The sequence below is a fragment of the Pseudidiomarina atlantica genome (assembly GCF_000753735.1).
Lineage (GTDB): Bacteria > Pseudomonadota > Gammaproteobacteria > Enterobacterales > Alteromonadaceae > Pseudidiomarina > Pseudidiomarina atlantica.
In genome coordinates this window covers 1-115343 of record NZ_JPIN01000006.1, presented here as the reverse complement: position 1 = coordinate 115343, position 115343 = coordinate 1, and the positions used below count along the sequence as shown (strand labels likewise).

Here is a 115343-nt window from a genome sequence, read left to right as displayed (position 1 = left end):
TTCATCACGCAACTGTGAACTTTCATTGATCCAAACATAAGGGTCAGGCGTTGCCCAAGTTTGCGCTTGTTCATCGGTAATGCGACGTTGCAACCAGTTGGAAAACTCAGTGTAGGATAGGTTTTGGTGCTCCACCAAGCCGGTGTCCCAAACGCTATGTAAATTGCTATCTTCACCGTAAAACTTAACTTTTACATCATTGCCACCGCGGTCGTTTAAGGCTGCTGAGCCAACGTGTAATGGTTGGTGCAAATCACCGATAATGTGTACGATGAAGCGCAGCGCAAGTTGCTTTTCATCGCGTGATGCGGTCTCACTTTGCAAGGTCGCAGTGAAATCCTCCAAAGCACTCATGGCATCACCCTGTGGGGGACAATCATCAGCGTGATAGTCATGCGGTTGTTGCAGTGTTACATAATGAAATGGATTAGCGGTTTTTTGCCAAAATTCACTTGGGTTTGAACGCATTTCATCAGCGTAAGTCGATGCTTCTGCAAGTGATTCTGGACCCAATAGGTCTTCGATTGCTTGTCGTGCGGCAGGGGTTAAATAAGCTTCGGCAATCTTGCCAGTGATGCGATGGCCGTTTTGTCCCCATGCAGAGGCAGTTGAAGTATAGAATGCTGCGGAGCAACATAAGGATACAGCGCTCAACGTGAGCAGAGCTGAGGTCATTGGTTTCATAGCTAGAGCCGTAAGTTTGTGGGCGTATTGGCCCACTATTTTACGGGATCTGTGGCAGAAGCCAACGATCTTTTGTAGTGTTGAACTGCTCGTCAGCCACAACAGCTGGAATTGCGCTATTGATCATGTCGATAGCACGTTTACCCCAAGTTGTAGTCGGGCAGCCTACCGCGCCTTCAACTGTTTCCCCCTGATTTTGCTGAATCGGCAGAAAAACTAAATCGATGGGTAATACTTGGTTGTGGTAATTGAGTAACATCGGATAATCAATTGTAAAATCTAAACGTCCAGCACTGATCATCGCGAGCAGGTTCGCATGGGCATCACGCCCAGAGATCTCTGAGTAACGTGAGGTTTTGTGTAAAAAACGCTCGATATATGGCTGTAAGTTCCCATAAAGCCGCGTAACAGGCTGTCCAAACCGGTACTTGCGCGTTTTCAGCAGTTCAACCAAATCGACTGGGTCGCCGAATTTGGTGCGCCATTCTTCAGCGAGTTCTTTGCGGGTAATGATACCGTGCGGGGGATATTCGAAAACCGTTGCAGAATATTCAATTAAGTCGGTTTCAACGCCGTGTCGAATCAGGCAGGGGTAGCAAACATTCTGTCCTTGACTGAGCAGTGCGCCGATACGGGCTTGTGGATAATTAACAATTTCGTGCTTGGCTTCGGGGAGCGCACGCTGAAAGGCTGCGATCATAGCATCGCAAACACCTTGTTTGGCAAAGTAGCCATCGACGATGTGAAAGGGTGGCGAATTATTAATTCCCCAGACAATATCGGCTTGCTCTTCTTGGGCATGAGCAAGAGGTGAGCTTGTTAAGTAAGCGATGATCCATAGCTTTGTTAGGAAACCGCATGCTCGTTTTAACAAATGCCAGCCTCGTTAAGTTGTTGTTACCATGACTCCATGATAACGAGGCCTACACAAATCCGCTAGTGTAAATTTTCAGCACGCATATGGTCGACCCAAAATGCAGTGGCGCCGCAAACTGCGACCGGAATCATGATGAGATTAACAATTGGAATCGATGCTAAAAATGCGACGACGACGCCAAAGCTGAGGCTTTTTCCTTGTCGTTTGCCGAGGCTCATGCGCATTTGTCGGAAGGGTACTTTATGATTGTCAAATGCGTAGTCGGCGTATTGAATCGTCATCATCCAACCACCCCAGAGTAACCACAATATTTGTCCAATGACAGGCACAAAGAGCAATAACAGTAGGAACCCGATAGACCGAGGAATGAAATAGACGAGCTTCTGCAGTTCTCGCCCGAGCGTGCGCGGGATATCTTTAACCAGCCCGGCAACACCATTGTCAGCAGGCGCAATTCCGGTCAAGCGAGCCTCAACTTTTTCGGCTAAGAAGCTATTGAATGGCGAGGCGATAATGTTCGCGACACTGGTAAAGGTGAGTGCAAACAACAATACCACGGTGAGAATCACCAGTGGCCACAAAATAATCTCAAGCCACCTGAGCCACTCGGGGAGCCAAGCAAGAAAGTCGCTCACCCATACTGTGGTGTAGTGGAAAATGGCGTAGATAGCGACTGAAAACAGCACGATATTGATGAGGAGCGGGATCAGAGCATAACGCCGCAAGCCCTTTTGGAAGGCCAGTTCAAAGCCTCGACCCACATAGCTTGCACCGAACTCACTGTAAACGGCAGCTGGCGTTGGGTGAGATCCTCGTCGTGACATCATTGGCTCCTGTAACTTTCGATTTTTGGTGCTTTGCTAAAGCTTTACGCAGTATAAGCGTTTATTCTACTTAACCAACCCTTGAAAATGTTACAAAATCTAGCATTATGAGGGCAGAACAATAACAACGAAGCGGCCAAATACATGCGCCTTAAGCACATAAAATTGGTTGGATTTAAGTCGTTTGTCGATCCAACCAAAGTACCTTTTCCACATCAGATGACTTGCGTTGTCGGCCCCAATGGGTGCGGCAAATCAAATGTTATCGATGCGGTACGCTGGGTACTTGGCGAGAGTTCAGCAAAGAACTTACGCGGTGATGCGATGACCGATGTCATTTTTAACGGTTCCGGCGCCCGCAAGCCAGTTTCACAAGCGAGTGTCGAGCTGGTCTTTGACAATTCGTCTGGGCGTATCCAAGGCGAATACGCGAACTATGCTGAAATTTCGGTCAAACGACTGGTCACCAGAGATGGTCGCTCTGATTATTTCCTAAATAACAGTAAGTGTCGTCGTCGCGACATTACCGACTTATTTTTGGGTACGGGCTTAGGGCCGCGTAGCTACGCGATCATTGAACAGGGAATGATTTCCCGACTGATCGAGTCGAAGCCGCAGGAACTGCGCATCTTCATTGAGGAAGCGGCTGGCATTTCCAAATATAAAGAACGGCGGCGTGAAACTGAAAATCGCATGCAGCACACGCGTGATAATCTCGATCGGTTGAACGACGTGCGCGACGAACTCGGTACACAGCTCGACAAATTACAACGTCAAGCTGCCGCTGCGCGGCGCTACAAAGAACTCAAGAAGCAAGAGCGCAAATTTAAAGCTGAATTACAGGCGCTGCGCTGGCTCAACCTTGAGCAGCAAGCTGAGCGCCTACGACAGACCATTCGTGAACATGAGGCTGAGTTAGAAAAATGGCTCGCAGAACAACGTGGCAGCGAGCGTGGCACCACCGAGTTGCGCGAGCAGACCAACGACACTAAAGCTAAGTTAGATAAGATTCAGGAGCAGTTTTACCAGCTCGGCAATGAGATCACGCGCACTGAGCATCAGCTGCAACGTTTACGCACCGAGCAACAACAACGGCAGCAACGAGAGCAGCAATTGCAAGCAGAACTGACGCAACTGAATGACACTTATCAACGTGATGTCGAACAAGAAGTTGAGTTGAAGATGCAGCTCGAGGAGCTGCAGCCCGAAGCTGAATTATTAGCCTTGGGCGCCGAAGAAGCTCAGCAGCGCTTTCAGCAGCATGAATTGGCGTGGGAAGCGTTACAACGTGACTATCAAGCTTTTCTCGATGCGCAGCAACAACAGCGCGCGGAGTTGCAACAGGTGCAATTGCAACAAGAGCGTATTGGGGCCGATTTACAGCGCGCTACACAACAGCGTAACGAGTTACAAGCGGCGGCTGATGAGTTGAAAGTTGAGCAGCAACGTTTAGCTGCAAGCGAAGTTGCAGAACAACTAGCACAGGTTGAGGCTGAAATTGCGGCAGCGAATGAGTCGTTACAGCAGGTCGCAGCTGACCAGTTGCAGCTACGTGAACAATGTGTTGCTACCGAACATCAGCAGCAACAATTGCAGCGTACCTTACAACAGCAGTTAGGTCGACAAAGCTCACTGCAGACGTTATTAACCGCAGCGCAGCAAACGCATGATACTGACCAACTGGTCTCTTGGTTGCAACAGCAAGGGCACACTCTTGTCGGTACGGTTCGAGAGTTGTTGAACGTCAACGATGACTGGCGCTTCGCGGCTGAGCAAGTACTCACCTTCTGGTTATCTGCTGTGGTTGTAAATGAACCACTGGAGCAATGGCCAAGCGAACTCGGTAGTAAGGTAGTGACGCTAACCACCGCTGCCGTGCCCACCGATAGTTTGGCAGCACAAGTGCAAGGACCATTGCGCCAGTGGACGCTGTTACAACGGATAGCACTGGTTACCGACGCGCAAGCGGCGCAAAAACAGCTGACAGACTCGCACTGGCTGCTGGCACTCACTCAAAATGGTGCCGCTTGGGGACCGGGCTCGTTTCAGGCGGCGCACATCGAAGCGGAGAGTAGTCTACTGCTGCAACAGGCTGAATTAACTGAGCTGGAACAAGAGATAGCTGCTGCGGAGCAGGCGTTGGCACAACTCGACCTGCAACATCAGCAACAGCAAGCCCAATTACTTGAGTTTGAGCAACAGCAACAACAAGCACGTACCCAGCTCAATGAATTCCAAGCGCAAGCGGCGACTTGGCGCGAAAAGCAAAAGTGGGAACAACAACAACTGACGCAATTGCAAGACAAAGCTGAACAGATTGAACAACGATCAACAGCATTAGCGGTACAAGTTGAAGAATGGCAACTGCAACGCGAAGAACTTACTTTGCAACTTGAGACGCTAGAGCAACGCGCGTCAGAGGACGATTTAGAAAGTTGGCAACAGCAACGGGAGCAACTGCAAAGCGAACGGCAGCAGCTGCGCGAACAGGCACAACAGCAGCAACAGCGAGCGCAAGAAAAGAAGATTCAAGTAGAACAACTGAAACACCAAACGCAAAGCGTGCGGACCTTGATTCAGCGGCTGGAACAGCAACAGCAGCAAACCCAAGACCAGCTGAGTTTATTGCAGCAGCCGGACGCTGATAGCAGCGAGGAAGCTGAAGTTTTAGCCATGCAGCTTGAAGAGTTACTCGCGCAGCGCGAAATAGTTGACCAAGATCGGCGCGACTGGGCCAACAAACTTGCTGAGTTAGAGCAACAGTTACATGATGTTGCTAGCGGTGCCAAGGGGGTTGAAACTCAAATTGAAAAAGCACGGCAAAAATTACAGAGTAGTCAAATGGAGCTCGCGGCATTACAAGAGCGCACCCGTAATGTGTTAGCGGTGTTAGATGAAATGCAGCAGCCGCTAAAGCCGGTGCTCGCGGCGTTGCCAGAAAATGCCGAGGAAAAGGCTTGGCAACAGGAAGTAGAGCGTCTGCAAAGTGCGATTGCACGCTTAGGAGCGATTAACCTAGCAGCGATTGAAGAGGCTGAAACCTTAGCTGAGCGAAAATCTTATCTTGATCAGCAGCACGAAGACCTTAGTGCTAGTTTGGAAACATTAGAGACGGCGATTCGCAAAATCGATAAAGAAACTCGGCAACGTTTCAAAACCACATACGATGCAGTGAATAGTGGTCTGCAGGAATTGTTCCCGAAAGTCTTTGGTGGTGGCAGCGCTTATTTGGAACTAACCGAAGATGACTTACTCGAAACTGGTGTAGCTATCATGGCGCGACCACCAGGTAAGAAAAATAGTACAATTCACTTGTTATCGGGTGGTGAAAAAGCGCTGACGGCCTTATCATTGGTGTTTGCGATTTTCCGTCTGAATCCGGCGCCTTTTTGCTTGTTGGATGAGGTTGATGCGCCGCTCGATGATGCAAACGTCGGACGTTTTTGTCGTCTCGTAGAAGAAATGTCGCAAACGGTACAATTTATTTATATTAGTCATAATAAAGTGGCTATGGAGATGGCCTCGCATCTAGCAGGTGTCACTATGCAAGAGCCCGGGGTATCGCGCTTAGTAGCCGTGGATGTGGATGAAGCTGTCGCTCTCACTGAGGCCTCATAACCGCAGTCATAAAATAAACTACAGAATCATGGAAAGTCCGTAATGAGTACCATGCAAATTGTTTTTAGTATTATTGGGTTACTGTTGATTGGTCTAATCATTGGCCATGGCATGTGGAACATCCGCCGCAACGAACGCCGCGCACAAGAATTACAACAGGAACTCGAACGCAAACGTCAGCGCGCCAATGATCCAGCGGGCTTTGACGAAGATGGTATCGGACCCGTACGTGTCATTAAAACAGCAGCAGCCGCACAAACCAAACAAGTGCGGCGTGAGGAAGCGCGTGAGCAAGCAGTCGAATCGCCGGTAGAACAGGAGTTTCACACCAATGACGATGAGCTGGACTTGCCATCGTTTACGGTCGAACCAGACGAGATTAAGAAACCAACGGCTGCTCCAGAACCTCCGCCACAGACGCAGCGCAAGCCCCGTAGTGTAGGGCCGCGTAAAGCTGCTGAGGCAACTACAGCGCCAACCCAACAAAGCATGGATTTACCGCTTGATCCAGACGATGAACCAGCGGTAACGCAGGCGCCTGATATGGTTATTGCTTTGCATGTGGTAGGTGCCTTCAAGGGACCACAACTGCTTGAGCAATTAACCGAGCTTGGCTTTAAATACGGCGATTTTGATATTTTTCATCGGCATGTCGATACCGCGGGCAATGGACCCGTGTTGTTTAGTTTGGCGAACATGTTCAACCCGGGAACCTTTGATATCGACAACATGGAGCACTTTGAAACCAAGGGTGTTGCATTGTTTTTAGCGCTACCTATCAAAAGTAATTCAACCCAAGCGTTCAACATGATGCACAATGCAGCAGACAAGCTCGCTGCAGCGATTGACGGTGGCCAAGTGCTTGATGAACATCGCAACCCGTTGACCCGGCAAGCGGTGCAACATATTCATCAAAATATTCGAGAATACGAACGTAAACGTCTAATTCGGCAGTAAACAACTATGAGCTCAACGCAACTTCAAGCGCGCGTAGATGAACTACGTGCGCTTCTTACCCGTTACAATCGTGAATACTATGAACTCGATGCTCCCTCAGTTCCAGATGCAGAGTACGACCGCCTTTTCCGCGAATTAAAGCAGTTAGAAACAGATTATCCAGAATTTAAATCAGCGCATTCGCCGACGCAAAAAGTTGGTAGTGCGCCGTTAGCTGAATTCTCGCAAGTAACGCATGAAGTGCCCATGCTGTCGCTCGATAACGCTTTTGACGAAAGCGAATTTGCAGCATTCGCTGAGCGTGTGAAAGAGCGTCTTGATACCAACGCCGAAGTGATTTATTGCTGTGAGCCTAAGCTTGATGGGTTGGCGGTAAGCTTGTTGTACGAAGACGGAAAGTTGGTGCGGGGTGCAACCCGAGGGGATGGTCAGACCGGTGAAGATATTACCCAAAATGTCCGTACCATTCGTAATTTGCCCCTGCAACTGACCGGCAATTATCCGGCGCGCGTCGAAGTGCGCGGCGAAGTGTTTATGCCAGTGAAAGCTTTTAATACCTACAATGAGAAAGCGCTGGCGCGCGGTGATAAAGTCTTCGCCAATCCGCGTAATGCCGCCGCTGGCAGCCTCCGTCAGCTCGATTCACGGATCACGGCACAGCGGCCACTGCATTTTTATGCCTATAGCATGGGCGTCGTGAGTGACGATCTTGAACTTGCTGACTCTCATTACCAACGCCTACAACAACTTGCCAGTTGGGGGTTGCCGATAAGTGCTGAAGTAAAACAGGTAGAGGGAAGCGTCGGCTGCAGCGCCTATTATGCGGACATTCTTAAACGGCGTGAAAGTTTGCGCTACGAGATTGATGGTGTGGTGTTAAAAGTCGACAACATCAGACAACAGCAGGATCTAGGTTTTGTCTCGCGTGCACCCCGTTGGGCGATTGCCTGGAAATTTCCGGCGCAAGAAGAAATGACCGTGTTAAACGGTGTTGATTTTCAGGTTGGGCGGACCGGTGCTATTACACCAGTCGCACGTTTGGAGCCCGTGGCGGTAGGGGGCGTAACCGTGTCAAATGCAACCCTACACAACGCTGATGAAATTGCGCGACTGGATATTCATATTGGCGATACCGTCATTATTCGACGCGCTGGTGACGTTATTCCACAAGTGGTTAGCGTTTTACCCGAGCGTCGTCCAACCGATGCCCAAGCCATTGTATTTCCGACCGAGTGCCCAGTTTGCGGATCGCATGTCGAACGCGCTGAGGGTGAGGCGGTAGCGCGGTGTACCGGTGGTTTAATTTGCGCTGCTCAGCGCAAAGAATCGTTGAAGCATTTTGCCTCGCGTAAAGCCATGGATATTGATGGTTTAGGCGACAAATTGATTGAATTGCTAGTTGAGCGTGAGTGGCTTAAATCACCCGCTGATCTATATCGTTTAAAAGCCCGGGAACTGGCGATGTTACCGCGAATGGGTGAAAAATCAGCGGAAAATATCGTCACTGCGATCGCAGCAAGTAAAAGTACAACCTTACCGCGGTTTTTATATGCCTTAGGTATTCGCGAAGTAGGCGAGGCGACCGCGGCTAATTTAGCGAGTCATTTTGCTTCACTGCCGGCGCTAGCTGAGGCAGATCAAGCACAGCTTGAGGAGGTTTCTGACGTCGGTGGGGTAGTGGCGAGCCATATCTATCAATTCTTCCGTGAACCCCACAATCAGCAAATCATCGACGAGTTGCTGGAATTGGGTATCACCTGGCCTACCGTGGAACAGCTGACGCAAGCAGAGGCGACCCTTGCGGGTCACACTTACGTGCTCACTGGCACCTTGACAGAAATGACCCGCGATGAGGCGAAGCAGGCGTTACAGGCTCGTGGAGCAAAAGTAAGCGGTAGCGTTTCGAAAAAGACGACCGCAGTGATTGCCGGTGATGCTGCGGGTTCAAAGCTGACTAAAGCCGAGCAGCTCGGCGTGCCAGTCATGAGCGAGCAAGACCTGCTAGCGTTATTACAACGCTAGCTATCTTCACTCACACGGGTAACATCAACAACCAATTTTAGCCGTTGGCCAGGTTGCAAATAGTTGCTGCGGCTAATTTGGTTCCACTTTTCAATATCACCTATAGTCACATTGAAGCGTTGCGCAATACGTGCCAAAGAATCACCTGGGCGCACACGATAATGGATGTTGCGTGTGATACCTGCGGGTTCGTCTTGCTGTAACCACACCACAAGATTTTTACCTGGGCGTAACGGATCCGTTGGTGCCATACCGTTCCAACTTGCCAACTGGCGCAAATTAACATTGTACTTGCGGCTCAAATCCCAAAAGGTGTCGCCACTGACGATAGTGTGATTGATTTTGGTTTTGCCACGACTCTTCGATTGTGTCGATGCTAAGCGTTGATCGGCACTCAATTGATATTCATCAAGATCTAGTGAAGCCGCGGGGATCAGTAAATAATCGCCAGCACGAATCAACGAACCACGTATATCATTGGCCTGCTGAATCGCTTGAGGCGTCGTATGATATTTCTTTGCGATAACAATCAGACTCTCTCCTGACTTCACCTTATGTCGTGTCCAGCGTACTAAATCCTTCTGTTCAGCAACTGCTAACCAAGCGCGCAGTTGCTCCGCATTCTCAGCCGGCAGCAGTAACCGGTGCGGACCTGCAGGATCTGTGGCCCAACGGTTATAACCTGAATTGTAATGATGTAACTGAGCGAGCTCCATGCCAGCTTTTTCGGCGGCAAGAGCCAGATCAATTTGGCTTTCGGTTTCAACGATAGTCAAATAAGGCTGGTTCTCAATCGGTAACCAGCTGACTTGATAGCGATCTTGATGTCGCAGAATATCCGCAAGAGCGAGTAGCTTTGGTACGTAGGCGCGCGTTTCGCGCGGCAAATCCAGCGACCAAAAGTCAGTTGGTTTACCAGCTCGCGCATTTTTACGAATCGCCGAATTAACCCGTCCACCGCCAGAGTTATAGGCAGCGAGAGCGTGTAGCCAATTATCGAAGCGCTTATTTAAATCGGTTAGATAATCAAGCGCAGCATGCGTTGAGGCATAGACATCGCGGCGGCCGTCATACCACCAATTGATATCGAGTCCATAATGACGTGCGGTGCCCGGAATAAACTGCCAAACCCCAGCGGCACGACCATGCGAATAGGCGAACGGGTCGAAGGCACTCTCAACGATAGGCAGCAGGGCTAATTCGAGAGGTAAACCACGCTTTTCGATTTCTTCAACAATTAGGTGCATGAAGGGTGCTGCTCGCTCGGCCACACGATTCATGTAATCTGGATGCTTCAGATAAAAATTACGTTGCGCGGTAACGCGTTTGTTATCGGGTACGCTAAAGGTCAGTTGCCGACGGATACGTTGCCAAATATCTTGCTCTTGTTGCGGCGTCAGCTCGTCCACTGGCGGCGGTTCGATAATATTCTCTGGCTGCAAAATCGGTGCCAGTGGCTCTTGTGGTTGTTCACTCACTAATTCAGGAGATTCTTTACTGGTAGAGCGCTTTTGTTCAGCTTGCTGCTGAGGTTCTGGTGTGGTTTGACATCCAGCTAACAAGGCTGCGCTCAGGGCGAGCAGAGACCATTTTTTCATGGGTGAATAATCCTTTGCTTCTTCTGCGTAAGCTAAACTTTTCGCAGTGTACGAATTTAAAACTTATCTTTCCACTGTCTTAGCTTGGCAAATGCCGTTGCTGATTCAGCGCGAAGAAACGGGTTAATCGAAAGTTCGGTAGCGATGGTAGAAGGCAAACTAGGTTGCCCTGCCGCGCGCAGTTTAGAAACTGCAAGGGTCGCCTCATGAATCGCCTGATTGTCAGGCTCAGCGGCTGCGGCAAAGCGCAAGTTCGCCAAGGTGTATTCATGTGCTGCATAGACCGCGGTGGTCACGGGAAGTTTAGCCAGCTTTTGTAAAGACTGATGAAATTGTTCTGGCTGACCTTCAAACATGCGACCGCACCCAGCACTAAACAGAGTATCTCCGCAGAATAATGCCCCCTCGGTAACATAACTGATATGGTCAAGCGTATGCCCTGGGGTTGCTAACACGTTAAACGATTGTTTAAGCCCAGCAGGAATGAATGAATCACCTTCCGCTAAGGTGTCGCTTATGAGCTTAAACTTTGAGTTCTTTGGACCATAGACCGGTACATCATAGTGTTGCAACAACGGCTCGATACCATCGGTATGATCCCAATGGTGATGGGTGACCAATAGGCTTGCCAGCTCAATCTGATGGCTGGCAAGCCAATCGAGGACCGACTGGGCATCGCCAGGATCAACAACGACAGCAGGCGCACCTTGCTGTTGCTGAATGATCCAGATGTAATTGTCATTCAATGCTGGTAGTGCAGAAATATGCATAACCGCCTCTTTGTGATACAACGTTGAGAGCAGTATACAGGTGAGTACCCATGATGTTAAAACCCGCGTTTCGTGAAAAAGCTGTAAAAGCCCCCGAGCATTGGCACCAAGTGGCGCATGGTGCATGGTTAAAGGCTGAGGTAGAGCAAGTGCTGGCGCCACATATTGAGCGTTTGTACGGTTATCATTTAGCGAAAGTAGGGTGCTTAACTGCTGAGTTAGAGCTACCGCGCAATGCGATACGCCACCACATGACCGTCGGTGATTGTCAGCGAAACCCTATCCAAGTTCGCGCCTTGCCAACTGCATGGCCTTTTGCCGAAGCCGCTTTAGATGCGATTGTCATGGTTAATCAACTCGAGTTTGAGCAAGATCCCCATCAAGTTTTGCGCGAAATGAGTCGTAGCCTGATTGCTAATGGCAAATTGATTCTCGTCGGTTTTAACCCTTTGGCACTGAACCAAGTGCAAACCTTGTGGCCGAAAAAAGTAAACCAATATCCGTGGTGTGGACGTTATTTTAGTAAAATGCGAATATTAGATTGGTTATCACTATTGAATATGGAAGTAACGACACAACATTACTTTGCAGCGTCTATGTTGCAGCAACGCTGGCCATTTCTAGAATCAGGAGTGACCAAGTTGGCGCGCTGGATACCGCAGGTCAGTGCGCTGTATGTGATCGTTGCTACCAAGCGAGAGTTTCCGCTGACACCTGTCAGTGAAAGAGCAAAAGCGCAGAAAGTCAGGCCCAAACTACAAACAGTTCCATTAGCGAATCAAACACGAAGATAGGAGTTCTCATGTTAAGTTCTCAAGAGTTGTGCGCAACAGCAAAAGCCAATGTAAAGGAAGTTGATGTTGAACAGTTACAAGCAGCAATAGCTGAAGGAGCGCGTGTTATAGATGTGCGTGAGCCGGCAGAATACGCCGCAGGTCATATTCGTCAGGCAGTGAACATGCCACGTGGCGTACTTGAGATGCAACTCAATCAACACCCTGATGTAGCAGGATACGACGACGCCCTGCAGCGCATCGCCGAACAGCCGCTCTATCTGATTTGCCGTTCTGGTGGCCGTTCAGCACTAGCAGCAGAGTCGTTAGAGCGTATGGGTTTTACTAACGTATTCTCAGTTGACGGCGGCATGCAAGCGTGGGAAGAGAAAAAGTACCCGCAGGTGACTGGCGAGTAAGTTATAAAGAGTTAAGGTAGCCAGTGTCTTCTGCTAATTTGGAACCGCTGGCTGCGGCTCTTGCCAATTCATCACAACGTTCGTTTTGCGGGTGCCCCGCATGGCCCTTGACCCATTCCCATTTGATTTGATGGCGCTGACAGGCAGCATCAAGTGCCTGCCATAAATCAGCGTTTTTCACAGCTTTCTTTGCAGAGGTCCGCCAACCATTGCGTTTCCAGTTATGTATCCAGCTCTCGATACCTTGTTTGAGGTACTGACTGTCCGAAGTTAAAACGACTTTGCAAGGTTCTTTGAGTGCTTGCAAGGCTTTAATCGCGGCGAGCATCTCCATGCGATTATTCGTTGTCAGTTGATATCCCTCGGCTAACTCTTTGTGATGTTTGCCATACTCGATAACCACGCCATAGCCGCCAGGTCCTGGGTTACCTAAACAAGAGCCATCGGTATAGATGTGAACCGTCTTCATGATTGATCCCACAAGGGCGCACTAATAAGTTTAAGTCGTTCATGATGCGCAGCTAATTCGTCATCAGTGGCTTTAATGACGCGTAAGGCAGGCTTGTTCTGCACACGACTCCAGTCTCGTGGCACACCATCTTTGTTCTGTTGCTTGTTTTGCGCTGCCAACTCCAGTTTGGTTTGGCCGCCGGTCATAGCTAAATAGACATCGGCCAGCAATTCGGCATCGAGTAGTGCGCCGTGAAAGGTTCGATTGGAATTATCAATACCATAGGCGCGACACAGGGCATCAAGATTATTCTTTTGCCCCGGTCGCATTTCGCGTGCCAGCATTAAGGTATCGAGCACCGCACAGTAATCCCTGGTCTGGCCGAAACCATTGCGTAACAGCCGAAACTCATGATCGATAAAGCCAACGTCAAATGGGGCGTTATGAATAACCAGTTCACCCCCTTTGATGAATTCTAAAAACTCATCTGCGATTTGTGAGAATACGGGTTTGTCTTGCAGAAACTCATTGGTAATACCGTGTACATCAATTGCACCTTGCTCAACCACGCGTTGTGGATTGATATAAACATGAAAAGTGTTGCCAGTGAGCTTGCGTCCGATGAGTTCCACCGCTCCAATTTCGATAATCCGATGACCTTGTGCTGGGTCTAAGCCCGTGGTTTCGGTATCGAGGACAATTTGCCGCATAGTTGGACTTCCCGTTAACTTGCAATGGTTGAAAGAGTAACTGAAGATTGCGTCTATTGCGATGCCTTTAAAGGGGCAAAAATAGTAAAAATAGAACGATTTGATGGTTTTTCAGGCAAACGAAATAAATCTTCAAAAAAAAGGTTGACGGCAGGCAGTCGCCCTCGTAATATTCGCTCCGCATTCAGGGGGCACCCACTCGGGGCCACCGAATCTTGGAAGCTGGAGCGGTAGTTCAGTTGGTTAGAATACCGGCCTGTCACGCCGGGGGTCGCGGGTTCGAGTCCCGTCCGTTCCGCCACTTCCAAAAAAGGTTATCACCGCTGCGGAGCGGTAGTTCAGTTGGTTAGAATACCGGCCTGTCACGCCGGGGGTCGCGGGTTCGAGTCCCGTCCGTTCCGCCATTTCAACCTAGTTTTCTGTTGTGGAGTGTTGCGCGATGAGTAGGGAATCTGCCTGCTTGACGTGTGGGGCCTGCTGCGCGTTTTATCGTGTTTCTTTCTATTGGGGCGAAGCTACTGGCGCTCCTGGCGGCATTGTGCCGTCCGAACTCACCGAAAATTTCCATCCTCATTTGTTGTGCATGCAAGGTACCAACCAAGCGAAACCTCGTTGCGTTGCGCTCGAAGGTGAAATTGGCCAACAGGTAGGTTGCCGCATTTACGAAAACCGCCCATCACCCTGTCGTGAGTTCGTCGCCGGTGATGAAGGTGAAAATGCTTACTGCAACAAAGCGCGCGCCAACTACGGGTTAGCGCCATTGATCCCGATAAAAGAAGTCGCCTAAGCGCGACGAATCGCTCAATTGCTATAAATGCGCCACGAAAGCGCTTGAGCCCCCTAGCGGCAACGGTTACATTATGGAACGTTAAAATAACCACTAGGGAGCATATTTTATGCGTAAGAGCTTAATTGCAGTCGCGATTGGCGCGGCACTTACCATGGCCGCTTGTGCAGATAAAGAAGCTACACAAAGCACAGAACAACCAACCGAACAAGCCGCAGAGCAGACTCAAACTGCACAGGATAGCGGTGCTGAGTTTAACCAGAGCAATCCGTTTTACGCAGAGAGCACACTGCCGTTTCACGCACCAGACTTTAATGCGATTAAGTTTGAGCACTACCGCCCAGCGCTGTTGGCTGGTATGGAAGAACACGCGGCAGAAATTCAAGCTATCGCTAGCAATCCAGAACCTGCAACCTTCGAAAACACTATTGTTGCGATGGAAAAGTCAGGTCGTTTGCTAAGCCGCGTTTCTGCAGTGTTTGGCAACGTGGCTGGCTCAGCGGGGAATGATGATTTCACTGCTCTACAAGTCGAAATGGCACCGAAATTTGCTGCTCACAGCGACAGCATTATGCTAAATGCTGATTTGTTTGCACGCGTCAAAGCAATTTACGACGCACGTGATCAATTTGAGGGCGAAGAACTGCGTCTGATCGAAGACACCTATAAAGGCTTCGTGCGTGCCGGTGCAAACCTTAATGAAGAACAGAAGCAGCGTATCCGTGAAATTAATTCGGAAATGTCGTCAGTTACGACCGAGTTCCGTAATAATTTGATGACCCTTGTTGATGAAAACTTAATCGTTGTTGAAGACAAGGCTGAACTTGCTGGCTTGAGTGATTCACAAATTGCTAGCTTGGCGAAGACCGCTGAAGCGAAAGACATGCCAGGCAAATACGTGATCACTATTACTAACACCACTCGCCAACCTATCTTACAGTCGTTAGAGAATCGTGAGTTACGCGAGAAGATTTGGAAAGCTTCGGCCTTACGTGGCACCGGTAATACTGCTACTGACAACCGTCCGTTGGTGAAAAAACTGGCGCAACTACGCGCTGAAAAGGCGGAATTACTTGGTTACGACAACTGGGGTAGTTACGTGCTTGAGCAAAGCATGGCGTCGACTCCAGAAGCTGCGCAAAAAATGCTGCGTGACTTGGTTCCTGCGGTGGTAAGCAACGTTGAAGGCGAAATGGCTGAAATCCAAGCAGTCATCGACGCTGAAGGCGGCGATTTCGAAGTACAACCTTGGGATTGGGCCTACTACGCTGAGAAAGTTCGCGCTGAGAAGTACGCAATCGATTCGGCAGAAGTAAAACAATACTTCGAATTTAATCGCGTCATCGAAGATGGCTTGTTCTACGCAATGAACCAGCTCTTCGGTATCACCTTTGAGAAACGCGATGATATCCCAACTTATGCTGATGACATCTTGGTGTATGAAGTCAAAGATGTCGATGGCGAGTCACTAGGTTTATTCTACGGTGACTGGTTTACTCGGGATGGTAAACGCGGCGGTGCGTGGATGAGTTCATTTGTATCGCAGTCACACTTGTTGGGTACCAAGCCGGTGATTTTGAATAACATGAACATCACTAAGGCGCCTGATGGCGAACCAACGCTATTGAGCTTTGACGAAGTAAGTACGATTTTCCATGAAATTGGTCACGCCCTACATGGCATGTTCTCTGATGTGAACTATCCATCACTTGCTGGCACTTCAGTATCTCGCGACTACGTGGAGTTCCCATCTACGTTCCAAGAAGACTGGACCATCAATCCAAAAGTTCTGGCGAATATGGCCAAGCACTATGAAACTGGCGAGCAGATCCCACAAGAATTGCTCGACAAAGTAATGGCTGCAAAGAACTTCAACATGGGCTTCGACACGCTTGAGTACATCTCAGCTGCATTACTCGACTTCGAGTACCACACCTTGACCAGCGAAGAAGCACAAGCGATTGATGACGTGAACACCTACGAGCAAGCGGCGCTGGTTCGCAACGGCGTAAATGTTGATGCGGTGCCACCGCGTTATCGTTCAACGTTTTTCGCACACGTCTTTGCCGGTGGTTACTCAGCTGGTTACTACGCTTACATGTGGTCAGAAGTGCTGGCCGCTGATGCCTTTAAGTTTATGCAGGAAAACGGTGGTTTGACACTCGAAAACGGTCAAGCATTCCGTGACACTATCTTGTCAAAAGGTAACAGCAAAGACCCGATGCAACAGTACATTGACTTCCGTGGCCAAGAGCCAACAGTTGATGCACTGCTTGAGCGTCGCGGTTTGACCAAGCCAAGCATCGATTAAGCAATCGAGCACTCGGTAAAAAGGCAGCTGCGGCTGCCTTTTTCGTTTCTCGTTACTCGTTTCTCGTTTCTCGTTACTCGTTACTCGTTAGGGTGAGGAAGACAAGCTATCATTTGTAGCCCCCTAACGAATAACAATTAACGAATCACCTTCCTTTATAAGTGCGGTGAATACTCAATTTCAAGTCATGCTTACTGGTCTATAACGGCCATCCTTGCTATACTTCGCGCCACTTTTCTAATCCTTTCCGAACCTAGTAAGGAACCACTATGGCGACTGATAGCTCAAAGATTATCTACACGGAAACTGATGAAGCGCCACGCTTGGCTACCTATTCATTGTTACCGATTATTCGTGCTTTTACGCAAGCTGCTGGTGTTTCAGTTGAAACGCGTGACATTTCACTAGCTGGCCGCATTATCGCTGTGTTCCCTGAGTATTTAACGGAAGAACAGCGGATTAACGATGCCTTGGCGGAACTAGGCGAGTTAGCCAAGACGCCAGAAGCCAACATTATCAAACTACCAAACATCAGTGCGTCAATGCCGCAAATGACCGCGTGTATCAAAGAATTGCAAGAGCAAGGTTACGCGCTTCCTGATTACCCGTTTGAGCCTAAAACTGACGAAGAACGTGACATTAAAGCGCGTTACGACAAGGTTAAAGGTTCAGCGGTAAACCCTGTATTGCGTGAAGGTAACTCTGACCGTCGTGCACCGGCATCAGTCAAAAACTACGCGAAAAAGCACCCGCACCGCATGGGCGCCTGGAGCAAAGATTCAAAAACCCGCGTAGCACACATGGATGACGGCGATTTTTATGGTAGCGAGCAGTCAACGACTTTCGCTCAAGCTGACGAATTGAAAGTCGTACTAAATACGCCTGCAGGTCAAACCGTGCTGAAGGACGGTGTGAAAGTACTTGCCGGTGAAGTTGTGGACGCTGCGCGCATGGACGTTGCGTTGTTAAAAGAATTTTTTGCGCGCGAAACTGCCAAGGCAAAAGAAAAGGGTGTGCTGTTATCACTACACTTGAAAGCGACCATGATGAAGGTTTCTGACCCGATCATGTTCGGTCACGCGGTGAAAGTATTCTTTAAAGATGTCTTTGATAAGTACGGTGAGTTATTTGCTGAACTTGGCGTTGATGTGAACAATGGCTTTGGTGATGTATTGGCCAAAATTGCCAAGCTGCCTGCTGAGCAGCGCGCTGAAATCGAAGCTGACATTCAGGCGGTTTATGCCAATCAGCCAGCCTTAGCGATGGTGAATTCGCACAAGGGTATTACCAACTTGCACGTGCCGAGCGATGTCATTATCGATGCTTCAATGCCAGCGATGATCCGCGATTCAGGTAAGATGTGGAATAGCAACGACGAGCGTGAAGATACGCTGGCGATGATTCCAGACCGCTGTTATGCCGGTGTTTATCAAGAAACTATCAGTTTCTGCCGAGAGCATGGTGCTTTTGATCCAGCCACCATGGGTACTTGCCCGAACGTAGGTTTGATGGCGCAAAAAGCTGAAGAGTATGGTTCACACGATAAAACGTTTGAAATCCCTGCGAACGGCACGGTTAAAGTTTTGAACAAAGCTGGCGAAGAAGTATTTTCACATGATGTACAACAAGGTGACATCTGGCGCATGTGCCAAGTGAAAGACGCGCCGATTCGCGATTGGGTCAAGCTAGCGGTCAATCGTTCACGTTTGAGCGGTATGCCTGCAGTATTTTGGTTAGACGCGAACCGCGCTCACGATGCGGAACTCATCAAGAAAGTTAACGCTTACTTGAAAGAGCACGACACTGACGGTCTTGATATTCAAATCATGGCTCCGGTGGATGCGACCCGTCATACGCTGCAGCGCATGAAAGACGGTAAAGACACCATTTCGGTAACCGGTAACGTACTGCGTGACTATCTGACTGACTTGTTCCCAATCCTTGAACTAGGGACTTCAGCGAAGATGTTGTCGATCGTACCTTTGATGAACGGTGGCGGCTTATTCGAAACCGGTGCAGGCGGTTCAGCACCTAAGCACGTGCAGCAGTTCGTGGAAGAAAACTACTTACGCTGGGATTCACTTGGAGAGTTCTTGGCATTAGCAGCTTCACTTGAACATTTAGCCCAACGCACCAATAACCAACGCGCGCAAATCCTTGCCGATGCATTGGATAAAGCGACGGCTAAGTTCCTTGAGAACGACAAATCACCTGCACGTAAAATCGGTGAAATTGATAACCGTGGTAGTCATTTCTATTTGGGCATGTACTGGGCCGAAGCCTTGGCGGCGCAAACCGAAGACCAAGATCTAGCGGCGCGGATGGGCAAACTTGCAACCTTCTTGAATGAGAATGAAGCGAAAATTGTCGCGGAGCTGAACGAAGTTCAGGGGAGCCCAGTAGAGATTGGTGGTTACTATCAGCCAAACGGTGAGTTAGTCAGCAAAGCAATGCGTCCATCAGCAACATTGAATGACGCTCTTGCTAGCCTGTAACTCTTAGCAAGTATCGATAAAAATAAGCCGCGGTTGTTTCGCAACTGCGGCTTTTTTGTATCCGTTTAGCGGTGAACTAAGGCAAACTGCGGCGCGGTTGATCCGGTAAAAGGTAGCGAATACGGTTTCGCCCCTCGGCTTTTGCTTCGTACAAGAGTTCGTCTACCAATTTAAAAGTGGCGTCCCAATTCGGCTGCTGGTTTGCGTCTGTTGCGACCATCATCAAACCTCCGCTAAGCGTGATTTCGAGGCGTCCGGCGGCGGTTTGAAAGGCACGTTCGCTAATATCTTTGAGAATTTTTCGAGCCACCTGCACAGCTTGGTCAGCTTGAATATGTTCAAGCACGAGCAGGAACTCTTCACCGCCCCAACGCACCGCCATGTCATTACTGCGGATTGCGGCTTTTAAGCGTCGCCCAAACTCAACCAGAACCTCATCACCGACAGGATGTCCATGGGTGTCATTAATTGTTTTAAAGTGATCAATATCGAGCAAAATGACCGCATACTGATGGGTTTGCAAGCGGTGGTCATTGCTTACCAAACGGTCGTAAATAGCGCGGCGATTATAGAGCCCAGTCAATGGATCATGCAGTGATTGCTGGTGTAACTCACCATTTGCCTCGTTAAGTAACTGATTGAGGCGTCGTGTTTTGCGGTAACCGTAAGCAAACATCAGGAGCACCACTAGTAACGAACCTGCGGCGACGAAAAATAACTGCTGCTGTCGCTCTTGGTTTGCCAACTGTTGCTGCTGTAACTGAGCTTGTTGCTCAAGCAATTTAATCTCGAATGATTTTTCCGCAGCTTCATAGCGTATTTGCAATTCACTTATCTGTTGGTCACGTTCTTCTTCTGCCAATTCAGCGGTCAACTGTACCTGTTTCTGTAAGGTTGCAGCCTGTTCTTGATAGCGCTCGGCGATTTCATACGCACGGGCGATATGCGTCAGCAAAATGGCTTGCTCGCGTTTTAAGGCGAAGCTATTGAATACCTCTGCCGCAGCGAGCATTTCGGCGATACCTTGGTCATGCTCGCCTTTCAGCACTTTGACATAACCTAAATTGAATTCCGTTACCGAACTTTCACGTTGGTTGTTAATTGTTTTCGCTACCGCTAGCCCTTGGCGCAGATACCGTTCAGCATCATCTAGCTCGTTCATCAGTAATTTGGCAGCGCCTGCATTGTTGTAAGCAAGCATGAGCACTCGCTCATGGTCTTGTGCTTGGGCAATGTCAGCAGCTTCGAGAAACGCATCGACAATTTCCTGTGATGGGCCTTGTTCATATTGGCGTGAATAAGCGCGCACTAGGTACAGCTCAGGCAAGTGGTGGGTAATACCTGAGCGACTGGCATCATTGATCGCAGTTTCTGCAGTTTCTGCAGATGCTTGCCAACGACCTAAATTGGCTTGAATACGCGCCAAGTGGAGATTCAAAAACTGACGTCGGCGTTGTTGCCCAGCTTCGTCGGTTTCTGGAATCAGCGCTTGTGCGGATAGAAGGTAATTCAAGGCATCGCTAAATTCATTATTGGCCTGTAAGACGCGGGCTAGCAAATGGTTGGCGTGATAGCGAACGCGAACATTACTTGCATCCGGCAGTAAAGTGATGATGGAAGGTACCAATGCAACTGCTTCTTCGGTATTACCATTAGCAAGATGTGCTTCGGCTTTGACTACCTCAATTTCCAGCATTGCATTATTGTTGTCACTGTTACGTGCCAATTGTTCAACTTCATCGGCAACGGCCAGCGCTGCACCTAATTGCTCATCAAAGGCCAAGCGTAAAATATTATAACTTTGCGCGCGGACGAATGTTTCAATCGGCGTTGAGGCATCTATACTGCGCAGAAGATCGGCAAAAGCTTGTTGGTCACTCGGGTAAAAGTCGCCATCCAGTAGCACATCTAAGCGCTGTTCAAGCGCCCGATCGCGTTGCAATTGCGTATTCGCTCCATCAACTATTTCATCGTCGGGTACCCCGAACACATTAGGAGGATTTGCTGCGAAGCTTGACGTGATGCAAGTGCAGAAAAGCAAAGCTACAATGGTGTGATAACGGGATTGATGCACAATTAGTTCGACTTTAGTTTGCAACTGAATAACTATTCATCACTTTACGCTGATCTGTAAAACCTGTCTAGCGCTCGAAGGCTCGGAAAAACTCAACACAATCATCAAGATATTTTTCGAAACCGACGAAACCATGATTCCCGCCCGAAATGATTGTTTGTTTGGCATAGGGCAGCGCGGGTAAAGCCTCGCGATAATCTAAAACCTCGTCAGCTGTTTGAGTAAGCAACCAGCATTGTTTTGCGCCAAGCTTAGAGGGATAGGCAGGGGTGATCGCTTCGAGTTGCTCTAGATAGTCGGTGCGCCATTCATAAGGACTGTTGTCATGAAAATTGATTGCAGTGCCGAGGGCGCGCCGGAGACTTTCGGCGGCATGCATCGAAGGATTGATTAACACCACCGGCAAGTCGTATCGACAGGCAAGAGCATGCGCATAAAAGCCACCGAGTGAGGAGCCCATGACGGCAACTTTTCTTGGCGCGATGAGCGCATTGAGTTGTTCAACCAATTCACTCAATGTTTGCCAGGCGAGCACTGGAATATGTGATAACGATGGCGCGAAAAAACGAATATCGTGTGCGGCGCAGTGAGCTCGCATTTGCTCCGCTTTGCTACCAAAACCGGACGAGCCGAAGCCATGGACAAAAATGATGATTGGCTGCTTGCTCATGGCTGTTGCTCGGTAAAGTAAGCCGCGTCACCCCATACTTCCTGTCCATGAAACATCATGAACTGAATCACCAACGGCAAAAGGTGGGCGAGAATGCCACAAGCATCACGCAACTGATCGCGGTTGAGCTTGCCATTCCAAGTAGCGCCCCCATGAACGAGTTGGTTGCGTAAGGTATACAAGCGGTCCATAACAATACTCAGACAGGTAACTGTGTCGCGTTCGGCGAGCGCTTGATGCGCTGCACGCTTGGCGGCGTCAAAACTGGCTTTCCAAGCGTCTTCTGCACAGCGTCCAGTAGCACTGTCCCAAAACGGTTGGAATACGTACGGGTTGTTCATCAAACTGCGGATCTTGTTTGGATAGTGCTGCCAAATCATATTGTATAAATGGTTTTGCTCATCGTAGCCGACAATTCGACCAAAGAATTGCGCGTAGGTATCACGTTGCGTCAGCCGCGCATCATTGGTGTATTCGCTAGCATAGGCAGCGTTAAAACCGATCCAGAGGAACAAAAACTCAGCGTCTAAGTCATCGCGTTGCCGTTCTTGCTCGGCGCGATAAAGCCAGCTTAGCGCGCGATGTACGCGCAAAGACACCCCTGTAGACCATTGATCGCGTTGTTTGCGTTGATAACTTTTGAGCATTTCATGATTAAGCTCAAGCGGCACTTTCCAGTCAGACATAGTGCATACCTATTGTGATTGTGTAGCTTCCAATGCTTTGAGCACGTCACGACTAAAATCGTGCTCATTGAATCCGGGCTCGCCGGCGACATCATAGCCACGACGGACGATAATGAGATTTTTACTCGGTATCAAGACTAAGAACTGCCCACGATTACCGCGTGCAGCAATGGTGTCATTCGGTAATTCCGGAAAACGTTCGTTGTACAGCCACCATTGTGCACCATAACCAGGGCTGGTGGTCGCAGGTTGCGCAGGCGCTGGGGTACTGATGTAGTCGAGCCAGTTGGCGGGCAAAATTTGCTCATCATTCCAACGACCGTTTTGTAAGTGCAATAAACCTAGGCGTGCGAGGTCTCGAGCGGTTGTCCAAACTTGCGATGACAAAATAAAGTCACCTTGCCAATCGGTCTCTAAAAATGTGTGCTGCATACCGATTTTGTCGAGCAGTTCAGTGTAGGGAAAGCGCAGATAGTCGTTGGTATCGGTGAACCTTTCACGTAGGACCCGCAAGGCGAGCATGGTGTCGTTATTAGCATATTTCCAACGGCTACCAGGGGCTACCTCGAGCGCTGCTTCAGTAGCCGTATCGCTGACGAGACCACCGCCCATGTAAACACGGTCGGTTCGATTACCAGCACGGTTACTGTCTAATCCCGAGGCCATATGTAGCAGATGTTCGAGCGTGATTGCGCCACGTGGATCAAGCGGATGCGACCAATTCTCTAAGGCAGCTGGCTCATCAACAGTGATGCGCCCTTGTTGCACCGCTACGCCAATCACACTGGCGCCAATACTTTTCGCGACTGACCAAGTGCGTTGCGCGGTGGTCGGGGTAAATCCTTCAGCATAACGTTCAGTTAAAATCGTTTCAGTATTAGCAATCAGTACCGCCGAGGTGCGCGCACCACTGCCATAATGCTTGCTGAAAGCTTGATCAACTACTTGCTGTAATGCTTGGTGTTGCGCAGCAGACAATGCGTTTGTATTGGTTTGCCATGGCGTACCATCGTCTTGGTGTGACACTTCGGTGTGTGGAAAGGGCTGGTCAAGCAGTTCAATACTTGCCAAGGTCGCTCCCACGGGCAGATCGACACAGCCAAGCCGTGGACGCCAAACTGAAAGCCGCGTGTGTGCGCCATCGTCATATGCAACCCGCACCCACTTCTCATCATGGTTGATTTCCGGTTCGAGTTGCGCAACCGGCTCGGCAATTAGCGGATAGATACCGGTCAATTCGTCACGTTGGATCGCTGCCCAGTCTTTACTGGCATTAAATACCGCGCTGCAGGTGAAATTGGCGAGGTAACCGGCAGCATAAGCGTTACGAGTCGTTTCAGTTTCTTCGGCAAGTGCAGCAGGACCGTTTAGGGTCAAACTGACGACCAGTAATGTTGCAGATCGAAATAGGTGTCGCATCAACAGCTCCGGTTTAATTGTGATTATCTGACGTGGTGTTTAAAGTGATTCTAAAGACCTCAGTTTGATTGGTCACGTAAAGCACCCGACGGTCAGTCTCAACTAATGTGACATTCGCCGTAAAATCAGGCAACTCGATGCGTTCGACGAGCTCACCCGCAGGTGTATAAACATAGATACCTTCTGGACCAGCAACGTAAAGCGTGCCATCAGCGGCAACCGCCATACCATCCATGCCCTGGTCATACTCAGCTTCCAGTGCAGCGAAGAGCCGTTTATCTTGATAATGACTGGCTAAGTTGGTTTGTGTACCGTCGCTGTTCAGGCGGGCAATGCGGCGTGCTTGATGTTGTGCCATGAGCAAGCGGCCTTCGGCATCCACAATCAGACCATTAGCCCCGCTTGAAGGACGCACAGCAACGGTGGTTTCACCTTCTGGTTGCCAACGATAAATAGTGCTTGCTGGGATGTCCGAGAACCATAGCGCGTTGTCATACCATAATGGACCTTCGGTGAAACGGTGACCTGCACTTATCAGATCAATTTGGTGCTCGGATTGCGCCTCGGCGGGTTGGCTAATTGCGACACTAAGCACGAGTAAAATGAGTAACTTATACATGGCAAGCCTCCAAAGTTTGTGTACTCAGCTTAGCCTATGTGGCTGAAAAAGGAAGCGAAAAGGACCATGACATTGCCGCCGCTATCGGGCACAATAACTGCCTATTTGAAAAGTATAACGAAGCCAAGCAGCGCATGACGGAACCAGCACAACAAGCAACGCCAGAATTTATTCATTTGCGGGTACATAGCGATTTCTCAATGATCGATGGCCTAGCAAAAGTCGGGCCTATTTGTGAGGCTACAGCAGCAGCTGGCATGCCTGCGCTTGCCTTGACCGACCAAATGAATATGTGCGGATTGGTGCGCTTTTATCGCACCACTCATAGCAAAGGTTTGAAACCTATTGTGGGTTGTGACCTATGGGTGCTGCCCGAGGGCTGGACGGAAGACAGTCGTGAGGCCCCCTTTCGGTTAACTGTGTTGGCGATGAATAATGAAGGCTACCAACAGCTCACCCAACTCATTAGTCGTGGCTATCTCGCCGGGCATCGTATGGGCAAACCGTGCGTTAACAAAGAGTGGCTTGCCGATCATGCTAACGGTCTGATACTCCTAAGTGGCGGTCGCGAGGGCGATATCGGACAAAAACTCCTACAGCAGCGCGAAGACGAAGCGGTAGTGGCGCTGCAATTTTACCAACAACATTTTCCCGATCGTTTTTACCTTGAATTACAACGTACTGGGCGTGCACACGAGAATGACTACTTGCATGCCGCCGTTGATTTAGCCGCAAAGCATGATGTCCCTGTGGTGGCCACCAATGAAGTGGTATTTTTAAAAGCTGACGATTTTCATGCGCATGAAGTACGGGTTGCAGTCGCCGATGGTTATACGCTTGACGATAAGCGTCGCCCCAAAAAATACAGTAGTGAGCAGTACTTAAAAACGCCTGCAGAAATGGCCGAACTGTTCAAAGATATTCCAGAAGCATTGGCCAATACAGTAGAGATTGCCAAGCGTTGTAACGTGACCATCACGCTTGATGAGTATGTATTGCCGGAATTCCCAACCGGTGGCATGACCCCTGAAGATTTTCTGGTGAAAAAGTCGCAAGAGGGTCTTGAGGAACGCTTGTTGAAGCTATTCCCAGACCCAGCTGAGCGTGCTGAGAAACGCAAAGAATATGACGAGCGGCTGCAAATTGAACTCGATGTTATCAATCAGATGGGATTTCCCGGCTATTTCTTGATCGTCATGGAGTTTATCCAGTGGTCAAAAGACCACAATATCCCAGTCGGTCCTGGTCGTGGTTCCGGTGCCGGCTCATTAGTTGCGTATGCTTTAAAAATTACCGATCTCGATCCGCTGGAGTTGGATCTGCTTTTTGAACGTTTCTTGAACCCTGAGCGGGTTTCAATGCCAGACTTCGATATCGACTTTTGTATGGAGCGTCGTGACGAGGTCATCGACCATGTTGCAGAGCTCTATGGTCGCGAAGCGGTCTCGCAAATCATTACCTTTGGTACCATGGCGGCAAAAGCATCGATTCGCGATGTTGGCCGTGTACTTGGTCATCCCTACGGTTTTGTCGATAAGATCACCAAGCTCGTCCCAGGCGACCCTGGCATGACCTTAGCAAAGGCTTTTGAAGTTGAGCCACGACTTGCAGAACTTTACGATCAAGATGAAGATGTGCGCGAACTCATCGACATGGCGCGGATCCTTGAAGGTGTTACCCGTAACGCCGGTAAACATGCCGGCGGTGTGGTGATTGCCCCGAAACGTATTACTGATTTTTCACCATTATATTGTGATGAAGAGGGTAAGCAGCCTGTTACGCAGTTTGATAAAAACGATGTTGAAGCAGCAGGTCTGGTTAAGTTCGACTTTTTGGGACTTCGTACCCTAACCATTATCCAGTGGGCATTGGATATGGTGAATGCCAAGCGTCAACAGCGTGGTGATGAAGCCATTGCGATTGAACGCATTCCGCTGGACGACCCGAAGTGTTTCAGCCTACTGAAAAAAGCTCAAACTACCGCGGTGTTTCAGCTTGAATCCGGCGGCATGAAACAGCTTATCAAGAAGCTGTTACCCGATAGTTTTGAAGATATTATCGCCTTGGTGGCACTGTTCCGTCCCGGCCCGTTGCAATCGGGCATGGTAGATAACTTTATTGATCGTAAGCATGGTCGCGAACCCATTTCTTATCCAGATAAAGATTATCAACATGACTGGTTGAAGCCAATTCTTGAACCAACCTACGGTGTCATCCTGTATCAAGAACAGGTCATGCAAATCGCGCAGGTGCTGGCAGGTTATTCGCTTGGCGGTGCTGACCTATTGCGGCGTGCCATGGGTAAAAAGAAGCCCGAAGAGATGGCGAAGCAGCGTGAAGTATTTCGTGACGGGGCAGCGCGAACCGGCATTGACCCTGAACTCGCGATGAAGATTTTTGACTTGGTAGAGAAGTTTGCGGGTTATGGTTTTAACAAATCTCACTCTGCCGCATACGCCTTGGTTTCGTACCAAACGCTATGGTTAAAGACCCATTATCCGGCCGAGTTCATGGCTGCGGTAATGTCGGCAGACATGGATAACACTGACAAAATCGTCACCTTAGTTGATGAATGCGAGCAGATGGGCCTCAAAATTTTGCCACCTGACGTTAACGTCGGGCAGTATAAGTTTACCGTCGATGATGCAGGCAACGTGGTGTATGGCATTGGTGCTATTAAAGGTGTAGGTGAAGGACCCATTGAGGCCATCCTTGCAGCGCGGGCCGAAGGCGGTGCGTTTAGCGATTTATTTGATTTTTGCTGTCGCGTCGATTTGAAGAAGCTTAACCGCCGAGTGCTGGAGCGTTTGATCCGCGCGGGTGCGATGGATTCGCTCGGGCCGCATCGTGCAGCTCTAATGGCGACACTCGAAAAGGCGATGCGCCAAGCAGAGCAGCATGCACGAGCTGAAGCCATTGGCCAAGCGGACTTGTTTGGCGTACTCACTCCAAGTGATGAAACGAATTCGCTTGAACATGAGTTTGAACAGGTGGCGCCTTGGCCGGAAGCGGTATGGCTGGACGGCGAGCGGGAAACGCTTGGGCTATACTTAACGGGACATCCAATTAATCGCTACCGCAAGGAATTGCGCAATTATGTGCCATGCGCGTTGGCCGATGTAAAGCCGACGGGTCGTGACCAGACCACCACTATAGCTGGTTTAGTCATTGATATGCGGGTGATGGTCAACAAAAAAGGCGCGCGTTGGGCCATCGTCACGCTAGATGACAAATCAGCACGTTTTGATGTACGCTTTTTTGCACAAGATTACGAAAGTTCGGAACATTTGCTCGCGAAAGATCAAATTTTGGTCATAAAAGGAGAGGTCAGCTTTGATGATTACTCCGGGGGCAATACAATGACCGCGCGCGAAGTAATGACCATTACCGGAATGCGTGAGCAATATGCCAAGGCATTACGTTTACGGTTGCGACCTGAACATTTAGAAGGGCAAGGACTGAAACGCTTACGCGCGATACTCGAAAATTATCGTGGTGGTGTTTGTCCATTATTGTTCGACTATCAAAGTAGCGATGCTAGTGCACGTTACCAGGCCGCCACGGATTGGTATATTACGCCAGAAGATGAATTATTGTATGAGCTTGAAGAACAGCTCGGAGCCAACCAAGTTGCGCTAGAATTTTAGTGGTAGTGGGCGTCAGCCGTGCACTACCCATGGGAGTCCAAATGAATTTGCAATTTTTAGAGTTCGAAAAGCCAATTGCCGAATTACAAGCTCAAATCGAAGAACTTAAAGCGGTCGGGGCAAAAGGTGATTTCGATATTTCTATTGAAGAAGAAATCGCCAAGCTACAAGAAAAACGCGAACAACTTATCGAAAAGATTTTCGGCGATCTCGGTGCATGGCAAGTGGCGCAAATGGCGCGTCACCCAATGCGCCCTTATACCTTAGACTATATCCAGCATATTTTTACTGACTTCGATGAGTTGGCCGGTGATCGAGCTTTTGCCGATGACCGCGCGATTGTTGGTGGCACTGCGCGCTTGGACGGCGAACCGGTGATGATTATTGGTCATCAAAAAGGCCGCGAGACCAAAGAAAAAATCCGTCGCAACTTTGGTATGCCTAAGCCGGAAGGTTATCGCAAGGCGCTACGCTTAATGGAAATGGCAGAGCGTTTTAAAATGCCGATTATCACTTTTATCGACACCCCAGGAGCTTACCCTGGCATCGGTGCTGAGGAACGTGGTCAATCGGAAGCAATTGCGCGTAATTTAAAAGTCATGGCGCGCTTGTCAGTACCTATCGTCTGTAGCGTGATTGGTGAGGGCGGTTCTGGAGGTGCACTGGCGATTGGCGTCGGTGACCGCGTCAATATGCTGCAATACTCAACTTATTCGGTGATTTCACCAGAAGGTTGTGCGTCGATCTTGTGGAAGAGCGCCGAAAAGGCAGCAATCGCGGCAGAGGCTATGGGTGTTACAGCTGGACGCAGCCTCGAATTAGGTTTGATTGATGCCATTATCGAGGAACCGTTGGGCGGTGCGCACCGCGATCACGAGGGCATGGCGCAGCGTTTGAAGCAACAACTGCAAAAAGACCTTGCGTCACTTAAAGGTCTTGAACGCGAAGCATTGTTGGCAAAACGCTATGAAAAACTAATGTCGTTCGGCTATTGTTAAAGCAACACTTAGCAACGATGTCACTGCTGTGAAGCTCGCCTATCGTGATCTTTACCCTGAATTTGCTGCAGCGCTCACTCATCTGACGCTGCAGCCACAACAACAGATCGTTGCCTGCTTGGGCGGCGGTGCTGATTCACAAACTATTCTTGACCTACTCGATCGTTGGCGCTCTGAGCACCCAGACCAGCGTTATTTGGCTATTCATCTTGATCATCAGTTTCATCCAGATTCGGGAACTTGGGCACAAGGTTTAGCGCGTGATTGTGCGCGTCGCCAGTTTCCTCATTACGGTGAAGTTTTGACAGTTGCCCAGGGCAATCGGGTCAGCAAAGAAGCGGCCGGTCGCGAAGCCCGTTACCAGCGCCTCACCGAACTCGCAGATGCCGATGCCATTATGTTGTTGGGTCAACATCGCAATGATCAAATCGAGACTTTGTTGTTGCAACTGAAGCGCGGTGCAGGACCAAAAGGTTTGGCAGCAATGGCCAAACAGACTGATGCTGGTCAGGGGGCGGGTACACAAACCTGGCTAAGGCCTTTACTTGGCGTCAGTAAAGCCGAAATCTACGCCTACGCACATCATCACAAATTATTCTGGATCGAAGACGATACTAACCAGGACACGCGGATCGAGCGTAATTTTTTGCGTCACAAAGTCGTGCCGATGTTGGAGCAACGCTGGCCACAGTTCGGGAGGTCGGTACTACGCAGCGCGAGTTTATGTGCCGAACAACAGCAAGTGCTCGAAGAATTATTGACGGCGCAGTTGGTGACCCATTGTGATGCCAGTGGTGCACTTCGAGTGGATAGTTTGCACGCACTATCGCCGGCGACACAAAGAGCATTGCTGCGCCAGTGGTTACAACAACAACAGGCAAGTATGCCGTCGTACGCGCAACTCGAGCAAATCCGTGAACAAATGCTCTACACCAGCAATGACCGTCAGCCGTGCATCGAGTGGGGACGCTTTCGTCTGAGCCGCAGTCGGCAACGCACTTTGCAACTTAGCCAGCGTTAGCACACCAAGGAATCCAGATCGTGTTGCACCCAGCTACTATTGAGAAAAATCAACGTCGCGCACTTGGGTTCGGGCTTGCGGCTGTAGGACTTTGGTCGACGGTGGCAACAGCATTTAAAATAGCCCTAGGGTTTTTAACACCCTTGCATTTACTGTTTTTGGCGGCGCTCACCAGCACCCTGATTTTTTTCCTACTATTGGCCTGGCAAGGGCGGATAACAGAAACTTGGCGACTGGGGTACAGTCGTTGGCGCTTTTATCTGCTGCAAGGCACCCTTAATCCTTTTGTTTACTACTGGGTGTTGTTTGCTGCCTATGATCAATTACCGGCGCAGCAGGCGCAAGCCATCAACTACACTTGGGCGATTACCATGGCGTTGCTCGCCGTGCCCATTCTTAAACAGAAACTTAGCGGCAGAGAGCTGGGTGCGATGGTGGTGGCCTATGGCGGTGTAGTGTTGATTGCCACCGGTGGACAATGGGATTTTGCTGCAACCAATTGGTTTGGTATTGGCCTAGCACTGCTCAGTACCGTATTGTGGGCTGGGTACTGGTTAATCAACACGCGCAACACCGATGCACCCATTCCAGCAATGTTCTGGTGTTTTGCCTTTGGCACTCTGTTGCTGGCCGCTGCGGTTGCTATCGATCCGCGGCCACTACCTTGGCATGAGTGGCGAGCATTGGCAGCGGCTGCCTATGTCGGTATTTTTGAAATGGGACTAACCTTTTTGCTGTGGTTAACCGCGATGAGAACAGCAGAGCGCACATCTCAGTTGTCTATGTTGATTTTTTTAAGTCCATTTATCAGTCTAATACTGATTTATTTTATTCTTGGTGAAGCGATTCAAGTCACCACTTTGATTGGCCTGAGCTTGATCTGCTTCGGGCTTTATTTGCAGAGGAAGCCGACATGAACGGAACCTTTACGGACGTGTTACTGCTATTAGCGATTGCAGTCGTTTTGGTGTGGGCGTTTCGGCGTATTCGCTTGCCGGCTATTTTGGCTTATCTGGTGGCTGGGATCATTGCCGGCCCCGATGTCACTGCATGGATTAAAGACCCAGATGATTACCATTTTATCGCTGAACTTGGCGTGGTGCTGTTGTTGTTCTCGTTGGGACTCGAATTCTCTTTGCCCAAAATGATTGCTATGCGGCGGCTGGTATTTGGCTTAGGTGCGGGGCAGGTGGTGATTTGCACATTACTATTTGCAGGACTTGGTTACCTCTGGTTGGGGGATTGGACCGCAGCTATGGTCATTGGCGGCACCTTAGCGCTCAGTTCAACTGCTGTGGTGATCAAGCAACTTGGTGAGTCATCACAATTAACCACCCGCAAAGGGCAGTCGACTGTTGCTGTGCTGCTCTTTCAGGATATCGCTGTGGTGCCGATGCTGATCATTATTCCGTTGTTAGCCGCCGGCGATGGCAACGTTAATATTTGGCAGAGTCTTGGTATCGCACTCCTCAAAGGCACAGCTATCGTGGTGGTGCTCATGGCGATTGGAAAATGGGTGTTGCCGCATATTTTTCGTGAAATTGCACGCTTACGTACTGACGAATTATTTGTGCTGGCCACGCTATTGGTTGCGCTCGTTGCAGGCGGATTAACTCATTTGTTCGGCTTATCTATGGCGCTCGGTGCGTTTCTAGCAGGTATGATGCTGGGCGAAAGCAAATACAAACATCAACTAGAAGCTGATATTCGCCCGTTTCGCGATATTTTGATGGGACTATTCTTCATCACCGTGGGCATGCAGCTCAATCTTGACGTGTTCTTGCACAATCTGCATTGGATTGTGCTCGCGGTGCTGGGCGTCGGCTTGCTCAAAATGCTCGTGGTGCGAATACTTGCTGGGGTGATGAAAGAGCGCGAGGAAGACGCATGGGGCGCGGGTTTGATGCTGTTCCAAATGGGCGAATTCGGCTTTGTACTGGTTTCTTTGGCGCTCAGCTATGCCTTGTTGCCAGCGGAAGTTGCCTCATTGCTGGTGGGTGTCGGCGTGCTCGGTATGGCGGTGACGCCGTTGGTGATTCAAAACTGTCGAAATATTGTTGCGCCATTGGTGCGCCGTAGCCGCGGGGCGGACTCTGATCAGCCGCAACAACCTAATGTAAGTGAGCCGAAAAAAGTTTTGGTGCTAGGCTTTGGTCGAGTGGGTCAGACGGTGAGCCGATTCTTGACCAACGAGGGTATCGATCATTTAGCCATTGATCATGACACTAAACGAGTGCAAGAGGCGATTGCCGGTGGTGCCGCGGTATTCTTTGGTGATGCTGCGCGGCGCGATATATTGAAAGCTGTGCATGCCGACCAAGTGGAATTGATCATCATCAGTTTCGCCGACGACTTAAAAGCTTTAGAGGTGTTGCGAGCCATTCGTGAAATCAACGAGCATGCGGAAATTATCGTGCGCTCGCGTGATGACTTGCGTCTCGAGGCGATGATGCAAGCAGGTGCGACCCAAGTGGTACCAGATACGCTGGAGGCCAGTTTGATGTTGGTTTCGCAAATTTTAAGTCGCTCAGGGGTACCGATTCGTCGCATTCTTGCCCGCCTCGATCAAGCACGGCGCAGTCATTATGGCGAGATGCACGGGTTTTATCCGGGTGAAACAACGGATATGGATCCTGAGAAAATTGACCGCTTACAATTTCTCCATGCCGTACAGTTGACGGACAGTGCCTATGCTTGTGGACGTGAATTGGCACAATTAGCCCTAGATGACTTAGATGTGCAGATAAAGTCGGTGCGTCGTGGTGAGCAAGAGTTTAGCGAGGTGAATGGTGATTTCACTCTCAATCGCGATGATGTCGTGGTGCTAGCCGGCGGTCCAAGGGCCATTGAAGCCGCCGAAAGTTACTTGCTGAATGGTTAATGTTTCAGTTGTTACAACCTGCAACATAATCCTGCTTAATTATCTACAGTAGTTGCCGCATACTATGCGGCAATTAAGTTTTCAAATGGAATGATCTCAATGGCTTTTAAAAAACGCGCATTACTCCCCCCGCTTATCATCCTCGTCGCAATTGCCATAGTGGTATTGCTGATGAACTTGCGACCACAGATCCCCATGCGTTCGATGGAGCGTCCTGCGGTTTTGGTCGAAGTACAAGAAGCACAGCCTGAAAACATAAATATGATCGTGGCCGGCCAAGGTAACGTTCAGCCTAAACACACCACCAATTTAGTGGCGCAAGTCAGCGGACAAATTGTGGAGATATCACCGAACTTCCAAAACGGTGGTTTCTTTAACGAAGGTGATGTGTTGTTGCGCATCGATCCGCAGGATTACGAGGTCGCGTTACAAAGTGCTAAAGCCAACCTAGCACAAGCAAAGGCAGCGCTTGCCGAAGAAAGTGCACGAGCGCAAGTGGCTCGTGAAGAGTGGGAATCGTTAGAACTGGGTGAAATTCCAGCGCTTGGTTTGCGCGAGCCCCAAGTTGCTAGCGCGGTCGCTGCGATGCAGTCGGCGGAAGCAGCAGTCGCAAAAGCCCAACGAGATCTTGACCGGACCGTGATTCGGGCTCCGTTTGCAGGGCTCTTGAGCAATAAAAATGTTGATTTAGGGCAGTTCATCAATGTCGGTAGCCAAATCGGTCAGCTGATGGGAACTGAAACTGCTGAAATTCGTGTGCCGCTCAGTGATCGCGACCTAGCATTCTTAAATTTACCAAGCACTGAACAAACGGATAATTTTCCTCGCGTACAATTACGCTCTGAAGTTGCTGGCGTTACCCACACTTGGCAGGGTAATTTGGTTCGCAGCGAAGGGGTTCTTGATAGTAACAGCCGCGTTATTTACGGCGTTGTCGAAGTAAAAGACCCGTATAACCGCAACGGTGATACACACCCAGAAATACTGCGTTTTGGTCGCTTTGTTGCACTCGATATTGAGGGCTTATTTGTCGAAAATGTCTTCCGCATTCCACGTTATGCGTTAACCGCTGACGGTAATGTCTGGCTTGTTGATGAAGACCGTCGCCTCCAACGGCAACACGTTGAGGTATTGCGTGCTGAAGAAAACGCAGTGGTCATTAACGAGGGCCTCAAAGCAGGTGATCAAGTGGTGTTAACGCAATTAGCAAACGCGCTACCAAGCATGAAAGTGCGGTTGCCAGGTGACCCCTTGCCACAGCAAATGGAACGTAAGCCAGACGAGAATAGCAAAGACGCGGTAGGCGACGAAGACGCCGACCAGACTGCTAACGCCAATAAAGAATAAGGAGGTACTGGGATGGAAAAGCAACAACCTGTACCCGAACAGCAGTCGCGTGAAACTGGATTTATCGCTTGGTGGGCAAACAATCCGGTTGCCGCCAACCTATTGATGTTACTGATTATCATCACTGGTATTTTCATGGTCGGGCAAGTGCGCAAGCAAATGTTTCCCGAGCTTGAATTTAATATGATCAGTATTCAAGTTCCGTTTCCGGGCGCGGCACCACAAGAAGTTGAACAGGGCGTTATCGTACTTATCGAAGATGCCTTAGAAGATGTCGATGGTGTTGAGCGCATGACCTCGACCGCGCGCGAAGGTGGCGGCTCAGTTTCGATTGAAGTTGAGAACGGCTACGACGTGCAAGTGGTCATGGACGAAGTGAAAATGTTAGTGGATGCAATCCCTAACTTTCCGCAGCAAATCGAGAATCCAAATATTTACCGCATGCGCCCGCAGCGCGAAGTTATCTGGATTAGCGTTTATGGTGACATGACCGAGCGGAATCAGAAGGAACTTGCTAAGTCGATTCGTGACGATCTCAAAACCATTGCAGGAATTACCAAGGTTGAAGTAGTGGGTGCGCGTGACTATGAAATCTCGATTGAGATCTCAGAGCAAGACCTCCAGCGTTATAACTTAACCTTCCAACAAGTCGTCAATGCGGTGCGCGGCACCTCAATTGATGCCGCCGGTGGTTCTATTCGCACGCCGAATGGTGACATTCTGTTGCGAACCAACAACCAAGCTTACTACGGTGAAGAATTCGAAAATATCGTGTTAATTAACCGCCCAGATGGTACTCGACTGACACTCGGCGATATCGCTACGGTTAAGGACGAATTCATTGAGCGTCGGCGTTTTACTCGTTTCGACAACATGCCTGCAACCTTTGTGCAGGTTCAATCTGTAGGCGATCAGAATGATCTGGCCGTTGCTGAAGCAACGCGCAATTACATTGAGCGTAAGCAAAAAGAACTGCCACCGGAAGTTAAAATTGCTTATTGGGGCGACTCTTCTTACTACTTACAAGGGCGTCTCGATTTGATGCTCGACAATATGTGGTTTGGTGGTTTCCTCGTCTTTTTGATGTTGTCGTTATTCTTGCAATTGCGTCTCGCGTTCTGGGTCATGATTGGGATCCCCATTTGTTTCTTGGGAACTATTGCATTAATGCCGTTACCCATGTTCGATATCTCCATTAATATGATCAGTTTATTTGGTTTCATACTGGTGCTGGGGATAGTCGTCGATGACGCGATAGTCATCGGCGAAAGTGCTTACTCCGAAATCGAGAAGCACGGCAAGAGCATTGATAACGTCGTACGTGGCGCGAAAAAAGTAGCAATTCCGGCAACCTTCGGTGTTTTAACCACCATGGTGGCATTTATTCCGATGCTCATGGTCGATGGTGGTATGGGTGCGATTTGGGAATCTATCGCATGGGTCGTGATTCTGTGTTTAGCGTTCTCATTGGTTGAGTCTAAATTGATCTTGCCGGCACACATTGCTGCGATGAAGTACAGCAAAGGTAACAACGAAAAACAGAACGGCTTCCAGCGTGTTCGGAATAAGATTTCCGGTGGCTTGCAAAAGTTCGTGTATGGCTACTATCGGCCGTTTTTGGCGAAGTGTTTACATTACCGCTATACCACATTGGCAAGTTTCCTTGCGCTATTCATTCTGATGATCGGTTTGATCAGTGGTGGTGTGGTGCGTTGGGTGTTCTTCCCCAATATTCCGAGTGATTTCATCCGTACCAGCATCGAAATGCAACCTGGCTCGTCGGAAGAAGCAACGATTCGCGCCCTAGAGACCCTAACTGAGGCGCTGTACCGCGTTGACGAAAAAGTCTCTGATGAAACTGGTCAAGATGTAGTAAAACACACCACAACTTGGCTGAACGGCACCACCAGTGGCATGGTAATGAGTGAGCTTGCCAAAGGTGAAGAGCGTGAAATCGACGGCTTCCAAATCATCAACCGCTGGCGTATGGAAACTCCGGAAATAGCGGGGGTGAAAGCCGTCAACTTCCAAGGCAGTATCGGCGGTGGCGGTGGTTTTGATGTGGAGTTCCAGCTCGCCGGTGAAGACTTAAACCAGCTCTCAGCAGCGGCGAAAGAGCTGAAAGAAGCTTTAGGCCAGTTTGACGGGGTATTCGATATAGAGGATACCTTTGGGGCAGGCAACGATGAGATCATCTTGGAGCTCAAACCTTTGGCGACAGCAATGGGAATCACCCTCTCGGAACTGTCGAACCAAGTGCGTTACGCGTTCTACGGTGCCGAAGCGCAGCGTATTCAGCGCGGTGACGAAGAAGTTCGAATCATGGTGCGGTATCCACTCGAAGAACGGCAATCAATTGGTAACTTAGAGGACATGAAGTTACGCACAGCCGACGGTGGGATGATTCCATTTACCGAATTGGCCAACATTCGCTTCGCCAAGGGTTACAACACCATTACGCGCATTGATCGGGAGCGCTCGGTGAATGTACGCGCCAGGGTTGATAAGGACCGCATTGAACCCTTTGAAGTCGTGCGACAAGTTATGTCGCAAGAGATTCAGCCGATTCTTGATAAGTATCCAACGGTTACTGCCAAACTCGAAGGTGCGTCGCAAGACGAAGCAGAGGCGACTAGTTCATTAGCGGTGGGCTTTGCTCTAGCACTGTTCGCCATCTTCGCGCTAATGGCAATTCCGTTGAAGTCTTACAGTCAGCCATTGATTATCATGTCAGTGATACCGTTCGGGATGATTGGTGCGGTGGTCGGTCACTGGATCTTAGGTATGCCGATCTCGATTTTAAGTTTATTCGGCATTATCGCGCTTGCTGGGGTTGTGGTGAACGACTCCTTGGTCATGGTGGACTATGTCAACCAAGCGCGGCGTGACGGTACGCCGCTACGTCAAGCGGTGCAAGATGCCGGCTCAGCGCGTTTTCGTGCGATCGTACTTACCAGTTTGACCACCTTCTTTGGTTTGTTGCCGATCGTGCTTGAAAAGAGTTTGCAGGCGAAAATGGTGATTCCAATGGCGATTTCATTGGCCTTCGGTATTCTTTTCGCCACGGTTATTACGCTGCTCTTGATTCCGTGTCTCTATATCATTCTGGACGATACCAAACGCGGTATTAAAACTATGTTGTCTTGGTATGGTTTGGCGGAACGTCCAGCGCCACGATCGGAATCAGACAAGTTTGTCACTTAATGGTAAACTAATGACCTTACAATGATTCATAGAAAGGCGCCCTGAGGTTCAGGGTGCTTTTCGCTTATCTGGAAGCTGCCAAGTGGTGCAGCGGTGAAGGTCGACCCTATGAGTTTATCGTTACTTGATGTGCTAACACTGGCCTTTTTTGTGAGCGTCTGGTTTGGTTATACCCAGTTTGCTCGCATCCGTGCGCGCTCCACCTACAGCCTGTCGTATATTTTGCGGCAGTTGCGTATTGACTGGATGTCGACGCTTACACGCAAAGAGCACCAGATAGCTGATGCGGCATTGCTTGGCAACGTTGAGCGCGTCGTCACTTTCTTCGCCTCTTCAACCATACTGGTGTTAGCGGGTGTGCTAACCCTGCTGGCATCGGCTGAAATCGTGGTGCAGGTATTGCAGTCCTTGCCGTTCACTGCTGATACATCGCCAGATAAAGTGCGCTTTAAGCTTGCTGGGTTGGCATTGATTTTCGTTTTTGCCTTCTTCAAATTCACCTGGGCCATCCGGCAGTTTGGCTTTGTCTCGGTACTTATGGGTGCAGCGCCACAGTACCGCAGCACCGACTTCAGCGACGAACAACGCACGACCTTTGCTCGCCAAGCTGCGAAAGTTTTTGACCAAGCGGGGCATGAGTATAACAACGGATTACGGGCTTATTACTTTGCCCTCGCGTATTTGTGTTGGTTTTTGCACCCAGGTTTATTTTTTCTCTCGACCGTTATGGTCATTTCCGTGCTCTATCGCCGCGAATACCGCTCGCGTGTGTTGCGCGCTTTGCTTGCGACCAAAGACTTAGAGCCAGGCCGAATCAAATTAGAGGAGTCACAGAACAGTGAAACACAGTGATGTAAATGTGTTGGATTGGACCGTGCAAGGCTACCATGGGGAGTTAACAAGCGCACAAAGTGCATTGCGCGGAACTACCGCCCTCTGTGCAAGCGGTGCCTTAACCTTTAGTGACTATGGTGTGTTCGTGTTTGAACCGCAGCAACCGAGCAACAAAGATGTCGTGATTTCCTGCGCGGTCCACGGTGATGAAACGGCGCCAATTGAAATCGTGCGCGACATGCTGCACGGCATTCTAAGCGGTGATATTCAGCCGTGCCAGCGCACGCTATTCTTAATTGCTAACCCGGCAGCCATTCGCATTGGCAAGCGCTTTGTCGATGAAAACATGAATCGCCTTTTCAGTGGTGCGCACGGCAAAGGGCAGACGCCTGAACATCAGCGTGCAGCAGCCATGGAGCATGCCGTCAGCGAGTTTTTCGCGGCTGCACCAGCGGGCGAGCGCAAGCGCTATCATTATGATTTGCATACTGCGATCCGTGATTCCCAATACGAAAAGTTCGCGGTCTATCCCTTTACCCATGGTGGCCCTTATAAAAAAGAACAACTGACGTTTTTGGCGGAGTGTGGCGTCGAAACAATTTTATTGAACCAAGCACCTACCACAACTTTTAGCTATTACAGTGTGCGCACTCATAACGCTGACGCGTTCACCGTTGAACTGGGTAAAGTACGTCCGTTTGGCGAAAACGACCGTAGTAAGTTTGCCGCCGCAGAACAAATGTTTACCCGTTTGATCAGTGAGGCTGAATTACGGCTACCGAAGTTTGATGCAAACCGCACAAAAGTATTCGACGTTTGCCGTACAATAAACCGTACAGTTGAAGACTTTACCCTGCATTTTCCTGATGACGTTGCCAATTTCACCGCGTTTAAGCAAGGCGAACTGTTAGCCACCGACGGCGATAAAGAATACTTAGTAGAGCAGAGCAGCGAGCGTATTATTTTCCCCAATGCCAAGGTGGCTCTGGGGCAGCGCGCTTTATTGACAGTGGTTGAAATACCTGTTGAGCAGCTGAAACTGGTCTGATTTTTACGTAATGTTACCTTCGCCTGTTTGCATGTCAGTTGACGTAAAGGTAAAGTTAGCGCAATTTTTCTGAGAACGAGAAAGTTATGGCTACGGATAAAAAACATCAGTTGGAAATCGTAACTGAACCACAGTTTTTGGACGGTTCAGCATTGCAGATTCCTATGCTACAGATCCTCAAAGAAGACGGCACCGTGCACAAAGGCGCAAAGCTGCCCGATATCGATAAAGAGCTGGCTTTAAAAATGTTCGATACCATGCAGTTCATTCGCATCTTAGATGAGCGCATGATTGCTGCACAGCGCCAGGGGCGTATCAGCTTCTACCTTTCTTCACTCGGTGAAGAGGCGGCGAGCATTGGCTCTGCTGCGGCACTCGATGACGGTGATATGATCATGGGGCAGTATCGCGAGCAGGGAGCACTTGCCTATCGTGGCTTTACTGTTGAACAATTCATGGACCAACTGTTCTCCAATGAGCGCGACCTTGGTAAAGGTCGCCAGATGCCTGTGCACTATGGTTGTGCGGCCCTCAACTTTATGACCATTGCTTCGCCGTTGGCGACGCAAATCCCGCAAGCAACTGGCTATGCGTATGGTCAGAAAATGGATAAAGACGGTAAATGTACCATTTGCTATTTCGGTGAAGGTGCTGCCTCAGAAGGTGATTTTCACGCGGCATTGAATATGGCGTCGGTTTATAAAGTGCCGGTGATCTTCTTCTGTCGTAACAATGGTTATGCCATCTCGACGCCATCGCAAGGTGAGCAATACGGCGGTGATGGTATCGCGCCGCGTGGTGTTGCATATGGTATGAAAACCATTCGCGTTGACGGTAACGATATATTTGCTGTTTACCAAGCAACGCAATTGGCGCGTAAATTGGCAGTCGAAGACAACGAGCCGGTATTGATTGAGGGGATGTCGTATCGCATGGCAGGGCATTCAACCTCTGACGACCCGACCGGTTATCGTACCCGTGATGAAGAAGCCTCATGGCGCGCTAAAGATCCATTGAGCCGCTTTCAAGCTTATTTGATTAAGAAAAAATGGCTGACCGAGAAAGACGCAGAAGAAAACTTCGCCGAGAAAAAAGCGGCGGTACTTGCTGCATTGAAAGAAGCCGAGAAAATTCCAGCACCACACATTGATGAACTCATCAAAGATGTATACGACACGCCGACGCCACAGTTGCGAGCGCAGCTAGAGCAGTTGAAAGCGCATATTCGGAAGTACCCAGAAGCGTATCCAAAAACAGCGTCACGTATTGATGGGGGAGACAAGTAATGGCGAAAATGAATTTATTACAAGCCATCAATAGTGCACTTGATATCGCGATGGCGAAAAGCGACAAAGTGTATAGCTTTGGTGAAGATACCGGTGCTTTTGGTGGGGTATTCCGCGCGACCTCAGGACTGACTGAAAAATACGGTCGTCATCGCAACTTCAATACGCCACTGGTAGAGCAGGGCATCCTTGGTTTTGCCAATGGTTTGGCATCGCAAGGCAGTTACGCTATTGCCGAAATTCAGTTTGGTGATTATATCTTCCCAGCGTTTGACCAGATCGTGAACGAGTCGGCGAAATTCCGCTATCGTTCAGGTAATGAGTTTAACGTAGGTGGCTTGACGATTCGCACGCCATACGGCGGCGGTATTGCCGGTGGTCATTACCACTCGCAATCACCGGAAGCTTATTTCGCGCATACGCCAGGCTTAAAAATTGTGATTCCACGCAATCCATACATGGCAAAAGGCTTGTTACTGAGCTCGATTTTCGATCCGAACCCAGTATTGTTCATGGAGCCGAAACGCTTGTATCGTGCCTCAACCGGTGAAGTGCCGGAAGAAGAGTACACCCTGGAGTTAGGCAAAGCCGACATCGTGCGTGAAGGTAAAGACTTGACCATCGTAGCCTGGGGTGCGCAGGTTGAAATGGCAGAAAAAGCGGCAGAAAAAGCAGCTGAAGACGGTATCGACTGTGAGGTCATCGATTTGGTAAGTCTATTGCCTTGGGATATCGATACTGTGGCCGAATCCGTGATGAAAACCGGTCGTTTAGTGGTGACTCAAGAAGCGCCATTGACCAATGGTTTCGCTAGCGAGGTAGCCGCGTCAATTCAAGACAAGTGTTTCTTATATTTAGAATCGCCGATCGCGCGTGTCTGTGGTCTCGATACTCCGTATCCGCTGTGCCACGAAAAAGAATACTTTGTCGATCACCTGAAAGTTTACGAAGCGATTAAAGCTTCGATGACTTACTAAGAGGCCGTGCATCATGAGTAAAGATTTTATCTTACCGGACATCGGCGAAGGCATCGTTGAATGTGAAATCGTTGAATGGCTCGTCAAAGAAGGCGATACCATCAAAGAAGATCAGCCAGTGGTCGATGTAATGACGGATAAGGCCTTGGTGCAAATTCCCGCCAAAGAAGATGGCGTCGTCACCAAGCTTTATTACGCGCAAGGCGACATTGCGAAAGTGCATGAACCTTTGTTCGCTATCGATTCCGGCGCTGAAGAAGATGTAGCCCGTACTTCTAGTACGGGGAAATCCTCAGCCGAAACGAGCGCTGTGGTATCGGATACCAATGCGACCTCTGCAAGCAGCACAGTTACCGACTTCATCCTGCCGGATATTGGTGAAGGTATCGTCGAGTGCGAAATCGTCGAGTGGCTAGTCAAAGAAGGCGATGTTATCGAAGAAGACCAACCGGTCGTCGACGTGATGACAGACAAGGCTCTGGTGCAGATTCCCGCGAAAGAGCATGGCGTAGTTGAAAAACTTTACTACGCCAAAGGCGATATCGCTAAGGTCCACGAACCTTTATTTGCCATCCGCGTCGAAGGCGAAGCCAGCGACGTAGCCCGTGACGTAGCCCGTGACGTAGCCCGTACTTCTAGTGCGGGGAAACCCTCATCCGACACCAATACTGCCTCGTCAGCCGGCCAAACCTCAGCCCCACAAGCCGCGCGCCAAGGCAAGGCCATCGCTAGCCCAGCCGTGCGTCGCCGTGCCCGCGAACTCGATATCGATATCAGTCAAGTGCCAGGCTCAGGTGCTAAAGGTCGCGTGCTGAAAGAAGACGTTGAAAACTTTGTGGCTGGTGGCTCAACCAAGGCGGAAGCTACAACCTCATCACAGACGTCGGAGACCGCTGCCAAAGCAGCAACAACTACCGGTGGTAAGCGTACTGAGGCCATTCGTGGGGTGAAAGCAGCAATGGCCAAAGCGATGACCGAATCGGTCAGTACCATTCCGCACTTTACTTATGCGGATGAGTTTGACCTAACCGCGGTCATGGCGCTACAAAAACAGCTTAAAGAACGCTACAAGGATGAAGGTATCCGCATCACCATGATGCCATTCTTCATTAAAGCCATGTCACTGGCGTTAAAAGAGTTCCCCATTATGAACTCACAAGTGAATGCGGATTGCACCGAAATTACGTACTTTGACGATCACAACATCGGTATGGCAGTGGACACTAAGATTGGTTTGTTGGTACCTAACGTTAAACAGGTACAGCACAAGAGCATTATCGATATTGCCAATGAAGTGACGCGTCTTACTCAAGCGGCACGTGAGGGTCGTGTTGCGCAGGAAGATATGAAAGGTGGCACTATTTCCATCTCGAATATCGGTGTGATTGGCGGTACCGTAGCAACGCCGATTATCAACAAACCTGAAGTTGCTATTGTTGCGCTTGGTAAAGTTCAAGAACTCCCACGCTTTGACAGCCATGGCAATGTTGTGGCCCGCAAGATCATGAATGTCAGTTGGTCGGGCGACCACCGGGTCATTGACGGCGGTACCATTGCGCGCTTTAACAAGCGCTGGCAAGAGTTTTTGGAAGATCCGACGTCGATGTTGGTGCATATGGTGTAAACCACCGCAACGGCAAATAGACTTAAAGCCTGCACATCTCGCAGGCTTTTTTTTTGCTTTCGGCGCGGCAAAAAGGTTAGTATCAGTAGCTACATAATTATTACAACAACAATGGAATGAGTTATGCAGTTAAAGCTTTCATCTTTAGCCATCATGGCCGTCGCAGGTGCCTTTGTGGTCTCCAGCGCAACCGCCGCGCCGCTGTTACAAGACAACGCGCAACAGAACTTTCAAGAGGCGTACCAAGCCTTTCAGCAAGCACAACAAAATGCTGAAACTCCGCGCTTAGAGTTACAAAAACTAGCGTTCGCCTCTTATATGCGCGGCCGCGAGTATTTTGGTGAAGATCATATTAATACCGCAAACCTAGCGATGAATTACTTATTTTTGCTCGCCGCAAATCAACGTGTCGGCGAGCAATCTCACGCATTGGCAGCATTGGTTGTGCGGGCTTATCAACGCGAATACGATGCCACCGCTATCGAGCTCCTCGATCCTTTGCTGCTAGCGTTGGAAACCATGCCTGAGTACAACGAGGCAAAGGTTGCGGAATATGAAATTGCGTTCGCCAATGTCTTTAGCGCGCTAAAGGAGAAAAACCCAGCGGTCGTGCTTGATGTTAAAACGGCGATGGCTGAGGAATTATTACGGCTTGGTCAAAGTCGCCCTGAGCTATGGAATTCCTTGTATAAAGATAGCGTCAAGTTGCACGGCGATGAGCATTTGCTCACCGCGAAAACCGCCTTCTATGCAGCCATGGAAGACGTCGGGCAAGATAAAATGATGTCGGCCATCGATAAGCTTGAGCAAGTCGTTGCGATGCCGGCCAATGACCGTGCCGCAGTCTTGCAGTTGCAGTTGGCAGCAAACTACCGCTTAGTCACCTTTTATGCCAAGGAAGGAATGACTGAGGGTGCCGACAAGGCGCTGGCGCGGATTGGTCAAATGAACAACGAGCTCAATGGCACCACCGTTGAACAGGCGGTGTATCGAGTTAATCCTCGGTATCCCGAGGACATGGCGCGCCAGCAAAAAGAAGGTTCAGTGTTGTTGAACTACGAGATCGCGACTAATGGTCGAGTCGAGAATATCACTATCGTAGAAGAGACCAATGGTGATTTTGGCAAGAGCGCGAAAGAAGCTCTTTCACAGTGGTTGTTTGTACCGGCCTATGAGAACGGTCAACCGGTGCGGTTGACCGATCAGCAGGTGCAACTTGATTTCGCTCTGTCCAGAAGCAGTGATGACAACGATTAACGCTTCGCAATCATGCGCCGGACCAACCCCGGCGCAAACCTTTGTAAGAAGGGTGCCAGTTTAGATAACCCTGACCCCACCACAACTTCAGCTTTTTGCGCGGCAATGGCTTTGAGCGATTGCCGTGCACATTCTTCGGCAGAAATCCCACCGGCATTATCCGGATCTGGCTTACCAAGTGCTGAGCCGTCGCCAGTCAACGAATTGTGCGCAACTTGCGTGTTGATGAAGCCCGGCAAAATAGACGTCACTACGAGCCCGCTAGCGGCCGTTTCAGCGCGTAGCGAATCCATAAAACCAATAACACCAAATTTTGCACCATTGTAGCCACTACGCAGCTTGGTCCCGACCTTGCCCGCCACTGACGAGACGGTGACGATATGGCCGCTGCGACGTTCGATCATGCGCGGTAACACCAGCTTGGTCAGGGCAATCACGCCGAAGTAATCGATTTCCATTAATTGCCGATAGACGTGCATATCGGTATCGAGGATCAATGACCGCTGCGACACACCGGCATTGTTGATCAAGACATCAATCACCTGGTCGCCCAAGGCCGTTTTGGCTTCAGCCGCAGCAGCTTCGGGTTGACTGAGATCCAATGCCAACACTTGATGGCGTTCTGGATGTGCCAGCTCACTGCGCACCTGCTCGAGCACCTCGGCGCGGCGCGAAGTTAAGATTAAATGCGCGCCGGCCTCAGCCAACTGCTGTGCCATGGCTAAACCGATGCCTGAAGAGGCACCGGTTAACCAGACAGTCTTGCCTTGAAAGTAGGTCATGGTTTAACCCACCGCTGGGTACATGTAGTTCGACTGAATACCGAGTGGAATGCCAAGCATCCAGTAGATCACCAAGAACGCTGACCACAACACCAGTAAGCTGACGGTGAATGGCAGCATCAAGGCTACCAGCGAGCCAATACCAGTACCTTTGACATAACGCTGACAGTACAGCACCACCAGCGGGAAGTACGGTAACAATGGCGTGATGATGTTACTGGTCGAGTCACCGACACGGTAAGCTGCTTGCGTTAAATCAGGTGAGTAACCGAGTTGCATCAGCATAGGTACGAAGATCGGTGAAATCAGTGCCCACTTGGCCGAGGCCGAGCCGACGAACAAATTGATGAAGGCGACCAAGAAGATAATACCAACCATGGTCACGCCGCCAGACAGTTCAAGCGAACTCAGGAAAGTCGCACCTTTAATCGATAACAGAATACCGAGGTTCGAATCACCAAAAGCTTTGATGAATAGCGCACAGAAGAACGCCATGACCATATAGTACGCCATCCCTTCCATTGATTTAGTCATCGCACCAATGACGTCTTGCGAGTTCTTGAAGTTACCCGCAATGTAGCCGTGGACGATACCTGGAATGATGAATAGTAGGAAAATCAGCGGTACGATCATCTGCATTAATGGCGCAGCAAATGAAGCAAGTTCGCCGGTCACTGGGTCTGCAAGCGGCGTATTCTCTGCCATCGAAGCCCAAGCGAGTAGCGCTAAGCCGACCACCATAGTGATGACACCAGCGAAGAATGCTTTGCGATCGCGCGGGGTGACATCGTCAAGCGCCGGCATATCTTCTTGATCACCATCGATTGGTGTTTTGCTTAAACGCGGCTCAATAACGCGGTCAGTTAGATACCAACCAACGAGTACCACGACAATTGAGGACATCGCCGTGAAGAAGTAGTTATTCAACGGATTCAATTGAATGTTCGGGTCTAAAATTTGCGCCGCAGACTGGGTAAAACCTTGCAGTAATGGGTCAATTGCCGATGGTACGAAGTTCGCACTGAAACCACCCGAGACCCCAGCAAAAGCCGCTGCAATACCTGCTAATGGGTGACGGCCCGCAGCGTAGTAGATAACACCACCGAGTGGAATGACCAACACATAGCCCGCATCAACCGCCGTATGGCTGACAATTGCAATTAGAATCAGTACTGGCGTGAGCAACACCTTAGGCGTGACATTCAACATCAGCTTGATGACAACGTTAATGAAGCCACTGCGTTCAGCAACACCGACACCCAGCATGGCAACCAATACCACGCCTAACGGCGCGAAGCCCATAAAAGTGCCGACCATATTGGCGAGGAAATCCGCCATTTGCTCGCCACTGAGTAGGTTAGTGACTTTCACATTCTCGCCGGTTAACGGATGCATGGCATCGAAATTGACACCAGAGAGCAAGTAACTAAAGACCCAGACGATAATGAGTAGTCCGAAGAACATAACGGCTGGATCAGGGAGCTTGTTACCCACCTTCTCGACTTTGTCGAGCATGCGGTTAAGTAACGAAGGTGATTCAGACATGAGAGACCCCTTTAAGTATTGTTATTTTTTATGAGACGAAAGTATCATACCCCAACAACTCACAAGCACAAGAGACAGTATGATCTGCGGTACAGATGAAGCAGGGCGTGGGCCTATCGCCGGACCCGTGGTTGCGGCAGCGGTGATTCTTGATCCCAATAACCCCATTGAGGGCATCAATGACTCGAAAAAACTATCGGAAAAGAAACGCTTAGCACTAAGTGAGGAGATAAAACAGAAGGCACTCTATTGGGCGATTGCGCAGTGTGATGCTGAAGAAATCGACCGAATCAATATCTTACAAGCGTCATTAACTGCGATGAAAAGAGCCGTTGAAGCTTTGGGAATAAAGCCAGAAAAAGTGCTGGTCGATGGCAACTGCGTACCCAAGCTGCAGGTGCCAGCCGAAGCGGTCGTTGGTGGGGATGCGTTGCATGCTTGCATAGGCGCGGCATCAATCTTGGCCAAAGTCGAACGCGATCGGCAAATGTTGGCGTGGCATGAGGTTTATCCACAGTACGACTTTGCTAAGCACAAAGCTTACCCTACGCCGGCACATTTAGAAGCCTTACGCACCCATGGCGTGTGTCCAATTCACCGCAAGAGTTTTCGGCCGGTCATGCGAGTGCTTGCTGCGCAGGCAGCAGCACAAGCAGCACAAGATTAAGCACAAGCGCGACGTATTATGTCGCGCAGCTGTTGCTGCGCGGGCGCGATTTCATCCAAACGAATAAACTCGTCCGGTTGATGAGCTTGTGCAATCGAGCCAGGCCCCATGACAATGGTTTGGCAGCCAAGATCCTGCACAAAAGGCGCTTCAGTACAGTAATTCGCAGGCTCGGCAGCATTGCCGGTGATTTCCTGTACTAAGTGCACAATGGCTGAGTCCGGGTCGCATCGGTAACCCGGAATTGCCTCGTGGAGGTGCTCAAGACATACGGCGTTCGGGAATTGTTCGCGTACCGGCTGTAATTTGCGCTCCAGCTCGCCGTACAAGTCGTCCATTTGCATGCCAGGTAGTGGCCGCAAATCAATGTGCATTTCGCAACAGGCACAAATGCGATTTGCGGCGTCACCGCCATGGATGTTACCGAAATTCAGGGTAGGATACGGCACGGCAAAATGCGCATCGTGATAGCGCTGCTGAAATTCACGTTGCAGTTCTCGTAGTCCGCTAATCACATCATGCATCACTTCAATTGCATTAATGCCAGCACCGGGGTTGGAACTATGGCCACTTTTACCCGTTATGCGGATGCCCTCGGTTAAATGCCCCTTATGCATGGTCACTGGGGTCATCGAGGTGGGCTCACCAATGATGGCGTAGTCGGGCCGTAAATCGCCAAACGCTGCTAGTTCACGGGCCCCAGCCATGGTGGTTTCTTCATCGGCGGTCGCCAAAACATAGAGTGGCTTTTGCAGTTTGCTTAGATCGAGGTCGCGAATGGCTTCCAGCGCAAAGACAAAGAAGCCCTTCATATCGGCACTGCCAAGTCCGTAAAGCTTGCCATCCGCCTCGTGCAGTTCAAATGGGTTGCGAGTCCAGCGACCTTCATCCCACGGCACGGTATCGGTGTGCCCAGCCAACAATAAGCCGCCTTTGCCATCGCTGGCAGGTGGTACGTATTTCGCAAGCAGGTTAAATTTGCCGGCTTGGCGTTCAAGCTCGTTCACCACCACAGTGAATCCGAGCGTGGTCAGCCACCCTGCAAGTTTATCGATGACGCCTTTGTTGCTGGTGTCCCAGTGTGGGTCGATACACGACACTGAAGGCGTAGCGATAAGTTCGCGATAAAGGGTTAAGAAAGGGGGTAGCTGTGACATGCCAAGACTCCGAGTTGAAAGTTAGCTGTCACAGCATACCTGATTTTATTAGAAGTGATAACTCGCTTCGATGCGGAGACCGTCACCAAATTCGCTGTCTTGATAGCGAGCACCCACGGCGAATTGCGGGCTGATGTAAAAACGCGTACCGAATTGGTATTGGCTGTCGCTGCCAGCGTCGGTATAGTCGACCCAACCGAGTCCACCATAGATTTCAAAGCGGTCGATGCGTGTGCGCAGGTTGCCTTCAACGCCCCAATAAGCGCTATCGGCGCCACCGAAATCAACGTGGCCTAGCTTGCCCGAGAAGTCTGCTACTAAATTGTGGTTGAGCCACAGATAGCGACCTAACTTGATTCCTTGTGCATCGCGACCATCGCCAAATGGACCATCGTCGCCGTCACGCAAATAGCCACTAACAAACCATGGGTTATTGAAGGTGTAACTCCCTTCGATGACCACGCTATCACCACCGCCATCATGGTCATGGAAACCGCCACTGAGGTAGTTAAAGGCTTGGCCCGTTTGTGGCGCCTCAAACGGATCGTCGTTATTCTGCGCGAAACTTGGCGCCGCTACTGTTAGCGCACCACTGACCAATGCGAATGCAACAACTTTGTTTAAGGTTTTCATTAGACACAACCTCACTGTTATGAATGTGCCAATGAGTTTGCAATGTAAATAGCCAAGTGGAAAGCTGGTTTACCAAAGATTTACCCTGTTGATTTGTGTCCATTTCGTTGTTTTTGGCGGCTAAAGAACCTAAAATAATCGGCTGTTTTCCTAAATTCAGAAAGGGTCCCAATGAAATCCATTCCACATATTGATATGAGCCTCTATAACCAAGATTTCGAGGCATTTGCCCAGCTCGTGGGGGAGGGATACGAAACCAATGGTTTTGTAGCATTAACTAAGCATGGTGTGGACCAGCAGCTTATCGAAGAGGCGCTCGATATTTGTCGTGAGCTTTTTGCGCTGCCAGAAGATGTCAAAAAGCAGTACCATATTCCAGGTGGTGGCGGTGCGCGCGGCTATACGCCATTCGGTACCGAGATTGCCAAAGACGCCAAACATGTTGACTTGAAAGAGTTCTGGCATGTCGGTCGTGAAATCGAAGGTGAACCGCCGTATCCGCAGTTAACGCCAAACGTGTGGCCACAAGAGCTGCCTGAATTTAAAGAAAAAATCCTAAAGCTCTACACCGCTTTAGACGCGTTGGGTTTGCGCGTGTTGGAAGCCTTGGCTGTCTACTTGAAGCAGCCGCGTGATTACTTCAACGACAAAGTTGATTTGGGTAACTCGATTTTACGCCCGTTGCACTATCCACCGATTATTGACGAAGGTACGCCATCGGTGCGCGCTGGCGCTCATGAAGACATTAACGTACTGACCTTGTTGGTTGGTTCGCGTGAACCTGGCCTTGAAGTGTTGGCCAAAGACGGCACTTGGATTCCTGTTACCATTATTGAAGGCGCGATTATTTGTAACGTCGGCGATATGTTGCAGCGCCTGACCAACGGTGTGCTGCCATCAACCACGCACCGCGTGGTGAATCCACCGGCACCGTTCAGTCACAAGTCGCGTTATTCGATTCCGTTTTTCTTGCACTTCAATCCAGACTTTATGATTGACCCGCTTGAAAGCTGTATTACGGAAGAAAATCCTCAGCGTTTTACCGCAATTTCATCGCATGACTACTTGATGGAGCGGTTGCGCGAAATCGGTTTGGTGAAATAAGTGAAACTTTTCAAAACTGCGGCGCTTGGCGCCGCATTGCTGGGCCTACTGAGCTGCGCACAAACGCCCGATGCCCCAGACGAGTTTGAACTCACCATAGCGCATATCAACGATCATCACTCCAACTTGCTACCGAGTGAAAGCACTAAAATTAACTTCCGTGGCGAAGAATTAAGTGTCGAAACCGGCGGTTTTGCTCGCGTGGTCGCACAGATTGAGCAGATCCGAGCTGCCAATCAACATGTCCTTGCCTTGCATGCTGGGGATGCGATTACAGGTACTTTGTTTTATACCATTTTCAATGGTGCTGCCGACGCGGCCCTGATGAATCAAGTTTGTTTCGATGCGTTCGCGCTTGGTAACCACGAATTCGATAATGGTGATGCTGGACTAAAAGAATTTCTCGACAGCCTAGCGCTCACCGATGAGTGTGCGACGCAAGTTTTAGCTGCTAATGTGCAACCAGAGGTTGGCGTGTCGCCACTTACGCCGAAAACGCGTTGGGACAGCTTCAAACCTTACAGCATTTTTAAAGTAGGCGACCAGCGGGTGGCGGTGATTGGTATCGACATCGCGGTCAAAACCAAGAATTCGTCGCAGCCAGATGCCACCACGGTGTTTGCCGATGAGCTTGAAACTGCAGCGTTTTATATCGAAGAGCTGCGCCAACAAGGCGTCGAAAAGATCGGTTTACTGTCACATATTCAGTATAAAAACGATTTACGGCTTGCCTCTCAGCTGCCGGCGGTGGATTTTATTATTGGCGGTGATTCGCACACGCTGTTGGGTGATTACGCACGCTATGGCCTGCCAACGGTCGGGCCTTACCCTATGCAAGTCATGAATGCTGATGGTGAGCCCGTCTGTATTGCGCATGCTTGGCAGTACAGTCAAGTGGTCGGCGAATTGCAGATCCGTTTCAACGGTGACGCGGTCAGCCAATGCGGCGGCCAACCTCACTTGCTGCTCAGCACTGAAGCACCACAAGCGTTGCAGCAAACGGCTGGATTTACGGCAGTTGCAGAAGATGCTGAGGCAACTCGCTTGCTGGTTCATTATCAAGACGATCTTGCCGCGCTGACGCAAACCGAAATCGCTACGGTAGCAGAACGCTTGTGCTTAAAACGTATGGGGCCAACGACCTTGCCAGGTTGCGGTGAAGGCCGTCAGTCAGATGCCCATGCGGTCGTCGCCGAAGCTTTTCTAGCGAGTGCACCCCAAGCTGATTTTGCCCTACAAAACGGCGGCGGCGTGCGCACTGAGCTGCAAGCGGGCCCCTTAACGATTGCCGATGCGTATCAACTTCTGCCGTTTGCTAATACCTTGGTAGAAGTGCAGATTAGCGGCGCTGAAGTGAAAACCGTGCTTGAGCAGGCAATCGACTACGCGCTGTCGGATACCGGCTCTGATGGAGGCTATCCGCATGGCGCTGGCATTCGCTTTGACGTCGACTTAACCCAGCCAAATGGCGAGCGGGTGAGTGGACTCAAGGTAAAAACCGACGCTGGGTGGCAGTCATTGCAGCCAACGCAAAGTTACACCATGGTGACCAACAGCTTCTTAGCGAGCGGCGCCGATGGCTGGCGTTTACTAGGTGAACTCAACGCTGATGGACGCATCAGTGATACCTATGTGAACTACGCGCAGTCCTTTGTCGATTGGGCGCGGACCACCAAAATCATTACTCGGCCGACCGAACATAGCACGCAAAGCTATCGGGCGGTGGGCGAATGAAGCGCATCGAAGTATCTGACACCGCGCGATTTGATTTAACCGTCATTGTTTTGGCCCTGCTCACTATGTTTGGGCCACTTTCCATTGATATGTACCTGCCCGCTTTCGGCGATATTGCCGCAAGCTATGCTACTGAAGCGAATCGCGTTGAATTATCGCTGACGTCGTTTTTCCTTGGTTTGTTCGTTGGTCAGTTACTTTATGGCACCGCTTCAGACAAATGGGGACGTAAGCCACCGCTTTACTTCGGTTTAGTGATTTACATTATTTCGTCACTGGCATGCGCTTATGCTCCCAATCTTGAAAGCCTCATTGTGCTGCGTTTCTTTCAAGCGATTGGTTCGTGTGCGGGCTTAGTCATTGCGCGGGCGATGGTACGCGATCTCTATTCACCACAGGCGTCAGCGCAGGTGTTCTCGTTTCTTATTTTAGTCATGGGCATCGCACCCATTTTGGCACCATTAGCGGGTGCTTATGTAACCACCTACCTCGGCTGGCAAGCTATTTTCTTGATTGTGGCGGCACTTGCGGTGGCTTGTATGGCGATAGTTCATGTTCGTTTACCCGAAACGCGCGGTTTTAATGGCGCTGTACGAATGCGGCGGAGCTTGCCGATTTATTGGGATGTGCTCAAAGATCGTGGGTTTTTGCGTTATTCACTGGCGGGGGGCATTGCGCAGTCAGGTATGTTTGCCTACATCACCGGTTCGCCCTATGTCTTTATTGAGCATTTTGGCTTAGCACCAACCCATTACAGCTGGCTTTTTGGGGCTAATGCCATAGGTATTATCGGCATGGCACAGTTTAACGCTTGGCTGCTGCGTCGTTTTGACTCGCGTAAGATCCTCAACAAATCGCTACCATTTCTCGGGCTCGTGGCACTCGCCACTTTAGCTGCCGCAAGTCTAAATGTCAGCATGTGGTGGGTGATTGCACTGGTGTTTGCTTACGTCAGCACGCTGGGAATGGTGTTCCCGAATGCCATGGCTGGCGCCTTGGCCGAGCAACAAGAACGTGCAGGTTCAGCCTCAGCAGTGACGGGTAGCTTACAATTTCTGATTGCTGGTATCGTATCCGCAGTGGTCAATGTGGTAGGGCATCAGCATCCACTCGGGATGCTGATGGTCATCGGTGTCTGCGGTCTTAGCGCAGTGACCTTGTATCGGCTGCTGCGCGTGCCGGCTGTTCCTTAAGGGGTGTAATACGTCGGTGTGGCAACGCCCACCGGCATACCTAGGGCGAACACCCAAATAAAGAACAACGCACTCCAACCGATTAAGAACATGATGCTGTAAGGCAACATGGTGGCAATCAGGGTGCCGATGCCGATGTCTTTTTTGTAGCGTGCGGCGACCGCCAAAATCAGTCCAAAGTAACTCATCATTGGGGTGATAATATTGGTCACCGAGTCACCAATTCGATAGGCCGCTTGGATGACTTCGGGCGCATAACCAATAAGCATCAACATAGGCACGAATATGGGGGCTGTGATAGCCCACTGCGCCGAGGCTGAACCGAGCATCAAGTTGACGAAAGCGCACATCAAAATAAACAAAATAAAGACGGCAGGTCCGGTTAAACCGATTTCTTGTAAGAAGGTTGCGCCTTTAATGGCGAAGATACTGCCGAAGTTAGTCCAGCCAAAAAACGCCACAAACTGCGCCGCAAAGAAAACTAAGACAATGTACATTCCGAGAGTACTCATTGACTCTGACATCGCGTCAATCACATCGCGATCGGTTTTCATGACTTTAGTGATGCGTCCGTAAACGTAACCTGGAATTGCAAAAGTAATGAAGATAAAGGTCACTATGCCTTTTAAGAAAGGGGAGCCGGCGACTTTGCCGTCTTCTGGATTGCGCAAGATGCCCCATTCGGGAACTATGGTCAGTGCAAGCAGCAAACCTAACAGTAAAAAGCTTAGGCCAGCGCCTTTGAGGCCTTTTTTCTCAACGGGAGTTAAGGCTTCTATTTTCTGCTCACTAAGATTGATGCTGGCTTCTTTGACGTTGTATTTACCCAGTTTAGGCTCGACGATTTTCTCGGTGACGAAGGTACCCATCGCTGCAATTAAAAAGGTCGAAATCATCATGAAGTACCAATTCGCCTCGGGCCCTACGTAATAGTCAGGGTCAATCAGGTTTGCTGCTTTGGTGGTGATACCGGCGAGTAGTGGGTCGACCGTGCCGATCAACAAATTTGCGCTGTAACCAGCAGATACTCCTGAGAAAGCTGCGGCAAGCCCGGCCAAAGGGTGCCGACCAAGAGAGTGGAAAATCATTGCAGAGAGCGGTACCAAAACGACGTAGCCAAGCTCAGAAGCGGTGTTTGAAATTACCCCCGCGAGCACGACTGCGAGCGTCACCATACGCGGGTGGGCGTTCATGACAAGACCGCGCATGGCAGCTGATAATAAGCCAGAGCGTTCAGCGATTCCCACGCCGAGCAAGGCGACCAACACCGTACCTAGCGGCGTAAAGCCAGTGAAGTTGGTGACTAAGCCGGTCACAATACGTTGCAAGCCTTCGGCATTAAGCAAGCTCACCACTTCAATGACATCACCACCTGGGCGTGGATCTTGTGCGCTCAAGCCAAAATAACTGGCAACGCCACTTAGAAATACCACGCCAATGGCGAAGAGGGCGAACAGAGTGATGGGATGGGGCAACAAGTTGCCCAACCATTCAACGGTGTCGAGAAAACGCGTAAATGCACCGCGCTTTTGCTGTGGGGTATTCGCTTGCGTCATGCAATGCTGCTCCTTTGGCTTTATTCTTCATTTTTAGCAAAAGGCTGATTGTACATGAAAATAGGGCGTTGTGGGGGGGCTGGCTTGCGTTGTCCGGGTTTTTAGTTTAGCTTTATCTAAATTAAAGGAGTTATTGGTTATTCGTTACTCGTTAGGGGGCTTCATGAACAAGTTTGGATTGATATTAATGGCGGTGGTGATGGGGGCTGGGGTGCAGGCCGGTGAGAGCGACGAGCGGATGGAGCGTTCGCGGGAGCTGAGTCAGCAACTGCAGCAACAATTAGGGGCAAAGCTGATGGCGGCGATGAAGGCCGAAGGACCGGTGCATGCGATTGATGTATGTCATCTTGAGGCGCCATTGATTGGCGAGCAGGTCAGCACCGCAGGTGAAGTTGACGTTCGGCGCACTGCGTTACGCTACCGCAATCCGGCAAATGCGCCGACGGAACAGCAGATAGCTGTGATGGAGCAGTTTGCCGCCCAGTTACAGGACGCTCCGTCGCAAATTCCGGAAACTATGATAAAGCTCGATAATGGTGAACAGCATTATATGCGTGCTATCGTTATGCAACCGCAGTGTGCGGCGTGTCACGGTGGCAGCGTGCAAGAACCAGTGCTACGAGCGATTGCTGACAAGTACCCGAATGATCAGGCAACTGGGTTTGAAGTAGGTGATTTGCGTGGCGCATTTTTAGTGAAGTGGATGAGTGAAGAGTAACACCATGAAGAAGAGTCGTAAGCTTCCCGCTAAATATGAAGCGCGGGTAATGCCGGTAGTGAAACGCATGACTAAAGCAATTGTCGCACCACCGGAACAAGGTTAAAGCACAGATTGCGTCAGCACTACGACTGCCATAATGATGAGGAAAATCGCAAAGCCCTTTTGCAACTTATCACGCGGTAGTCTGGCGCTAATCCACGCTCCTGCGAAACTACCGACAATGCCGGCTACGGTGACAATTGCGATGGTCGCCCAGTCGAAGCTGTAGCCTTGCTCAGTAAGCGCGGTAAAGTATTTGGCGAAGCCGACAAAGGACTTTAACGCGATGATCATCAAGCTGGTACCGATAGCTAAGAACATCGGAACGCCGCCCAATAAGACCAGAGCTGGAACAATCAAAAAACCGCCACCAACGCCGACAAAGCCAGTTACGGCGCCGACAATCAAGCCATCAAAGATGATGCGAGCGAGTTTGATTTCTTGCACGCTATTACCCTTGGCAGCAGGCTTACGCCACATCATAAAGGCGGCGATTGCCATTAGAATAACAAACACTAGTAGCTGAATGCGCGGATCAATGGCGCTGCCCGCCCAAGCACCTAGGTAGGCGCCAAGCATGCCGGGAATACCAAATAGCCAGACATGGCGCCAAGAGACGATCTTTTTACGGGCAGCGATAAAGCCACCAAACAAACTGATAAAGGCAACAATGAGCAGCGATGATGCAATCGCCATGTTACCGGGCATATCAGCTAGGTAGAGGAGCACTGGAACGGTCAATATCGACCCCCCAGAGCCAAACACACCGAGGCTAATACCGATAAGAATTGCGCCTAGAATTGCTCCTATCATGACAGTTCCTTTTTCTCGATTGCCGTAATCGATAGTACGGTAGTTGCAGAACTTGAACAATGATACTCGATCCCTTACTTTAGTGAAACACGAAGTAAGGAGGTCTTATGAAAAACATCGTTCGCTACAGCCCTTCAACAGGCTCAGGCTCTCCTGACGTATGGGGCATTTATGAAGCTGATACGGGTTCTATTCAGTATATAGTGGCTGACCCGCAAACCCGCGAAGCAGCGTTAGTTGATGTGGTACAGAATTTTGACCCTCACTCAGCTAAGACTGACTTTAGCAGTGCTGATCAAGTGCTAGCTTTAGCCAAAGAAAACAATCTCAAGATTACTTGGGTACTTGACACGCATCCGCATGCCGATCATTTAATGGCATCGTGGTACTTGAAAGAGCAGACCAAAGCCCCGAATGCTATAGGTGAGAAGGTTTGCGAAATCGCTGAGTTGTGGAGTGACTATTACAATCTTCCCAATACTTTTGAACCTACCACTGATTTTGATTATCTATTCAAAGAGGGTGATAGTTTCAAGATTGGTGAATTAGAAGTAAATGTATGGCTATCGCCGGGCCACACGCTCGGCTCGATTACCTACATTGTGGGTGATGCGGCATTTGTCCACGATACCTTTATGTACCCTGACAGTGGCACATCGCGTGCCGATTTCCCCGGCGGTTCATCAAAGGATCTGTGGAACTCGCTGCAGCGTATTCTTGCACTACCAGAGAACACCCGTCTCTTTGTCGGTCATGATTACGGCAAAGGTGGACGCGACCCGCAGTGGGAAGCCACGGTTGCGCAACATAAAGCGAGTAATATTCATTTGGCAGGCAGCGTAAGTGAAGCTGCCTATCGTGAGCAACGCGATGAGCGTGATGCAACACTAGCATTACCTGATCGCATGTTACATGCGCTGCAAGTGAACTTGCGCGCGGGTAAATTGCCTGAACCTGAAGCTGACGGACATCGTTACTTTAAGATTCCGGCAAATAGATTTTAATCGTTCGTTATTAGCAAAAGAGGAAATAGACATGGGATTACGAATTGGTGATACAGCGCCGAATTTTGAAATTGAAACTACCGAAGGCAAAATCAATTTCCATGATTGGGCAAAGGGTTCTTGGGTATTTTTCTTCAGCCATCCAGCAGACTACACCCCTGTGTGTACGACTGAAATGGGCCGCACTGCGCAGCTTGCGGAGCAATTCGCCGCTCGTGGAGTGAAACCTTTGGGGCTTTCAACCGATACGGTTGAGGAGCACAAGGGGTGGATGAATGACGTGAACGAAACACAAAACACACAGGTGAAATTTCCGATCGTTGCCGACAAAGACAAAAAGGTCGCCGAGCTGTATGAAATGATTCACCCAGGTGAAAGTGTAACCGCAGCGGTGCGTTCGGTCTTTATTATCGATCCGAATCACAAGATCCGTTTAACTATGACTTACCCAATGAGCGTGGGTCGTAACTTTGCTGAAATTCTACGCGTGATTGATGCATTGCAGACCGGTGACAAGCATGGCGTAGCAACCCCAGCGGATTGGGAACTTGGCGGCGACGTCATCATTCCACCAAGCGTATCGATGGAAGAAGCTGAGAAGAAATTCCCGCAAGGCTTTAAAACTGTGAAGCCATACTTGCGCTATACCAGCGTTAAATAATTAGTTATCGCTACTCCGTGTAAAAGTAAAGCCCCCGATTCGAGGGGGCTTTTTCATATTCTGCTTGGTAAGAAAATCGCTATGATTGAGAGGTTAGGCTGTTGGTTGGGTTTGCGCTGTCCGCAGTCACTTTTAAAGGAAACTTTTCATGCGATTACTAAAACTAATGCTAATGCTCGCATTTGTTGTAGCTATTTCGGATGCACTGGCACAGGCACCATCCGAGCAAGGCTGCAATGAAGACAACAACGGCGAATTATGCTTTTACACTGGTGTTGAATATATCCAAGCGCAAGGTGTTGCAAAAGACGTTGCGAAAGCCTTTCAGTACTTTCAGAAAGCCTGCGATTTAGACATACCAGATGGTTGTAATGTCCTTGGCTATCACTATCAAAACGGTATTGACGTTGCGGTCGACTATCGAGTTGCAGCGCAACATTATCATGGAGCCTGTGCCAAAGGGCTGACCGACGCGTGTAAGTGGGCGAACGCGCTGTTATTGAAAGAAGAATACGGCATCCAAGACAAAACAGCAGTACCGGCCGTGTGGTTTGATGCGTGTCAGAGTGGTTTGCTCGAAATGTGCCATTGGGGTATCGATTATTTAACCGATGGCAAAGACGGCTACGCACAAGATCGTGATGCGGCAGCAAAAATGTCACTTAAAGCCTGCATGCTGCAAGATTCCTTCGGCTGCGACATGGCAGAATACCTCTACGCCTCGCCCGATTCTCCGCAGTTCGATGCACTCGAAGCAATGCGCATTCTCAGTATTAATTGTATCCAGCGGAAGTCAGCAAGTTGCCTACGTTTAGGCGTTATCTATCATCAGATTGAAGTCTACGACAAAGCCGAGTTCTTCTATCAGCAAGCTTGTGATCTACCAGAGGAAGAGGGGAATTCGCATAAATCTTGTCAGTATGCACAAGACTTACGTGACTACTTTGCGAAGGAAGCCGCGCGCCAACAGCGTATTGCTGAATTACAGGCGCTGGAGCAAGAGCGTCTCACGCGCCTCAATAGTTTGCTCGCGGCTCGTGATTACGCGGGTGCAATGCACTATGCGGTTGAAACTCGCTCGGTGGCCATCGCGGAGCGGGCCGTTGCCGTAATCGAACGCGCGGGGGCATGGTCAAACATTGGTGTGGATTCGCTGTATATCATGGCAACTTGGTTGCGCGGCAGCGAACTTGCCGCAGTTAATGCCGAAATGCGGCGTCGTGGCACGGGCCTTGAGGGGCAATTCGGTGAGGGTACGAATACGCCTGCGCAAATCGCACGACGCTACGCCGAGGCTAATGGCGGACGTCAACTGCCGAGTGCTAATGTAAGCGCGTCGAATTTCACTCCTATTGCCGTTCCTAGTTCCGCTTCTATTGCCGAAGCGACCAAACAGAAATATCGTTGGGCGCATTGTCAGATGGCAGGCTCTAATACCAACGCAACTGTTTGTAATTAGTAGCGGCAGAGCTAAAAAAACGGCGCCATTAGGCGCCGTTTTTATCTGTCCGATAAGAGCTCATTAAGCCGCGTCAGACTTTTTCCCTTGGTTGGCTAAAGCCCACTCACGCGCTGCTTTGCCAGCCATAAGGTCTTCGTGCGCGAAGTCGTCAACGTTGATGACGCGCAAGCGACCTTCCTCGGCACGCTTGAGAAGTGCCACTTCGTCGTCACTCAAGACACCAAGCTCTTTACCTTTCTCGGCCACTTTGTCCAAGAAGATAAACGGCATGCGCTCGTTGGCAGCACGCTGTACGCGGTCGTGTAACGGCTCAGCTTCGATAATATCAAGCAAGGTTTGCTCTAGGTAACCGAACTGACCTTCTGGCGCCAAAAATTGGCCGGCACCCAGACGCTCGCGACTGGCGTTTGGCTTCAACAAGATTTTCGCGACTTTGCTGTCGAGACGATCCGATGGACGCTTCACAAACCGACCGAACGGATACATGATGACGCGCATCGCTTTCCCGACAAAGCCGAAGTTATCAAGCAGTTCCAACTGTGCTTCTTGGAGCTTGTGCAAGGTGTCTTGCATCGCCCAATGCAGCAGCGGTAAGTCTTCATGTTGACGGCCTTCGTCGGCGAAACGCTTCAACGTTGCAGAACCGATGTACAAGTAGCTCAGCATATCGCCTAAACGCGCTGAAATACGCTGTTTACGCTTCAATGAGCCACCGAGTACGCCCATGGCAACGTCTGACAACAGAGCCAAGTTGGCACTGAAACGGTTCATTTGCTGATAGTACTGCTTCGTGCTGTCTTTATACGGAGCACTGCTGAAGCGGTAACCGCCTAAGCCGAGTGCCAACGAACGGACGAAGTTGCTCATGGCAAAGCCGATGTGACCGAAGATAGCTTTATCGAAACGATTCAGCGCTTCAGAGCCAGACTCAGCTGACGCCAGCATTTCTTCAAGCACATAAGGATGGCAGCGAATCGCACCTTGACCGTAAATCATCAAGCTACGGGTCAAAATGTTTGCACCTTCAACGGTGATCGCTACCGGCACGCCTTGATAGCCACGGCCAAGGTAGTTGTTTGGACCCAAGCAGATACCTTTACCACCATGAATGTCCATTGCATCGTCCATGCAAGAACGCAGCTTTTCAGTCATGTGGTACTTGGCAATCGCTGAGATCACCGAAGGTTTCTCGCCTAAATCGATACCTTTGGTAGAGAAGCTCGTCACTGCATCCATCAAGTAAGCGTTACCACCGATGCGTGCCATTGCTTCTTGTACGCCTTCCATTTTACCTACGGGTAATTTGAACTGACGGCGAATGTAAGCGTACGCACCTGTTGCCAATGCAATCGACTTCACGCCACCGGCGCTGTTCGATGGCAGGGTGATGGCTCGGCCGACCGACAAACACTCGACCAGCATGCGCCAACCTTTACCGGCCATTTCTTTACCACCGATAATGAAATCAAGTGGTACGAACACGTCTTCACCACGAATTGGACCATTTTGGAAGGGTACGTTCAGCGGGAAATGGCGACGACCAATCTCTACACCTTTGGTATCGCGCGGAATTAACGCAGCAGTGATACCCAGTGATTCTTTGTCACCAATCAAGTGCTCAGGGTCATAAAGTTTAAACGCAAGACCAAGCACGGTCGCAACCGGTGCCAAAGTGATGTAGCGCTTGTTGAAGTTCAAGCGAATACCTACCACTTCTTTGCCTTCCCATTCACCTTTACAGACAATTCCCGTGTCTGGAATCGAGCCAGCGTCAGAGCCTGCTTCTGGGCTGGTTAGGGCAAAACACGGTACTTCTTCACCGCTGGCAAGACGCGGCAGATAATAGTCTTTCTGTTCTTTGGTGCCGTAATGCTGCAATAATTCGCCTGGGCCTAATGAATTAGGGACACCAACAGTACTGGCCAAGATAGTGCTCACACCCGCAAGCTTTTGCAGCACGCGCGACTGGGCATAGGCCGAGAACTCGAGACCACCGTATTCTTTCTTGATGATCATCGCGAAGAATTTCTTGTCTTTCAGGAACTGCCATACTTCTTCTGGCATATCAGCCAGTTCGTGTGTGGCTTCCCAGTCGTCGATCATTTTGCAGACTTCTTCAACAGGGCCATCTAGGAAAGCTTGTTCGTCACGCGTCAGCTCTGCTTTTTGAATACTGTGAAGATTGTTCCACTCTGGCGCGCCACGGAACAGCTCGCCTTCCCACCAAGTGGTACCAGCGTCGATGGCGTCTTTCTCAGTTTCTGAGATTTCCGGCATGACTTTGCGATACATACCAAGCAGCGACTTGGTAATCAAACCGCGCCGTACAGCGGTAATGTTGAGCGGTAATAGGACCACTGCAAGCAACACCCAAAGTACAGGGCCAACGATGTCAAAGAAACTACCAATCGCGAACATCGCCACCAAGCCAAGGCTGGTAACGAGCAGCGAACTGCGGTAGTAAAGTAAACCACCAAAAACAAGCAAGGTGGCAATGATCCATAAGGCGACACTCATAATGATACTCCGTCGTTGTGGTTAGAGGTCAGACCAGTAATTTATCTTACGAGAGTAGTCAATTTGGGGATCAAATTCAAGCCTCATCGCACTTTTTAACTGTGTTATTGTCAGAGTATCGTGAAGCAAAAACGGTCAGCCTTCATAACAGTTAGCAGAAAGGAGCGGAGCAGTATGAAATCAACGGCAGTATGGTTGCTGACAGCGCTAACATTTTTACCTATTGGCCAAGCAGTAGCAGCGGATTTAAAGCCTTATGATGCGCGTTACGAAGTGCAACGTGGCGGCTCCAACTATGGCGAAGCTGTGCGCAGTTTAGTGCGTAACGAGGATGGGACCTTCCACCTGCATAATGAGACCGAAATCTCGTTTTTGTTTCTATCAGACGTGCGCCGCTACGATGCGCAATTTAGCTTTGTCGAGAATCAGGTCAGTCCGCAAGAATTTTACTTTAAGCGCAGTGGTACGGGCCGCAACAAAACCTTACATGTGCGATTCGATACTGCATCGCAGCAGGTAATAGAGGTCGCCTCGGGCGCGCCGCTACCGATGGAGTGGACGGCGAGCTTGATTGATGAAGCGAGCATGTTGGAGCAATTGCGTTTTGACCTCGCCAATGACGATGCGCAGGAATTCAGTTATGCCATTGTCGATGACAAAGGAGAACGCGACACGCAAAAATTCAGTCGCGGCGAGGTGGAAACTTTACAGTTACCCTATGGTGAAGTCGACGCCGTGAGAGTACAGCGTATTCGCGAGAACTCGCGGCGCGAAACACTATTCTGGTTTGCTCCAGCACATGACTATATTTTGGTGAAGATGGTACAAAGAAAAGAGGGTGACGAAGTTGCCACCCTGCTCTTGGAACAGCTCAATTAATCAGTCGACGGCATAGCCTTGCGGACCGAGCAGGGCGCCGTCAAGTTCCGCCCCTTTGTCGGTTAATTGCAAGCGACCGGTACACAACCATTGCACAACCAGCGGATAAATTCGGTGCTCTTGCGCATGCACCCGCTGTTGTAGATCTGCCGCAGTGTCTTCTTCGAATACCGGCACCACCGCTTGCAAAATCACCGGCCCACCATCGAGCTCCTCGGTGACGAAATGCACCGAAACACCATGCTCCTTATCACCATTATCTAGCGCCCGTTGATGGGTGTTTACGCCACGATATTTGGGTAGCAGAGAAGGGTGAATGTTGAGCATGCGCCCGTGATAGTGCGCAGTAAAGTCAGCCGTCAGAATACGCATAAAACCAGCGAGCACCACAACATCAGGAGTGAAACTATCCACTAGTTTTTGTAGTTCAGCATCGTAAGCTTCACGCGTATCGAAATCTTTGTGCGATAGCACAGCGGTGGCGATGCCAGCTTTTTGTGCTTTGCTTAACCCGCCAACCTCAGCTTTATTACTGATTACGGCAACGACTTCACCGTCGATGCGCTTGGCTGCACAAGCATCGACGATGGCTTGCATGTTAGTGCCCGAGCCACTGATAAGTACGACAATGCGTTTCATTAACGAATTTCTACCTGTGCTTCATTGTCGCTACGCGCGTCAACTTGGCCGATGACCCAAGCATCTTCGCCTTGCGCGCGCAGTTCCGCAACAATTGCGTCTGCTTCCGATTGGCGTACTGCCATGATCAGACCAACGCCACAGTTGAAGGTGCGATACATTTCTTTGGTTGAGACATTACCGTTGTGTTGCAGCCAGTTAAATACTGCTGGCCATTCCCAGCTGCTGTCGTCGATGACGGCTTTCGCATCATCAGGTAACACGCGCGGAATATTTTCCCAGAAGCCACCACCGGTGATGTGCGAAATGGCATGCACTGAATGTTGCTCAAGGACTTTCAGCACCGACTTCACGTAAATCTTGGTGGGGGCCATCAGGTGGTCCGCAAGTGGTTTGCCGTCGAGCTGCTCATTGGCAACATCGGCACCACTCACTTCGATGATTTTACGGATCAAAGAATAGCCGTTCGAATGCGGGCCGCTTGAGGCCAGCGCAATCAAGGCGTCACCAGGCGCAACCTTGCTACCGTCGATGATCTCAGCTTTTTCGACCACACCGACACAAAAACCTGCGATGTCGTAGTCGCCATGCTCGTACATGCCCGGCATTTCTGCAGTTTCACCGCCGATCAGCGCACAACCCGCTTGGACACAACCTTCGCCAATACCTGTCACCACGTCGGCGGCCACGTCAACATCAAGCTTGCCAGTTGCATAGTAGTCGAGGAAAAACAGCGGTTCTGCGCCTTGGACAATCAAGTCATTGACGCACATAGCGACCAAATCGATGCCGACCGTGTCGTGCTTGCCAAGGTCAATGGCAAGACGCAGTTTGGTGCCAACACCGTCGGTGCCCGACACTAAAACCGGTTGTTTATACTTGGTAGGCAGTTCGCACAAGGCACCGAAGCCACCAATCGAGCCCATGACTTCAGGGCGCTTGGTACGCTTAGTTACACCTTTGATGCGTTCGACCAACGCATTACCTGCGTCGATATCGACACCAGCATCTTTGTAGCTCAACGACGGTTTTTGATCACTCACGGCAGGGGTCCTTAATCGGGGCAAAAAATTTGCGCGCTAGTGTACCACTTTCCGTACAGGACTGCGATATACTATGCGCGCATATTCGCCACTAAGGTTTGCCATGACTACAGCCATTCTTTGCCGCGCTGATCGCTCGCATCTTGATGCACTCGAAGCGATTGAGCAGGCAAGTTTCAGCACCGACCGCATCAGTCGTCGTAGCTTCCGTCGCTTTATTGACCAAGAGATTGGTGACTTTCAAGTGGCGTTAGTAGACGACCAAGTGGTGGGGTATTTTATTGTGCTGTATCGCCAAGCTACGCAACTGGCGCGGTTGTATTCTTTGGCGGTAGCACCGCAGTGGCGTCGTCAGGGGATCGGCTCGCAGCTACTTGAAGCGGCTGAAGATGCCGCTGACGAGCAACATTGCTTGTTCTTGCGACTTGAGGTTAAAACCGACAATTTCGCTGCGCAAGAGATGTACCACAAGGCTGGTTACTACGACATGGAAATCCGTCCCGAGTATTACGAGGACGACAGTGATGCTCTGGTATTACAGAAGTTGTTGCCGCGCTATGAAGAACCGGCCGGACAAAACGATGCACAAAAGCTAGTCCCGTATCGCACGCAAACCACCGAATTTACCTGCGGACCAGCAAGTTTGTTGATGGCGATGGCATTTTTTGACATTCCTTCGGCCGATCCGGAGCATGAAGAGCTCGAGATTTGGCGCGAAGCGACCACTATTTATATGACTTCTGGCCATGGTGGTTGTGGCCCACATGGACTCGCCCGCGCCGCCCGCCGGCGGGGCATGGATGTGACCCTGCATGTGAGTCACGATGGTCCGCTGCTGTTGGATTCGGTGCGCAATAGTGAGAAAAAAGCGGTGATGGCGCGCATCCAAGAAGCCGATATTAACGCTTTGCGGGCGGCGAATGTACCGATTTGCGTAGGTGATTACAGCTTGGCGCAACTTATTGAAGATTTGCAGCAGGGCAGTTTAGTGGTCGCTTTGATCAGCACGTATGTGTTTGACGAAAGCAAGGCACCGCACTGGGTGCTCATTTGCGCCGCCGACGAAAACTACATTTATATCAACGATCCAGACCAAGATTCGCTACCCTGGCAGTCGCCTGCGGAGCGTCAATATCTGCCTATTCCGTTGGCGACTTTTCGCCGGGCTTTCGGCTTTGGTAAGCGCAAGCAAAAGGCTGCTTTGGTATTACGCCGGCGTCAGCAATAAACTACTTAAAGTTTCGCTGATATCGGTATTCAAGCGTAATTGCGCTAGGCTGTCTGCGCGAGTCGTACCAAGCGTCAGGAGGGCGATGGGTTGCGAATCTGCAGCTGCTTGACGGGCAAAGCGAAAGCCGGAAAACACCATCAACGATGACCCAATCACGAGCAGCCCACCGCTGTTGCGTAAGGCGGCTTGTGCGCGCTCAACCCTTTCACGCGGCACGTTATCACCAAAATACACCACGTCGGGCTTTAATATGCCGCCGCACGCGGTACAGTCGGGTACCCGAAAGTCGCTAAAATCAGTTTCAAGATCGGCATCACCATCGGGCGCACTGCCAGCCTGCAGTGCCGCAAAGTGCGGATTCAAATCGATACAGCGTTCATGCATGGCCAAGCGCGGCGATCGCGCCTGACAGCTCATACAAATCATGTCGTTTGCGTAACCGTGTAAATCAATCACATCGCGGCTGCCAGCGCGCTGATGCAGGCCATCTACGTTTTGCGTAATGATAGTGCCGAGGAGGCCCTGGTGTTGCAGCTCGGCAAGCGCATGGTGCGCGGCATTTGGCTGCGCATTATACAGCACAGGCCAGCCGTGCATGCTGCGCCCCCAGTAACGTTTGCGTAATTCACCATCGCGCATAAACTCTTGATGTTGCATGGGTGGATTGCGCTTCCATTGACCCTTGGCATCGCGATAGTCTGGAATGCCGGATGCAGTACTCAAACCTGCTCCAGTGAGCACCGTGAGCGGTTGCTGCTGCTGAATAAATTGGTGCAGTGCGCTGGCGGCTTCGGTTACATCGCTTATCTGCATTGTCGCCTCATGCTTAAACTAAACTTTATTTATGATACAACGTATGTAGGTCTGTTTTCGATCGAACTTATTAACGAGGAGATGTACATGTTTGACTCACCCTTTGATGCGGTAGATTTTGCCGGAATGCGCTTGCGCAATCGCTTTGCTTTGGCACCGATGACGCGTGTGAGCGCCGAGGCGAATGGCCGCGCCAACGAGGCAATGGTTGATCATTACGTACGTTACGCCAAGGGCGGCTTTGGCTTGTTGATCACCGAGGGGATCTATCCTGATCAGGCTGCTAGTCAAGGTTACGAACACCAGCCGGGGCTTGCAGACGCGTTGCAAACCGAATCTTGGGTACCAATTGTGAAAGCAGTACATGCGGCTGACAGTAAGATTATTGCGCAGATCATGCATGCCGGTGCGCAACTACAGTACAACCGCTATGTCGAGCAACCGATTGGTTTAAGTGAACAAACGCCGGTGGCGACACCGTTGGGTTTGTATGGTGATCAAGAAGCCTGGTACGAACCAAAACCAATGACGGAAACCGATTTTGATCAAGTGATGAACGGTTTCTTAGGCGCAATTCGCAATGCACAAGCGGCCGGTTTTGACGGCGTGGAACTGCACGGTGCGAATGGCTATTTATTGCATGAAATGCTCAGCACCTACTTCAACACCCGCGAAGACAAATTTGGTGGTTCGCTCGAGAAGCGCGCAAAATTCATTTTGGATTTAGTGAAATCAGCACGCGAAATGGTCGATGATGATTTCGTGATCGGTATCCGCTTGTCGCAAATTACCATCACTGACCAAGACTACCAGTGGCCTGAAGGCGAGCAGGGTTTTAGGTGGTTAGTCGAATCTTTAGCCGAGGCGGGGATTGATTTTATTCATACCACTGACATTTCGGTCGATCGCGTAGCTTTGCGTGATAGCGATAAATCACTCGCGCAAGTTGTGCGTGAGGCTGGAGTAGCGCTGATCGTAAATGGCGGCATTAACGAAGATAACATCGAGCAAATCGCCGAAGCTTACCCTGATGCGCTAATGGCGTTGGGTAAAGCAGCGCTCGCCGACCCGGCGTTCGTGCGCAAAGTGCAAGGTGAAGAACCAGTCGAGCAACTCGATTTTGCCATGTTGCAACCGATCGCTAATGTCGAGAACGAAATGCGCTGGCGCGCCGAGCAAAAGGACGCATAGACAGGATGCCGAAAATGCAGCCGCGGATTAGCTATATCACTTTGGGTGTCGATGACCTAGAACGCGCGGTTGCATTCTATCGCGATGTTTTGGGGTTGCCTACCGAGGGCATTATCGGTACTGAGTTTGAACACGGTGCCGTAGCATTTTTTAAGATGGCCGGAGGTTTAACTTTCGCTCTGTGGCCACGCGCAAGCATTGCTCATGACTGCGGTGTCACCGTTGGTAGTCGTGATTCTACCGCGTTGATGCTAGCGCACAATGTTGACAGTGCTGCTGACGTCGATGCCATCATGGCTGCGTTGCCCAGTGAGGCGGTGGTGAAACCGGCCCGAGAACTGTTCTGGGGTGGCTATGGTGGCGTGTTCCGCGACCCCGACGGACATCTTTGGGAAGTCGTCTACAACCCTAAGCATATGGCTTGAATTCTGCGCTAGCACCCACATATTAGAGGGTAAGCGAGCAAAAAAAGGATGATTGACGCATGAAAAAAGTAGCTGTCGTACTTTCTGGTTCTGGCGTGTTTGATGGCGCTGAAATCAACGAAGCCGTGCTGACCTTATTGCACATTACGAAACAAGGCGCGAGTTACCAGTGTTTTGCGCCGGATATTGAGCAGATGCACGTGGTGGATCATTTACGCGGTGAGGCGGGTGGTGAATCACGCAACGTATTGGTTGAATCAGCGCGCATCGCACGTGGCGAGGTAAAACCTCTGAGTGAACTCAATGCTGCGGACTTCGATGCGCTGATTTTACCAGGAGGCTTTGGCGTTGCCAAAAACTTCTGTGATTTCGCCGTGAATGGAGCTGACATGCAAGTCAATGATCAAGTGCTTGCCGTAGGTAAAGCATTCGTCGAAGCAGGCAAGCCAGCTGGCTACATGTGTATCGCGCCAGTATTGCTGCCACATATATACGGCGCAGGCGTACGTGCCACCATCGGCAACGACAGCGATGTTGCTGCTGCAATTGAAAAAATGGGTGGGCAGCATGTCGAATGCCCAGTCGACGATATTGTTGTAGATGACGACCATCGGCTCGTCACCACACCCGCTTATATGCTAGCGGAGAATCTTGTGGACGCCGAGAAGGGCATCAGCAAGCTGGTCGAAAAAGTACTGTACATGGCCGCCTGACTGGTGAATAGATAAGCGTTCGAGTACGGAACTTCTAGCACTCGAACGCGGTCTTAGGTATAGTACGCAAGTTCTGAAAAGAAAACCCTGGGGCTGATCTGGATTCGACGGGATACACGAAACCCAAGGTGCATGCCGAGGTGAGGCTGGCCTCGTAAAAAGCCTCAACTTAATAGTTGCAAACGACGACAACTACGCTTTAGCGGCTTAATAACCCGCTGAGTCCGACCCCTAGCGCTTTGTCTGTGAGACTAGGATCAGTCGGTTCACCCCAAAGCAGACTCGCGTGGAGGCTTCGCCCGTAGCCAAGACGTTAAAACCAATCGGGATCGTCACCTTAAGTAGCCTGTTAGTCGGCGACTTGGTGATTAACTAAAAGACTAACTAAGCATGTAGGACCGAGGATGTAGGTATTACGGACGCGGGTTCAACTCCCGCCAGCTCCACCAAATCCCATAAAAAGCCGCTCACCGAGCGGCTTTTTTATGCCTGCTAGACGCATGTAGCCCGTACTTCTAGTACGGGGCCAACGTACAGTCGCCTCTGTCATCTGCTTGTAACACATCCCGCAAAGCATTGGGCTAAACTCAAAGTTAAAAAGTCAGCTGACTACTTTTACTTTCGTGACAGATTATGCGTTAATCTTTGTTATCGCGGCGATGCTAATCGGTGTGTGGCTCGGAAAAAGAGTTGCAAGGCGCTAACCGAACTCAAACGGTGACCGTTTAAGGACGATAGATTCATGAAGAGAACCAAACTTATTCTGGCATTAGCCGCCATGGTTTGCGGCACATCGGCTTCTGCGCAGGTTGTACCAAGCTTTGAGCTTGCTGAAGATTGGCGCACAGCTGAATCTTATGTGAGCCCAGCGAAAGCTAGGTTCGACAAGTACATTGAACAGGAATACGGGTATGAGTTTTCTTGCGGTATGATTGTGTTGACACCTGACGAAACGTTACGGTATCGCTATGACTCAGGTGAGGTGCGCGAGGTTGCGAGTTTTAGCAGTGTGCTGACGGTTACGGATTACACGCCGATTTATGACTTGGCGAAGCACCAAGCGCGTCCTGCGGTGCTGAGTCATAAATACTATATTGCAGAGAATTAAACGCTCGAACGTTAACCCAACCGCCACTGAACTTTCCGCGGTGCATCACCGCCGCGTTAGCTAAACCATTCATAAGCTTTCCTTAAGTTTTGCAAAATAAGCTGTTAGGCATTCAATGATGCCAAGACGAGCTTATTCCTCAATGCGTATTCACCAACAGTTTAGACGCGCGCTACAACCGTTTCGTGTGGTCCTGACGGGCTATGTGCTCGGCTTGTTCATTCTATCGCTGAGTCGCTTGGCGCTCATGCTCTGGCAATATGATCGCGTGGCGGCGAGTGGCGACTTGGTGGAGCTATTGGTATTAGGAATTCGTGCGGATTGTATTCAAATGGGTTATGTGACGCTGCCGCTGCTGCTGATACTCCCAGTATTCTGGTTACGCCCGTTGCGCCGACTAGGAGGGAAGCTGCAGCAAATCTGGTGGGTGTGCGCGCTAACCTACGTGACCTTTATGGAGATAGCGACGCCGGCGTTTATTTTGCAATATGATCTGCGGCCGAATCGCTTATTTGTCGAGTATCTGACCTACCCACAAGAAGTGCTCAGCATGTTGTGGGGCGGCTTTGCCGAGTGGTTATTGATAGGAGCAGCTGCGCTATTGGTAACGGTTGTGCTGTTGCTGAAGTTGAGTCGACGTCTCGCAACCTCACAGCAACACGAGATGTCGCGAGCACCGCGCCGCGCAGCGATTTTCGTCTGGCCGGTGTTGTTGCTGTTGATGGTCTTTGGGGTGCGCTCAACGCTTGATCATCGGCCGGCGAATCCGGCGTTTTTTGCGGTCACGGGCGATGCACTGGTCAACGATTTGGTGATTAGCTCGGCATACTCAGTTGAATATGCACTCTATAGTATGCGGCATGAGGCAAACGCTGCGCTTATTTATGGCTCAGCTTCGCTCGCCGACATTATTCAAAAAGTACGTCAAGATAACTACCTTGCAGACAAAGAATTTCCTTTCGAGGCTTATCCTACCGTGCACTATAATCGCGCCTCGCGGAGTTACGCGCGACCGAAAAATATTGTGGTCATTCTAGAAGAGAGTCTCGGTGCGACTTTTGTCGAGAAGCTCGGCGGTATCAACGCAACGCCCGAACTTGAAGCTTTAAGCGAACACGGTTGGTGGTTTGAGCAGCTGTATGCCACTGGCACACGTTCGGTGCGTGGTATTGAGGCTGTCGTCACTGGATTTTTACCCACTCCGGCGCGCAGTGTGGTGAAATTGCCTTTATCGCAGCAAGGCTTCTTTACTTACGCAGATTTACTGGCTCGGCAAGGCTACTTCACTGAGTTTATGTACGGTGGTGAAACGCACTTCGATAATATGCAGCGCTTTTTTGTCGGTAATGGCTTTCAGTCGGTACGTGGTGTCGCAGACATAGAGAAGCCGGCGTTTATCGGTAGTTGGGGAGCCAGTGATGAAGATTTGTTGCAGAGCGCACACGCAAGGTTTGAACAGCTCAATGGACAGACGCAGCCGTTTTTCTCGTTAGTCTTTACCTCGTCGAATCATGAGCCGTTTGAGTTTCCTGATGGGCGCATTGAGCTCTACGCAGAGCCGAAGCAACGTGTTGAAAATGCGGTCAAATACGCCGACTTTGCGCTCGGCGAATTCTTTCGTAAGGCGCGGCAAAGCAGCTATTGGGATGACACGATTTTCCTTGTGGTCGCCGATCATGACACGCGCGTTTATGGCAATGAGTTGGTGCCGGTCAGCAAGTTTCATATTCCCGGATTGATTCTGGGGGGCAGCATTGAACCTCGCACGATCAACACGGTAACAAGTCAAATCGATCTATTGCCGACAGTGGTCTCTTTGGCCGGAGTATCGGCTTGGACGGCGTCCTTAGGACAGGATTTATCTGATGTAACGCAGCCACCAGCGAATCGTGCAATGATGCAATTCGGTGCCAATTTCGCTTGGTTGCAGGGGCATGATCTGGCCATTGTGACGCCGGCTGAGGACTTCACCGGTCAACTGGATAAGCAACAGCATCGCTTTCAAGCTGACGTGACTGCGCGCGAACCGTTGCTGGAGGTGGCAACCGCGCATGCGTTGTTGCCATCGTTGCTGTATCAGCAACAGGCCTATTTTGTGCCGCAGGAGTAAGCCAAACGAAAGGGTGCCTTTACAACAGTTTACTTTTCCGCCACATCGTTGTAGAAAAGATTATCCGTTGAAAACAGAGACAGACTCATGCAATTTTCTCATCGTTCGGGCGTCACTTGGGGCGACTACTTACTCACCGAATCGGCGACGGCCTCGATTAATGCCGGAATGCGCTCCCAAACTCAGGCGCTCGTCGCTTCGCAGGAACGGACGCAACAGTCCATGCAGCAAATGAGTGAGCAGCTACAAAGTGGGCTTGCAGAGCTTTCTGCAGCGTTCAACTGGGGCATGAGTGAGTTACTGATTGCTATTGGCGATCTGAATGATACGCTCGAGCAACTCATTGCGTTAGCGCGGAACCCCTCGCAAACCTGGGCTTATGAACAATTCAATATCGCCCGTGATGCATTTAAACGTCATCTTTTCGACGACGCGCTGACCTATGTGAACTCAGCCATCGATGGCAGCGCGAGTCAAACCGGCTATCGCTTGGATCACCGCTTCCATATGTTGCTGGGCCTCATTCGGCTCGGTAACCATCACAGCGATGCTGACCTCATCGATTTACCTGCCGCGGAACAGGCATTTCTGGCGGCGGCCAAGTATGCTAAGGCAACTGCACCCGAAGAGGCGGGACGTGCCATGCTTTCGGCAGCTTGGGCAGCTTATTGTCAAGCGCAAATCGAGCAGGCTGAAAGCTACGTGAGTGAGGCTCTCGCGCTGAACTCGCAACTTTCGGAAGCTCATTTTCTACAAGCAAAACTGTATATGGCGAAAGATCTACCAGCGGGTGCCTTAATGCCGCTCAGCCAAGCCATTGCGCTCGACCGAGACTACATGTTGAAGGTGCAAGATGATCCTGACTTTGAGCCGCACCAGGCACAAATCGAATCTCTTTATGCACAGTTAGTTGACAGTAAAAAAGAACAGTTTGCGCAGCAGCAACAAAGCTTTGTTGCGAGACTTGAAGCCATCAAAGACTTCAAAGCCGGTTATCGTTTTCTAAATGCAGATTTAAGCGAGGTTGAAGATACACTCAAGCAAGCTGCACAGATTGCTGCAGAAGGGAACTATTTCGCTTACGACGATGGTCTTGCGGCGCTCAGACATGCGGAAACCCAATTGGCTAATGCAAAACAGCAAGCGGTAGAGCAAGGGCGCGAAGACATCCGTAATGCCACTCAGCCGAAGTACCGCGCTGCAACTCCCGAAGATCAGGCACGTAACCAAGCGCAGGATAAAGGCTGTCTGGCGACGCTGGTAATTTTTGTTCTCTGGTCCATTGCCCTTTATGTGTATGTAAAACTGGAAGTGGTGCGCAACATGTGGCCGACTTGGTATGATCCAATCGTGGAGATGCTGCCCCTTTGGATTGCTTCATTGCTGTTTGTCGCGATTCCGCTGTATTACATTCTAAAAGGTGTGTTACGCGTACGTTTTAACCGCAAGTATAAGCAAGAGGCTATTAACGGCGAGGCGCGTCGTGAAGAGTTCGCACAAAAAGCCAAGCAACTATTACAGATGTAACCGTAGAAAAGCTGCGCTTATTGCAAGCGCAGCACGATCTGTTCACGTGTCGAATGCTCACCAAGTTGCCAAGGAGCGTTAGTAATCACTGAGCTATCCCCAAAAAAGAGCTCTAGCTTTTGGTTTTTATCAAACTTCCTTAGGCCTTGAATTTGTAGCCATGGGTCTTGTGACCACACGCTAATACGTACGCCGCCCTCGGTTAATTTACGCATATCGATACGAACTGGTAATCCGCGGATAGCCACCACACTTTGTGCCGAAGTGATTTGAAAACTCGCAGGAGCTGGCAGTAGCAAGAGCGATGGCTCTAACTCATGGAAGCCACCATTACCGGCGTTGAACTTCATGGGTAAGCCGGTCTCTTCGACCTCTGTCGGACTCACTTCAACATAAACGTCGAGTAGGTAGGGGTGGGATTGCTCAATGTCAGCAACCTGCACGACGTGGGTGGTGTCGTCCGCAATCGCTGCCATAAAAGATGCATAGTCATACTTCTCAAGTAACTCAGCGAGTCGTTCCTCTTCGGCAGCGATGCCAAATAGCGTTTGTGCCAATGCGATTGGCGTTGCACCTTGCTCGATGTGTTCCTGCCAAGTATGGTCGCTACTGCTACTATCGAGTAGATGAAGCAAGATTGCACCCGTCACATAGGCGCTAGTGCGCACGTCCAGTGGGCGACTCATTAGCGTTGTAAAATTAGTAAAAAGGGTGTCGAAGGTCGCAAGAAAAGCTTGCTGAGTTTGTGACCTAGCAGTAATCCCGACCCATTGCGCTGTGCCTTCAATTTGCTCCATATAAGCTAAGTAGCCGGCTACGGTAGGCATTGCTTTCGCCATAATCGCACGTAACATTAACCAATCTTCGATAAGCTCGTGTTGAGGCGTCAATACGATCTGTCGCGCTAATTCATATTGCAGCGCTAAGAGGGCGCGGGATTCGTCGGTTGCCAGTGTCTCGGGAGGCAGAAAAGTAACAGCATCATCGTCGTTAAATGCGCGTCGCTGATAACCATGAAAAGCTTCGTGCAGCAACGTGCTGACATCTTCACTGGTGCCGCCGTTGGAAATATTGATGGCCGTAGCGAGCTGAGCATCAGGTAAGGCGAAGTCGATTTCGTATTTAAAATCGTCGAGTCCGTGCAACAAGTTGGAATAATAATAAAAATGTTCAGCTAGCGCTTCGCTGGGATTGTCTGCATATACAGGCGCGGTCGCAGCAGTGTAGATCAGTGACTGTTGACCCTCGTTCACCACAATAAAAGCTTGTTGGTCAGGCCAAAAACCCGGCCAGATCGCACTAAAAGTGGCGTTGCTCTTGTGAATTTGTTGCGCGAAGCTAAGTAACTCTTGTTTAGCAGTGGCGGCGGTTTCTGCCTCAGTAGCAACTGCCGTTTGAGTTAACCACAGCGTCATTAAGCTGAGCGCGAACTGCATCATGAGCCGCTGCATTAGGCCGCTTCGCTCTCCGCTCGTGTTTCGCTTTTAGCCTCAGTTTCAGTTTTTGCTGCAGGTTTCGCAGTCTTTTTCTTAGCCGGCTTCTTGGCGCCCAAGGCTATCAATACTTGCTCGCGTTCACGCGCTAAAAAGAAGGCTAAATCTTCTAATTTCTGCTCATCACTCACTGCTTCGCTGCGTTCAAGTAGGGGCAATAGCTCATCTACCATGTCCAACATTTTATCGTGGGCGTCAGCTTCAGCTTTACTGGTAAATGTCATTTTCTCTACTCCGTTTCGAACCACAACGTATTGCGTTACAACAGCCATTATATATCCTCACATGCGTTAGCAAATAATACTGTACGTTTATACAGCTAATGAAATGGGTTCGCAAGTCATTTTACTTAGTGGGTAATTCTGTTATGTTACCAGAGTGTTATAAACCACAAGGAATAAATAATGACAAAATGGAGCCTTTGCTTGCTCGCCTTAGTGCTTCACGTAAGTGCCACGACTGCAGCTGAGAACTTACAAATTCCAACCGGGCATTATCAGGGCGTCGAAACGACCACGTTCGCGCATAAAGTACTCTTCTTACGCGAAGATGGCAGTGGTGGCTTGGTGACTGCACACATGTCTGCCGCGTTTTCAAACCCATCACGACAGACGTTTACTGCCGATGCCGTCAATTGTTCGGCACTGCGTTGCACGATTAGGTTGGCACAATCAGAAGTGTTACTCACTCCGGATGTTGCCGACGGTTGGCATGTGATTGAATCCTTCAAAAATGAAACTGGGGAGCATGTATTGAGCGAGCCTTATCGGCTGAGCACTGTCGCCACCGCACCGGTTGCGGTGCGCTTTGTTGAACGCAATCGGGATAAAGTGCTACAGCTGCAGAAGCAAACCGAGAAAAGGTCAGCACTTTATTTGGGCGTCATCGATAGTGGCTCATCGTTAAAAACTGTTGCGCTTTTTGAGCACGCTGATGGCACCTTTGAACTTGAAAATTATGCAACGGATCGTGTAGTTAGCGTTCCTCATGAGAAGCACGCTCTGACAGGTGACGTCAACGGTTTTGAACTTGTTCCTGAAAATGCTCTGTTCAAATTGCGCTTGCACAAAATCGGCTCACGCTTGATTGGTCATCAATTATTCCAACAAGCGAATGGTGAAGTTTTAGATTTGCAACCTGCACAGTTTGTTCGAGTACAACTAACTCATTAGAGGGAAGTCTTATGCTAGCGCTTACTTTTTCATTCTTGCTTTCGGCGAGTCCGTGTCTATCTCCAGACATCGACTATATGGCGTTAGCATTTCAAGAATTTGATCAAACGATGGACGCCGGCTGGCGTGAAGTAGCGAATCGTGATGGCTGTGCAGTCGCAGCAGCCGACTTAATTCAACGCTATCGCGAGAGCAAACCAGACTTGAGCGAGGGCCAGCTAAATATCATGCGTTGGCATGAGGGCCAGATGCGTGCAGAAGCAGGGCAGAATGAACAAGCGGTGGCTCTGTTCAAGCAGACCTATACCGAGTTCGACACCATGGGCTGGAATTACTACGTAAATGCGACGATCGCTTTTATCGAACAAGATGCTGAAGCCTTGCAGCACGCCCATGATCAGCTCGTAGCACTGCCGAAGCCTTCTGAATTCAATCCGTTGGATGCCGATGGCAAGCCGATGCAAATTGATTGGCCACCTAACCTTAAGGTCGTCGAACAGCTCATGTCCTGTTTTGGTAGAAGTTATGCCGATGCTTACGGCACTTGTCAGTAGCTGAAACAAAAAAAACGGGCCTCAAATGAGGCCCTAACTTCAGTCAGACTGAAGACTACCGACGTGCATCTATTTCTGGCTAGCGGCTTTGCTTGCCGCCATTGCCACGAGTCCACCAGCCAAGCGCTCGGTTTCAGATTGATAGGTGGCTGGAATAATATTGACTTGATAACGCGTAATATCACGGCCGATACTGCTCGAAGTTCCGCCTAACGCACTTAACGCTCCGAGGACTTGGGTGACACCTGACAAGACTTTGTCACCGGTTGATGTGACATCGTCAACACTGCTGTAAAACGGTGCATTGCTGGCGACAAAATGTTTGCTCGCGAAGACCGGCTGATGGTGTATTTTAACCATGCATTTCTCTTTCCCCCACTCATTCCAGCAGTCTTGATGAGCAATGGGTTGAAAGCGTATATCGCCGCCAACGGCAAGTTGTACCTTACCTTCGACTTTGGCGGTATCTTTGTTGCTGAAGCCACCCCACGAGCCATGGCCATCGGACTCGAGTGCGGCAAAATCAACCAGTAAGTTGATATTTACACCGGTCATATTCAAGTCTTTCATTAAATAATCTTCAAGTTGTTCGGCCGCGTCACCGCCGATCCCTTTAAAGGCTTGGGCGAAGCCACTCGTACCGCCGGCATATTGTGGGTCATAAATCGTTTCACCAGGGCGCGCCATGACTAAGTAGCGGGTTTCGCCTTTACCTTTGTATTCGAACGCTGCGGTACGACCTTGTGCGTGGATATTACGGTAATGCTCATTGGCTTTGATGGTTTCATGGGGGATCACCTCAAAGCCTGCTTGCGCGAGCTGGGTCTCTGCATCATTGCATAGCTGAGTTGCAATCCCTTGCAATGTTTCCTCCGATATACCTGCTGCAGAGTAGGTAACTGTTACTTTTACATCTGAACGCGATACGGTTCCTATGGCACGGGTGCGGCCCGCTCGGAAGCCACCACTGGTCGATGCGGAAGCGGCACTGGTCATGCCAAACATGACGTTACATGACATCACTCCGACCCGATCAACGCCTTTCATATAACTGGCGTTCTCGACGTCGATGAAGCTGTCGGCTTGGCTGCTCGCCGAGGCATTGGTATCAAACTGCGGTGCTGGAGCACTGGTTGCCATACAACCGTTCAGGAAAGCGAGCGTTGCGGCAAGGGCAGTAAGTTTTGCGGTGGACTGAAGAGCCATGGTGATTCCTTAGTAATTATTGTTCTGCACTTCTTTTTATTTATGGCAGACACTATAGGACAATCACCGTAGAGCGTATCCCCCGTATATTGGGGGCTAATCAGCGCGGAGAATTTAGCCAGAATTGACCAAACCGAGGCGTATGGCTTTGATCGTTGCTTCTGCTCGGGAGTTCACTTGGAGCTTACGATACACGTCTTTAAGATAACCCGCCGCAGTGTGGTAGCGAATGCCTAACAGTTCGGCAGCGTGCTTAACACTCAAACCTTTAGCGGTGAGCGTGAGAATGTCGGTTTCACGAGCCGTAAGCGTAACCAGCGGCTCGTCACCGAGTGGATGAAATTGTTGGAGCAGAGCGCGTGCTATCGACGCCGATAAGGGCGGCCGTCCTGCGAGTATTCCGGCGAGTTGTGCGTTGAATTCTGTTTCTGGCTCGTCTTTTAGTAGATAGCCGTCAGCGCCTGCACGCATAGCTCCGAGCATGTGATCGGCGTCATCAAAGATAGTGGTTACGACACAAATCGCAGCCGGTTGGTGTGCTTTAATTAACGGAATAAGTTGTGCGCCATCGCCATCCGGTAGGCCCAAATCAACGAGTGCCAAATCAACGGAGGTTGTTGCAATGGCCCGCTGTGCGCTCAGTAAACTAGCTACAGTAGTGATCTTCGCTTGCGGAAAAAGGACACTGATCTGCTGCTGTAACCAAGCGGCAACATCAGCAATATCTTCGATGATCAAAACACTACGAATCGTAAGCATAAAAAAACTGTAAGCGATTTTTTAAAATTTGTTTTAAATTAATGATCATTTAAGCAAATGAATCAACCCCAATTATCAGGGGGCAAGCGTGCAGCGCACAATTATGGGAGCGAATTCATGTTGTCTTTGAAACAACAGCTGACGGTCGGTTTCATCGCCGTGTTGATATACGCCATCGGCATTATTGCCTTGGCTTTGAGCCTACCCAGCAGCCAATTCGATTTCACGGTGCAAGACAATCAGTTGATGATCGCTACCGCCAGCGACGAACCATTACCGATAAAGCAATTTGTTGCTGCTGAGCAAGAGCTTGCGGCAGCAGCAGCATTGCAGCTCGATGAACCCGACGTATTGCCCACGTACGCCGAACTCAATCGCTTTTTTGCCACGCATAGCCAATTGCATCAGGCTCTCACGCAAGGACAACTGGTGGTGATAACCGCCACGGCGGAACAGCTGATACCAAAGCTCCAATCACGAACCCTAGTTGATTTGCCTGGAATGTTTTGGCTGCAGTTGTTCTGCGGTGTGGCCGGCATGATGATTTGTTTGATGGTGTGGATGCCAGCGACGCGTGATCCGGCCATTACCGCTTTCGCTTTCACCGGCTTAAGTAATTTAATGTTCACCTCTGCCGCCGCGGTCTACAGTACTCGCGACTTCTTTATTGAGGGCAGCACTTTCGCCTGGCTCTCAGGAATGAATCACAGTGGAGCCTTGCTGTTCTCGGCGTCACTTGCAGTGTTCCTGTGGAATTATCCGGTGAAGCGCAGGACGCGGTTTAGCGCACTGCTTTTTTACGGTCTATTTGCGGCAGCATTGGCGGTAGACCAAATGCAGTTGACGGCTTCCCCAGTTACCGGTTTCCATAGTTGGGTTATGTTGATTTTTTTGGCTGGACTCGTCGGCTCTGGCTGGCAATGGTGGCAAACGCGGGCGCAAGCGGCGCAAAGGGCGGCCTTACGTTGGGTGGTTCTTTCGATTTTGGCGGGTACACTTTTCTTTGCTGGCGGCATGATCTTGCCTGCCATTTTGCAAACTGCACCTCCTGCGCCGCAAGGTTTACTCTTTACTACGTTCTTATTGATGTACGCGGGTATTGCCTTAGGGGTCGGCAAGTACCGTCTGTTTAATCTCGATCGTTGGTGGTTCGCCTTGTGGTCTTGGTTGCTAGGCGGTGTATTGGTGATACTGACCGATCTGCTGTTGGTATGGCTGCTAAGCCTCTCTAACGCTACTGGCTTGGTGTTGGCGGTGGCGTTGGTGGGCTGGGTCTATTTTCCTTTACGGCAATGGGTGTGGCGCAAATTGACCCAGCGTGACACGGCTAAACTCGAGGACTGGTTGGCGACCGCTTTACCGGCGATGCTTAACTCGCAGCGAGATGCTACAGCTCGTGGTTTAGAAAAAGCCTTACACGCGGTATTTAAACCATTGGTGCTAGTTCGCGAAAGCCCCCCGAATAATGCGACACAACTTGCTGAAAATGGAAAGAGCTTGCTGGTTTACGATAGTACAGCTGCTACCAGCTGGCGCTTGGAGCATGCTGCCGGCGGTGAACGTCTGTTCAGTCGCCAAGATGAGCGCATCGCTAACTTAGTGGTATCTCTGCATCACTTAGTCCAACAGGTTGACGTTGCTTATGCCGAGGGTGCATTAGAAGAGCGGCACCGCATTCGCCGTGATATGCATGACGATTTAGGCGCCAAACTGCTGCACTTGTTGCACAAATCGCCAGCGGAGAGTCAGCCGCTGGTGCGCGAGGCAATTCATGACTTGAGAAACCTATTGCGCGACATGGAAGGCGAGTCGTTAACGCTTGCAGCGGCAGCCGCGCACTGGTATGAAGAAACGCAACGCCGTTGTCACGACCATGGTATCGAACTCGACTGGCAGGCGCAGGTAGAGGCGCAACAACTCAATATTCAAGTATTGAGCGAACTCACTCGAATCATTCGCGAGGCGGTCAGTAATGCCTTGAAGCACGCCGCCACGCAAAGGCTTCGCGTACAGATCGACGCCGACGAGCACGGTTTAAACTTGGTCATTCAAAACAATGGCGTGATCGACGCAGTGCAGCCTAAGGAAAGCGGAGGACTTTCAAACATGCGCATGCGCGCGCAAAAATTAGGTGGCACCATAGCTTACCAAACAGTTGCGGATAATTGGTTGGTTAAGGCTGCAATACCTTGGCGCAGTGCTTAAGTGCTACTAGAAAAGTTAATGGTACGTTTCTTAGGCAATTCTAGAACCATTACTTTGTAAAAATAATATTTTATCTAGTTTTCAATTTCGAGTTAAGGTATGGTCAAAGTGCAACATAATTAAAACAAAATGGACAAAAAATGCGCTACTTCATCTTAATCGCTTGTTTTATTTTCTCGAATGCCGCTTTTGCGCAAGCCACCAAGTGGTTTCCTTTTGAAAACACCAATGGCCATATTCGTATTCCGGTAACGGTTGCAGGCATTGATACCTTTGCGATCATTGATTCTGGCTCGCAAGTGAATGCTATCAATCTGGCGTTTATGGAAGAGCACGGTTTAGAATACGACAGCCATCAGCGTATCAACATCAAAGGTGCGCACGGTGTGAAAGAGCGAAAAATTTACCGTGAAATTCCGACCACCTTAGTGGGACTCGATTTGAACATGGAAATGGTCGGTATTGATTTAGGCCATCATCAAAACGGTATTTTGCTGGGCGCGCCGGTGCTGAACCAGTTCGTGCTTCAGTTCAATTATCCAGAAGGCAAAATGCGTATTGCTGCACCCGGCACTTTCAATCTTCGTGAAGTTGGCAATCTTGAAATGCGCGCGCAAAAAGGTTCAGGTCAACCTCTAGTGAAAGTGAATCTGAATAATGAGATCGAGCGCTGGTTACTTCTGGATACGGGTAATTCAGGTGGTATCTACATGGAACGGATTGTTGCTACCTCGTATGACTGGTTGAAAAAGTATCCGTCTGAAATGGGCTTATCGCGCGGCGTTAACGAAGTCGCGAATGTCGAGTACTTTCAGCTGCCGACTCTAGGTTTTGGACCTTACACGCTTGAAAATATTCGTGTGGTAGTGCCGGCTGAAGGCGAAGCTATGGATTTTGGTGATCGTTACAGCAATGTGAATTCGCGCACCCGAGGCGTAAAAATCAGCGGTATTCTGGGGCACGATGTACTTAAACATTTCATTCTGACCCTCGACTACAACAACGGTCTTGGTCACGTTTACGTGGCACCTTAAACACAAAGAAGAGTAACTAATGCGCTATATTTTCTCACTGATTTTCTTGGTTTTTTCTCAAGTTTCTTTTGCTCAAGCCACTGATTGGATTGATTTCGAACAATCGAATGGCCATATTCGCATTCCTGTCACCGTTGCAGGTATTGATACTTATGCAATTTTTGATTCTGGCTCGCAGGTAAATGCGATTAATTTGGCGTTTATGGAAGCCCACGATTTGGAGTTCAAAGCCAATCGTAAACTCGATATCCAAGGTGTTAATGGCATCAAAGAACGTAAGGTCTACCGCGAAATTCCAACCAATTTAATTGGCATGGACCTAAGTATGGAAATGGTCGGTATCGATTTGGGTTCGCCAGAAAGTGGAATATTGCTGGGCGCGCCGGTACTGAATCAATTTGTCTTGCAGTTCGATTATCCCAATAGCCGTATGCGTTTTGCTGCACATGGCACCTTTAGTTTGCGTGATGTACAGAACCTAGAGATGCGCTCGCAGCGCGGTTCAGGCGTGCCGGTAGTGCGCGTCAATCTCAATGATGAGATGGAACGCTGGATGCTGCTCGATACGGGCAGCACCACTGGCTTGTTTATCGATCGTATTATTGCCACATCGAATGGCTGGTTAGATAAATACCAAGTGGTTGAGGGTACTATCACCGGGGTGAATGAAATCGCTACTGTTGACTATTTCCGCCTGCCAAATCTCGGCATTGGACCCTATGGTCTCGCCGATGTGTTGGTCACTGTCCCCAGCGAAGATGGCGGCGTTGATTTCGGCAATCGTTATTCAGAAATAGGCTCGCTGAATAAGGGAATTCGCATCAGCGGTATTCTTGGCTACGACGTTCTCAAGCATTTTATCTTAACTCTCGATTACAAAAACGGTCGCGGTCATATCTGGGCTCCTTAATTCTGCCGCTCGCTTTAATTGGATCATGAAAATAGCCTATGTGCTTGCGGTGGTACTTACCCTTTGTATTTTTTATACCGGCTATCACTTTCTGACCGTTGCAGCGGAGCACCAAGTGTTTTGGGGCGTCCTATTGATACTGGCGTTTCAAGCACAAGTCGCAACAAAAATATGGATTTTCATGGAGACGGGGCGTAATCATACCGCACGGGAAATCCGTAAACTCGAGTTGCGCCTTGCACAACGGCAGCAAGCGCAGCACTAATTGCGCGTGACAACGATATCCAAGGTCTCCTCAGGCACCGGTTTGGCAATGAGGAAGCCTTGGATCCGGTCGCAGTTGAGTTCGGCCAACCTTGCCATGGTGGCGTCGTCTTCAACGCCTTCAGCAACGACGGTTAAGCCGAGCTCGTGCGCCAATTCGATAGTTGATTTTACAATCTTGAAGCTGCGCTCGTTGTGACAGATTTGTGAGACGAATAAACGGTCGAGTTTGACTTCATCGACGGCTAAATCATGCAGGTAAGACAAGGTCGAGTAACCCGTTCCAAAGTCATCCACCGAGCAGCGTATGCCCATTGACGAGAGTTCGAGCATGGCACTGCGCGCTTTGTCGGGATTATCAAATAGCTCACGTTCAGTCACTTCGAAAATCAGATGATCACGCAACGACTCTGGAATGTCGTCACGGACAAATGGCACAAAGAAATCGTCGACCAGATCATGGCTGGTAATATTGACGCTGATCACCACTTCGATGCCCAGGCGTTGGAACCAAACGAGCTTTTTAACTGCTTCCAAGATGACCCAGCGTGTGACTTTACGGATCCCCCCGGACTTTTCCAACATAGGGATAAAGCGATTCGGGCTAATGAGTCCGAGGCTTGGATGTTGCCAACGGATAAGCGCCTCGATGTGATGACGACCATCGCTATTGAGTGACAATTGTTGTTGGTAGTGCAATACAAACTGCTTACAACCGACTTTGTGAAACTCATCGAGGAGTTGCAGTTGTTCAGCGTTTGGTTCTATCCGTTGGGTGTACTCAAAGAACGGAATACGGCGTTTGCGAGCGTGTGCAAGAGCGGTCAGGGCATGACGTACGAGTTCTGCGGCATCAATCTGTTCTGAGTCGCTTTGGGTTAAGCTGGCGACGCCATAGACCGGGCTTGGCTCGATATCATTCCAGCTAATATCTTGGCTGGTCGCCAACTGCTCCACCAGTAGCGCTATCGACAAAGGTTCGCTGGTGATAACACCAAAAAGGCCACTGCCGAAGTGGGCATGAGTTGCACTTTGCACGCGTTGCAGACGTTGTGCGAAATGCTTAACGGTGTTCACGGCAGAGGTGTAACCAAAGGTGGTGATAATAGAATCGATATTGGCTATTTTGACGACCACAATCGTCAGGCGTTGCTGTGCATCCAGCGGCAGCTGATTATTGATGATGTCAAAAAAAGCTTTGCGATTGAGCAGACCCGTAAGGTCATCGTGCGTTGCCGCGTATGCGACTTGCTGCTGCAGATTCTTACTGATTTTTAGTTCATCACTGAGCTCTGCGGTTTTAGCTTGCACCTCACGGCGTAATAACCAGCCCCAGCTCGCTACCGCCAAAGTCGCAACCAACAGTGCGCTAATCAACCACGCCAAATCTTTAACCTGCTCTAGAAGAGAGGGTTGTTGCCATTCAAGTTCACTGGCCCAGCGTTCACTGAGTTGCTGATATTTTCCGGTGACCACCAGATGCGCCAATTGACTATTGAGCAAATCTAAAAGCTCAGTGTTGCCTTTACGCACACCGAAGGCGTAAGGCTGTGGCCAAAAGGGGGGACTGGTAAGTTGCAATGGCAAATCATAACGCTCAATTAAAGCTCTAGACGTCGTCGCGACCTCGACGCAAGCGTCGGCCAAGCGTTGGGTGACGACTTCAAGGCAGTTGAGTTCATCACGGGCAAAAACCAGTTCCACGTTGTAATCGGTAGCCACAAACTGATCTTCGGCGTAAGCACCTCGTGCCACTGCGACGCGTCGGTTCGCAAGCTGATCAAGCGAGGTAAACTGCGGACCATCATTGCGCGCAAAGATGCCATGTGCGACATAAAAAAATGGCTGGGTAAAATCAAATTGTGCACTGCGCTGTTCAGAAGCAATTAACGGTACAGCATCTGCGTCACCGGTTAACACCGCTTGTAACGCAGCGTTCCATTGCATCAGTTGGATATCAGCTTGATGGTCCGTTACGTTTGCCATCTCCCGCTCGAGATCAGAGATAAACCCGTGCGCGGAACCATTTTCATCTATCCATTCCAACGGCGGATAGTATTGTGATCCACTAAATTTGATGGTTTTTCCAGCAGATGATGGGGTTTCATTGGCATGTGTGGAAGCAGCCGAGGCTGCATAGAGCAGTCCGGCGATGAGGCTGCCTGTATAAAATTGAACAACACCCATCTTCCCGCCAATTTGTATGTTTTGTGTACAGTTCGTAAAGTATATGTTCTTTCGGATAATGGCAAGAAAATTGGTCGGGAACTTTGTGATGAACTCCTGAACGTATTTCTGAAGCCTAGTTTAAGACTTTCTTAAGTAATGCAGCCTAAAGTGCAGTCATCAGCACAGCGCACTTAGGTTCTATCGGAGAAAGTCATGTTGTATCAACTCGTCACCAAACAACACCAGCAACGGCAAACTGTCGAAAAATTTATCTGCGATCGTTACTGGACCAGCTTTCATGCTTGTTTGCTCACACTGCCAGAGCACTTATTGGCGGTGTATCAAGACGACGAATTAATCGCTGCCTGCGGATTGCAGTTTGCTGATGAGCGGCAACTGTTCTCCGAGTATTATCTGAGTCGTCCACTGGAACAGCACCACCTCAATGGCATGCGCTTTCCCGAGCGTCGTAATGTGGTGGAAATTGGTTCGATGGCGGCGCGCAATGGTGATGATTTGCACCCTTTGTTCGCCGCGGTAGTCGAAATCGCGAGCCAACTTAATAAAACCCTTGTGGTGTTTACGGCAACTCGGTATTTACAGCGCACTCTAGCGCGTTCCGGAGTGACCCTGATGCCCCTTGCTGACGCCCAAGAAAGCGCGCTACCACTCGACTTGCAGGGCATTTGGGGAGATTACTATAGACATCATCCCAAGGTCGTGTGCGGTTGGCTGGCGCAGGGCTTCGGCCGTTTTACCGCAACCACGGAGGCCGTCGCATGTTAGAGCTGTTGTTTCAGCGACTGCGTGACCACGCGCTCCAACAACCACAAAGGATCGCGTTGCGCGACGCCGAGCAAGTGTTGACCTATGCGCAATTAATTACCCGTGTGAGTGCGTTGAGTTTGCAATATCAACAAAGTTCCCATCAACGCTTTGCGCTGGCACTCGACAACAGTGTTGAGTGGGTACTACATGACTTGGCATTGTTGCATGCCGACAAAGTTGTGGTGCCACTACCGAGTTTTTACACACCGCAACAATGCGAAGCAGTGCTGACGGATGCTGGGGTGGCACAAGTGCTGGAACGACAAACGAGCGGGGGCGCTATCAGCTATCGCTCCAGAACTGTGAACCAGGCGCCAGAACTCCCTCATGGCACCTGTAAAATCACCTACACATCGGGCAGTACCGGTAGTCCGAAGGGCGTGTGCTTGGGCGCTGAGCATCTGCTGCGAACCGTGATGGCTTTAAGTCAACGCTTAGGCAGCGTCACCGTAACGCGGCACTTAGTCTTACTTCCACTCGCGGTGTTGCTGGAGAATATTGCCGGCGTCTACCTAAGTTTATGGTTAGGTCATGAGGTTCGCCTAGCTGCAGTGAATGAACTGGGATTGCAGGGGGCTAGCAGCCTAGACGTGCCTCGTTTTTTTAGTGCCTTAAAAGTGCTGCAACCACAAAGCTTGATTCTGACTCCGGCGTTAGCGCAAGCCATTATTTGCGGTGTTGAGCAACGGGCTCTCGATGCCGAGCAATTTAAATTGCTCGCGGTTGGTGGTGCATATTTATCTGCTGGGCTTGAACACCGAGCGCACGCCGCTGGTTTGCCTTTGGTACAGGGCTATGGGCTATCGGAATTTGGCTCGGTGGTGAGCTTCAACGATCCACAGCAGCCGGTTGCTGGAACGGTCGGGAAACCGCTCCCGCATGCCACAGTCGAGCTAGTGGATAACGAGATCATCGTCAGCGGCAATGTCATGCTCGGTTATCTGAATGATCCCGCCAGTTGGTATCAGCACCGTTTCGCAACCGGTGATTATGGGGCGTGGGCACCCACCGGCGAGTTATGTTTGCGTGGTCGTAAAAAGCATATCATCGTCACCGCCTACGGCCGCAACGTTGATCCGGAGTGGCTCGAAACTGAACTGACGCAATACTCGGCAATCGCACAATGTGCGATCGTAGGTGCCGAGGATATCCCGCTTACTGCACTTATTGTTGCTACGCCAGCGCTCGATGCAGCTGAGCGTGAGCAGGTTATTAGCGACATCATTGAGCGCGTTAATCAGCGCTTGCCTACCTATGCGCACATTCGCGCATGGCACCTGTTAGATACCCCTTTTACCGTGGCAAACCACTTATTGACTGGCACTGGACGTCTTCGTCGCGCCGCCATCGCTGCTACTTATTCCCAACTTTTCAATACCAAGGAGCCTGACCATGGGATTTTTTCAACAACTGTGTGAACAAACTCAAACTGAACAACGGTATTTGCTATCGGCGCCAGTGATTCAACAAGCATTGGACGGCAGCATTAGCATCCCTCTCTATCAAGCATTTTTAACGCAGGCTTATCACCATGTGAAACATACGGTGCCGCTACTGATGCGCGCAGGCAGCCGAATGCAGCAGCAAGATGAATGGCTGCGTAAAGCCATTATCGAGTACATCAACGAGGAATACGGACATGAGCGCTGGATTCTAAACGACATTAAAGCGACCGGCGCAGATCCACAGCAAGTTGCTGAAGGGCAACCCCACACTGCCACAGAGGCGATGGTGGCATTGGTCTATCAAGCGATTGACAGTGTGCATCCAGCGGCATTTTTTGGCATGGCCCATGTACTCGAGGGCACCAGTGTACAGTTGGCAACGCGTGCCGCAGGGCAAATCAAAGCAAGTTTGGGCCTACCCACTAGCGCCTTTAGCTATCTGCTTTCGCATGGTGATTTAGATATCGAGCATGTGAAATTCTTTGAAGATTTAATGGATAAGGTGACTGACCCGGCTGCGCAACGCGCCATCATCCAAACCGCGAAACATGTGTATCGGCTCTACGGCGATATGTTCCGCGCGTTACCAGAGCTAGCCGCAGAACCGTTGGAATTAGCCTCATGAGCAGCATCGATTGGCAACAACAGACGATTCTGCTCACTGGCGCTAGCGGTGGGCTTGGTCGCGAACTCGTGCGCCAGCTCAGCACCCGCGGTGCGCGGGTGATCATGATCGCGCGGCAACGCGCTACTTTGCAGACCTTAGGTAAAACCTATGGGCAACCCTGGTTCGCGCTTGATCTTAATGCCACCGATGCAGTGCAGCAATTGAGCGATTATTTAAGCACGCAAAATCTGCGTGTGACGGGCCTGATTAACAACGCCGGACAAAGTTCGACAGGGACGTTTGCGAGTCGAAATGCGGCGACTATCGAGCAGTTGCTGAGCACCAATTTAATCGTGCCAATTCAATTAACCCATGCACTGTTGCCGCAGCTGCAACAACAGCAGGGCTGGGTGCTGAATATTGGATCGGTGTTTGGTGCTATCGGGTACCCAGGGCAGACGCTGTATTGCGCGAGTAAGTTTGGCTTACATGGCTTTACCCAAGCGTTGGCTCGGGAACTTGCGGGGACTGGCGTCAAGGTTCTCTATGCAGCGCCAAGAGCGATAGCTACCGACATGAATCAGGGGTTGATGGCGGCCATGAATGAGCGTTTGGGAAGTACCGCAGATAAACCCGCAACAGTTGCTGAACAGCTGCTTAAACAGATAGAACAGCAACGCCCGGAGCAAACGCTCGGTTGGCCAGAAAAGCTTTTTGTCAAAATCAACGGCGCATTTCCACAGTGGGTCGCCGCCAGTATGCGCAAGCCACAACGCTTGCTATTTGAACTAACGCAGGAGAAACGCACATGAAAAATCAATGGCTATGGGTCACGCTCTTGACTTGCTCAGTACTCATCGCGCAACCCTTAATGGCACAGAACAGGGCACAAAACACGGCGCCAAACACCACCGCTTCAGCATCAATGTTAGAACAGGTGCAACAGCGCTGGGCTGAAGTCAATTATACCCTGACGGACGATGCGCAAGAGGATGCTTTTGCAGAACTAGAGCAGCAAGCGCTCGCTTGGACTGAGGCTGAACCTACTAATGCGGAAGCGTTCATTTGGCTAGGCATTGTTCGCAGTACCTATGCTGGCGCTAAAGGAGGCTTGGGCGCCTTGGGGCTTGCTAAAGCTGCGAAAAAGTCATTGGAGCACGCGCTAACGCTTGATCCAACAGCACTGCAAGGCTCTGCGTACGGCAGCTTGGGCACGCTTTATTACAAGGTCCCTGGTTGGCCATTTGGCTTCGGCGACGAAGATAAAGCGCGAGAGTTGCTGCAAAAAGCCTTAGAAATTAATCCTGATGGTATTGACCCTAATTACTTTTATGCTGACTATCTGTATGAACAGGGCGATTTCGCAAAAGCTAAGGTAGTCGCAGAACATGCGCTTGCCGCCGCGCCGCGGCCACATCGCCCGCTCGCCGACGCTGAACGTCGACGTGAAGTTGAAGCCTTACTGGCGCGGATTGCAAAAAAGGTAAGATAAATGCACGTGTTGCTCGTCGAAGATGACAATTTGCTCGGCCAAGCTGCAGAAATAGGACTCACTGACCGTGGCTTCACGGTCAGTTGGGTGCGCACTGGAGCGGCGGCAATTGCGGAACTGAATCGCCATGAGTTCGAGGCAATGGTACTTGATTTAGGCTTGCCTGATCTTGATGGTTCGCGAGTCCTAGCGGCAACGCGCAAAAAAGGGCTGACCTTACCCATTTTAATCTTGACGGCGCGTGATCAAGCCAATGATATTGTCCATCACTTGGACAACGGTGCAGATGATTACATGACCAAGCCGTTTGATCTCAACGAGCTTGCCGCGCGCCTGCGGGCGCTAGTGCGACGTCAACGAGGCTACGTTTCAGCCGAACTCAAAGCCGGCTCAGTCAGCCTCAATTTGAATACTCGCTTAGTCAAAGTCGCGACAGAAGAAATCAACTTGTCACGGCGAGAATTTGAATTGCTAAAGGCACTTATGCTGGCGCCCGATCATGTGCATAGCCGCGATAAACTTGAGTTGGCAGTATTTCAAGGCGACCAAGACATTGAGAGTAACGCGCTCGAAGTCCACATTTCGCATTTGCGCAAAAAGCTGGGCCACAAAGAGTGGATTGAAACCATTCGCGGCGTAGGGTATCGACTCAAATGCGCTGGTTAAAGCAGTGGCAGCAACGACTGCGTTCGATTCGACGTCGCGTCTTGTTGCTTGTTTCGCTGGTTTATTTGCTGAGTTCGGGCGTTTCTTCGCTGTGGATTTACGTTGAGGTTAGCGAAGAAGTTGATGAGCTATTCGATGCAGAAATGGTCCAGCAGGCGAAAACGCTGGCAACACTGATGCGTGATCAGGCGCTCAACGAGCAAGACGATGTGATCATTGCAGCGTTGGGTGCGCACGAGTACGAAGAGCGTGTTGCCTATCGCATGGAGAGCCTCAACAGTGCTTACGCACTGGTCACCATGGGGGCGCCCACTAGCGACGAGTTGCCCTATGCCGAAGGCTTTCAGGTGGTCCAGACCCCAACCGGTGTGTGGCATAGCTTTGGCATGACACCTGCCAACGGCTCTTATCGTTTATTATTGATGCAAGAAGATAGTTTTCGTTCCGAGTTACGCACGGACTTAGTCGTCGATACATTGATCCCTATTTTGTTTTTATTGCCCTTTATTCTGTGGTCGGGCTGGCTCGTAATTAATCGCAGTTTTTCCAGCTTTAATCGTTTAGCGGAGCAACTTCGGCGACGCAAATCCGATGACTACCGAACCTTTCCCCTTGAGCACGACGACGAAGAAATAGCAATCGTGAAGGGGGCGCTGAATCAATATGTCGAGCGAATTGCAAAGACCTTACAGCGCGAGAAGCGCTTTTCAGCTGACGCAGCGCACGAACTGCGCACACCGTTGGCGGCATTAAAAACGAGTTTACAGAATTTACAAGGAAGCATCACGGCGCGCGATGCTAAGCAGGTCGAGCACACGATCGAAAGCACCGACCGGCTGATTGACTTAGTCGAGAGTTTGCTCACCCTATCGCGAGCGGAGCTGCCGCCAACTACATCGCAACAATTGAATCTGGCTAGCATTGTTCGCGACATCATCGCAACGCAAGTGCCACGTGCAGAGCAACGGGGCCTGCGCTTTGTCGTTGAATTACCGAAGCAAATTGGCCTCAGTGGTGCTGCAGACTATTGGCACGTTTTGCTCAGCAATTTGATTGATAACGCCATCAAATATGCACCAGCCGACACTGTCATCGTCATCGATTTTAGTGCGCATCAGCAGCAGTTATTCATCGTTAATCAAATCACGGACTCGGCCGAAGTTGACGTACAACGAGTGGGTGAACGCTTCTATCGCGGTCAACACTTGAATATCAAAGGCTCAGGTCTAGGTGCGAGTATTGTCGCCAGTCTCGCGCTACAACTGAACGCCGCTGTCACCTATCAAGTAGTGCAAAACCAGTTTACTGTTGCCATTACATTGCCTAAAACAGAAGAGCGCTCGTTTTAGAGCGCTCTTCTGCTGAATCTCACAAGCCGAAGGTCTGCTCTACTGCTTGCAATAGCTGCGCTTCTACAACGTAGCCAGGAATGATCTGTTGGCCGATCAGAATCGAAGGTGTGCCGCGCAAACCAAGCGCCTGAAAGGCTTTCATATTACTGTCGATCACCCGAGCACTCGCTGGGTCTGGTTGCAGTAATTGCTCGGTATCCGTGGCCTCAGCGATCTGACGCAGAGATTGTGCATCATGCATGCCCGATTTTCTCATCATCAAAGCGTGCGCCCGAGTAAACGCAGAGCGTTGGCTGCGCCAAATATCCAGCGCAAAATGCGATGAGTTGGTTGCAAGCCCCTGTACTTGTTGTTGCCGCAGCGGGACGTACACATTAATGACTTGTACATCTGGATGCTTTTTGACTAACGCCTCGAGACCCGGCTCGAGCTTTTTGCAATAAGGACAATTGTAATCGGTAAAGACCACTATTTGATGTGCTGCATCAGCCGCGCCCAACGTTGGGTGAGACGGATTTTTATAGAGCCAGTCATGATAGTTATTAAAAGCTTTTCGTTGCGCAGACTGTTGCTCGACAAACTGTTCGAGGCTCTGCGCCACGCTAGGAATAATGTCTGGATTGCGCCGAAGTAGCTTTTCAATGTTAGCTAAATTTTGTTCTTGCTCAGCCGTGAGCTGCTGCGCAACCACAGGTTGCGCGAAAAGACTCGCAATGCCTAAAGCTAAAGCAGCTGTTAGATAAGAAACTTTGGTAAATGTCATGTTTTAATCCTCTAATTGAATGTGTTCACCACGCGCCTGCGCTAGGGCACTTAGCACAGCTTGGCTGGTTAAAATAGTTGGCAAGGCAATACCCTGCGGTGCGGCAGGACCATAAACTTTGTTAAATGGCACGCCATAGGTGTTATTACTGCGAAGGTATGCAGTTATTTGTTCGTTGGTCATGGTCCAATCACCACGCAGGCGCACAATATCACCTGCGGCAAGCGACGAATAAACCGGATCCTGCAACAGCACACCAAGCTTATTGGCCTTGCAGGTGACGCACCAATCGGCTGTGACATCAACAAAAACTACTTGGTCGGCTGCTAGTGCTGTGTCAATTGCAGTCCGGTTCAACTCTTGCCAGTGGTGGTCTGGTGGCAGTTGTGGTGCCCATTTATTGAGTGTTAGAAGCAATACTGCAATTGTTGCCGCACCGGCCAGAAAGCTGCCGCCGAGGGTGATGAGGACCCCACGTTTGCCATAGCGTCGACCTATCATAAGCAGTGAAAGCACCAGCAAAACGATGACCAACAAGCTAATGGCGGAAAAGCTGACGAAGTTGAACAGTAACGTTAGTAGCCAGACAGTAGTGGCCAGCAGTAATAGACCCATAATGGGTTTTACCCAAGCCAACCACGCACCCGGTTTTGGCAATAGTTGTACTGTTTTCGGCCACAGTGCCACCAGTAACCAGGGTAACGCCATGCCCACCCCGAGTGCGGTAAAGATCACCAGAATGGTCGGAACACTTGCAGCCAGTGCAAAGGCAACCGCGGTTCCCAAAAATGGAGCCGTACAAGGAGTGGCAAGTAAGGTCGCCAGTGCTCCTTGCGTAAAATGGCCTAGGTACGAATGGTCACTGCCTGTTGTTGCGCTCCAATTATGCAGGCGTTGTGGTAACCGTACGGTCACAGCGTCGAACAAGCTCAAAGCAAATAGCCAAGTAACAATCACCATTAACAAAATGAAGTAGGGGTTTTGAAATTGAATCCCCCAACCGATGCTGGCGCCGCTAGCACGTAAGGCAATCAGACCTAGCGCGAGCAACCAAAACGATGCAATCACGCCGAAAGCAGTGGCAAGAAATTGTCGGCGAATACGTTGTTGTGAAACACCGCCACTACTCATCACGCTTTGCAATTTCAAACCCAGCACTGGTAACACACAGGGCATAATATTGAGGATCAAGCCACCTACTAATGCCAGCGCAAGGATCCACAACAACGATGGGCTAGCAACTTGTGTTGCGGCTTGGCTTGCGATGGAACCAGCGCGCGCGGTTACCGCGTAGGCTTGCAGTAAGTTTTCATCACGTACAGAAACAACCCAGTCAGTTGCGGTTAAATCGGGTAATTCTAACCAGTGCGACACAGCGTAAACCGCAATCAGCTTGGCGCCATCGAGGCGTAATTCATTGAGTTTAAACTCCACATCTTCGAGCTCAGGTTGTTCACTGTGCAGGTAGAGTGTGGGCGTTAGCCAGTCACTATCGCGGGTGATTTCAACAGCGAGCTGAGCTGATGTGGCGGACCAAGTCGCACGGGTGTCGTCGCTTTCACTTTGCATTGTTGGCACTTTATCCAGCGCGCTCTCGTACTTGGCAATCGTTGATGCATCAGGGTGCAACTGGTTGGTGTCGTAGGCTAAGCGTATGGGGAAATCCGTAAGGACACAGACATTGGTGCACGACGACATAGTTAAGACACCAGCAAGCACACCTTGTGGCTGGTTGACTTCAAGTGTCAATGGAAAGTGAACTGCTTCTGCGTAGCCGATGGTGGTCAGGCCGCTGACCTCAAACTGCTGTGGAAAAGGCCATTGCCAGCTTACCTCGTTGATGCCGTGGCTTTGTTCTTGCCATGACAAAGTGGGTGGAATACCTCCAGCGCCGGGACTGCGCCAGTAGGTTTTCCAATCGTCGTCGAGCTGTACTTCAAGTAACGCCTGAATTTGCTCGCCTTGTTGCTCACCCGTCAGGCTAAGACGTACTTGCACCGGCGGGTGCTCAGGCATCTGCAACCAACCGGTAGAGCTGGTTTGCGCGGCTACACCGTAGCTGAACAGCATGAGCAATAGGCCCAGCACCGCAACACCATAGCGGTTTAATAAATGCATAATTAAATCTCCTTAAATGAGTAGTGATGGTTTGCTAGCGCAAATCAACTCATTCAAGGAAGCAGCAATGAACCAGATGGAATCGTTGTTTGGGTGGCCGAAGTGGTGGTCTAAAACTTGCGCTTGGCGTTCGCAGACTCTGAATTAACAACGCCAGCATCGCAAATGCGACAAAGATAATGGGGCTCAGATCGCTTTGCGTTTGCTGTAGTAACTGACTGGTGAGTTCACATTTTTCACTGTGACTATCTGGGGCTTGTTGAACTTGTTCGGCACTATTGAAATGCTGTGTTTGGTGCGGGCATTGCGTTACGATCCCGAAGTTCTGCCCCCAGCACAGCGCAATAACCATAAGCAATAAAATGCTGATGGCTGCAGGATGCCGGCATTGTGAACTCCATTTTCGGAACATCTTGTCTCTTACTTTCTTACTTCAGTTACAACTAAAACTGATTTTGCCTCGGTACGCCTGCAAATACAACCTTAGTGCTGGGGATGCTCTGCATCTTCAGTTATACGACAGCTCTCCGAGAGGAATTCAAGCTCGATGGTGGTGTGGTAGAGCTGAAATTGGCTTAAAGCATCGTTGATGTTGGCTTTAACACTCAAATAGTCGCTGCTGGATTCAAAGTCATTAGCGAGTTCGACATGGGCAGTAAGTACGTGCGATTCGCCATCCAGTGACCACAAATGCAGATGATGAATGTTGGCGACTCCTGAGACCGTTTTCAACGCAGTTTCAATTTTCTCGAACAATTCTGGGTTTGGGTTTGCCTGGCTGAAAAGCTTCAGTGTCTCAATTAGGTTTCGAACCACGTTGATTAGAATGAAAGCGGTGAACGCGATGGAGAGCAATGGATCAATAATCGGCAAATACACGAAGTGCATGACAATAGCACCGATAAGCACAGCGACCCAGCCAAGCACATCTTCCAGCAGGTGCCAATTTAAGACGCGTTCATTGAGGGTCTTACCTCCGGAGAGTTTAAACGCGGCATAGCCATTGACGACAACACCTAAAATAGCCAAGTAAATCATGCCTTCGGTATTGGGCATCACCGGGTCAGCTAAGCGCGGAACCGCTTCAAACAACACCCAAGTCGAGCCTGCCAGCAACACCAACGCATTAATCAACGCGCCCAATAGACTGAAGCGCTTATAACCGTAGGTAAAACCGACCGTTGCTTGCTTCGCGCCCAATTTATTGAGGATCCAGGCCAAACCGAGCGACAAGCTGTCGCCCAAATCATGCACTGCATCGGCAATAATCGCTGTACTGTTAGTGAGCACACCGCCGATGAACTCAATGATAGTGAAGAAGAAATTCAACCAAAACGCCATACCGATGCGGCGTGACGAAGTTTCACTGTGGTGATGGTGAGCATGTGGCCCATGATGGTGGTGATGACCCATAACGCTCCCTTGATAACGGTTTTTAGGTAAAAACGACCCTATGGTAGAGCGAAACCTTGATCGAAATCAAAGTTTTACTGACATAACCCCATAGAATATAGGGAAAAGAAACCAAGGAGAGTCTTATGAAAAAATCAATCTTAGCTACCAGTTTATTAGCACTCGGTCTCGCCGCTCCAGCGGCAGCTGAAATTTCAGTCAACGTTGGTGCGATCGGCGTAATGCCGAACGATGATAGCGCAAACTTGCCGGTCATCGAAAGTGTTGCTGGTTTGAGTGCCGGTACCACTGGTGTCACTGTGGATGATAACTGGCAACTCGGTCTTACTTTCGACTATAAAATCGACCCAAATTGGACGCTTGAATTAGTAGCTGCAACTCCATTCAAGCACGAAATTGAAGGAACTGGCGCACTTGCAGGCCTGAAAATTGGTGAAACTAAGCATTTGCCACCAACTTTGTTAGCGCAATATCACTTTGATCTCGACAATGATGCGATTGACCCATTTGTTGGTTTTGGCGTGAACTACACCACTTTCTTCGATGAGAAAGTAAGTCCAGAACTGGGCGCTACTTTGACTGACTTAGCTGTTATCACAGCTGATGACGACGTTGAGCTTGCCCTATCAAGTAGTTGGGGTTTTGCAATGCAAGCCGGTGTCAATTTCAAGCTGAATGAAAAATGGGGTGTCCATTTTATGGTAAGCCGCATGGCAATTGATACGGTTGCGGATGTTCGCATTAATGGTGCCACTGCCGAATCGGTTGCGGTAGATATCGACCCTACTGTCGCCATGCTCGGTATTCGTTATAGCTTCTAAGGAGACGAATCATGCAACTACTACGTGAGTTCTTTACTGACCCTGTATTGTTCTTTTCTTTTACAGGCTTAGCAGTCTTGTTGGGGATCTGCATTTTTTACGCGGTGTATTTCATCAGCAAAGCGAGCCACGCAGAAGATAACTGATCGTCCAGGTGCCGGCCTTCGTATTGTGACTTGAGTGACATCATCCCAACGGAGGTCGGCCTTGAGTGAACGGTTAGTTTTGTTTTATGACGGCGGTTGTCCGCTGTGTGTGCGCGAAATGCGCCATTTGCGCGCGCTGGACAAGCAGCAGCGTCTACAATTTGAAAATATTTGGCAAGCCGACTTTAGCGAGCGTTTTCCTGAGATTGATGTAACTGAGGCCAATCGTATTTTGCATGGCCGAATGCCCAATGGGGAAATGATTTATGGTCTCGATGTGACCCACGCTGCTTGGTCTGCAGTCAATCGTGGCTGGCTCACTGCGGCTTTGCGTTGGCCCATTATTCGCTGGTTTGCTGACAAAGGTTATCTTGGTTTCGCCAAACATCGTAATCGCCTTTCAAAACTTATTACAGGTCAAGAACGCTGCCTGCAATGTTCTCTCGATGAATAGTTATGCTTGTCGCCTTTCTGCTTATTGATTAATCTGTACAAGTCGATGTTCAAACATCTTGTTAAGGAAAACTAGTGCGTATCCTTTGGGTGATCGTCTTGGGACTTTTCTTAAGTGACACCGCAACAGCCAACCCAATCACGGTAGATAGTCGCGATTTATTGCAGCTACATGAACACAGTGAAATTCTGCGCGGAATTCCTGTGGAATGGGGGATTGAAGAAATTCTGGCAGCTGATAAACAGGGGAAGTTCAACGCCTTCAGTGGTGTGGCAGCGAGCGCAAGTAAAACGACGGCAACTTGGTTAAAGCTTGAACTGCAAGCCGCCGGTGAGGTGGCGCTGCGAGCATCAGAAAAGGTGCTCGTTGCGCATGCTATATCGCAACAAAACGCAGATTTTTATGTTGTTAATAATGGAAATATAGACGTTATTCATGCCGGGTTAGATCATGCTTTTCAACATTCGCAACGGGTTAACTATCGACATCCCGCAATAGCCTTATCAACAGCAGAGCTTCCGCAAACTATTTACATCCGTTTTTACGACCAGGCGGGAAGCGTTTTTCCTCTTGAGTTGTTAAATAGTTCGACTTTTGAACAAAAGCGTCTACAAGAAAACCTTATCTTCGGAGCGATCTTCGGCATCATTATTGGGTTATTTTTCTATAACCTCACTCTTTATGTGCAGCTTCGGGATTCCAGTTACCTTTGGTATGTCTTTAGCATGGCAGCAGCATTGGTGTTGTTGCTTGAAGGTACTGGTATTGGCCCTCAGATGTTGTGGCCTTCGATTCCTCATCCATGGTATCTGAACCGCGTCAGTACTGCTGCGATGTGGGGCTTTTCATTGATTATGTTCAGTCTGTATTTTCTGCAGTTGCGTGATCATCTTCCGTGGACTTTTCGAGTTCTGGTCTTTATTTTAGTCGCCCATGCCGCCGTTTACGTTCTGCATGCAGGTGGCTTTACCCAATATGCAGCAATTGTGAGTAACACTTTCGCTTTGATTAGCATCCCGCTACTGCTCGTGGCGGCTATCTGGCGTTTCCGCCAAGGCTTTTACCCTGCGCTGTTTTTCACCCTAGCGCAAAGCGTCATGTTACTCGCCGCGTTATTGATGGTGATGCGACAACTGGCATTGGTTAAACCAGAACAGATTGTCTCCTACTGGTTTCCCGCAGCGGTCGCACTTGAGGCTATTCTGTTTTCGCTCGCGTTGGCGCACCGCATCGGCGAGCTCAAATCACAACGCTATGCGGCAATAATGGATGCTTATCACGACAGTTTAACGGGAGCACTTAATCGCCGTGGCATGATGAATCAGTTATCTAAGTTACGCGGCACACAGGGCTATTGCTTAGTTCTTATTGACCTTGATGGGTTTAAAGCTATTAATGATAACTGCGGACATGATGTTGGTGATACCGTATTACAATATGTAGCGAAACGCGTCAGCAATGCAGTGCGCAGCGGACAAGGCTGGGTGGTGCGTTTTGGTGGTGATGAATTTGGTATCTTGATACCGAACAAGTTAACCGCGATTCAAGCGTTCTGCGAGCGCGTGCGCGTTGCGATTGAAGCGCCGATGCATATAAATGGCCAACTGATTAATGTTGGGGCCAGTATCGGTTGGCATTGCGCGGATAAAATGACCGAATTTGAGCCCGTGTATCGTATGGCGGATCAGGCAATGTATCAGAATAAGCAACAGCGGCGCCTTAATCATTCAGCGCCTTAACTGCGGTAAACTCCTCAGCAGAGAAGGGAATAACGCTCAAGCGGTTGCCTTTTTTTACCAGTGGGTTACCGGCTAATGGGTTCACTTTTTTAAGTGCCTCTAGACTTATTACGTTAGAAAACTTCGCTACAAATCGCAATCGAATCGCGTCCCAGCGTGGCTTTTCTGGGCTAGCTTTAGCGTCAAAGTAGGGGGAATTCGAGTCAAATTGCATCGGATCCGGAAAAGCGGCTGCACAGACTTCCGCAATGCCGGCAATGCCAATGGTCTTACAACTAGAATGATAAATAAGCACTTGGTCACCCAATGTCATTTCGCGCATAAAATTCCGCGCTTGATAATTGCGCACACCGTCCCATAAAACACCTTGTTCACCAGCCTTGGCAATGTCATTGATGCTGCATTCATCGGGTTCTGTTTTCATTAACCAGTAATTCATACTTTACCTTGTTCGTAGGGCTTGCTTTACTAAATGCTCGAATAACAACAAATAATAAAGGATTCAAATGAGTAAAACACTAGTATTGGCCGAACGTGTATTGTCGATTCGGGGCCGTGTTGGCATTACCGATGAGCAGGGTCAGCAGTGTTATGAGGGGCGCGGCGACTTTTCCTTGTTGCATACGCGCTGGCGTATTTTCCGCGATACCGATGAGGTCGCACTGATTAAAAAGAAATTTTTCGCGCTACGCCCGACGTTTCGGGTGAGTGGCGAACTGGGTGAATTCGTGATGCAACGCAAATTGCTCTCGTTGCGACGTCATTATCGTGTAATCGGTGGCACATACGACGGTGCTATCTTTAGTGGTGGTATTTTCGATCTTAATTTTAAGATTGAGCATAACGGCAAGTTATTGGCGCAGGCACAAGAAAAGCTGGTTTCATTGCGCGACAAACATAGATTAGAAGTGCTTTCAGACGATCGGCACGACGAGCTGTTTACGGTCATTGCCATGGTGGTTATGCAAATGGAAAAGCATGCCGATGACTAGTCGGCATGCTTATCAGGTTAGTTAGCGTATTGGCTGCCGAGCAAAGCTGCACCTATACCAAGTACACCTAGCGAGAAGCCTAATACGATAAATATTAACGACCATAGCAGCATCGCCTTGGCCCAATTGGATTTAGAACGTTTGGTGCTACTAGAGAACGCCCAAACGACAAACATGATGATGTTTACCAACGGAATGAAGGTAATAAAAAGGGTGAGCATCCATTCGCCGATGGTGACGGTATTGTGATCCTGAAATTGGTTTTGCTGCATTGTTATTATCCTTGTTGCGCATGCGAAATAAGTCGCAGTCAAAAAACATAAGCTTAAGTTGCAGATGTGTCAAAGGAATTACCGACATGATAAAAAAATTAATGATTACGATTAGCGTTGCCGCAGCTTTAATAAGTGGAGGAGCGAGTATGGCATCTGAGTATACGGTCTATGTGGTGCGGCATGCTGAGAAAGCAATCGCAGAGTCCGATCCACCGTTAAATGAACGAGGCCAAGCGCGCGCCGCACTATTGGCACAAATGCTCAGTAAAGCGCAAATCATGGCAATTTACAGCACTCCCTATCAACGCACTCAACAAACCGCAAAACCTTTGGCTGAGCAGCTTGGCATATCGGTACAAAACTACAAACCCACTGCTAGCGAAAGCTTAGTGGCACGTGTGCATGAGCAAGCTGAAAACACTTTAGTGGTAGGGCATAGCAATACAGTCCCAAGTATTGTGCGGCAGTTTGGGTTCGAAGTTGCAGATCTTACTGAGCAGGATTACGGCGATTTGTACGTGATTCACATCAATGATGAAAAACGCAGTCTGTTACGCTTTGTCGTGCCCGCTTTTGCGCCTTAGTCCGTGCTCATAATCACACAATCGCGGCCTTGCGCTTTGGCTTGATAGAGCGCTTTGTCTGCGCGTCGGATCAGACTTGCTGCAGTCTCATCCGATTGCAGAATAGCCACACCAAAACTTGCGGTGATATTAAAGTCTGCGACCAATTCGTGCATGTCAGTAGCACGGATAGTCTCTCGCAAGCGCTCGGCGAAGGCAGGTACGTCCGTCGACTTGATAGTTGAGATTAAGATAGCAAACTCTTCACCACCCCAACGCGCAATCATGTCGCAGTCGCGTGCGGAGTCACTAAGCACGCGCGCTATGCGTTGCAGTACTTTATCGCCCGTGGTGTGCAGGTAGCGGTCGTTGACTGCTTTAAAATGATCAAGATCCATGAGTACCAAGGCTAAGGTCGAATGACCATCATGCTGTCGGATTTTGTGCTTGAGGAGTTCGTCAAAGGCGCGGCGGTTGGCAAGTTTCGTCAAACTGTCCTGGTGCGCCAGTTGCTGCAATGAAGCCGTTTGCTCGCGTACCAATTCTTGTAGCCGAGCTTTGCTGCGCGCGAGGTTGTAAACGCGCAAACGAATAATCAAGAACACCGCAATACACAGTCCCACTGCAACAGCAAACCAGTACATAGGACGCTGCCATAAGGTTGGCAGTTTATGGAAGGTAAAAGTCGCGGCGTCACTCCAGGTGCCATCAGGGTAGGCGGCTTGAATTTCAAAAATAAACGCGCCGGGCGGTAACTCCGTGTAAGCCACCGAGAGTCGGTCGAGTGGCACGCTATACCAGTCTTCGTCATAGCCGGCGAGCATTGCACGGTAGGCAATCCCTTCTGGATAGTGATAACCTAGGCCAGCGAAATAAAACTCGATTCTGCCAGCGTTTGCTGACAAGTAGGTATTGGGTGTAATCGCTTGTCCATCGACCGCTACTTTTTCAATCACTGGTCTGGGCGGCGTTTGCTTTATTTGTGAGCTTTGTTGTGGCAAGTAATGCCCAACGCCGCGCGAGGTCGCGACCCAAAGCTCATCACTACTAGTGACCAACATTGCAGGACCACCAGTGTTGATTTGCGCACTGGCGAGGCCGTGAAAACCTTTATAGAAAGATGATGCGATAGGAGTGGTCGGATTGTCATCGAACAATGCACGTTCAAATTCGTCATTATTGATGAACAGCAACCCGCGTCCGCTTGCTAACCACAGATCGCCGTTATTGTCGCGTACCACATCAAAAAACTTAATGACCGGAAAGCCGTTATCGGAATCAAACAGTTGCCATTGTTCGGTTGATTTGGTGTAAACCAAGAGTCCGCGATCAGAAGTCACATAGAGACGTTCGAGATCCTCGTGAAAACCAAAAATAAACTCAGCATCACTGACTGAACTCAAATCAACCCGTTCCACTTTGCCGTCACGAAAAACCGACAGTCCGCGCATACTGCCAATCCATAAGTCACCATTATTGGCTTCATGCAAAGCGTAAATAATTTCATCGGGTAAACCGCTTTGCTTGTTGAGGTAGTCCGGCGGTTCTAGTGTGCCGTCGGGATTCATTTTACTGCGCATGACACCAATTGAGGTGGCAGCATAAAGGTAACCGTCACGTGCAATCACAAGATCGCGGTAGTTGCCTTCCGAAAAGTTCGAGGTTTCGTCGTAATGGACCAGCTCTTGTTCATTTTTGAGTACATATAAACCATTGGTAAAGGTACCGACATAAAGACGTTGCTGCGCGTCTGTGGCAAAACTGAGAACGCTCTCACTAGCAACATTGCTGGTCGTAGCATAAGGCTCAATAACCTCATCAGTAATGCGTTTAACGCCCCCTAAGCCGCCCACTAGCACGCTACCATCGGGCAATTCGGTCAGCGCTCTGACATAGTCATAGCCTAAGCCGTCTTCATTACGGTGACTATGAAACTGAGCCGCTCTAAATTGTATCAACCCTCGGTGAGTACCGACCCAAAGAATGCCTTCTCGGTCCATAAAAATCGATAGAATATGATTGTTAGGCAAGCCATTCTCGACCGAGGTCATTTGCGGGGGCTCACGGGTCAATGTGGTCAATCCGTGCTCATGAGTACCCACCCAGATAACGCCATCGGCGCTTTGGTAGAGCTCGGTAATAGTGCTCGGATAGGTCACCGGCCATGGTGTTACCAGCAATGATTCAGGTTCAATCTGAAAGACTTGACGATCCACCGTTGCATAGATGAAGCCGTCTTGCGCAGGGACAATACCAAAGGAATAACCCTTGGGGAGAGCTGCTAAACCTACAAAACGTTGCTGTGCGGCGTCAAAATAGGCTATACCACGATCGGTGCCCGCCCAGACTCTATCCGACGCGTCTTGGGAAAGCTGTAAAACGGCATCACTTGGTAGTCCTGCTTGGCTGTCGAAAGTGGTTCGCTGACCATCACACTCACGCACCACTCCAGAGCTGACGGTGCCGAACCAAGTGCATGAAGGCGATGTAAATAAAGCGAAATCAACGCGATTGTAAACCCTTGGCGAGCTACGCCAATGACCGCCATCGCTGCTGTGCCGAAAATATGCGACACCGCCGCGAGCGCCGGTTGAGACAATTTCGCGAGTGTAGGGGTTCTCGCCGATAAAAAGTGTCCCAGGGTCTGGCACACCGACCTCGTCGAAATACAAGAGGAAATTGCGGCCGTTAAATCTTACGGGACCTTCCCAAGTTGATATCCACAAGTAACCGCGACTGTCTTGGCTAATATGATTGATAGAGTTGTGGGGTAGACCGTCATCAGTGGTCCAAACACGCATAGCGCGGTCGCTTAAAGGACGCGGTGATGCTATTGCATTTACTGCATGGGAAAAGTAAAGCAGCAATGTTAGAATCAAAAATCGCTTGGCTATCGGCATGAACTTCTGCTTTCCGTAAAGCTGCGGCACAACTTAAAACGCAACAGCGAGATGCAATGAAAGACGAACGCGACCTCAGTGAACTTATTGAAATCATTCCTGATGCAGCCCTTGTTGTCAATCAGCAGGGCACTATTGTGCTAGTAAACCGCTTGGCTGCCGACATGTACGGTTATGAGCATAGCGAATTACTGGGCGCTTCGCTCAATCTTTTACTACCAGAAGCCATTCGTACGCAACATGATGCTCATTTAGCGAGCTTCTTCGGGCGCGCCGAGAATCGTCCGATGGGTCGTGGGCTACGTTTTCAAGGGCAACGCAAGAGTGGTGAGCTCTTTCATGTCGATATTATGCTCAGTCATGTTCACATTAAAAAAGTGCCCTATGCGATTGCTTTTATTCGTGATCTCACGCCCCTGCGTGAAGCTGAAGATAAAATTCGACGCGAGTTGGCCCATGAACGCCAACAAGCACTCACTGACTACTTAACCGGAGTCGGTAACCGCCGCGCGTTTATTGGTGAACTTGAGACAAGTATCGAAGAGTTACGACAAAGTGGTCATGCGTTTGCCGTGGCATTGATCGATCTCGACAACTTCAAACAGCTTAACGATTCCTTTGGACATGAGATTGGCGACAAAGCTTTGCAGCAAATTGCCCATTGCATTCAGGAACAGTGCCGCGGCAGTGATTTTCTGGCGCGTATCGGGGGCGATGAATTCGCGTTGATTCTGCCGCTCATCACTCTCGACGCGGTACAAGCGGTTATTGCTAGAATTAACAGCGGCGTAGCCACCTTACGTAATCAGCATCAATGGCAGGTCTCGTTGTCCATTGGGGTGTGCTTTTGTGATGCCATGACTATGGATTTGACGGTCGAGACGATTATGCGTTATGCAGACGCCGCCATGTATCAAGGTAAACGCGATGGTAAAGGGCGAATTAACGTGGCGAGTTTGACGTCCGTAGATTCTGAATAAAGGTCATCAACGATTTAATTGGCATTGGCTTCGCGTACAAATAACCCTGCACTTCTTCACAACCTTCACGGGCAAGATATTTAGCCTGTTCATGGTTTTCAACACCCTCGGCGATAACGCGTAAATTCAACGCGTTACCCATCGCGATGATGGTTTTCACCAAACGCGCATCCTGCGGATTTTTATTGATGTCACGAATAAAGCTTTGATCGATTTTGACTTCGTTAATCGGTAGCAAGCGTAAAGTACTCAACGATGAATAACCGGTACCAAAGTCATCCAGCGAGACTTGCACACCGCGTTCAGTAAGTACTTTCAACGCGTTGCGAATACCCTCTAAGTTCAGCAGCGCAGAAGTTTCGGTCAGTTCCAATTCAATCGCCGACCAAGGCCCTTCAAGCTCCGCTAAGTTATGCAAAAAGCGTTGCGTACTGTGCGCATTGTCGAAGTCATTCGCGGACACATTGAACGATACCCGTGGAATCGCCTCGTGCATTAAGCCAGACCGTTGTAATTCAAGGATGGCGCGCTGCATGACAAAGTCGGTGATGTCACTAATCAAACCATGCTGTTCGGCTAGCGGTATGAAAACATCGGGCGAGATCATACCGTCTTCTGGATGGTGCCAACGACATAGCACTTCAACACCGGAAATCTCATGACCGCCGAGTTTAAACTGCGGTTGATAAACTACAGTTAACTTATCTTGTGCAATGGCCGCTTTCAGTTCAAACAACAGACGGTTGCGCTTTGAGGCGTTCTCGCCGTATTCACTTTTATAGACCCGCAAGCGATTGCTGCCCATGGATTTTGCTTCTTCCAATGCCATAGTTGCGGCAACGATGAGTTGTTTCGCACTGGTGCCGTCATTGGGATAGCGTGCTAAGCCAAAACAAGCTGTTAATGAAACGTCGGGCAAGTTTACGAGCCGCAACGCACGTACTTTCTGCTGCAGATGCTGAATTTGTGGCAATACTTCATCTGGCCAAGCAGCGGAGGGAATAGCTACGGCAAACTCATCGCCACCGAAGCGACTTAACAGGGCACGTTGAGTAAAGTGTTCGCGCAGTAAGTTCGCCAGTTCTTGCAAGTAGCGGTCACCCGTTTCCGTTCCTGCATTTGCATTGAGCTGTTTGAAGCCATCTAAATTGAGCACCACCAACACCAAACTTTGCTCATGTTCTTTGCAGAACAGCAACTCACTGTCGAGCTCGCGACCTAGCATATGCCGATTCAATAAGCGCGTGAGGGGATCACGCTCAGATAGATTGCGTTCACGGTCAAGTGCGTGTTTGGCTAACAGGTAGAGAATTCCAGCGGTTACAACGACGTAAGCCCAACCTTTAAAGGTCTGTAGTTCGGTTAGTAAGTTCGAATCAACGGCAAAACTAAGCAATATCTGGTCGGAGAATCGAATCCAAACCAAACCTAAGATGAGATAAATAAGAGCGATGGTTCCGGCAGCGCGGCGCGGTGACATGAACAACTGTACTCCTTGAATTGCTTATGTATTAACAGTAGCAAGGAGTACAGAATTTGCCAGTTTTTAGTTGCTTAAGTAGTTATTATGGAACTTTAAGTGCTCTTCAATAAAGCTCGCAATAAAATAATAACTGTGGTCATAACCTTCTTGCATACGCACTTCGGCAATCAGGTCGAGCTCCTCAGCTAAATCGTGCAACACGCTAAAGTTAAGTTGCTCAGCTAAGAAGTTATCCGCACTGCCTTGGTCGACCAACAATGGCGGACACGGTTTGCCAGCGCGTAGTAGTTCCACAGCATCGTATTCGCGCCACGCTTCGCGGTCATCGCCTAAATAGCCACTAAAGGCTTTATGTCCCCACGGACACTGCGTCGGGTGCGCAATAGGTGCAAATGCCGAAACGCTGGCAAACCGCCCATGCTCGCGCAACGCCATGATCAGGGCGCCGTGCCCACCCATGGAGTGGCCACTGATACTAAACTGGCCAGATAACGGCAGCTCTTGGCTGACCAGTTCCAGCAGTTCTTTCGTAATGTAGTCGTACATTTGGTAGTGCTTGGCCCACGGCTGCTGCGTTGCATTGACGTAAAAGCCAGCGCCTTTGGCAAAGTCATAGGCGTCCTCATCAGGCACCTCATCGCCGCGCGGACTAGTGTCGGGAATAATGAGTGCGAGGCCAAGTTGGGCGGCGACACGTTGTGCACCAGCCTTACTGCTAAAGTTCTCGTCAGTACAAGTGAGTCCCGACAGCCAGAGTACGGCAGGAACGGGACCATGTTTACCAGCATGTGGCGGCAAGTAGACGCTGAACTGCATGCTGCAGTTCAGTGTCTCCGCGACGTGTTCATAGCGGCGCTGTTCGCCGCCGAAGCAGCGCACGTTGCTTACCAATTTCAGCTTGCTAGATGACATCGTCAGCATCCTTATTTTTTGTCGAAATGAATGACCGAGCGAATCGATTTACCTTCGTGCATCAACTCGAAGGCATGATTGATGTCCTCTAGACCCATAGTGTGAGTGATGAAGGTACTCAATTTGAACTCGCCATCGAGGTAACGCTGAACGTAGTCGGGCAACTGGCTACGGCCTTTAACGCCACCGAAGGCACTGCCGCGCCACACACGACCGGTCACTAACTGGAACGGGCGAGTAGAGATTTCTTCGCCAGCACCGGCGACACCGATGATGACCGATTCACCCCAGCCTTTGTGGCAGCACTCAAGTGCTGAGCGCATGACTTTGACATTACCGATACATTCAAATGAGAAGTCGACGCCGCCGTCGGTCATTTCAACAATCACTTCTTGAATCGGCTTGTCGTAATCGTTCGGGTTAACGCAATCGGTGGCGCCAAGCTGTTTGGCAATTTCGAATTTGTCTTCGTTGATATCAATCGCGATGATGCGGCTTGCTTTGGCCATCACTGCGCCAATGATGACCGCTAAACCGATGCCACCAAGACCGAATACTGCAACAGTATCGCCTGCTTTCACTTTTGCCGTGTTACGCACTGCGCCCATGCCGGTAGTGACGCCGCAACCGAGCAAGCAGACTTCCTCTAAAGGCGCTTCTTTACTGACCTTAGCAAGGGCAATTTCTGGAACGACCGTGTACTCCGAGAACGTCGAGGTGCCCATGTAGTGATAGATGGGCTTGCCATCTTTCGAAAAGCGAGTTGTGCCGTCGGGCATCAAGCCTTTACCTTGGGTGGTGCGGATCGCTTGGCACAGGTTTGTTTTACCTGATTTACAGAACTTACATTCACCGCACTCGGGCGTATAAAGCGGAATCACATGATCGCCAACTTCAACACTGGTGACACCTTCACCGACAGCTTCGACAATACCGCCACCTTCGTGACCAAGAATCGCTGGGAAGATGCCCTCGGGATCGCTACCTGACAGGGTATAGGCGTCAGTATGGCAGACGCCGGTAGCCACGATTCGCACCAGTACTTCACCTTTTTGCGGTGGCATCAAATCGACTTCTTCAATCGATAGTGGTTTGCCTGGTCCCCAAGCAACTGCCGCGCGTGTTTTGATCATTTCCATGGTTTCGTCCTTTTACATCTGAGTAAGACATCTAGTTTAGTCAAGCAATGGTACACCGTACGCAGCGATTCGACAAAACGACCAAAAAAAAGCCGCTCACAAGGAGCGGCTAAAATTGCAGAATAAAGCAACTGCTAGATGAACTTAAAGCGCGTTACCGTCGCTATCAAGAATAGTGACTTCACCTAAGTTCAGACTACGTACGTCGTCTTCGATTTGACTCAAGTCGCCAATGATGACCCAAGTTAAAGCGTCCGGGCGGAGCACTTCGTCAGCAGTGTCTTGTACGGTTTGTAATTCAACCGAGTTGACGCGTTGACCGTAAGTCTCTAACCACTCCATGCCTTTACCTTTTTCAAGCGTATCGACAATAGAGCCCAGCAAAGCGGACTTGGTTTCATAGGCACCTGGCAATTTCGCAGTTTTATTCGCAACAACTTTCGCGAGTTCGTCTGCGGTTGCAGGGTTATCACCTAAGTAACCGTTGAATTCTTTCAAGATTTCTTGAATCGATTCTTTGGTTTTGTCCGTTTGTACTGGCGCAGAAGCCAAGATCATGCCGGCTTCGTCAGCTGCAAACCAGCTTGAACGCGCACCATATGACCAACCTTTGTCTTCACGCAGGTTCATGTTCAAACGACTGGTGAAACTACCACCGAGGATAGTGTTCATCAGGTCAACGGCGATTTCGTTGTCTGCACCGTCGGCTGGTGCCAAGTGACCGGCAATAATGGTCGACTGTGGCGTGCCTGGCTGATCAATCAAGTACACGCGCGCTTCTTGCTGCGGTTGTACTTCGGTGAACTGCTTGCTCGGTGCTGGTGCCGCTGGCGCTTGCCATTGACCCAAGTACTTTTCAAGCAACGGCTTGATTTCAGCCTCGGTAGTGTCACCTACGATAACCAAGCGTGAGATATCTGGACGCAACCAATTATCAGCGTGTGCGACAAGATCGGCGCGGGTCAAAGAGTTGATCGATTCTTCGGTGCCTGAGCCAGTAAATGGAATGCTATACGCATGGTTGTCACCGAAAATTAGTTTCGGTAAGACGCGATACGCTTGTGAAGTCGGTTGTGCTTTCTCTTTCTTAATATTCTCGATCCACAAGCCACGCTTACGTTCGATTTCCTCGTCAGAGAATGCTGGATTCATCAACACGTCCGCCATGATTTCAAGGCTTGGTTCAAGATTGGTAACCAAACTATCCATGCTGACGGTTGAGTTATCTAAGCTGGCACTAGCGAACAAGTTGGTACCTAAAGTTTCTAGCTCTTTGCTTAACTCAAGGCTATCACGTGAAGTGGTACCTTCGCGCAACATGCTCATGGTGTAGCTCGCGGTACCAACTTTACCGCCAAAGTCAGCAGCATAGCCGCTGTCAATGACAAGGCGCATTTGTACGGTTGGTACGTCATGACGCTCAGCTAACGCAACTTCTAAGCCGTTTGACAAGGTAAAGGTAGTCAATTCAGGCAAGTCTAGCTGTGGCAAGTCACCTACTTCAGGCAGCTTCGAGCGGTCAGCTTGCGCTTCACCAGCTGCATACTTCGGCTGTGGTACTACGTTCAAGACGAAAGCACCGTCAGTCAGCCAACGTTGTGCAGCTGCTTGAATCGTTGCAGGCGTTGCGTTTTTCAACTGTTCCATGCTGGTTTCGTAGTAGCCTGGGTCGCCATGATAGACTTCACCAGCTGCTAATACGTCAGATTTACCACCGAAACCACCGATGCGCTCAACGCCACGCACAAAGCCAGCTACTGAGCTGAATTTAGTCCGCGCGACTTCTTCAGCCGTTGGGCCTTCAGCGATGATTTTTGCAAGTTCTTCGTCGATAATCGCTTCGATGCGATCCATGTCAACGCCTGGCTTGGCATCAGCAATAATGAAGAACTGACCTGCTAAGGTGCGTTCATACTGGAAGCCAGAAACCATGCTTGCGATTTGCTCATCATAGACCAGACGCTGATACAAACGTGAGTTCTTACCAGATGCTAAAATGTCAACCAACAGACTCAAGTAAGTCGAGTCGGCAGTGCCCATTTCTGCAGTGTTCCAAAGCTTGTAAAGACGTGCCGCTGGAACGTTATCTTCCATGGTTGCGCGCTTAGTGCCTTCGCGCTTGGCTACCCAGCTCTCGAGCTTCTTCAGTGGTTTGCCAGGTGCAATATGACCAAAGTATTTGTTCATCTTCTCTTTGGCAGTCTCGACATCGATGTCACCTGCTAATACGACAACCGCATTGGCAGCACCGTAGTAATCGTTGAACCATTGGTGCACATCTTCAAGTGAAGCAGCGTTCAAGTCTTCCATTGAACCGATGACCGACCAGGAATACGGATGCCCTTCAGGGAAGGTTTGCTCAGCTAAGTAGCCGAATACGCGACCGTAAGGCTGTGCTTCGCCTTGACGTTTTTCGTTTTGTACAACGCCACGTTGCTCGTCAAGCTTCTCTTGGGTAACCGCGCCCAGCAAGTGACCCATGCGGTCTGATTCCATCCACAAGGCCATATCAAGGGCTGGGGTAGGTACGTTCTGGAAGTAGTTGGTACGGTCACTGTTGGTGGTACCGTTCATGTCGGTCGCGCCGGCACGTTCAAACGGACCAAAGTACTCGTCGTCGTAGTTTTCAGTACCGTTGAACATCAAGTGTTCGAATAAGTGTGCGAAGCCAGTAATGCCAGGGCGTTCGTCTTTCGAGCCCACTGCATACCAGACGTTCACGGCAACGATAGGGGCTTTACGGTCTTCGTGGACCACCACGCGTAGACCATTATCAAGGGTGAAGCTTTCGTATTTGATTTCGACTTCAGGTAAATTTTGTTGCTGCATCACTGCGGCTGCAGTGGTGTTATTGGCTTGTTGTGCCGTAGCAGTACAGCCACCGAGTAGCACTGATGCTACCGCGACAGCGGTTAACGTTTTGGATAATCGCATAGCTCTCTTCCGTTTTTGTTGTTTAACTCATCGATAATAAAACAGTGGGGGAGTGTTGTAATGGTGTAAACAGTGAAAAAATGTAACAAGATTGGTCTAACGGCACAGTGCTTCCAATTGGCGCGCTAATCTAGGATAATGGCGCGTCGTTGTCAGGCAAGCGAAGATACTGAGTGTGGGAAAAACAACTATCATAGCGATTGCGGGTGCGTCCGCATCAGGGAAAAGCCTTTTCGCCTCTACCGTCTACCAAGAATTGGTGGCCGAGTTGGGCGGTAATGGTATCGCCATTATTAATGAAGATGCGTACTATCGTGATCAGAGTCATTTGACTTTCGAACAACGTCAATTGACCAATTACGACCATCCTTCCGCGTTTGAACATGAATTGTTGGTCCAGCATTTAAAACAATTGAGTAGCGGTGAAGCCATTGCCATGCCGCAATACAATTACAAAACGCACACCCGTACTGATGAATCCATTCGCGTGCAGCCTGGTAAAGTGATCATGGTAGAAGGGATTCTGTTGCTCCATGACCCACAATTGCGTAAGTTATTCGATATCTCGGTTTTCATGGATACACCTTTAGACGTTTGTTTACTGCGTCGTATGCTGCGAGACGTTGAAGAGCGTGGTCGTACCATTCAGTCGGTAGCCGAGCAGTACGAAGAAACCGTACGACCTGCATTCTTTGAGTTTATCCTGCCTTCGAAGCAATTTGCCGATTTGGTAGTGACGCGCGGCGGTCAAAATGAGATTGCCATCGACCTGATAAAATCGAAAATTCGCCAGTTATTGGCGGAATAAGAACCAACTAATAAAACGGTCATTTTATGAATAGTTTTCTCGGCATCGCCATTCTCTTCCTGATTGCCTTTTTGTTCTCAAGTAGTCGTAAAAATATTCGCTGGCGCACTGTTATCGGTGCCTTTGTCATTCAAGTTTCGTTAGGCGCTTTCGTGCTCTACGTGCCGTTTGGGCAAGACGTTTTGTACGGCGTTGCTGCGGGTGTTGCCAAAATCATTTCGTTCACCAGTGCCGGCATTGAGTTTATGTTCGGTGGCTTGGCCTCAGCAGAATTTGGCTTCGTGTTCGCGATTCAAGTGCTGAGCGTTATTGTGTTCTTCTCATCATTAATCTCAGTGTTGTATTACCTAGGTGTGATGAAATGGGTTATCAAGATCCTCGGTGGTGCGCTACAAAAAGCGATTGGCAGTAGTCGTCCAGAATCAATGTCTGCCGCCGCGAACATTTTTGTGGGGCAAACAGAGGCACCGATGATGGTGCGTCCGTTTATCTCGAGCATGACACGCTCAGAACTGTTCGCCGTCATGGTAGGTGGCATGTGTTCTGTTTCTGGCTCCGTATTGGCAGGTTATGCCGGCGTTGGCGTTGAGCTGAAGTATCTGATTGCAGCTAGTTTTATGGCCGCTCCAGCAGGTTTAATGATGGCGAAGATGATCATTCCTGAGCTCGATAAGCCGCGCGAAGACATCGAAACTATCATTGAGGGCACCAATAGCCAGAAAGCCGGCGATGTGCAGGTTGAAGATCGCTCAGTAAACGTTATCGATGCAGCGGCTGCTGGTGCTTCAAGCGGTATGCAACTCGCTATCAACGTAGGGGCCATGTTGATTGCTTTCGTTGCCTTGATTGCGCTGGTAAACGGTATTTTCGGTTGGGTCGGCGGCTGGTTCGGTTACCCGGAACTATCATTACAAGAAATTTTTGGTTACGTATTCCAGCCGATTGCCTACGTACTTGGCGTCAGTTGGGATGAAGCACAACTTGCCGGTAGTTTCATCGGCCAGAAGTTGGTTATCAATGAATTTGTCGCCTATCTCGATTTTGTAAACTACAAAGACCAGCTAAGTGAACATAGTCAAGTGATCATCACCTTTGTGCTCTGCGGCTTTGCGAACTTCTCATCCATCGCGATCTTACTCGGCGGTCTCGGCGGTATGGCACCTAGTCGCCGCCACGACATCGCGCGGCTTGGTCTGCGTGCATTGCTTGCGGCAACGCTTGCGAATATGATGAGCGCAGCTATCGCTGGCTTTTTCTTCAGTATTTCCTAGGTATTTAAACAATTTCCACAATGCCCGCGCATGCGGGCTTTTTTGTTTCTATTTGTCGGTATCGTTTTGAAATTATGTTGCCTTTTCTGGGGGGAAGGGTATCTTTGTGACTTATGTTGCTAAAATGGATTGGTTATGACCGAAACAAAAAAGCATTATTCAATACGAGCGTGGCTTATTGGTCTTATTGCTAGTTTCGTTGGTCTCATGATGGGCGTGTGGATGGGCGTCGGTATGGCTCCCATCCCGCTGTTAAAAAGTGAAGGCGGCTTCATTTTTTTCTTGGGAACTGTTGAAGAAAGCGTAGCTAAGGGCGATATAACAGAAGCCAAACGGCGGCTGGATACTTATTATCTAAGCACTGTTGATTTGCTCCTTGATGACCTTTATCAGAACGAATTTTTTCTTAATGAATCGCAGATGAAAGAGTGGCAAATGGTGCTTGAGGAACGGATAAAGGAGGCGGAAGAATGAAAATCTTAATGCCGTTACTGTCCTTTGTTCTATTTTGCATCGTGGGTATCGTAATAGGTTTCCAAATGGCGCGGATATCAACACTCGAAAATGAATTGCGCCGCTACGTTATCGCAGTCGAGATTCAGCAGCGATTGCATGATAATGACATTGCTGCGGCGCATTCGCTATTAAAGCGCACCCTCAATGAGTCTAACTTAATTGTCGAGGCTCTGGCGGACACTGATCGGGACTATTACGATAAGCATCGCGATAGAGTGGGACGCCAAATGACAACTGAAAATAACTTAGCGGAACCTGAATAGCCAAACTGTTTAAAACCGATTGAAAGAAAGGGCTGCCAAGTGCAGCCCTTTCTGTGTCTGTTATTTGTAAAGATATGCGCAAAGGACTTCTTTTGGGGCTGCTGACGTCAGCAGAGCTTTCCTGATGCCACACCGACGCGCCAATACACCTTTGATGCACAAGGGCAACTGACACAACTCACTGCCGGCAATGCGGTTTGGTCCTATTGGTATAACACCTTGGGCTTGCTCGAGAGTGAGCAACTGAGCATTGATGGCCTGCAGTTTCTGACCGACTATGGCTATAACACCGCGGGACACCGGGTGTCGACGATTTATCCGTCGGGCCGTGTCGTGGGCTATGCCCCGAACGCGTATGGCGAGCCAACGCAAGCGGGGAGTTATGCCACCAATGCCAGTTACTACGCCAACGGCATTGTGCGTGGCTACGATACCCCGAATTGGCTAACGCTTTGGCAAACCCTAGACGCTCAGCAACGCCTTAAGAAGCGCGAAGTGCATGGCGGTGGCACCCACGTGGTGGAGCTCAGCTACACCTATGA

Annotated in this window: 99 protein-coding genes, 2 tRNA genes, 1 other RNA gene and 1 pseudogene (1 of these 103 running past the window's edge); 65 read left to right on the top strand and 38 right to left on the bottom strand. The window is 49.9% G+C overall.

Going from position 1 to position 115343, the window contains the following annotated elements; translation table 11 throughout:
• From IDAT_RS06435 to cysZ, 3 genes are all read right to left on the bottom strand, one after another.
• Positions 1 to 684: the 5' portion of a S1/P1 nuclease gene (locus IDAT_RS06435; RefSeq protein WP_034732073.1), read on the bottom strand. It extends 138 nt beyond the left edge of the window; 684 of the gene's 822 nt are visible here — the first part of the coding sequence; its start codon is at positions 682 to 684; the stop codon falls past the left edge of the window.
• A gap of 40 nt (positions 685 to 724) precedes the next feature.
• Complete coding sequence (locus IDAT_RS06430; RefSeq protein WP_034732071.1) at positions 725 to 1558, bottom strand: hypothetical protein; 834 nt, start codon at positions 1556 to 1558, stop codon at positions 725 to 727.
• A 62-nt stretch (positions 1559 to 1620) separates the two neighbouring features.
• Positions 1621 to 2388: a sulfate transporter CysZ gene (gene cysZ, locus IDAT_RS06425; protein WP_244441607.1), complete on the bottom strand. Its 768-nt coding sequence runs from the start codon at positions 2386 to 2388 to the stop codon at positions 1621 to 1623.
• A gap of 141 nt (positions 2389 to 2529) precedes the next feature.
• Here cysZ and smc point away from each other — a divergent pair, with 141 nt between their 5' ends.
• Genes smc through ligA form a run of 3 tightly spaced genes read left to right on the top strand, consistent with a single transcriptional unit; the run spans position 2530 to position 8982 of the window.
• A complete protein-coding gene (gene smc, locus IDAT_RS06420; RefSeq protein ID WP_034732067.1) occupies positions 2530 to 6003 on the top strand; it encodes a chromosome segregation protein SMC in 3474 nt (1157 codons plus the stop codon).
• A gap of 42 nt (positions 6004 to 6045) precedes the next feature.
• The gene (gene zipA / locus IDAT_RS06415; protein ID WP_034732065.1) at positions 6046 to 6960 is read left to right on the top strand and encodes a cell division protein ZipA; all 915 of its coding nucleotides are present in this window, start codon (positions 6046 to 6048) and stop codon (positions 6958 to 6960) included.
• A 6-nt stretch (positions 6961 to 6966) separates the two neighbouring features.
• Positions 6967 to 8982, top strand: coding sequence for an NAD-dependent DNA ligase LigA (ligA, locus tag IDAT_RS06410; protein ID WP_034732063.1), 2016 nt, complete (start codon positions 6967 to 6969; stop codon positions 8980 to 8982).
• On the opposite strand, the gene IDAT_RS06405 is transcribed toward ligA, so the two are convergent.
• Complete coding sequence (locus IDAT_RS06405; protein ID WP_034732061.1) at positions 8979 to 10580, bottom strand: LysM peptidoglycan-binding domain-containing protein; 1602 nt, start codon at positions 10578 to 10580, stop codon at positions 8979 to 8981. The genes ligA and IDAT_RS06405 overlap by 4 nt on opposite strands.
• A 56-nt stretch (positions 10581 to 10636) precedes the next feature.
• Positions 10637 to 11350, bottom strand: coding sequence for a hydroxyacylglutathione hydrolase (gene gloB, locus IDAT_RS06400; RefSeq protein WP_034732060.1), 714 nt, complete (start codon positions 11348 to 11350; stop codon positions 10637 to 10639).
• Positions 11351 to 11400: 50 nt separating this feature from the next.
• On the opposite strand from gloB, the gene IDAT_RS06395 reads away from it, so the two are divergent.
• Positions 11401 to 12144: a methyltransferase domain-containing protein gene (locus IDAT_RS06395; protein ID WP_051986624.1), complete on the top strand. Its 744-nt coding sequence runs from the start codon at positions 11401 to 11403 to the stop codon at positions 12142 to 12144.
• Positions 12145 to 12152: 8 nt separating this feature from the next.
• Positions 12153 to 12542 (top strand): rhodanese-like domain-containing protein, encoded by a 390-nt coding sequence (locus IDAT_RS06390; protein ID WP_034732058.1) that lies wholly within the window; start codon positions 12153 to 12155, stop codon positions 12540 to 12542.
• A gap of 1 nt (position 12543) precedes the next feature.
• On the opposite strand, the gene rnhA is transcribed toward IDAT_RS06390, so the two are convergent.
• Together rnhA and dnaQ are read right to left on the bottom strand one after the other, a co-directional pair.
• Positions 12544 to 13011 (bottom strand): ribonuclease HI, encoded by a 468-nt coding sequence (gene rnhA, locus IDAT_RS06385; protein ID WP_051986623.1) that lies wholly within the window; start codon positions 13009 to 13011, stop codon positions 12544 to 12546.
• Positions 13008 to 13703: a DNA polymerase III subunit epsilon gene (gene dnaQ, locus IDAT_RS06380; RefSeq protein WP_034732056.1), complete on the bottom strand. Its 696-nt coding sequence runs from the start codon at positions 13701 to 13703 to the stop codon at positions 13008 to 13010. The genes rnhA and dnaQ overlap by 4 nt, the downstream gene beginning before the upstream one ends.
• 224 nt (positions 13704 to 13927) lie before the next feature.
• On the opposite strand from dnaQ, the gene IDAT_RS06375 reads away from it, so the two are divergent.
• From IDAT_RS06375 to IDAT_RS06355, 5 genes are all read left to right on the top strand, one after another.
• A tRNA-Asp gene (locus IDAT_RS06375) sits at positions 13928 to 14004 on the top strand.
• Between the two features lie 26 nt (positions 14005 to 14030).
• Positions 14031 to 14107: transfer RNA gene (locus IDAT_RS06370), tRNA-Asp, on the top strand.
• A 35-nt stretch (positions 14108 to 14142) separates the two neighbouring features.
• Positions 14143 to 14490, top strand: a complete 348-nt coding sequence (locus tag IDAT_RS06365) for a YkgJ family cysteine cluster protein (protein ID WP_034732053.1) — start codon at positions 14143 to 14145, stop codon at positions 14488 to 14490.
• A gap of 109 nt (positions 14491 to 14599) precedes the next feature.
• Positions 14600 to 16801 (top strand): M3 family metallopeptidase, encoded by a 2202-nt coding sequence (locus IDAT_RS06360; protein WP_034732052.1) that lies wholly within the window; start codon positions 14600 to 14602, stop codon positions 16799 to 16801.
• A 269-nt stretch (positions 16802 to 17070) separates the two neighbouring features.
• A complete protein-coding gene (locus IDAT_RS06355; protein WP_034732050.1) occupies positions 17071 to 19296 on the top strand; it encodes an NADP-dependent isocitrate dehydrogenase in 2226 nt (741 codons plus the stop codon).
• A gap of 76 nt (positions 19297 to 19372) precedes the next feature.
• On the opposite strand, the gene IDAT_RS06350 is transcribed toward IDAT_RS06355, so the two are convergent.
• The 5 genes from IDAT_RS06350 to IDAT_RS06330 form a co-directional block, all read right to left on the bottom strand.
• Positions 19373 to 21286 carry a GGDEF domain-containing protein gene (locus IDAT_RS06350; RefSeq protein WP_034732047.1) on the bottom strand — a complete coding sequence of 638 codons (1914 nt, stop codon included), beginning with the start codon at positions 21284 to 21286 and terminating at the stop codon, positions 19373 to 19375.
• A 151-nt stretch (positions 21287 to 21437) separates the two neighbouring features.
• The gene (locus IDAT_RS06345) at positions 21438 to 22040 is read right to left on the bottom strand and encodes a YqiA/YcfP family alpha/beta fold hydrolase (protein ID WP_211250587.1); all 603 of its coding nucleotides are present in this window, start codon (positions 22038 to 22040) and stop codon (positions 21438 to 21440) included.
• Positions 22037 to 22726: a HEPN domain-containing protein gene (locus IDAT_RS06340; RefSeq protein ID WP_034732044.1), complete on the bottom strand. Its 690-nt coding sequence runs from the start codon at positions 22724 to 22726 to the stop codon at positions 22037 to 22039. Before IDAT_RS06340 ends, IDAT_RS06345 begins: the two co-directional genes overlap by 4 nt.
• A 9-nt stretch (positions 22727 to 22735) precedes the next feature.
• Complete coding sequence (locus tag IDAT_RS06335; protein ID WP_034732043.1) at positions 22736 to 24145, bottom strand: serine hydrolase domain-containing protein; 1410 nt, start codon at positions 24143 to 24145, stop codon at positions 22736 to 22738.
• 13 nt (positions 24146 to 24158) lie between these two features.
• Complete coding sequence (locus tag IDAT_RS06330; protein ID WP_034732040.1) at positions 24159 to 24764, bottom strand: SMP-30/gluconolactonase/LRE family protein; 606 nt, start codon at positions 24762 to 24764, stop codon at positions 24159 to 24161.
• 134 nt (positions 24765 to 24898) lie between these two features.
• On the opposite strand from IDAT_RS06330, the gene dnaE reads away from it, so the two are divergent.
• From dnaE to IDAT_RS06265, 13 genes are all read left to right on the top strand, one after another.
• Positions 24899 to 28411, top strand: a complete 3513-nt coding sequence (gene dnaE / locus IDAT_RS06325) for a DNA polymerase III subunit alpha (RefSeq protein ID WP_034732285.1) — start codon at positions 24899 to 24901, stop codon at positions 28409 to 28411.
• 41 nt (positions 28412 to 28452) lie between these two features.
• Positions 28453 to 29409 (top strand): acetyl-CoA carboxylase carboxyl transferase subunit alpha, encoded by a 957-nt coding sequence (gene accA, locus IDAT_RS06320; RefSeq protein ID WP_034732037.1) that lies wholly within the window; start codon positions 28453 to 28455, stop codon positions 29407 to 29409.
• 28 nt (positions 29410 to 29437) lie between these two features.
• On the top strand, positions 29438 to 30430 hold the full coding sequence (gene tilS, locus IDAT_RS06315) for a tRNA lysidine(34) synthetase TilS (RefSeq protein ID WP_051986622.1): 993 nt from the start codon (positions 29438 to 29440) through the stop codon (positions 30428 to 30430).
• 20 nt (positions 30431 to 30450) lie between these two features.
• Positions 30451 to 31347, top strand: a complete 897-nt coding sequence (locus IDAT_RS06310; protein WP_244441606.1) for a DMT family transporter — start codon at positions 30451 to 30453, stop codon at positions 31345 to 31347.
• The gene (locus IDAT_RS06305; protein ID WP_034732034.1) at positions 31344 to 33311 is read left to right on the top strand and encodes a monovalent cation:proton antiporter-2 (CPA2) family protein; all 1968 of its coding nucleotides are present in this window, start codon (positions 31344 to 31346) and stop codon (positions 33309 to 33311) included. Before IDAT_RS06310 ends, IDAT_RS06305 begins: the two co-directional genes overlap by 4 nt.
• Before the next feature lie 99 nt (positions 33312 to 33410).
• Positions 33411 to 34658, top strand: coding sequence for an efflux RND transporter periplasmic adaptor subunit (locus tag IDAT_RS06300; RefSeq protein WP_034732033.1), 1248 nt, complete (start codon positions 33411 to 33413; stop codon positions 34656 to 34658).
• 12 nt (positions 34659 to 34670) lie between these two features.
• Positions 34671 to 37862, top strand: coding sequence for an efflux RND transporter permease subunit (locus IDAT_RS06295; RefSeq protein ID WP_051986621.1), 3192 nt, complete (start codon positions 34671 to 34673; stop codon positions 37860 to 37862).
• A gap of 108 nt (positions 37863 to 37970) precedes the next feature.
• Positions 37971 to 38714: a DUF599 domain-containing protein gene (locus IDAT_RS06290; protein WP_034732030.1), complete on the top strand. Its 744-nt coding sequence runs from the start codon at positions 37971 to 37973 to the stop codon at positions 38712 to 38714.
• Positions 38715 to 38778: 64 nt separating this feature from the next.
• Complete coding sequence (gene astE / locus IDAT_RS06285; protein WP_425277393.1) at positions 38779 to 39744, top strand: succinylglutamate desuccinylase; 966 nt, start codon at positions 38779 to 38781, stop codon at positions 39742 to 39744.
• Positions 39745 to 39830: 86 nt separating this feature from the next.
• Entirely contained in the window at positions 39831 to 41030 is a 1200-nt protein-coding gene (locus IDAT_RS06280) for a thiamine pyrophosphate-dependent dehydrogenase E1 component subunit alpha (protein ID WP_034732027.1), read from the top strand.
• A complete protein-coding gene (locus IDAT_RS06275; RefSeq protein ID WP_034732014.1) occupies positions 41030 to 42007 on the top strand; it encodes an alpha-ketoacid dehydrogenase subunit beta in 978 nt (325 codons plus the stop codon). Before IDAT_RS06280 ends, IDAT_RS06275 begins: the two co-directional genes overlap by 1 nt.
• 13 nt (positions 42008 to 42020) lie before the next feature.
• On the top strand, positions 42021 to 43631 hold the full coding sequence (locus IDAT_RS06270) for a dihydrolipoyllysine-residue acetyltransferase (protein WP_034732012.1): 1611 nt from the start codon (positions 42021 to 42023) through the stop codon (positions 43629 to 43631).
• A 123-nt stretch (positions 43632 to 43754) separates the two neighbouring features.
• Positions 43755 to 44888, top strand: coding sequence for an energy transducer TonB (locus IDAT_RS06265; RefSeq protein WP_034732010.1), 1134 nt, complete (start codon positions 43755 to 43757; stop codon positions 44886 to 44888).
• On the opposite strand, the gene IDAT_RS06260 is transcribed toward IDAT_RS06265, so the two are convergent.
• Complete coding sequence (locus IDAT_RS06260; RefSeq protein WP_034732008.1) at positions 44885 to 45670, bottom strand: SDR family oxidoreductase; 786 nt, start codon at positions 45668 to 45670, stop codon at positions 44885 to 44887. The genes IDAT_RS06265 and IDAT_RS06260 overlap by 4 nt on opposite strands.
• 3 nt (positions 45671 to 45673) lie before the next feature.
• Positions 45674 to 47215 (bottom strand): AbgT family transporter, encoded by a 1542-nt coding sequence (locus IDAT_RS06255; protein ID WP_081909777.1) that lies wholly within the window; start codon positions 47213 to 47215, stop codon positions 45674 to 45676.
• Between the two features lie 46 nt (positions 47216 to 47261).
• On the opposite strand from IDAT_RS06255, the gene rnhB reads away from it, so the two are divergent.
• Positions 47262 to 47882 (top strand): ribonuclease HII, encoded by a 621-nt coding sequence (gene rnhB, locus IDAT_RS06250; protein ID WP_280113578.1) that lies wholly within the window; start codon positions 47262 to 47264, stop codon positions 47880 to 47882.
• On the opposite strand, the gene argE is transcribed toward rnhB, so the two are convergent.
• Entirely contained in the window at positions 47879 to 49039 is a 1161-nt protein-coding gene (gene argE / locus IDAT_RS06245; protein ID WP_034732005.1) for an acetylornithine deacetylase, read from the bottom strand. The two genes, rnhB and argE, sit on opposite strands and share 4 nt — an antisense overlap.
• Positions 49040 to 49087: 48 nt before the next feature.
• Positions 49088 to 49672, bottom strand: a complete 585-nt coding sequence (locus IDAT_RS06240; protein WP_034732003.1) for a hypothetical protein — start codon at positions 49670 to 49672, stop codon at positions 49088 to 49090.
• 171 nt (positions 49673 to 49843) lie between these two features.
• On the opposite strand from IDAT_RS06240, the gene IDAT_RS06235 reads away from it, so the two are divergent.
• The 3 genes from IDAT_RS06235 to IDAT_RS06225 are packed head-to-tail and all read left to right on the top strand — an operon-like array spanning position 49844 to position 53703.
• On the top strand, positions 49844 to 50776 hold the full coding sequence (locus tag IDAT_RS06235; protein WP_034732001.1) for an isopenicillin N synthase family dioxygenase: 933 nt from the start codon (positions 49844 to 49846) through the stop codon (positions 50774 to 50776).
• Positions 50777 to 52510: a 5'-nucleotidase C-terminal domain-containing protein gene (locus tag IDAT_RS06230; protein ID WP_051986620.1), complete on the top strand. Its 1734-nt coding sequence runs from the start codon at positions 50777 to 50779 to the stop codon at positions 52508 to 52510.
• Entirely contained in the window at positions 52507 to 53703 is a 1197-nt protein-coding gene (locus IDAT_RS06225) for a multidrug effflux MFS transporter (RefSeq protein WP_034731998.1), read from the top strand. Before IDAT_RS06230 ends, IDAT_RS06225 begins: the two co-directional genes overlap by 4 nt.
• Here IDAT_RS06225 and IDAT_RS06220 read toward each other — a convergent pair.
• Positions 53700 to 55259 (bottom strand): AbgT family transporter, encoded by a 1560-nt coding sequence (locus IDAT_RS06220; RefSeq protein ID WP_034731995.1) that lies wholly within the window; start codon positions 55257 to 55259, stop codon positions 53700 to 53702. The genes IDAT_RS06225 and IDAT_RS06220 overlap by 4 nt on opposite strands.
• Before the next feature lie 163 nt (positions 55260 to 55422).
• Here IDAT_RS06220 and IDAT_RS06215 point away from each other — a divergent pair, with 163 nt between their 5' ends.
• Positions 55423 to 55977: a Tll0287-like domain-containing protein gene (locus IDAT_RS06215; protein ID WP_034731992.1), complete on the top strand. Its 555-nt coding sequence runs from the start codon at positions 55423 to 55425 to the stop codon at positions 55975 to 55977.
• A gap of 102 nt (positions 55978 to 56079) precedes the next feature.
• Here the strand turns inward: IDAT_RS06215 and IDAT_RS06210 are convergent, their stop codons facing one another.
• Positions 56080 to 56832: a sulfite exporter TauE/SafE family protein gene (locus tag IDAT_RS06210; RefSeq protein ID WP_034731989.1), complete on the bottom strand. Its 753-nt coding sequence runs from the start codon at positions 56830 to 56832 to the stop codon at positions 56080 to 56082.
• Positions 56833 to 56939: 107 nt separating this feature from the next.
• Here IDAT_RS06210 and IDAT_RS06205 point away from each other — a divergent pair, with 107 nt between their 5' ends.
• The 3 genes from IDAT_RS06205 (at position 56940) to IDAT_RS06195 (ending at position 59956) form a co-directional block, all read left to right on the top strand.
• Positions 56940 to 57836, top strand: coding sequence for an MBL fold metallo-hydrolase (locus tag IDAT_RS06205; RefSeq protein ID WP_034731985.1), 897 nt, complete (start codon positions 56940 to 56942; stop codon positions 57834 to 57836).
• Between the two features lie 31 nt (positions 57837 to 57867).
• Positions 57868 to 58497, top strand: a complete 630-nt coding sequence (locus tag IDAT_RS06200; protein WP_034731983.1) for a peroxiredoxin — start codon at positions 57868 to 57870, stop codon at positions 58495 to 58497.
• 148 nt (positions 58498 to 58645) lie between these two features.
• The gene (locus tag IDAT_RS06195) at positions 58646 to 59956 is read left to right on the top strand and encodes a tetratricopeptide repeat protein (protein ID WP_034731981.1); all 1311 of its coding nucleotides are present in this window, start codon (positions 58646 to 58648) and stop codon (positions 59954 to 59956) included.
• Between the two features lie 63 nt (positions 59957 to 60019).
• On the opposite strand, the gene fadE is transcribed toward IDAT_RS06195, so the two are convergent.
• Positions 60020 to 62476 (bottom strand): acyl-CoA dehydrogenase FadE, encoded by a 2457-nt coding sequence (fadE, locus tag IDAT_RS06190; protein WP_034731980.1) that lies wholly within the window; start codon positions 62474 to 62476, stop codon positions 60020 to 60022.
• 174 nt (positions 62477 to 62650) lie between these two features.
• Between fadE and IDAT_RS06185 the strand changes: the two genes are divergently transcribed.
• On the top strand, positions 62651 to 63355 hold the full coding sequence (locus IDAT_RS06185; RefSeq protein ID WP_051986619.1) for a DUF3108 domain-containing protein: 705 nt from the start codon (positions 62651 to 62653) through the stop codon (positions 63353 to 63355).
• On the opposite strand, the gene purN is transcribed toward IDAT_RS06185, so the two are convergent.
• On the bottom strand, positions 63356 to 63994 hold the full coding sequence (gene purN / locus IDAT_RS06180; protein ID WP_034731979.1) for a phosphoribosylglycinamide formyltransferase: 639 nt from the start codon (positions 63992 to 63994) through the stop codon (positions 63356 to 63358).
• Positions 63954 to 65037: pseudogene (gene purM / locus IDAT_RS06175) on the bottom strand (phosphoribosylformylglycinamidine cyclo-ligase). Before purM ends, purN begins: the two are co-directional and overlap by 41 nt.
• A 103-nt stretch (positions 65038 to 65140) precedes the next feature.
• Between purM and rimI the strand changes: the two are divergent.
• A complete protein-coding gene (rimI, locus tag IDAT_RS06170) occupies positions 65141 to 66265 on the top strand; it encodes a ribosomal protein S18-alanine N-acetyltransferase (protein ID WP_034731977.1) in 1125 nt (374 codons plus the stop codon).
• On the opposite strand, the gene IDAT_RS06165 is transcribed toward rimI, so the two are convergent.
• Positions 66245 to 67081, bottom strand: a complete 837-nt coding sequence (locus IDAT_RS06165; RefSeq protein ID WP_051986618.1) for an NAD-dependent protein deacetylase — start codon at positions 67079 to 67081, stop codon at positions 66245 to 66247. The genes rimI and IDAT_RS06165 overlap by 21 nt on opposite strands.
• Before the next feature lie 87 nt (positions 67082 to 67168).
• Here IDAT_RS06165 and IDAT_RS06160 point away from each other — a divergent pair, with 87 nt between their 5' ends.
• The 7 genes from IDAT_RS06160 (at position 67169) to IDAT_RS06135 (ending at position 74155) form a co-directional block, all read left to right on the top strand.
• Positions 67169 to 68272, top strand: coding sequence for an NADH:flavin oxidoreductase (locus IDAT_RS06160; RefSeq protein WP_034731976.1), 1104 nt, complete (start codon positions 67169 to 67171; stop codon positions 68270 to 68272).
• A gap of 5 nt (positions 68273 to 68277) precedes the next feature.
• The gene (locus IDAT_RS06155; protein WP_244441605.1) at positions 68278 to 68697 is read left to right on the top strand and encodes a VOC family protein; all 420 of its coding nucleotides are present in this window, start codon (positions 68278 to 68280) and stop codon (positions 68695 to 68697) included.
• 59 nt (positions 68698 to 68756) lie between these two features.
• The gene (gene elbB / locus IDAT_RS06150; protein WP_034731975.1) at positions 68757 to 69410 is read left to right on the top strand and encodes an isoprenoid biosynthesis glyoxalase ElbB; all 654 of its coding nucleotides are present in this window, start codon (positions 68757 to 68759) and stop codon (positions 69408 to 69410) included.
• An 89-nt stretch (positions 69411 to 69499) separates the two neighbouring features.
• Positions 69500 to 69859: a transfer-messenger RNA gene (ssrA, locus tag IDAT_RS13130) on the top strand.
• Positions 69860 to 70152: 293 nt separating this feature from the next.
• Entirely contained in the window at positions 70153 to 70518 is a 366-nt protein-coding gene (locus IDAT_RS06145) for a hypothetical protein (RefSeq protein ID WP_034731972.1), read from the top strand.
• Positions 70519 to 70660: 142 nt separating this feature from the next.
• Positions 70661 to 72628: an LTA synthase family protein gene (locus IDAT_RS06140; protein WP_034731969.1), complete on the top strand. Its 1968-nt coding sequence runs from the start codon at positions 70661 to 70663 to the stop codon at positions 72626 to 72628.
• A gap of 87 nt (positions 72629 to 72715) precedes the next feature.
• Positions 72716 to 74155, top strand: coding sequence for a hypothetical protein (locus tag IDAT_RS06135; protein WP_034731966.1), 1440 nt, complete (start codon positions 72716 to 72718; stop codon positions 74153 to 74155).
• 17 nt (positions 74156 to 74172) lie between these two features.
• On the opposite strand, the gene IDAT_RS06130 is transcribed toward IDAT_RS06135, so the two are convergent.
• On the bottom strand, positions 74173 to 75594 hold the full coding sequence (locus tag IDAT_RS06130) for a hypothetical protein (protein ID WP_156099492.1): 1422 nt from the start codon (positions 75592 to 75594) through the stop codon (positions 74173 to 74175).
• An 11-nt stretch (positions 75595 to 75605) separates the two neighbouring features.
• On the bottom strand, positions 75606 to 75920 hold the full coding sequence (locus IDAT_RS06125; protein ID WP_034731959.1) for a YebG family protein: 315 nt from the start codon (positions 75918 to 75920) through the stop codon (positions 75606 to 75608).
• A gap of 132 nt (positions 75921 to 76052) precedes the next feature.
• Here IDAT_RS06125 and IDAT_RS06120 point away from each other — a divergent pair, with 132 nt between their 5' ends.
• The gene (locus tag IDAT_RS06120) at positions 76053 to 76820 is read left to right on the top strand and encodes a hypothetical protein (protein WP_034731956.1); all 768 of its coding nucleotides are present in this window, start codon (positions 76053 to 76055) and stop codon (positions 76818 to 76820) included.
• Positions 76821 to 76831: 11 nt separating this feature from the next.
• Entirely contained in the window at positions 76832 to 77374 is a 543-nt protein-coding gene (locus tag IDAT_RS06115; RefSeq protein ID WP_051986617.1) for a hypothetical protein, read from the top strand.
• 69 nt (positions 77375 to 77443) lie between these two features.
• On the opposite strand, the gene IDAT_RS06110 is transcribed toward IDAT_RS06115, so the two are convergent.
• Together IDAT_RS06110 and IDAT_RS06105 are read right to left on the bottom strand one after the other, a co-directional pair.
• Positions 77444 to 78580 carry a hypothetical protein gene (locus tag IDAT_RS06110; RefSeq protein ID WP_034731954.1) on the bottom strand — a complete coding sequence of 379 codons (1137 nt, stop codon included), beginning with the start codon at positions 78578 to 78580 and terminating at the stop codon, positions 77444 to 77446.
• Positions 78581 to 78694: 114 nt separating this feature from the next.
• Positions 78695 to 79339: a response regulator gene (locus IDAT_RS06105; RefSeq protein WP_051986616.1), complete on the bottom strand. Its 645-nt coding sequence runs from the start codon at positions 79337 to 79339 to the stop codon at positions 78695 to 78697.
• A 117-nt stretch (positions 79340 to 79456) separates the two neighbouring features.
• On the opposite strand from IDAT_RS06105, the gene IDAT_RS06100 reads away from it, so the two are divergent.
• The 4 genes from IDAT_RS06100 (at position 79457) to IDAT_RS06085 (ending at position 83753) form a co-directional block, all read left to right on the top strand.
• A complete protein-coding gene (locus tag IDAT_RS06100) occupies positions 79457 to 81544 on the top strand; it encodes an ATP-binding protein (RefSeq protein ID WP_034732262.1) in 2088 nt (695 codons plus the stop codon).
• Positions 81545 to 81684: 140 nt separating this feature from the next.
• Positions 81685 to 82578, top strand: coding sequence for an aspartyl protease family protein (locus tag IDAT_RS06095; protein ID WP_034731951.1), 894 nt, complete (start codon positions 81685 to 81687; stop codon positions 82576 to 82578).
• 19 nt (positions 82579 to 82597) lie between these two features.
• Positions 82598 to 83488, top strand: a complete 891-nt coding sequence (locus IDAT_RS06090) for an aspartyl protease family protein (protein WP_034731948.1) — start codon at positions 82598 to 82600, stop codon at positions 83486 to 83488.
• Complete coding sequence (locus tag IDAT_RS06085) at positions 83451 to 83753, top strand: DUF6768 family protein (RefSeq protein WP_341871923.1); 303 nt, start codon at positions 83451 to 83453, stop codon at positions 83751 to 83753. Before IDAT_RS06090 ends, IDAT_RS06085 begins: the two co-directional genes overlap by 38 nt.
• Here the strand turns inward: IDAT_RS06085 and IDAT_RS06080 are convergent.
• Complete coding sequence (locus tag IDAT_RS06080; protein WP_051986614.1) at positions 83750 to 85939, bottom strand: putative bifunctional diguanylate cyclase/phosphodiesterase; 2190 nt, start codon at positions 85937 to 85939, stop codon at positions 83750 to 83752. The two genes, IDAT_RS06085 and IDAT_RS06080, sit on opposite strands and share 4 nt — an antisense overlap.
• Positions 85940 to 86134: 195 nt before the next feature.
• On the opposite strand from IDAT_RS06080, the gene IDAT_RS06075 reads away from it, so the two are divergent.
• The 7 genes from IDAT_RS06075 to IDAT_RS06045 are packed head-to-tail and all read left to right on the top strand — an operon-like array spanning position 86135 to position 92308.
• Positions 86135 to 86707 (top strand): thermostable hemolysin, encoded by a 573-nt coding sequence (locus IDAT_RS06075; RefSeq protein WP_034731947.1) that lies wholly within the window; start codon positions 86135 to 86137, stop codon positions 86705 to 86707.
• A complete protein-coding gene (locus IDAT_RS06070; protein ID WP_051986613.1) occupies positions 86701 to 88167 on the top strand; it encodes an AMP-binding protein in 1467 nt (488 codons plus the stop codon). The genes IDAT_RS06075 and IDAT_RS06070 overlap by 7 nt, the downstream gene beginning before the upstream one ends.
• A complete protein-coding gene (locus tag IDAT_RS06065) occupies positions 88142 to 88819 on the top strand; it encodes an iron-containing redox enzyme family protein (protein ID WP_034731944.1) in 678 nt (225 codons plus the stop codon). Before IDAT_RS06070 ends, IDAT_RS06065 begins: the two co-directional genes overlap by 26 nt.
• Entirely contained in the window at positions 88816 to 89613 is a 798-nt protein-coding gene (locus IDAT_RS06060) for an SDR family oxidoreductase (protein WP_034731941.1), read from the top strand. Before IDAT_RS06065 ends, IDAT_RS06060 begins: the two co-directional genes overlap by 4 nt.
• Positions 89610 to 90293, top strand: coding sequence for a tetratricopeptide repeat protein (locus tag IDAT_RS06055; RefSeq protein ID WP_034731939.1), 684 nt, complete (start codon positions 89610 to 89612; stop codon positions 90291 to 90293). Before IDAT_RS06060 ends, IDAT_RS06055 begins: the two co-directional genes overlap by 4 nt.
• Positions 90294 to 90959, top strand: coding sequence for a response regulator (locus tag IDAT_RS06050; protein ID WP_034731937.1), 666 nt, complete (start codon positions 90294 to 90296; stop codon positions 90957 to 90959).
• Positions 90947 to 92308: a histidine kinase dimerization/phospho-acceptor domain-containing protein gene (locus IDAT_RS06045; RefSeq protein ID WP_051986612.1), complete on the top strand. Its 1362-nt coding sequence runs from the start codon at positions 90947 to 90949 to the stop codon at positions 92306 to 92308. The genes IDAT_RS06050 and IDAT_RS06045 overlap by 13 nt, the downstream gene beginning before the upstream one ends.
• A gap of 19 nt (positions 92309 to 92327) precedes the next feature.
• On the opposite strand, the gene IDAT_RS06040 is transcribed toward IDAT_RS06045, so the two are convergent.
• The 4 genes from IDAT_RS06040 to IDAT_RS06025 form a co-directional block, all read right to left on the bottom strand.
• Positions 92328 to 93074, bottom strand: coding sequence for a DsbA family protein (locus tag IDAT_RS06040; RefSeq protein ID WP_051986611.1), 747 nt, complete (start codon positions 93072 to 93074; stop codon positions 92328 to 92330).
• A 3-nt stretch (positions 93075 to 93077) separates the two neighbouring features.
• Complete coding sequence (locus IDAT_RS06035; RefSeq protein ID WP_034731934.1) at positions 93078 to 95192, bottom strand: protein-disulfide reductase DsbD family protein; 2115 nt, start codon at positions 95190 to 95192, stop codon at positions 93078 to 93080.
• 49 nt (positions 95193 to 95241) lie between these two features.
• On the bottom strand, positions 95242 to 95604 hold the full coding sequence (locus tag IDAT_RS06030; RefSeq protein ID WP_034731930.1) for a hypothetical protein: 363 nt from the start codon (positions 95602 to 95604) through the stop codon (positions 95242 to 95244).
• Positions 95605 to 95675: 71 nt separating this feature from the next.
• Positions 95676 to 96605: a cation diffusion facilitator family transporter gene (locus IDAT_RS06025; protein ID WP_034731927.1), complete on the bottom strand. Its 930-nt coding sequence runs from the start codon at positions 96603 to 96605 to the stop codon at positions 95676 to 95678.
• A 125-nt stretch (positions 96606 to 96730) separates the two neighbouring features.
• Between IDAT_RS06025 and IDAT_RS06020 the strand changes: the two genes are divergently transcribed.
• The 4 genes from IDAT_RS06020 to IDAT_RS06010 all read left to right on the top strand — a co-directional run bounded on the left by IDAT_RS06020 (position 96731) and on the right by IDAT_RS06010 (position 99765).
• Positions 96731 to 97426 (top strand): OmpW/AlkL family protein, encoded by a 696-nt coding sequence (locus tag IDAT_RS06020; RefSeq protein WP_034731924.1) that lies wholly within the window; start codon positions 96731 to 96733, stop codon positions 97424 to 97426.
• Between the two features lie 11 nt (positions 97427 to 97437).
• Positions 97438 to 97572, top strand: a complete 135-nt coding sequence (locus tag IDAT_RS13290) for a DUF3149 domain-containing protein (protein ID WP_156099490.1) — start codon at positions 97438 to 97440, stop codon at positions 97570 to 97572.
• 61 nt (positions 97573 to 97633) lie between these two features.
• Positions 97634 to 98026: a thiol-disulfide oxidoreductase DCC family protein gene (locus IDAT_RS06015; RefSeq protein WP_034731922.1), complete on the top strand. Its 393-nt coding sequence runs from the start codon at positions 97634 to 97636 to the stop codon at positions 98024 to 98026.
• 74 nt (positions 98027 to 98100) lie between these two features.
• A complete protein-coding gene (locus IDAT_RS06010) occupies positions 98101 to 99765 on the top strand; it encodes a GGDEF domain-containing protein (protein ID WP_034731920.1) in 1665 nt (554 codons plus the stop codon).
• Here the strand turns inward: IDAT_RS06010 and IDAT_RS06005 are convergent.
• A complete protein-coding gene (locus IDAT_RS06005; RefSeq protein ID WP_034731918.1) occupies positions 99746 to 100204 on the bottom strand; it encodes an EVE domain-containing protein in 459 nt (152 codons plus the stop codon). The two genes, IDAT_RS06010 and IDAT_RS06005, sit on opposite strands and share 20 nt — an antisense overlap.
• Positions 100205 to 100271: 67 nt before the next feature.
• Here IDAT_RS06005 and IDAT_RS06000 point away from each other — a divergent pair, with 67 nt between their 5' ends.
• Entirely contained in the window at positions 100272 to 100757 is a 486-nt protein-coding gene (locus IDAT_RS06000) for an LURP-one-related family protein (protein WP_034731915.1), read from the top strand.
• A 17-nt stretch (positions 100758 to 100774) separates the two neighbouring features.
• On the opposite strand, the gene IDAT_RS05995 is transcribed toward IDAT_RS06000, so the two are convergent.
• Positions 100775 to 101029: a hypothetical protein gene (locus tag IDAT_RS05995; RefSeq protein ID WP_034731911.1), complete on the bottom strand. Its 255-nt coding sequence runs from the start codon at positions 101027 to 101029 to the stop codon at positions 100775 to 100777.
• Between the two features lie 149 nt (positions 101030 to 101178).
• Here IDAT_RS05995 and IDAT_RS05990 point away from each other — a divergent pair, with 149 nt between their 5' ends.
• Entirely contained in the window at positions 101179 to 101616 is a 438-nt protein-coding gene (locus IDAT_RS05990; protein WP_034731909.1) for a SixA phosphatase family protein, read from the top strand.
• Here IDAT_RS05990 and IDAT_RS05985 read toward each other — a convergent pair.
• A complete protein-coding gene (locus IDAT_RS05985; RefSeq protein WP_162178393.1) occupies positions 101613 to 104396 on the bottom strand; it encodes a ligand-binding sensor domain-containing diguanylate cyclase in 2784 nt (927 codons plus the stop codon). The genes IDAT_RS05990 and IDAT_RS05985 overlap by 4 nt on opposite strands.
• Positions 104397 to 104551: 155 nt before the next feature.
• Here IDAT_RS05985 and IDAT_RS05980 point away from each other — a divergent pair, with 155 nt between their 5' ends.
• A complete protein-coding gene (locus tag IDAT_RS05980) occupies positions 104552 to 105475 on the top strand; it encodes a sensor domain-containing diguanylate cyclase (protein ID WP_034731903.1) in 924 nt (307 codons plus the stop codon).
• On the opposite strand, the gene IDAT_RS05975 is transcribed toward IDAT_RS05980, so the two are convergent.
• The 4 genes from IDAT_RS05975 to IDAT_RS05960 all read right to left on the bottom strand — a co-directional run bounded on the left by IDAT_RS05975 (position 105438) and on the right by IDAT_RS05960 (position 111943).
• Positions 105438 to 106955: a putative bifunctional diguanylate cyclase/phosphodiesterase gene (locus tag IDAT_RS05975; protein WP_034731901.1), complete on the bottom strand. Its 1518-nt coding sequence runs from the start codon at positions 106953 to 106955 to the stop codon at positions 105438 to 105440. The genes IDAT_RS05980 and IDAT_RS05975 overlap by 38 nt on opposite strands.
• 66 nt (positions 106956 to 107021) lie before the next feature.
• Positions 107022 to 107870 carry an S-formylglutathione hydrolase gene (fghA, locus tag IDAT_RS05970; protein ID WP_156099488.1) on the bottom strand — a complete coding sequence of 283 codons (849 nt, stop codon included), beginning with the start codon at positions 107868 to 107870 and terminating at the stop codon, positions 107022 to 107024.
• An 11-nt stretch (positions 107871 to 107881) separates the two neighbouring features.
• Entirely contained in the window at positions 107882 to 109009 is a 1128-nt protein-coding gene (locus IDAT_RS05965; RefSeq protein ID WP_034731898.1) for an S-(hydroxymethyl)glutathione dehydrogenase/class III alcohol dehydrogenase, read from the bottom strand.
• Between the two features lie 144 nt (positions 109010 to 109153).
• Positions 109154 to 111943 (bottom strand): M16 family metallopeptidase, encoded by a 2790-nt coding sequence (locus tag IDAT_RS05960; RefSeq protein WP_034731895.1) that lies wholly within the window; start codon positions 111941 to 111943, stop codon positions 109154 to 109156.
• A 175-nt stretch (positions 111944 to 112118) separates the two neighbouring features.
• On the opposite strand from IDAT_RS05960, the gene udk reads away from it, so the two are divergent.
• The 5 genes from udk to IDAT_RS05935 all read left to right on the top strand — a co-directional run.
• The gene (udk, locus tag IDAT_RS05955) at positions 112119 to 112751 is read left to right on the top strand and encodes a uridine kinase (protein WP_034731890.1); all 633 of its coding nucleotides are present in this window, start codon (positions 112119 to 112121) and stop codon (positions 112749 to 112751) included.
• Positions 112752 to 112777: 26 nt separating this feature from the next.
• On the top strand, positions 112778 to 114022 hold the full coding sequence (locus IDAT_RS05950) for a NupC/NupG family nucleoside CNT transporter (RefSeq protein WP_034731888.1): 1245 nt from the start codon (positions 112778 to 112780) through the stop codon (positions 114020 to 114022).
• Positions 114023 to 114157: 135 nt separating this feature from the next.
• On the top strand, positions 114158 to 114496 hold the full coding sequence (locus IDAT_RS05945; protein ID WP_034731886.1) for a hypothetical protein: 339 nt from the start codon (positions 114158 to 114160) through the stop codon (positions 114494 to 114496).
• Positions 114493 to 114801, top strand: a complete 309-nt coding sequence (locus IDAT_RS05940; protein ID WP_034731883.1) for a hypothetical protein — start codon at positions 114493 to 114495, stop codon at positions 114799 to 114801. Before IDAT_RS05945 ends, IDAT_RS05940 begins: the two co-directional genes overlap by 4 nt.
• Before the next feature lie 219 nt (positions 114802 to 115020).
• A partial coding sequence (locus tag IDAT_RS05935) for a hypothetical protein (protein WP_034731880.1) occupies positions 115021 to 115343 on the top strand: 323 nt, incomplete at its 3' end.

Bases quoted from the DNA above. Each gene is read 5' to 3' on its own strand.
- cysZ (WP_244441607.1), bottom strand. From the start codon at position 2,388: ATGATGTCACGACGAGGATCTCACCCAACGCCAGCTGCCGTTTACAGT.
- smc (WP_034732067.1), top strand. From the start codon at position 2,530: ATGCGCCTTAAGCACATAAAATTGGTTGGATTTAAGTCGTTTGTCGAT.
- zipA (WP_034732065.1), top strand. From the start codon at position 6,046: ATGAGTACCATGCAAATTGTTTTTAGTATTATTGGGTTACTGTTGATT.
- ligA (WP_034732063.1), top strand. From the start codon at position 6,967: ATGAGCTCAACGCAACTTCAAGCGCGCGTAGATGAACTACGTGCGCTT.
- IDAT_RS06405 (WP_034732061.1), bottom strand. From the start codon at position 10,580: ATGAAAAAATGGTCTCTGCTCGCCCTGAGCGCAGCCTTGTTAGCTGGA.
- gloB (WP_034732060.1), bottom strand. From the start codon at position 11,350: ATGCATATTTCTGCACTACCAGCATTGAATGACAATTACATCTGGATC.
- IDAT_RS06395 (WP_051986624.1), top strand. From the start codon at position 11,401: ATGATGTTAAAACCCGCGTTTCGTGAAAAAGCTGTAAAAGCCCCCGAG.
- IDAT_RS06390 (WP_034732058.1), top strand. From the start codon at position 12,153: ATGTTAAGTTCTCAAGAGTTGTGCGCAACAGCAAAAGCCAATGTAAAG.
- rnhA (WP_051986623.1), bottom strand. From the start codon at position 13,011: ATGAAGACGGTTCACATCTATACCGATGGCTCTTGTTTAGGTAACCCA.
- dnaQ (WP_034732056.1), bottom strand. From the start codon at position 13,703: ATGCGGCAAATTGTCCTCGATACCGAAACCACGGGCTTAGACCCAGCA.
- IDAT_RS06365 (WP_034732053.1), top strand. From the start codon at position 14,143: ATGAGTAGGGAATCTGCCTGCTTGACGTGTGGGGCCTGCTGCGCGTTT.
- IDAT_RS06360 (WP_034732052.1), top strand. From the start codon at position 14,600: ATGCGTAAGAGCTTAATTGCAGTCGCGATTGGCGCGGCACTTACCATG.
- IDAT_RS06355 (WP_034732050.1), top strand. From the start codon at position 17,071: ATGGCGACTGATAGCTCAAAGATTATCTACACGGAAACTGATGAAGCG.
- IDAT_RS06345 (WP_211250587.1), bottom strand. From the start codon at position 22,040: ATGAGCAAGCAGCCAATCATCATTTTTGTCCATGGCTTCGGCTCGTCC.
- IDAT_RS06340 (WP_034732044.1), bottom strand. From the start codon at position 22,726: ATGTCTGACTGGAAAGTGCCGCTTGAGCTTAATCATGAAATGCTCAAA.
- IDAT_RS06335 (WP_034732043.1), bottom strand. From the start codon at position 24,145: ATGCGACACCTATTTCGATCTGCAACATTACTGGTCGTCAGTTTGACC.
- IDAT_RS06330 (WP_034732040.1), bottom strand. From the start codon at position 24,764: ATGTATAAGTTACTCATTTTACTCGTGCTTAGTGTCGCAATTAGCCAA.
- dnaE (WP_034732285.1), top strand. From the start codon at position 24,899: ATGACGGAACCAGCACAACAAGCAACGCCAGAATTTATTCATTTGCGG.
- accA (WP_034732037.1), top strand. From the start codon at position 28,453: ATGAATTTGCAATTTTTAGAGTTCGAAAAGCCAATTGCCGAATTACAA.
- IDAT_RS06305 (WP_034732034.1), top strand. From the start codon at position 31,344: ATGAACGGAACCTTTACGGACGTGTTACTGCTATTAGCGATTGCAGTC.
- IDAT_RS06300 (WP_034732033.1), top strand. From the start codon at position 33,411: ATGGCTTTTAAAAAACGCGCATTACTCCCCCCGCTTATCATCCTCGTC.
- IDAT_RS06295 (WP_051986621.1), top strand. From the start codon at position 34,671: ATGGAAAAGCAACAACCTGTACCCGAACAGCAGTCGCGTGAAACTGGA.
- IDAT_RS06290 (WP_034732030.1), top strand. From the start codon at position 37,971: ATGAGTTTATCGTTACTTGATGTGCTAACACTGGCCTTTTTTGTGAGC.
- IDAT_RS06280 (WP_034732027.1), top strand. From the start codon at position 39,831: ATGGCTACGGATAAAAAACATCAGTTGGAAATCGTAACTGAACCACAG.
- IDAT_RS06275 (WP_034732014.1), top strand. From the start codon at position 41,030: ATGGCGAAAATGAATTTATTACAAGCCATCAATAGTGCACTTGATATC.
- IDAT_RS06270 (WP_034732012.1), top strand. From the start codon at position 42,021: ATGAGTAAAGATTTTATCTTACCGGACATCGGCGAAGGCATCGTTGAA.
- IDAT_RS06265 (WP_034732010.1), top strand. From the start codon at position 43,755: ATGCAGTTAAAGCTTTCATCTTTAGCCATCATGGCCGTCGCAGGTGCC.
- IDAT_RS06260 (WP_034732008.1), bottom strand. From the start codon at position 45,670: ATGACCTACTTTCAAGGCAAGACTGTCTGGTTAACCGGTGCCTCTTCA.
- IDAT_RS06255 (WP_081909777.1), bottom strand. From the start codon at position 47,215: ATGTCTGAATCACCTTCGTTACTTAACCGCATGCTCGACAAAGTCGAG.
- argE (WP_034732005.1), bottom strand. From the start codon at position 49,039: ATGTCACAGCTACCCCCTTTCTTAACCCTTTATCGCGAACTTATCGCT.
- IDAT_RS06240 (WP_034732003.1), bottom strand. From the start codon at position 49,672: ATGAAAACCTTAAACAAAGTTGTTGCATTCGCATTGGTCAGTGGTGCG.
- IDAT_RS06235 (WP_034732001.1), top strand. From the start codon at position 49,844: ATGAAATCCATTCCACATATTGATATGAGCCTCTATAACCAAGATTTC.
- IDAT_RS06225 (WP_034731998.1), top strand. From the start codon at position 52,507: ATGAAGCGCATCGAAGTATCTGACACCGCGCGATTTGATTTAACCGTC.
- IDAT_RS06220 (WP_034731995.1), bottom strand. From the start codon at position 55,259: ATGACGCAAGCGAATACCCCACAGCAAAAGCGCGGTGCATTTACGCGT.
- IDAT_RS06215 (WP_034731992.1), top strand. From the start codon at position 55,423: ATGAACAAGTTTGGATTGATATTAATGGCGGTGGTGATGGGGGCTGGG.
- IDAT_RS06210 (WP_034731989.1), bottom strand. From the start codon at position 56,832: ATGATAGGAGCAATTCTAGGCGCAATTCTTATCGGTATTAGCCTCGGT.
- IDAT_RS06205 (WP_034731985.1), top strand. From the start codon at position 56,940: ATGAAAAACATCGTTCGCTACAGCCCTTCAACAGGCTCAGGCTCTCCT.
- IDAT_RS06200 (WP_034731983.1), top strand. From the start codon at position 57,868: ATGGGATTACGAATTGGTGATACAGCGCCGAATTTTGAAATTGAAACT.
- IDAT_RS06195 (WP_034731981.1), top strand. From the start codon at position 58,646: ATGCGATTACTAAAACTAATGCTAATGCTCGCATTTGTTGTAGCTATT.
- fadE (WP_034731980.1), bottom strand. From the start codon at position 62,476: ATGAGTGTCGCCTTATGGATCATTGCCACCTTGCTTGTTTTTGGTGGT.
- IDAT_RS06185 (WP_051986619.1), top strand. From the start codon at position 62,651: ATGAAATCAACGGCAGTATGGTTGCTGACAGCGCTAACATTTTTACCT.
- purN (WP_034731979.1), bottom strand. From the start codon at position 63,994: ATGAAACGCATTGTCGTACTTATCAGTGGCTCGGGCACTAACATGCAA.
- rimI (WP_034731977.1), top strand. From the start codon at position 65,141: ATGACTACAGCCATTCTTTGCCGCGCTGATCGCTCGCATCTTGATGCA.
- IDAT_RS06165 (WP_051986618.1), bottom strand. From the start codon at position 67,081: ATGCAGATAAGCGATGTAACCGAAGCCGCCAGCGCACTGCACCAATTT.
- IDAT_RS06160 (WP_034731976.1), top strand. From the start codon at position 67,169: ATGTTTGACTCACCCTTTGATGCGGTAGATTTTGCCGGAATGCGCTTG.
- IDAT_RS06155 (WP_244441605.1), top strand. From the start codon at position 68,278: ATGCCGAAAATGCAGCCGCGGATTAGCTATATCACTTTGGGTGTCGAT.
- elbB (WP_034731975.1), top strand. From the start codon at position 68,757: ATGAAAAAAGTAGCTGTCGTACTTTCTGGTTCTGGCGTGTTTGATGGC.
- IDAT_RS06145 (WP_034731972.1), top strand. From the start codon at position 70,153: ATGAAGAGAACCAAACTTATTCTGGCATTAGCCGCCATGGTTTGCGGC.
- IDAT_RS06140 (WP_034731969.1), top strand. From the start codon at position 70,661: ATGCGTATTCACCAACAGTTTAGACGCGCGCTACAACCGTTTCGTGTG.
- IDAT_RS06135 (WP_034731966.1), top strand. From the start codon at position 72,716: ATGCAATTTTCTCATCGTTCGGGCGTCACTTGGGGCGACTACTTACTC.
- IDAT_RS06130 (WP_156099492.1), bottom strand. From the start codon at position 75,594: ATGATGCAGTTCGCGCTCAGCTTAATGACGCTGTGGTTAACTCAAACG.
- IDAT_RS06125 (WP_034731959.1), bottom strand. From the start codon at position 75,920: ATGGCTGTTGTAACGCAATACGTTGTGGTTCGAAACGGAGTAGAGAAA.
- IDAT_RS06120 (WP_034731956.1), top strand. From the start codon at position 76,053: ATGACAAAATGGAGCCTTTGCTTGCTCGCCTTAGTGCTTCACGTAAGT.
- IDAT_RS06115 (WP_051986617.1), top strand. From the start codon at position 76,832: ATGCTAGCGCTTACTTTTTCATTCTTGCTTTCGGCGAGTCCGTGTCTA.
- IDAT_RS06110 (WP_034731954.1), bottom strand. From the start codon at position 78,580: ATGGCTCTTCAGTCCACCGCAAAACTTACTGCCCTTGCCGCAACGCTC.
- IDAT_RS06105 (WP_051986616.1), bottom strand. From the start codon at position 79,339: ATGCTTACGATTCGTAGTGTTTTGATCATCGAAGATATTGCTGATGTT.
- IDAT_RS06100 (WP_034732262.1), top strand. From the start codon at position 79,457: ATGTTGTCTTTGAAACAACAGCTGACGGTCGGTTTCATCGCCGTGTTG.
- IDAT_RS06095 (WP_034731951.1), top strand. From the start codon at position 81,685: ATGCGCTACTTCATCTTAATCGCTTGTTTTATTTTCTCGAATGCCGCT.
- IDAT_RS06090 (WP_034731948.1), top strand. From the start codon at position 82,598: ATGCGCTATATTTTCTCACTGATTTTCTTGGTTTTTTCTCAAGTTTCT.
- IDAT_RS06080 (WP_051986614.1), bottom strand. From the start codon at position 85,939: ATGGGTGTTGTTCAATTTTATACAGGCAGCCTCATCGCCGGACTGCTC.
- IDAT_RS06075 (WP_034731947.1), top strand. From the start codon at position 86,135: ATGTTGTATCAACTCGTCACCAAACAACACCAGCAACGGCAAACTGTC.
- IDAT_RS06070 (WP_051986613.1), top strand. From the start codon at position 86,701: ATGTTAGAGCTGTTGTTTCAGCGACTGCGTGACCACGCGCTCCAACAA.
- IDAT_RS06065 (WP_034731944.1), top strand. From the start codon at position 88,142: ATGGGATTTTTTCAACAACTGTGTGAACAAACTCAAACTGAACAACGG.
- IDAT_RS06060 (WP_034731941.1), top strand. From the start codon at position 88,816: ATGAGCAGCATCGATTGGCAACAACAGACGATTCTGCTCACTGGCGCT.
- IDAT_RS06055 (WP_034731939.1), top strand. From the start codon at position 89,610: ATGAAAAATCAATGGCTATGGGTCACGCTCTTGACTTGCTCAGTACTC.
- IDAT_RS06050 (WP_034731937.1), top strand. From the start codon at position 90,294: ATGCACGTGTTGCTCGTCGAAGATGACAATTTGCTCGGCCAAGCTGCA.
- IDAT_RS06045 (WP_051986612.1), top strand. From the start codon at position 90,947: ATGCGCTGGTTAAAGCAGTGGCAGCAACGACTGCGTTCGATTCGACGT.
- IDAT_RS06040 (WP_051986611.1), bottom strand. From the start codon at position 93,074: ATGACATTTACCAAAGTTTCTTATCTAACAGCTGCTTTAGCTTTAGGC.
- IDAT_RS06035 (WP_034731934.1), bottom strand. From the start codon at position 95,192: ATGCATTTATTAAACCGCTATGGTGTTGCGGTGCTGGGCCTATTGCTC.
- IDAT_RS06030 (WP_034731930.1), bottom strand. From the start codon at position 95,604: ATGTTCCGAAAATGGAGTTCACAATGCCGGCATCCTGCAGCCATCAGC.
- IDAT_RS06025 (WP_034731927.1), bottom strand. From the start codon at position 96,605: ATGGGTCATCACCACCATCATGGGCCACATGCTCACCATCACCACAGT.
- IDAT_RS06020 (WP_034731924.1), top strand. From the start codon at position 96,731: ATGAAAAAATCAATCTTAGCTACCAGTTTATTAGCACTCGGTCTCGCC.
- IDAT_RS13290 (WP_156099490.1), top strand. From the start codon at position 97,438: ATGCAACTACTACGTGAGTTCTTTACTGACCCTGTATTGTTCTTTTCT.
- IDAT_RS06005 (WP_034731918.1), bottom strand. From the start codon at position 100,204: ATGAATTACTGGTTAATGAAAACAGAACCCGATGAATGCAGCATCAAT.
- IDAT_RS06000 (WP_034731915.1), top strand. From the start codon at position 100,272: ATGAGTAAAACACTAGTATTGGCCGAACGTGTATTGTCGATTCGGGGC.
- IDAT_RS05995 (WP_034731911.1), bottom strand. From the start codon at position 101,029: ATGCAGCAAAACCAATTTCAGGATCACAATACCGTCACCATCGGCGAA.
- IDAT_RS05990 (WP_034731909.1), top strand. From the start codon at position 101,179: ATGGCATCTGAGTATACGGTCTATGTGGTGCGGCATGCTGAGAAAGCA.
- IDAT_RS05985 (WP_162178393.1), bottom strand. From the start codon at position 104,396: ATGCGTGTTTGGACCACTGATGACGGTCTACCCCACAACTCTATCAAT.
- IDAT_RS05980 (WP_034731903.1), top strand. From the start codon at position 104,552: ATGAAAGACGAACGCGACCTCAGTGAACTTATTGAAATCATTCCTGAT.
- IDAT_RS05975 (WP_034731901.1), bottom strand. From the start codon at position 106,955: ATGTCACCGCGCCGCGCTGCCGGAACCATCGCTCTTATTTATCTCATC.
- fghA (WP_156099488.1), bottom strand. From the start codon at position 107,870: ATGTCATCTAGCAAGCTGAAATTGGTAAGCAACGTGCGCTGCTTCGGC.
- IDAT_RS05965 (WP_034731898.1), bottom strand. From the start codon at position 109,009: ATGGAAATGATCAAAACACGCGCGGCAGTTGCTTGGGGACCAGGCAAA.
- IDAT_RS05960 (WP_034731895.1), bottom strand. From the start codon at position 111,943: ATGCGATTATCCAAAACGTTAACCGCTGTCGCGGTAGCATCAGTGCTA.
- IDAT_RS05950 (WP_034731888.1), top strand. From the start codon at position 112,778: ATGAATAGTTTTCTCGGCATCGCCATTCTCTTCCTGATTGCCTTTTTG.
- IDAT_RS05945 (WP_034731886.1), top strand. From the start codon at position 114,158: ATGACCGAAACAAAAAAGCATTATTCAATACGAGCGTGGCTTATTGGT.
- IDAT_RS05940 (WP_034731883.1), top strand. From the start codon at position 114,493: ATGAAAATCTTAATGCCGTTACTGTCCTTTGTTCTATTTTGCATCGTG.